Raw genomic sequence first — 115,343 nt, forward strand, 5'->3', positions numbered from 1 at the left:
CGATAGTGCATTACAACTTGTCATTCGTACAAAACGTGTGAAAGTAGAAAGTACAGAAGTAACTGCTCACGTTTCTATCGGAAAAGATACAGATGGTGGTTTCGGCCTATCTGCTGTACTTGATGTACATGTCGCTGGCGTTTCACATAGCGAAGCACAAGAACTTGTAGAAGCTGCTCATGGAGTATGTCCTTACTCAAAAGCAACGAGAGGAAATATTGAAGTTACATTAAACGTACGCTAAAAAATACAACAAAGAAAAAAACGCGCGACATTCGTCACGCGTTTTTTGTTTTTGTCATTTTATGAATCGCCTTCCACGCTTCTTCTTTCCCAAGTCCTGTTTCAGAAGAGAATAGAACGATTTCATCGCCAATTTCAACAGCAAGCGTTTCTTTTACAACTTTTAAATGCTTTTGCCATTTCCCTTTCGGAATTTTATCGGCTTTCGTCGCAATAATAATTGTTGGGATTTCATAATGCTTTAAGAAATCATACATCATCACGTCATCTTTTGTTGGTTGGTGACGTAAATCAACTACTAATACAGCTGCGTCTAATTGCTCACGTGTTGTAAAGTACGTTTCAATCATTTTGCCCCATGCCGCGCGCTCCGATTTAGACACTTTCGCATATCCATAACCTGGAACGTCAACAAAATGCATCATCTCATTGATTAAGAAAAAGTTCAGCGTTTGCGTTTTTCCTGGTTTAGAAGAAATACGCACTAACTTTTTACGATTTAAAATTTTATTAATAAAGGAAGACTTCCCGACATTTGAACGACCTGCTAATGCAATTTCTGGTAAATCACTGTCTGGATATTGTTCTGGTTTAACAGCACTAATTACAATATCTGCTTTTGTTACTTTCATTGTTTCACTCCTACTAATGCGTGCTCCAATACTTCATCTAAATGAGATGCAAGCACAAACGTAAGGTTTTCTTTTACGCTCTCTGGAATATCATCTAAATCTTTCTCATTTTCCGCTGGCAAAATAATTTTTGTTAAGCCTGCGCGGTGAGCACTTAATGTTTTTTCTTTTAAACCACCAATTGGTAATACACGACCACGAAGTGTAATTTCACCTGTCATACCCACTTCTTTACTTACAGGAATACCTGTTAGTGCAGAAATAAGTGCCGTTGCCATCGTAATACCTGCTGACGGTCCGTCTTTTGGAACTGCTCCTTCTGGAACATGAATATGAATATCATTTTTCTCATGGAAATTCGGATCGATTTGAAGCTCTGCTGCACGAGAACGAATATAACTAAACGCAGCTTGTGCTGATTCTTTCATAACATCCCCAAGTTTCCCTGTTAAAATTAGTTTCCCTTTTCCTGGCGCTACAGAAACTTCAATTGCAAGTGTATCGCCGCCTGCTGCTGTGTAAGCTAAACCTGTTGCCATACCAACTTGGTCTGTTTTTTCAGCTTGCCCATAACGGAATATGTGTTTACCAAGTAAATCAACAATCTTTTTCTCTGTCACAACGATACGTTTACGTTCTGCTGTAACGATAATTTTCGCTACTTTACGGCAAACTTTCGCAATTTGGCGCTCTAGCGTACGAACACCAGCCTCACGTGTATAATAACGAATAATTTCAAGAAGCGCTTCATCACGTACTTGTAAATTACCTTTTCGTAAGCCATGCTCTTTTAATTGTTTCGGCAATAAATGCTCACGAGCAATGTGTACTTTTTCAAGTTCTGTATAGCCAGCAATCGAAATGATTTCCATACGGTCAAGTAATGGACCTGGAATACTTGAAAGTGTATTAGCAGTTGCTACAAACATAACTTTCGATAAATCATATGGTTCTTCAATGTAATGATCACTGAAGTTATGGTTTTGCTCTGGATCTAATACTTCAAGTAATGCTGCTGATGGATCTCCACGGAAATCGTTAGACATTTTATCAATTTCATCTAATAAGAAGACTGGATTAACTGTTTTCGCCTTTTTCATACCTTGAATAATGCGTCCTGGCATTGCTCCAACGTATGTACGGCGGTGACCACGAATTTCAGATTCATCACGCACACCACCAAGAGATACACGGACAAAGTTACGATTCAATGATGTTGCAATTGAACGCGCTAACGAAGTTTTGCCGACCCCAGGAGGTCCTACTAAACAAAGGATAGGTCCTTTTAATGAATTCGTTAACTTCTGTACAGCTAAATATTCAAGTACACGCTCTTTCACTTTTTCAAGACCGTAATGATCGTTATTTAAAATCTCTTCCGAATGAGCAAGATCGATTATATCTTCTGTTGCTTCTGTCCACGGAAGTGCTAATAACCAATCAATATAATTACGAATAACACCGCTCTCCGCAGAACTTGCTGGTAACTTTTCATAACGATCTAATTCTTTCAGTGCGGCCTTCATTGTTTCTTCAGGCATTCCTGACTGTTCAATTTTCTCACGAAGTTCTTCAACTTCCCCGCCCTTACCTTCTTTATCGCCAAGTTCAGTTTGAATCGCCTTCATTTGCTCACGTAAGAAATATTCTTTTTGCGTGCGCTCCATTGAACGTTTCACTTTTTGCCCAATTTTCTTTTCTAGGCTAAGTAACTCTTGTTCATCTTGAATAATTGAAATAAGTGTATGTAATCGGTCTTTTACAGATACAATCTCTAAAATCTCTTGTTTCTGCTTCGTTTTAATCGGTAAGTGAGAAGCAATTAAATCAGCTAATCTTCCTGGTTCTTCTACATCAGCTACCGTTGCAAATGTTTCATTTGAAACTTTTTTCGAAACTTTAATATATTGTTCGAAATGCTCCAGTAACGTACGCATAAGAGCTTTCTCTTCTAAATCATCTTCTACTTCTTCCGTCACCGTTTTAATTGACACTTGTACTACATTTTCTTCTTCGATAAACTCTATTACTTCTGCTCTATGTAAACCTTCCACAAGGACACGAAGCGTACCGTTCGGCAATTTTAACATTTGCTTTACTTTCGCCAATGTACCTACACTATATATGTCATCTTCTTTCGGATCATCGATATTCATTTCTTTTTGCATTGCTAAAAAGATGATATTTTCATCCATTGCCGCCTGCTCTAGTGCTTGTATCGATTTATCACGTCCTACATCAAGATGCAGAACCATCGTTGGATATACGAGAACGCCTCTTAATGGTAGGAGGGGCACGATTCTTTCGTTCGTATTCATACTAGACATAGCACCTCCATAATAAATTAAACTCCTGTTCAACTATTTTATATTACAATACACCTAGATGCAATTGCTGAGATTCCTCGCAATTGTAAATAGCTTGTTTTTCTACCTTACGAAAAGAAAAAAGACTCCGATTAAGCATACAAACTTAAACGAAGTCTGGCAAATTTTATTATTGTTTATTTTTACATAGATTGTGCATCCGTTTCGTCTACGTTACTATGTACATCTAGCTCTCTATGCATATTTTCTTGCATAAACGTTAACTCAAATACTTCTTTTAGCTTACGGACAGGAATAATTTCAATTCCCTTTATCGTATACAAAAATGGTTGCATATTTTCAGCAGGAATGATGACTTTCTTAGCTCCCGCTTTTTTCGCAGCTTTTATTTTTGCGTACACGCCACCAATAGGCTTTACTTCTCCGTGTATACTTATTTCACCTGTCATCGCTACTTCATTATTTACATATGTGCGATGCACCGCTGAATATACACCTGTTGCCATAGCAATTCCTGCAGAAGGTCCATCAATTGGGATACCACCTGGAAAATTAATATGTATATCGTATCCTTCTGGCAACACATCTAAAGAACGAAGTACTGTTAATACATTATCAACAGAGCCTTTCGCCATACTTTTACGACGAATCGATTTCGTTTGACTACCAATACTTTCTTCTTCCACAATTCCGGTAACATTTACCGATCCTTTATCTTTCGCCGGAATTGCTGTTACTTCAATTTCTAATAACGCACCTGTATTAGGTCCGTATACAGCAAGGCCATTTACAAGACCAATCCTTGGAATCGGATAAATATGCTTTTCGTATTTCGGTGTAAGCTGACTTGAGTGAACAACCCACTCTATATCTTCATCTTTAATGAAAGAACGTTCTTCATTTATCGCCATACCAGCAGAGATTTGTACGAGATTAATCGCTTCTCGTCCATTTCTTGCATACATCCCAATCATTTCAATACCATTTTCACCTATTTGCATTTCCACTCTTTCCGCGGCGTTTTTCGCTACTTTTTGAATTTCTTCCGTATCTAATTCACGGAAAAACACTTCTAAGCAACGTGACCGAATAGCAGGAGGGATTTCCTCTGGCGAACGTGTCGTTGCTCCAACTAAGCGAAAATCTGCTGGTAAGCCTTTTTGGAAAATATCGTGTATATATGTCGGAATCATCGTATTTTCTTCACTATAGTACGCACTTTCTAAAAATACTTTCCGATCTTCTAACACCTTTAACATTTTGTTCATTTGAATCGGATGGAGTTCTCCAATCTCATCAATAAACAAAATACCACCATGCGCATCTGTTACAGCGCCTTTCTTCGGTTGCGGAATACCTGCTTGCCCCATCGCTCCAGCACCTTGATAAATCGGATCATGCACCGAACCAATTAAAGGGTCTGCGATACCACGTTCATCAAACCGAGCTGTCGTCGCATCAAGTTCAATAAATGTAGCATTCGTACGAAATGGAGATTTAGGATTTCGTTTCGCTTCTTCCAATACAAGACGTGCTGCCGCTGTTTTCCCAACACCTGGCGGGCCGTATATGATTACATGTTGCGGATTCGGACCACAAAGAGCCGCTTTTAACGACTTAATCCCGTCCTCTTGCCCTACAATATCTAAAAAAGATGTAGGACGCACCTTTTCCGCTAGCGGCTCTGTTAAAGAAATCTCACGCATTTTACGAAGCTGTTCTAATTCTTTTTTCGATTCTCGATCAATTGAAACTTTTTGTGTTCGTTGATTTCGAAGTAAATGCCAAAAATACAATCCGACAATTACACCAAAAACAAGTTGAACAACTAAAAATATATTTGTCCAGCTCATTATTTATTTCCTCCCGCAATATTTTATCTCTTAGTATTTCCGCGGAGGAACGTAGCTAAACATAAAGAGAAACAGCAATTATAAAAATTGCTGTTTCTCTTTCGCATTATGCAGATGTTTTTGTATCAAGTACAGTACCGTCTTGTAACACCAATTTCGGTGGTTCATTATCAGCTACTGTTTCTTTTGTAAGAATACACTTCTCGATATCTTTACGAGATGGAAGTTCGAACATTACATCAAGCATTAAGCCTTCAATAATAGAACGAAGTCCACGAGCACCCGTTTTACGTTCAATTGCTTTTTTCGCAATTTCGATTAGTGCACCTTCTTCAAACTCTAACTCAACATCGTCAAGCTCCAATAGTTTTTGGAATTGCTTAACAAGTGCATTTTTCGGTTTCGTTAAAATATCAACAAGAGCATCTTCATCAAGTGGCTCTAGGTTCGCAATAACTGGAAGACGACCGATAAACTCTGGAATTAAACCAAATCTTAAAAGATCCTCTGGTAATACGTGAGATAAAACATGCTTCTCATTTACATCAGCATTTTTCTTCTCAGAACCAAATCCAATTACTTTTTCACCAAGGCGACGTTTAATAATTGGCTCAATGCCATCAAACGCTCCACCACAGATGAATAAGATATTCGTTGTATCAATTTGAATAAACTCTTGGTGCGGATGCTTACGACCACCTTGAGGTGGAACGCTTGCTACAGTACCTTCTAAAATTTTCAGAAGTGCCTGCTGCACACCTTCACCAGATACATCACGTGTAATTGATGGATTTTCGGACTTACGTGCCACTTTATCAATCTCATCAATATAAATAATTCCTTTTTCCGCTTTCTCTACATCATAATCAGCTGCTTGAATTAATTTTAGTAAGATGTTTTCTACATCTTCCCCAACATATCCAGCTTCTGTTAAAGATGTTGCGTCCGCGATTGCAAATGGAACATTTAAAATACGCGCTAACGTTTGTGCCAATAATGTTTTACCACTACCTGTTGGCCCGATAAGTGAAATATTACTCTTCGCTAATTCTACATCATCAATTTTGCTGTTAGAATTAATACGTTTGTAATGGTTATATACCGCTACCGCTAGTGCTTTTTTCGCACTATCTTGTCCGATGACATACTCATCTAAGATTTCACGAATTTCTACCGGTTTCGGTACATCTTTGAATTCTACTTCTTCGTCCTTCGCAAGCTCCTCTTGTACAATTTCAGTACAAAGCTCGATACACTCGTCACAAATGTAAACACCTGGACCTGCAACTAACTTTCGAACTTGCGTTTGTGTTTTACCACAGAAAGAACATTTTAATTGCCCTTTTTCATCATTAAATTTAAACATATTTTCACACCCCTTACAAAGTGCTAACCTCTTGCCTTCGTATGTACACGATAAATGTATCGTATGTAAATACATATTATGTCACTACGTAGCGAGAAATACAAATAATATGACTAGTTATGTACAAATAAAAAGTTTTTAAAACTTTTGAAATATGTATATTCGACTTATAAAGGAACTTTTCCTTCTTCATCGAAAAGTTTTATAAATATATTTCTATATTTATAAAACAAGGCACGATTAAAATCGCGCCTTGTTATTTTATTATGCAGCGTTTTCTACTAAGAAGTCTACAGCTTTACGCACTTTAAGATCTTCAGATAAAGCGTCTACGCTTCCAAGAGCTTGCTTGATAGCGTCTACTGGCATACCGTACATTTCAGCCATTTTTTCAACTTCTGCAGTTACTTCTTCTTCAGTAACTTCGATGTTTTCAGCTTCAATGATAGCTTCAAGAACAAGATTGATTCTTACACGTTTTTGTGCATCCTCTTTCATTTGCTCTTTTAATTTGTCAGCGTCAGTACCTGTGAATTGGTAGTAAAGCTCAAGGTTCATACCTTGTTGGCTTAAACGTTGCTCGAATTCACGAACCATACGATCTAATTCAGTGTTGATCATAGCTTCTGGAATTTCGATTTCAGCGTTAGCAGCAGCTAATTCTACTACTTCGTCACGTACTTTATGCTCAGCTTCGTGCTTTTTGCCTTCTTCTAAGTTTGTACGAAGTTTTGTTTTTAATTCATCAAGAGTTGCAACTTCTTCGTCAGCTTCTTTAGCGAACTCGTCGTTTAACTCAGGAAGTTCTTTTGTTTTGATTTCGTGAATTGTTACTTTGAATGTTGCTGGTTTGCCAGCTAATTCAGCAGCATGGTACTCTTCTGGGAATGATACTTCAACGTCTTTAGAATCACCAGATTTAAGACCAATTACTTGCTCTTCGAAACCTGGGATGAAAGTACCAGAACCGATTGCAAGAGAATAGTTTTCGCCTTTTCCGCCTTCAAATGCTTCGCCATCAACGAAACCTTCGAAGTCGATTACAGCTGTATCACCATTTTCAATAGTTCCTTCTTCTTTAACAACTAGTTCAGCTTGACGCTCTTGTAAAGCTTTTACTTCATTCTCTACATCTTCGTCAGTTACAGTTGTTTCAACTTTTTCTACTGCTAAACCTTTGTACTCACCTAATTTAACTTCAGGTTTCACTGTAACTTTTGCAGTGAAGATAAGGTTAGCATTTTTTTCGAACTTCTCGATGTCGATTTCAGGATGATCAACTGGGAAGATACCAGCTTCATCGATCGCTTCACCGTATGCTTTTGGTAAGATGATATCTAAAGCATCTTGGTATAAAGATTCGATACCAAAGCGTTGCTCGAATAACGGACGAGGCATTTTTCCTTTACGGAAACCTGGTACGTTAATTGTTTTTACTACTTTTTTGAACGCAGCGTCGATAGAGTTGTTTACTTCTTTAGCATCAACTTCGATTGTTAAAACGCCAACGTTACCTTCTAATTTTTCCCATTTTGTAGACATTTATTCTTTCCCTCCAACTATAATAATGTATGCACATACCTCTATAGATTAAGATCTTCATTATCTCTTTTTTGAAATAACAAATATACAAATAATCCTCTAGCAAAAGCTTTCAGATATAATGTTCCAATCTACTAATTGCCTAGAAGACAATTACGGTATATTTTGTTCGAGAATAATATGAAACATATTAAGTAAGAGAATTACACTTCTCTTCTCTTACAAACAGGCAGTTTTCTGCCTTTTGCAACCCTTACATTATAACATAGAATATGCTCGTTTCAAGAACTGAACAATTCTTTTTCATAATTATACGGGCAAATATCCTTCTCTTTCAACACGTAATAACCATTGATAGGCAATATGGAACTCTTCTAATTCAATATTGTATGCTGTCATAAGCTCTTCTTCATCAATAGCCAATCCGAAACGCTTTCTTCCAATTCTCTCTAAAACAGCAGCCCAAATCTCTTCTTTATCCATCAATAGAGCAAATGGGAATACGCCAATTTGCAATTCTTTCCAATATGTAACCATCACATCAAATATATCGGGATAATTTTGCTCTAATCGGCTTGATAATTTATGTATAATGTTATTGGATTGCTCCTCATTATGACCTGTAAATGCTGGAATTACCTTGATCGTATTACCAAACTTTTCTACCTCTATTTCTTCTTCTACCTGACTTTCTATCATTTTATACAAAATAGAAGTTTTTAAATAAGGATGCTGCTTTTCTTCTATTAAAAATTTCTTTAAAACAGGTAATGCAAGATCCAAGTCTTTTAACGAAAGTTGCTGAATCGCTCTTAGCTTCTGTCCAAAATTTTCTCCAAAAAGCTCATTAGTAAATTCATCCAATTCAAAGTTTGAATCTACTAGCGATGCGTCTCCCTCATTTAGCATACCTTCTGCAAATAGAGCAAGTTGCGCTAACTTTTCCTTTTGATCAGGCATTATATCTTTCGTTTGTAAAACCTTTTCAACAGTTTCAATAACACCTTCATAATCATTTGTTTGAACTAAAATAGTCACGTATGTTTCAAGAATATCACCAAATAAAACAACTCCTGTTTTAAGCAGCTGTTCACATTTATCTTTCGCTTCTTCCATACGTTTTAATTCGAGTAAACAAATAACTGAAGCTAATTCCGTTTGTTCCGTTTCCGCATTATACTGACGTAATATTTCAAAGCAGCGCAATGCATCTTCGAATTTCCGCTCTTTCAGCGCTAAAAACCCTTCATCAATATAGCGCTCTGATAGTTGTGGAAACAATACGACCGTATTTTCTTTTTTATCCATACGTCCGCCTCTTTTTCTTGATTTTAATTATGTTCAAAGTAAATATATCAAATGCGTAATGAGAACACAACATCCCAAAACTATTTGTTTGAAATATGAAAATATTTAACTTTTATATCCCAATACGAATAAATCTCCACAAAAAATTAAAATTGTACAAATAAAAATCCCCAGCAACAGGCGCAGAGGATTCTTCATTAATGGAAAGCTTTTATAATTGTGGGGTATATTACAAGGGTAATAATTTGGAGAACAATAATTGCCATAACAATCATGCTAAAATAGAAGATTGGTTTACTTCGCTTCATTAAAAACATAATAATAAGCATCGTACAAGCAAACAAACTCAAGAAGAACAAACTCGTTGTCGAACTAAGTATACCACTTGGGACAAAGAACAATAATACTACACTACAAGTACCTATAATTCCAAATAACCATTCCATTCATTCACTCATTCCCTTTCCCTCTCATGGCTGTTTTCTCTAAGCAATTAAATGTTTTACAACATCAACTACATACGTTAATTTCTCATACGCTACAAATCCAAAAGCAACTGTTAAGCCCGTTACTACTAATCCCTTCATCATTTCTTCCTCCTCGTTTTATCGTTGTTATCTTCATTATAAAAGATTAGCAATTTCTTACCATCGAACTACCTTACAGTTACCTTACAGAATTGTAAGATTTCAAATAGGATAGAAAAACACCCCATATCACTTGAGGTGACATCAAGGAATTTCTCTGTAATCACTTGTTTTTCTCTTAGTTATTTTTCGGAGAATCCACCCTTAAACTAATAGATTTACTAAATAACTTAGGGTTGAAATAATTATTCGTTACTTCCCTTAACTTACCTTCAAATGTTTTCGGATTACAAGCAAACACCGAATTGAAATCATGTTAATATATTTTTGTACAATTAAGAATTTAAAAGGGGGATTATACATGTTCAAAAAAGTAGCTGCTGATGTTTTAGGGTTAAGCGATGTAGGTTCTGTTATCACACCGAAAGATTATGATAAAGTCGATGCCGATGATTACGTGATGCATGAAGACGGAGAAAAAATTTACTTTCTAATTAAATCCAAATCAGATGAATATTGCTTCACAAACAAAGGATTAATTCACTTAGATGGTAAAAGCGCAACGAGTAAAAAACGAACACTACGCCGCTTTATCTATAGTAAGTATCAAATAAAAAACGTAGCACTCGAAACTGCAGGCACAATTGATTTAGATGTAGAAATTAAGTTTCAAATGGGAGATGAGTATTACTCCATTGATGTTCACAAAAAACATATTGAAGAATTAAAAGATTTATATAAAGCTTTACTTAAAATAGAAGAAATCTCATACGACAACGATATTACATTGCAGTATGCACATAAAAGTTTAGATATGGCCTCTAACGCTTTTAGCCGTATTTCAAACGCACAAGTGAATTTAGCAGAGCAATTTAAAGAGATGAACGAGATCGCCTTTAATTGGCTCGTTGATATGAAGAAACAATATAATGTGAAAGATTACGGTTTTGTCTTTGAGAAGTTTATTAATAACTAATTAAAAAAAAAACAAAAAACCTTGTTATCAAAAGATAACAAGGTTTTTTTAGCGTCCCAGGAGAGATTCGAACTCCCGACCGTACGCTTAGAAGGCGTATGCTCTATCCGGCTGAGCTACTGGGACATGGAGCGGGTGAAGAGAATCGAACTCTCGACCAGAGCTTGGAAGGCTCTTGTTTTACCACTAAACTACACCCGCATATGTTATTTTATTTTTCTTCGTTAGCGCTGTTGCCCTATCGACAATATTTATTATATGTATAACCATACATAAAGTCAACACCTTTTTTAAAAGAGGATAATTTTTCTTATCCTCTTTTAAAAACTGCTTGTTCAACTAGTTGTCCGTCTAATGTTTCAAAACGAACTTCCATTTGATTTTCATCCATTTGTAATAAAGCAAATGTCTTTTCTACACGCTGACGCGGTAATAAAATACTACCTGGATTAATAAATAAAACACCATCAATTAATTCCGCACCTAATACGTGAGAGTGTCCGAAGCATGCAACTTGCGCCTCTACCTCTTCTGCACGGTACGCTAATGTTTGTAATGTCATTTTCACATTATGACGATGTCCATGCACAACTAAGAAACGAATACCATCTACGTCAGTTACAATTTCATCTTGAAAGTTAGCATAATCACAGTTTCCTTTTACAACATGGAAACCTTGCAGTTCTTCATGAGCAGGCGTTAGCTCTGAATCACCGCAATGAATCATGATATCTACTTTCCCTTCATATTTCTCTTTCAACTGCTGTAATTCCTTCACAGAGCTATGACTATCGCTTACGATTAAAGCTTTCATCAATCTCTCTCCCTTATTCTCCTAAAAACCATTCAGGGATTTTTTCTTCTAGCTTACGAAGAGCACGTCCGCGGTGGCTAATGGCATTTTTCTCATCTGAACTTAATTCTGCCATTGCTTTTTTGTATTCTTCCACATAAAAGATCGGATCATATCCAAAACCGTTTTCTCCGCGGCGTTGTTCTAAAATAAATCCTTCACATGTCCCATTTACAATGACAGGCTTTTTATCACCCTCAGGGAAAGCAACTGCTAATGCACAATAGAAACGTGCTTTACGCTTTTCAAAGTTAACGTCATTTAATTCTTGTAACACTTTATCGATATTCGCTTGATCATTTTTCGGTTCACCAGCAAAGCGAGCTGAATATACTCCTGGTTTTCCGTTCAAAGCATCTACAATAAGACCTGAATCATCCGCAATTACGATTGCATTCAACTGTCTACTCAAACTATCCGCTTTTAAGATTGCATTTTCTTCAAATGTTTCACCAGTTTCCTCGACTTCTTCAATATGAGGAAAATCGTGTAATGATTTCACTTCTAAATCAAATCGCTCAAATAACTCAGCAAACTCACGCACTTTCCCCATATTTTTTGTCGCTACAACAACTTGTTTCATACTTTCCACCTCTACTCTATATGAGATACGATGTCACCTAATGCTTCTTTTTGCATATCAATCAGTTGGAAAATGCCTTGTTCCGCAGCATCAAGTAGTTCATTTAACTGAGCTCTACTAAACGTCGCTTCTTCTCCAGTTCCTTGTACTTCAACAAACTGACCTTTCCCAGTCATGATCACGTTCATATCAACGTCTGCTTTAGAATCTTCTGCGTAGTTTAAATCTAAAACAACACCTTGCTCTTCAACAATCCCTACTGACGTTGCTGCTAAATAATCTTTCACTGGAATTTTAGATACTTTTTCCGCTTGTAATAACTTCTCAAAAGCTAATACCATCGCTACATATGCACCTGTAATAGAAGCCGTTCTCGTTCCACCGTCTGCTTGAATAACATCACAGTCAATCCAAACTGTTCTCTCGCCAAGCGCTTCTAAATCAACTACCGCTCGTAACGCTCGTCCAATTAAACGCTGAATTTCCATTGTACGCCCTGTTACTTTCCCTTTACTTGACTCCCTAATTGTACGTTGTTCTGTTGCACGCGGAATCATCGCATATTCAGCTGTTACCCAGCCCTTTCCTTCTCCACGCATAAACGGTGGTACACGCTCTTCAATTGTCGCTGAGCAAATCACCTTTGTATCCCCAACTTCAATTAATACAGATCCCTCTGGATGTTTTAAATAATTCGTATGAATATGTATATGACGTAATTCTGTTTTCTCTCTACCATCTACTCGCATAAAAATAACCTCCTCATAACTACTTGTTAGTATAGCCAAATTTAAATGTATGATATGTATACAATAAAAGAAGGAGAACCCCAAAAGCAATTCTCCTTTCTTACTTAAGTATATCAAATTATTCAAGATTAAAAACTACCTGTATTCACGTTTTCTGGACGATTTACAGGTTTTATTAACTTTCCACCCTTTTCATCTATAAGATTTGCTTTTCCATTTACTTCAATAGAAATATTTTTCACACCTTTCTTTTCTGTTAAAGATAAAACTAACGACTTCAATACGTAATTTGAAATCATATTTTTATCTGGGTTTACAAATATATTTTCATTAAAGTTTAATGTAAGATTTCCGTCTTGTAATTTCGGATTCGTAATAAGCTTAACGCCAGGATTAAAATCATTCAGGAGCGATTGATGAATCGGACCTTTTACAAGCTCATCTATAATCGCTGCATAATCACTTTCTTTTCCTTCCACAACGCGGCGTGTGACTGGTACGTAGTATTGCTGTTTATTATTATTTTGCGCCATAAAATACAGTGTGACTGGTTTGGTATTCGTTACATCTGCTACTTGTTCATCATCGAAGTTAATACCATTTGCACGGCTCACTCCTTCACCAAGCGGTGTACCACCAACAGGCATCTTCGCCAATTTCTCACCATTTATTTGGAATTGCACTTGTTTTATCTCTGTAAATTGCGTCAACGTCCACGCTATAGATTCAACGATTTGACGTTCTTCTTCTTTCGCATAATTTTTCATTTCTTTAGAGAAATCAATAACTGCCGTCCCATCTTTTTTCAAATCTAAGGTCATCGTTGTATTCGCCGGAATGACTGCACGGAACCCATTCGGTAATAAATTCGTTACCGGTCCATCTTTCACAAGGTATTCTAACGTTTGCTGCACGACCTCATTTGCTTTCGGAGTAGGTATAGCTAACGTTTGTGGTACAACATAACCATTTTTATCAACAAGGTATAGTTCTCTATTCACCGTTTGTCCTTGCTTATCTTTCTTCGTTACTTCTTTCTTCCCACCCTCTGTATACGTAACTTGTTTTGGCGGATCAATTTGTTCAGTTGCTTTCTCCTGATTTATAAAGCCACACCCTGTTAGTAAAACAGCGCTCACAGTAGCACCAACAACCCATTTAAAAGTGGATTTAGGCATGCCATTCCCCCCTAAAATCTAAGTTTGTACTATTATGTATACGAGCTGTTTCACTTTTTAGAACAAGCTGTGCTTCTTATAAAGTAAAACTTTAATCAGCGGGGGTCTTACTACCCGGAAAATAGCCGGGTAAACAAAAAACTCCTGATTTCTCAGGAGCTCACTTATATGAATTCTACGATTATTCTTTTTCTAAATGAATATGCTTCACATTTTCAATCGGTTGACCGAACCATTTTGATGCAATCTCTTTAAACAAGCCTATTTTTCCTGTTGTTAAGAAGAGATGATCGCTTTGTTCCTCTCCCTCATTCAACATTTTACTATGATATAAAATTGTACTTACTTCACGTGCTGTTTCATCACCAGAACTAATTAGTTGTACTTTATCTCCCATTACTTTCTTAATAACAGGTCCTAAAATCGGATAATGTGTACACCCTAATATAAGTGTATCAATATCAGTACTTTTCAGTGGTTGCAGCGTTTCTCTTACAACTTCATACGCCATTTCACTTTCGAAATTCCCACTCTCTACAAGTTCAACGAAAGGCGGGCACGCTAAACTTTCTACCATAACACGGTTATTAATAGACTTTAACGCCTCTTCGTATGCACCACTTTTCACCGTTCCAATCGTTCCAATAATCCCAACATGATACGTGTTTGTCACTTTTAAAGCTGTACGTGATCCTGGGTGAATAACTCCTACTACTGGAATTGGTAATTGTTTTTGCATCTCTTCTAATACAACTGCAGTGGCTGTATTACATGCAATAACTAACATTTTGATATTTAAATCTAGTAAATGCTCCGTCATTTCCCACGTAAATTGACGCACTTCTTCTCGAGAACGTGGACCATAAGGGCAACGTGCTGTATCCCCTAAATATATAATGCGCTCTTTCGGTAACTGACGAATTAATTCTTTCGCTACTGTTAAACCGCCAACCCCTGAATCGATAACACCGATTGCTCTATTCAACTTCATCACCCGTTTTCTCATTCATCATCTTATTTTATTTTTATCATTATATTTTACACACTTTAAGTTCGCTCACTTAAACTGCTTCTGTATGAAAATTTTCATTTGTCCTGTATAGACTAGGACCTTTTTTATTTTGCTCCTTTTTTTCATAATTTGCAAGACAGAAAAACAACCGACCTTCTATAAGAAAGTCGGTTTCTTCTATATTAATGTCTTCACTCATACTTTCTCATTACACTATCTTTTTTCGGAAATGAAGACATTCTTATTAATAAGGAGAGATGTACAGAAATTAAAAGGACGATAATTTATTTACAGCTCTTTTTATAGCCTTACCTATTTCCATACTAGACTGCGGGTTTTGCCCTGTAATTAAATGCGCATCTACTACGACATGCGGCGTGAAATTTGGAGCAACATAAAACAAAGCCCCTTCTTCTTTCAATTTACTTTCTAATAAAAACGGCACTCGCTTTTCTAAATGTACCGCTTTTTCCTCATCATTCGTATAACCTGTTATACGCTTACCGGCAACAAAAAACGAGCCATCTTTATTTTTCACACCGACTAAAGAACTTACTCCGTGACACACAGCCGCTACAATCCGATTATTGTTGTACATATTTACAATTAAATTCGCAACATATGGATTACCTGGAAAATCTACAATCGCCCCGTGCCCACCACCAAATAAAACCGCATCATAATCCGAAAAATGAACATTTGAGATCGGCTTCGTATTTTGCAACAAAGATGCAACATGCTTAAATTCACGAGGTATCCCGTTCGAAATAGACACTCTATCAATAGGTACTCTACCGCCCTTTATCGACACAATATCAACATCGAACTTAGCCTTTTTAAATACATTATAAGGAGCTGCGAGCTCTTCCAGCCACAAACCAGTCGGGTGTCCATTCATATCATGAGCACTTGTTGAAACTAACAGTATCCTTTTCAACATATCCCCTCCTTATTACCTACTTATGTATAAAACGTTCTTATCATTCATATAGCAGGTGAAACAAACAGAAAAATAGCCGACTCTTTATATAAAAGTCGGCTGCTTTCTTATAGTTCGAGCTCTCCCATACGAAGAAGCTCCACAACTGCTTGTGAACGTCCTTTAACCCCTAGCTTTTGCATTGCGTTTGAGATGTGGTTGCGAACTGTCTTTTCACTTATAAAAAGTTCACCTGCAATTTCCTTCGTTGTTTTATCTTGAACCAGTAATTCAAATACTTCTCTTTCTCTCTTTGTGAGTAAAGGTTTAGATTGATACGCTTTTTCCTTCAACTGGTATAACCCTCCTTGCTTAAGCCAGAGCTGTGTATGTGTAAGTTGGGTGTTTATTTAGTCAAGATATTGTATGAACGAAATGTGCAGGTGGTGAATAAAAATGGGCTGTATTTCCCATGTTATTTTAGACTTTTATACATTGCGTACACTCTTTTTATCCACTCACTTTCCAACGCGCCATATTTGTTCTAGCAATATACTGAAAACCGTACCTACAAATAAACCATTCCCGAATATATATTGCATAACAGACGGCAAAGATTGGAGTGCTCCAGACGGTAAAAACATAACGCCACTTCCAAATAATACTGCAACTCCCAAAATCGTTACATTCCTTTCGCTGAGCTCCACTTGTTTTATATTATTAAATCCAATTCCAATTAACTGTACGAACGAAGCCATTAAAACGGCCGATGCGACAGCAGATGGCAAGGATGCTAAATAACGAATAATACTTGGAAAAAGAGACATTACGACTAGTAAAGCACATGCCATTAAGAACGATCGTACATATTTTTGTTTTGTTAAGCGTATAAATCCTGCCGTTGCTGGTAACGGAACGACACCTACAGTTGAAAATACGGAGGAAATGATATGCGAAATCCCTCCAACCCACGTACCATCCTTCAACTGTTTCTGTTCAATAGTTGCTTTATGAATGGTAGCTTGATTAATTGCTATAATAGCTGCCACTGTATTAGAAACTAAAATACATACCATAACGAAACTGGATACAGCCATACCTGTATTCCATTTCGGAAGCCCCCAAGCAAACATTTGTGGAAGTTGCACAAAATGAGTTACTTGAGATGGAACCGTCACTTTTCCTGCAATGAGAAAAATAATCCATCCGCTAATTAATCCTATTAAAACTGCATAACTTTTGACAAAACCTTTCCCAAAATTAGACAGCATAATAACGAACAAAAATATACTAAACGCGATTATCGCTGTAAATCCATCGATTTGAGAAATAGTAGCTGTAATTCCTAGCATTCCTTTTAAAAACACACCACTTAATTGTAAACATAATAAAAGTAAAAACGTCCCTGTCACAACTGGCGTAAATAAAAATAAAATACGTCCTATAAAACCAGTTACTCCTAATCCTATTAAAATAACACCGGAGATTATCATTCCTAATTCTAAAATTTGCAATGTGCTATGCAATTGATCCTGCCCGACAGTTGCATAAGCAAGTACTGTAAATACACCAACCCAAGATCCAGCTGGTCCATCCGCAATTGGCAGTCTATGCCCAATCCATCCTTGTAAGAAAGAAGATATACCAACTACAAAAAACGTACGCTGCATTAAATAAAATATTTCTTCCGTCGTAAGATGAAATAATCCGCCAACGACAATTGGTAGTGCGATTGAATTTGCTAATAGAAATATAAACCATTGCAAAGTTCCCATAATATGATTTTGGTTATGTTGATTGTCCAAAATGTTCATCCCTTCTAGCTTTCCTATAAAAAATATATTGTAAGAATAAAAAAGAAGAGTTCTATACTCACTATTAGAACCCTCCTCAAGGCATTTAAACGATTCTTCTACACAAGATTATTTAATTCCACCTCATTTAAGCTCCCGACAACAATATTTCCTTTATACACGACTAAACGTTTTTCTGTTTGACGTGCTACCGCTTCAGCAGTGCATGTCGCATTTGTCAAAACAAAGCTCGCTTCATCCCCTACATTCGGCCATACCCGCTTCCCTTCATTATTTAACGTTTCTTTTCCTCCCGTAATAAAGCGAATGGCTTTTCCTAAAGACCTTTCGTCACTCCACCCAAAACGCTCTGCTAATCGATTTGCCTTTTGCAGCATATCACCTGTTCCAAACGGTGACCAATGATCTGTAATACTATCATTTCCTAATGAAACCTTAACATCTTTTTTATCTAATAACGGAATTGGGATTACTTGTTTACCAATTGGTACTGTTGAAGTAATATCAATATTTACAGCAGCTAGTTTTTCTGCCACTTCCTCAGCTTCTTTATCAGTAACACCACCAAGTCCAAGTGCATGACTAATTGTTACACGACCTTGCCATCCTGCTTCTTCTGTTAGACTTGCCAATCTTTGCATCGTAAACGTTCCAAGATTATTCGCATCGTGCAAATGAATATCAACATCCGCATTAAATTCTACTGCGATATCCATAATTGTATGTAATGATTTTTCAATGTCATTATCCACTGTAGCTGGATCTACTCCTCCGACTAGATGAGCACCCATACGCATCGCATCTTTCACAAGTTGCACAGAATCACTGCGCAATAATCCATGTTGTGGAAACGCAACAATTCTACCGGACACCCGATTTTTATATGTTTCTAATGCCGCTAACGTCACCTCCAAATTACCAAGTCCAATAATCGGATCAACATTACAATGCGTTCTAATATTCGTTGCACCATTTCGCAGTAGTAACTCTAGCATATTTTCCGCTCTATCTTGAGCCGTTGCTAATTGCTTTGGTAAAATTTTTTCTTCTTCATTAAAACGTGTAAAAATACTTTCTGCTGGCATACAAGCTTTCCATGGGCCACTATAATATGTTTTATCAATGTGAATGTGCATCTCTTCGAAAGCTGGCAGAATTAATAAGCGCTTAGCATCAAGCGTTACTATACCCTCCTCTTGAACAACCCCTTCTATAATTTTTTTAATCCGTCCATCTTCAATGAGTAAACTACATAATTTTGTTTCTGTTTGTGAAATTTCCCCTTCTTCATATGCATACCCTGATTCGAGCATTACATTAGTCAACCAATATACTGTCATCTCTATCCCCACCTTTTATTAAAAGTCACCTCTTACTATAATTTTAATATCTACTAAAAATTAAGACAATTAATACGATTGTTCCTCAAAAAAAAATGTAATACATCACCATAGTCTTCTCATAAATTTCCATATAGAATAGAAATATATAGTTTGATATAGAAAGGAGTCGATTGTAATATGTCAAAAAAATTATATAAATCCGAAACTGATAAAATGCTCTTTGGTATATGTGGTGGTTTAGGAGAATATTTTGATATTAGCTCTACTCTCATTCGTATCATTTGGGTTATTGCTGTTTTATGTTTTGGGACAGGATTTTTGGTTTATTTCATTTGTTTATTACTTATGCCACGTTCGTACTAATGGCATCATGCATATACTTAATCAAAATATAAAAAAATCACCTATAGAATTCTATAGGTGATTTTTTTATGAAGAATACTTCATCGTTAAATGTAATACCGCCACTTCATCTTCTTCATTTTTATAAATATGTTTCTTATTCGCTTCAAATTGAATGGAATCAAACTCACTTAATTCGTATACATCATTCTCCACTTGAATAGATACTTTCCCTTTCATTACCGTTACAAGCTCAATCGCACCTTCGTGATGAGCTTCTGGTTCATATATACTATTTGCCCGTAAACAAGCACGGTGCATTTCCATCCCTGTTTCTTTCGTATAACGGAACATCGTTTCTAAATGCCATGCTTGTCCTACATCTACTGCGAATCCTTCTCCGCAGCGCGCAACAGCTACAGGTTCTCCAACAACCATTAATCTTGATAAAGGAATTGATAATCCTTTCGTTATTTTCCAAATGACAGCTAGCGTCGGATTTGTTTCCCCTCTTTCAATTTTTCCTAATGTTAACTTACTAACCCCTGTTTTTTGGGCTAATTCTTCTAAACTTAATTTCTTTTCATTTCGAATTTGTCTCAATAACTGTCCAACTTGCTGAATGACTTCTTTCGTTTGCATATCTTCATTTTCTTTCATCTATAAAACCACCTTAAAGTATAAAATAGTTTACTTTCATTTCATTAAAGTATATTATACTATACATAATCATTTAATTCCAAAAGGAGTGTTATACTTCATGCGCGCAATTTTATTAGGTCTTTTATCATCGGCCTTTTTTTCTGCCACCTTTATTATTAATAGGGCAATGAATGTATCTGGAACAAGCTGGGCTTGGACAGCTTCCTTCCGTTTTTTATTTGCTCTTCCTATTTTATTCCTTATCGTTTTATTTCGCAAAAACTTTAGGGGATTATGGGCAGAGTTAAAAAAACATCCATTGGCGTGGATCGGATGGGGTTCCGTTGCCGGTATTGGTTTTTATTCTTTATTAAGTTTCGCAGCTGTCTTTTCTCCAGCTTGGCTCGTCGCTGGAACTTGGCAAGTTACGATTTTAGCTGGGTTACTACTATCACCATTATTTTTCGTGAAAATAGAAACGAAATCAGGTACGAAACTTGTACGTGGAAAAATTCCACTTCGCAGCTTATATGTTGCATTATTTATTTTACTTGGTGTAATTTGTATGCAAGCAACTGCCGCAGGCCATATTACAATGACTCAGTTCATTTCAGGTTTTTTACCTGTCGTATTAGCTGCTTTCTTATATCCGTTCGGCAACCGAAAAATGATGGAGCTTGTTGGCGGACGCCTTGATACATTCCAACGTGTATTAGGAATGGCTATTGGAAGTCTTCCTATAACAATTTCGCTTGGCATATATGGGTTTTCTACTACTGGCATTCCAACATCCAGCCAAATACTTCAAGGACTTTTATTAGCATTATGTTCCGGCGTTATCGCAACGATGACATTTTTCTTTGCTACTGACTTAGCAAAAGATAACCTCGCCTTACTCGGGGCAGTTGAAGCAACACAAGCTGGAACGATGGTATTTACCGTGCTTGGCGAAATAATTTTCTTAAATGGTTCATTCCCTGGAGGACTTTCCCTCATTGGAATGATTATTATCATGTTAGGAATGGTTGCAAATAGTATTTTAAACCGCTCTGTTCCAGTCGTTAAACAAAAAAAATCAGCATAAAAAAGGAGTATGGTTCTATAGCAATGAACCATACTCTTTTTTATTGTCCCCCTATTTCGCCTTATCAGAATAGTATTTCATTTACTGTTTATACTAAAACGTATGTTATAATACGTTTCATGCGCATTAATAGGAGGTAAATTATGTTAAAAAAAGCAATCGCTGAATTTATTGGTACATTTGTACTTGTATTATTCGGAACTGGAGTAGCTGTCACTGGCGGCGGAATTGAAGGAATTGGAACATTAGGAATCGCTATGGCTTTCGGTCTATCTATTGTAGCTATGGCATATAGCATCGGAACAATTTCTGGATGTCACATTAACCCAGCAGTATCGATAGCTATGTTCATCAACAAACGAATGAATGCTACGGAACTTTGTTATTATGTATTAGCTCAAATCTTAGGTGGTTTATTAGGAACTGCAACATTAGTAACAATTTTAAAATCTGCTAAAACACCTTTAGATAATTTAGGACAAAATGGTTTCGGATCTCTTGGTTTATCCGGAGCATTTTTAGTTGAGTTCGTCTTAACTTTCGTATTTATTTTAGTTATCGTGGCTGTAACAGGTAAAAAAGGAAGTTCTTCTTTAGCGGGACTAGTAATTGGTTTCACATTAGTTTTAATTCACTTATTAGGAATTCCGTTAACTGGAACATCTGTTAACCCAGCTCGTAGTATCGCACCAGCTTTATTTGTTGGTGGAGAAGCACTTTCTCAACTATGGGTATTCATCGTAGCACCGATTCTTGGTGGTATCTTCGCAGCTATCGTAGGTAAATTCATTTTAAATACTGAAAAATAGAATTTTCAATATTTACGAATAAAAAAAGGCGAGCCCTCATCATGAGGAAGCTCGCTTTTTTATTCTTTAATTTTAGACTTTAAATTGGTAACTAATTGCTCTACCGTTACATTTGCAAGTACGTTTTCCATCGCTTCTTGCGCTTGCATTAAAATAATTTCTAATACTGATTGAATATTAGCTCCTACTGGACATTCAATGTTGGGATTTTCATGGAAGGAAAATAGCTGTCCTTCTTCTACAACTTCCACTGCTTTATATACATCAAGTAATGTAATCTCTTCTAAATCACGAGCAAGTGTCGTACCACCTTTACCAGCTTGTACATCAACAAGTCCTGCTCTCTTCAACATTCCTGTAATGCGACGAATCACAACTGGATTTGTATTCACACTACCAGCAATCCATTCAGAGGTACAGCGAGAGTTTCGATCTATCGCAAGTAAGGTTAGCATATGAACACCTACTGTAAACCGACTACTAATTCCCATCTGCACACCCTCCTTTGTATTCATTCTATTAAAAGACGACTCTTATTATTATATACTATTTTTAATTTATACATAAAGAAAAAGCATGATTTCAATAGAAAATCATACTTTTCTCTCTTTATTGACGCTTTATGAATTTTGCTAAATCTTTAAATTTCACTTTGTCGGAGTAATTCATTACACCATTTACGTAAATACGGCTTGCAAGCATATTGACGATAGCAATTGTCACCAATAAAATTACTAACGTCACAATAACCTCTACAGCGCCTGCTTCACCAGCTACAAGCCTTGAAAATGTAACCATAGGTGTAAAGAATGGAACATATGAACTAACTACAGCTAATGTACTATTAGGATCAAATAATGATTTAATACTAATGAAAAATGCTGCTATACCTAACATCGTAATTGGGAACGAAAGAGATTGCACATCCTCAATTTTTGATACAACAGCACCAACCGCTGCATATAACATTGCATATAGTAAGTAGCCCGTAACAAAATATACAACGAACATACTAATTACTACAGCATCCAACTTAGAAAAATCTAATGTAAGTCCCACTAAAGATGCGTTTTCTAAATCTACCCAACCTAATAAATACGGTACAAGAAAACCAAAGGAAGCAATAACAAGTAATAGTAAAGCACTAGAAACAATTGCTAAAATTTTGGCATGTAACATTGTTAATGGTTTTACTTTCGGAAGCATTAACTCCATAACACGAGATGACTTTTCAGATGCTATCGTCGTCCCAATTGCAGTTCCAAACACAATAATAAACATATATAAAGCAAACGAGAAAACATAGCCAATGCCGAAGGAAGATGCATGATCCTTGACTGCCTCTTGTTTTAACGGAATTTCCATCTGTAACTGCTTTGCTACTTCTACAGATACATTATTCTTTTCAATCATTACCGCTGTATATTGTTCTTTTAAATAACTCGCCATAAGTGTAGCAGTTGATTGACTCGGAAAGCCACTATACATATACGTCACTTCCGGAATACCATTCTTTTCTGTAATACGGAATAGACCGTCTAAATCCCCATCTTCTACTTGCTTACGTAGCTCATTAAACTTATCCTTATTTTCTACAGTTACTTTAGCAGACGGAAGTAACTTTGTTAAATCACTTTCTTGCACTTTATAAGTATCGCTTTCAGTTACTACAGCAAATTTATCTTTCCCTTTATCATTATCAGATGTGAAATGATTAAATGCAAAAAGTCCAAACACGACTAAAAATAAAATCGCACTCGTAATTAATGATTTTTTAGATAAAAACGCTTCCCTAAAATAAAATGAAAATACATGAGAAAATTTACGCATCGTTATTTCGCCCTCTCTACAAAGATTTCATTTAACGTCGGCTCTAACATTTTAAATTGTCGTAAGCTAACACCTTGCTCTTGCAACTGCTGCAAAATCTTGAGAGCTTCCGCATCATCTTGTACTTTCACATAAAGAAGGCCTTGTTGTTTTTCATATGATACATGTATAGATTCTAATCCTTTTTCATTCTCTACTGTATCTTCAATCGTTAAATTACGGAAACCGTATTCTTTCTTAATATCACTTAGCTGCCCTTTTACGACTGCTTCACCTTTTTTCAAAATACATACATGTTGGCAAAAAGCCTCTACTTGTTCCATACGATGACTTGATAAAATAATCGTCTTTCCGCTCTGTACTTGTTCTTCAATAATGCTAGCTAACATTCCCGCATTGACCGGATCCAGTCCGCTAAATGGTTCATCTAAAATGAGAAGCTCCGGATTATGTAGAAGAGCAGCAATTAATTGGATTTTTTGCTGATTCCCTTTTGAAAGTTCTCCAGCCGTTTTAAATTTATATTCTGGTATCGCTAAACGCTCTAACCAGTGATCAATAGCTTGATCTACTTCTTTCTTCGACATTCCTTCTAATCTACCAAAATATCGCAATTGATCTATTACTCTACTTTTTGTATATAAACCTCTTTCTTCTGGTAAATACCCAATTGTTACGCCACTATTCCCAAATGATTTTCCATCCCACGTAATCGAGCCTTCATTAGGCGTTAATAATCCGAGAAGCATTTTGATTGTCGTTGTTTTCCCTGCACCATTTCGTCCCAGCAATCCTAGCACTTCACCTTTTGGCAACGAAATTTGCAAACCGTTAACTGCTTTTGATTCTCCAAATTGTTTCGTTAAATTTTGAATTTGTAAACTCAAAGTATAAAGCCTCCCCTTTAGTATCATTCGAACTCTCTTTCAAAGACTATGTTTATTCAAGACAAAATATAGCAATACACTTCATCCTCTTATATGTAAACACCATCATTAATCCATCATTTGTTCTATTTAGTTAAAATTGTAAATAACAAAGCTCTTTTTGTCAATTATAATTGTCATTACGACAATAAAACTTGTCAAAATAACTTTTATTATTTTGCTCATCTTTCTAATATAGGACATACTACTATATATACAAAAGACAATATGCAAATGTTCATATAAAAATATTATATTTTAATATATAATATAAAATGATTTTCTAACATCAAGGAGGATACATATGAAGATGAAGAGGGGCATTACCACTTTATTATCTGTAGCAGTTCTATCTACATCACTTGTAGCATGTTCAGGAACACCAGAGAAAACAGTGGCAAAAGAAGAGAAAGTAAAATTAACAGAACAGCAATTAATGGCTGATTTATGGTATCAAACAGCCGGTGAAACGAAAGCACTTTACTACCAAGGATACAATATCGGCCAATTAAAGCTTGATGCAGTTCTTGCAAAAGGAACAGAAAAAAAACCTGCTATCGTACTTGATTTAGACGAAACTGTTTTAGATAACAGTCCTCATCAAGCAATGAGCGTAAAAACAGGAAAGGGTTATCCTTACAAATGGGATGATTGGATTAATAAAGCTGAGGCTGAAGCCCTTCCAGGCGCAATTGATTTCTTAAAATATACAGAGTCTAAAGGTGTAGATATTTACTACATCTCAAACCGCAAAACGAACCAACTAGATGCAACCATTAAAAATCTTGAGCGTGTAGGTGCTCCTCAAGCAACGAAAGAACATATATTACTGCAAGACCCGAAAGAAAAAGGAAAAGAGAAACGCCGTGAACTCGTTTCTCAAACACATGATATTGTCTTATTCTTCGGTGATAACTTATCTGATTTCACTGGTTTTGATGGAAAATCTGTAAAAGATCGTAATCAAACTGTAACAGATTCAAAAGCACAATTTGGTGAGAAATTCATCATTTTCCCGAATCCAATGTACGGCGATTGGGAAGGTGCTCTATATGATTATGATTTCAAAAAATCAGATACGGAAAAAGATAAAATCCGTCGCGACAATTTAAAATCATTTGATGCAAAATAAAGAGGATGGCATTCGCCATCCTCTTTATTTTGCTTTCTCTGTTAAAGGCAAGATAAACACTTCCACACGTCTATTCTTTGCCTTTCCTTCTTGTGTATCATTTGGAGCAATTGAACGGTATTCTCCGTAACCAATCGCACTAAATTTTTCTGGTTGTAATTCTTTATTTTGGAGTAATACTTGCATAAAATTAACTGCCCGCTGCGTACTTAATTCCCAATTCGATGCAAACTGCGCATTGGCAATAGGGACAGTATCCGTATGACCGGATACTGTAATTTCACGAGGTGACGCTGAAACAAGTAAAGTAGACATCTCTTTTGCAATCCCTAAAGATTCTAATTTCACATCTGCTTTCCCCGAATCAAACAGTATATTCTCTAATATTGTCAGCATTAATCCCTTTTCAGTTAATTTAGTTTGAAAAGAAGAGGATAATTGTTTCTCATTAATATATTGATCAATCTTTTTTTGTAATGCTTTCAATTCATCCATCTCTTTTTTTTCTTTTTCTCTAGCTTCTTCTTGTTTTTTGGCTTGTTCTGTCTCAAGGCTACTGGCTGATAATTCTTTTTCATCATTTGGCTTTTGATCACTTAAAAATTCTTTGTTACCTGTCCCACCTGCTAATTCACTTCGAAAAGCAACTGCCATCTGTTTAAACTTTGCAGCATCTATACTACTCATTGCGAATAATACGATGAACAATGCAAATAACAACGTTAACATATCAGAATATGGAATTAACCAAGTTTCATCAATATGCTCATCATGTTTTTTCTTTTTGCCTCTTTTATTTTTCTTACTCCGCATTTTTTTCTGCTCCTTTTTCTAGCTTTTTACGCTCAGTTGCAGAAAGTGCACCTAAAATGCGGTTCTTCATAATAAACGGATATGTACCTTCTTGTAACATTAATAAACAATCAATGATTAAACGTTTTTTCTCAATTTCAGCGGCAGATTTTTGCTTTAACTTATTTGCAAATGGATGCCATAATACATAACCTGAAAAAATACCAAAAATCGTTGCAATAAATGCACCCGAAATAGCATGGCCTAGCTTTTCAATATCAGTTAAGTTACCAAGCGCAGCTACAAGACCGATAACAGCACCTAAAACCCCTAATGTCGGTGCATATGTGCCGGCTTGTGAAAAGATTGCTGCCCCTTTTGCATGCCTTTCTTCAATTGCTTCTAATTCAGCTTCTAAAATTTGTTCTAAATCTTCTGCCGATACACCGTCAATCACAAACTTCATACCTCGCAAAAGAAATTCATCTTGAATTTTGTCTAATTGTTGCTCTAAAGACAAAATACCGTACTTTCTACTTTCAGATGTCCAATGAACAAATAATTCTAGCAACTGTTCATAACTTAAATCCTTTTTATTTGAACCAAAAAGAACTTTAAATAGTTTTGGAACCTTTTTTAGCTGATTCATCGGAAATGCAATACACACTGCAGCAAATGTACCGATAAAAATAATTAATGCTGCGGCAGGATTTAATAAGGCATTTACGTCAGCACCCTTGACGACCATCCCTACTACCACTGCTACAAATCCTAAAATAAGTCCAATAATTGTTGCAAAATCCATTCCCATTCACTCCTAGTCTATACAAGAAGTTCTTTATTCTCGATAATCGCTACATCTTCTTATGTATATATATTACATAAAAAATGCATTTCATGAAAGATAAGAAATGCATTATATAAAAAAAATACTACAAATTCACACATTTTCTGACATTTTCTTTGCATTTCTATTACGTTATGACTCTTATATTTCTTTTCCAACAAACTAGACTTATAATAAAAAAACGATACATATTTTATTAAGAAGGGACTGTGATTACAAGGCATCATGAAAAAGATAATAATTATTTCTGCCACTACTATTGTAATCGGTATCACATCTTTCACTTACTTTGGTTCTAAATCACCACTACACAATGAAGCGAAAGCTGTCGAAAGTCAAAAGCATACTAACCACCCAAAAGAAGAGATTCCTGCTTTTCCAAAAGCTGATCATAATGCAAAGAAAATAGACAATAACTTTTCAGTTGTAACAAATCCAGAATCTAATCTTGTCTTAATTAATAAACATCGAAAACTACCAGATGGATACACTCCTGAGGACTTAACGAGACCAAATGTACCATTTACTAGTCCAAAAGACAAAGAAAAAACTCTACTACGCAAAGATGCTGCAGAGGCACTTGAAAACATGTTCAAAGCTGCAAAAAAAGAAGGGCTTGATCTTACAGCTGTATCTGGTTATCGTTCATACAAACGCCAAAAATCGTTGCATGATACATACGTTAGACGTCAAGGGAAAGCTGAAGCTAATTCAGTAAGTGCAATTCCTGGTACAAGTGAACACCAAACGGGTTTAGCAATGGATATTAGTTCGAAATCAGCTAATTTTCAATTGGAGCCTATCTTCGGAGAGACAGCAGAAGGAAAATGGGTCGCGGAACACGCTCATGAATTCGGCTTTGTCATTCGTTACTTAAAAGATAAAACAGACACAACAAAATATGCATATGAACCATGGCACTTACGCTACGTTGGTAATCCATACGCTACATACATATATAAACATCACTTAACATTAGAAGAAGCAATGGAAGACAAAAAATAAGAGAGCAATTTGCTCTCTTATTTTTCTTTCACTCTATCATTGTAGTAATTTCTTCTTCCATTCTTCTGGCCATGGTTCGCCTCTCCCTGTTTTTTTCGACGCTTGAACCATCATTCCACGACCTACTAAACAAACCTCTCCTTCTGCATTTTTCACCATATAATGCAAATCTAAAGAAGAATTCCCAACCGATCCTGCCTTTACATATACCTTCAACTGTTCATCAAAATATATTTGCTTAATAAAATTACATTGTAAATCTGCAACAACGATCATCGTTTCTGATGATGCATGTGTCCACTCTTGCATAAATCCAAGTTCTTTAAACAACGCGATACGAGCTTCTTCAAAATAAGTAAAAGCAACGACATTATTTACATGCCCAAACATATCTACTTCACCAAAACGAACCTTTACAGGATTGTAAAATGAAAAACCATTTTCCCATTTCTCAAAGTCTTCAATATAAGAAATTCTCTTCAATGTTATCTCCCCTTCTCAAAAAAACAGAATAAACTGAAAAATATAGTTATAAATATTGCCTCTTCAAGATGAAGAGGCAATATTTATTAATAGTTATTATCGCTACCAAAGAAATCTTTGAACGATTGAATTGTTGTATCACGGTTTAATGCCGCAATTGAAGTTGTTAATGGAATACCCTTTGGACATGATTGCACACAGTTTTGAGAGTTACCACAGTTTGCAAGTCCTCCATCTCCCATAATTGCACGTAAGCGATCTGCTTTATGCATTTCACCAGTTGGATGTGAGTTAAATAAACGAGCTTGTGATAACGGTGCTGGTCCAATAAAATCAGATTTACTATTTACGTTTGGACATGATTCTAAGCAAACGCCACATGTCATACATTTAGAAAGCTCATAAGCCCATTGACGCTTTTTCTCAGGCATTCTTGGTCCTGGCCCTAAGTCATACGTACCATCAATTGGAATCCAAGCTTTAACGCGTTTTAGAGCATTAAACATGCGACTACGATCAACTTGTAAGTCACGAACAACCGGGAATGTCTTCATCGGTTTTAAGCGGATTGGCTGTTCTAATTGATCGATAAGTGCTGTACATGATTGACGTGGTTTTCCATTAATAACCATCGAACATGCACCACATACTTCCTCTAAGCAGTTCATATCCCATGCAATTGGCGTTGTTTGGTTCCCTTTTGAATCAACAGGATTACGACGAATTTCCATAAGTGCCGAAATAATATTCATATTAGGACGATATGGAATTTCAAACTCTTGGTCAAACTCTTGTGCATCTGGTCCATCTTGTCTCGTAATGATGAGGCGGATTGTTTTCTCAGACATGTTGTTTATCCCCCTTCTCTTCACCCTTAGCAGCTACATCATGTTTTGAAGAATAATCACGTTTACGTGGTTTAATTAATGAAACATCAACGTCTTCGTAATGGAATGCTGGTGCATTTCCTTCTCCTTCAAATTTTGCCATAGTAGTTTTTAAGAAGTTTGCATCATCACGATTTGGGAATTCAGGTTTGTAATGCGCCCCGCGGCTTTCATTACGGTTATATGCGCCAATTGTAATAACACGTGCTAACTCAAACATATTTGCAAGTTGACGTGTAAATGAAGCACCTTGGTTACTCCATCTCGCTGTATCGTTAATGTTAATACGTTTGTAACGATCCATTAACTCTTCAATTTTCGCATCTGTTTCTAATAACTTTTTATTTTCACGAACTACTGTAACGTTATCTGTCATCCATTCCCCAAGCTCTTTATGAAGAACATATGCATTTTCATTACCATCCATCGTTAAAATATTGTTAAATTTCTCTGTTTCGATTAATTCATTTTGCTCATATACAGTAGATGAAACAGCATCTGATGATTTAGAAAGACCTTTCATATATTCAATTGCGTTTGGTCCTGCTACCATACCACCGTAAATTGCTGATAATAGTGAGTTTGCACCAAGGCGGTTACCACCGTGCATAGAATAATCACACTCACCTGCTGCAAATAAACCTGGAATACTCGTCATTTGCTTATAGTCCACCCATAGTCCACCCATTGAATAGTGAACAGCTGGGAAGATTTTCATTGGTAGTTTACGAGGATCATCACCTGTAAATTTCTCATAGATTTCAATGATTCCACCAAGTTTAATATCTAGTTCTTTCGGATCTTTATGAGAAAGATCTAAGTACACCATGTTTTCACCGTTAATACCTAGTTTTTGCTCTACGCAAACATCAAAGATTTCACGCGTTGCGATATCACGAGGTACAAGGTTTCCGTAAGCCGGATATTTTTCTTCTAAGAAGTACCATGGTTTACCATCTTTATATGTCCAAACACGTCCACCTTCACCACGTGCAGATTCACTCATAAGACGTAATTTATCGTCTCCTGGAATTGCCGTTGGGTGAATTTGAATGAACTCACCATTTGCATAATAAGCGCCTTGTTGATATACAGCAGACGCTGCTGTACCTGTATTAATAATGGAGTTTGTTGATTTTCCGAAAATGATACCAGGGCCCCCTGTTGCCATAATCACGGCATCAGCTCCGAAACTTTTAATCTCCATAGTTTGTAAGTCTTGTGCAACGATTCCTCGGCACACACCTTCATCATCAACAACAGCTCGTAAGAAATCCCAGCCTTCATATTTCGTTACAAGTCCTGCTACTTCGTGACGACGTACTTGCTCATCTAATGCGTAAAGTAATTGCTGTCCAGTTGTTGCACCAGCAAATGCTGTACGGTGATGTTGCGTTCCACCAAATCGACGAAAATCAAGAAGTCCTTCTTCCGTACGGTTGAACATAACACCCATACGGTCCATTAAATGAATGATACCAGGTGCTGCTTCACACATTGCTTTAACTGGTGGTTGGTTCGCTAAGAAGTCCCCACCATAAATTGTATCGTCAAAGTGGATCCACGGAGAATCCCCTTCACCTTTCGTATTTACGGCACCGTTAATTCCGCCCTGAGCACATACAGAATGTGAACGTTTTACTGGTACTAAAGAAAACAGTTCAACATTTACTCCTGCTTCTGCCGCTTTAATCGTTGCCATTAAGCCAGCCAAGCCACCGCCGACTACTATAAGTTTCCCTTTCATGCTCTCCCACTCCTTACTGATTTGCTAGCTGTGGATCGATGAACGCTAATAATGCACTCACACCTACATAAGATAGACCTAAGAAAATAGCTAATGTTACATAAGTAGAGATTCTTTGTGAACGTGGAGATACTGTAATTCCCCAGCTGATGCAGAATGTCCATAGTCCATTTGCAAAGTGGAAAATTGTTGAAACAACACCAACTAAGTAGAATGCAAACATAGCTGGATTGTTTAAAATATCTGCCATCATATCATAGTTTACCTCTTTACCTAACATTGCTTGAATACGAGTTTCCCAGACATGCCAAGAAATGAAAATCAGCGTAACGATACCTGAAATTCTTTGGAAGACGAACATCCAGTTACGGAAATAACCGTAAGAAACCGCATTGTTCTTAGCTGTAAATGCAATATATAAGCCATATATAGCATGGTACAGTATCGGTAAAAAGATGACGAAAATTTCTAGCGCATACCGGAATGGAAGGAGCTCCATAAAGCCTGCTGCTTTGTTAAAAGCCTCTGCTCCTCTTGTTGCAAAGTTGTTTACAATTAGATGTTGCGTCAAAAAGACACCAACCGGGATGACCCCCATTAATGAGTGCCACTTACGAAACGTATACTCGCGGCCTTTCATGTCCCCATTACCCCCTTGAATGTTTGACTGCTGTTTTCAGATTAATTTATAACAATAATGTTTTTTCACTATTGGCATAAGAAAAACTGAAAAAATTATTCGAAATATTTCAGCATAATTTGATAACAAGTTCATTTTACCCCTATTTTTGTCGAAGCGTCAAGAAAACGTATACATAATTTGCATATAATTTGCCAATTCTTTTTTTCTTCTTAGGTATTCAGATTTCCCTAAAGAAAAATCTGTTTTTATAAATGAAAAATGTTATATAATAATCCCTATAGAAAGAGGGGAATATTGTGAGTAAAAATACAATCGATATAACATCTTTAGAAGATGTTTCATTGAACGCCTTCGCTTATGAATTGCTACGTGAAGAATTACTACCTGATTTAATCGGCAACGATTTAGATGGTATTTTATACTGGTCTGGTAGAAACCTTGCAAGAAAATATCCGCTAGAAACAATTGAAGAAGTCATTCAGTTCTTTGAAAAGGCTGGCTGGGGCACTTTAAGCATCATTGAACATAAGCGTCGTGAAATGCAGTTCCAACTTAAAGGCACACTCATTGCAGAACGTCAAAAACAAAAAAGGCATTCTTCTTATCAACTAGAGGCTGGATTCATCGCTGAACAAATTCAAAAGCAACGGAACGTCGTTGCAGAGTCATACGAAGAAAAGAAAAAACGTTCTGACTCTATTACATTTCTTGTGAAATGGGATATAAAAGATCTCATTGAAGTGTAAGGCATTACCTGCAGTCAACTAGACATATCAGTTTAGTTGACTTTTTTGTATTTTCATTCACATCAATTTATTTTAAATCTTCAGAAATTATAACAAAAAATAGAAGACATTGTAAACTACAACGTCTTCTTATCTGTTAAATACGTATAAATCGTCTCTGCAATATTTTTCGGCATACCCGCTTCGACAAACTCTGCTACAGAAGCTTCTTTCATCTTCTTTAATGAACCAAAATGTTTTAACAATACCTTTTTCCGTTTATCACCGATTCCTGGAATGTCATCCAATGCTGATTGAATGACAGATTTCCCGTGTAATTGACGATGGAATGTAATCGCAAATCGATGCACCTCATCTTGAATACGCTGCAATAAATAAAATTCTTGGCTATTTCTCTCAAGCATCACAGGTTCCGGGGGATCTCCAATAATTAAATGGGAGGTTTTATGTTTGTCATCTTTTACAAGACCTGCCATCGGAATATATAACCCGAGCTCATTCTCTAGAATATCACTTGCAGCCGCCAAATGGCCTTTTCCGCCATCAATAACAATCAAATCCGGTAAAGGTAAATTCTCTTTAAGCGCTCTTGTATAACGGCGTCTCACAACTTCTCTCATAGACTCATAATCATCTGGCCCTTGAACCGTTTTAATTTTATATTTCCTATATTCTTTCTTCGCTGGCTTCCCATCGATAAAAGCAATCATTGCGGAAACTGGATTTGTTCCTTGAATATTTGAGTTATCAAATGCTTCAATACGATACGGTGTTTCAATTCCGAGCTGCTTCCCTAAATGATCTACCGCTTTAATCGTTCGCTCTTCATCACGTTCAATTAAGTAAAATTTCTCTTCAAGAGCAATTTTTGCATTTTTATTTGCTAATTCTACAAGATCTTTTTTCTTACCACGTTTCGGCTGTGTCGCTTCAACTTCTAAAAAGCGCTCTACTAACTCTGAGTCTATACTTCCCGGAACAACAATTTCCTTCGGCTTAAAATGACTACTGTTTTCATAAAATTGACCGATAAACGTTAAAAATCCCTCTTCTGGTTCATCGTAAATTGGAAACATAGAAACATCACGTTCAATTAGCTTTCCTTTTCGAACGAAGAAAACTTGAACACACATCCATCCTTTATCTACGGCATATCCAAACACATCACGATCCACTAAGTCACTCATAATCATCTTTTGTTTTTCCATAATTGCATCGATATGAGCGATTTGATCACGCAACTCTTTCGCACGTTCAAACTCGAGTTTCTCTGAGGCCTCATACATTTTTGTTTCTAATTCTGAACGAACTTCTTTATGTCCACCATTTAAAAACTTAATAATTTCATCTACAATTTCTTTATTTTGTTCTTCCGTCACTTCTTTCACACACGGCGCTAAACATTGACCCATATGATAATACAAACAAACTTTATCTGGCATATTCGAGCACTTACGAAGTGGATACATACGATCTAGCAGTTTTTTCGTTTCATGAGCAGATTGTGCATTTGGATAAGGACCAAAATACTTTCCTTTATCCTTTTTTACGTTTCGAGTAATGAGTAGGCGTGGTTGCTTCTCCGCTGTAATTTTAATGAAAGGATATGTTTTATCATCTTTTAATTGAATATTATATTTCGGATCATATTTTTTAATTAAATTTAACTCTAAAATAAGCGCTTCTAAATTCGAAGAGGTTACAATATATTCAAAATCAACAATTTCTCCTACAAGCCGCAGTGTTTTCCCATCATGAGAACCAGTAAAGTACGAGCGCACACGATTTTTAAGCACTTTTGCCTTTCCGACATATATAACTGTTCCTTGCTTATCTTTCATCAAATAACAACCAGGTTGATCTGGTAAAATGGCCAACTTTTCTTTCAAATGTTCGTGCACTCGTCTCCCTCCATTTCTACATGCTTAGCATTTTGATTTCCCCTTGAAAACATACTATGCCAAAACACCCAACATACGTTCCTTTATTGTAACGGAAAGACTGTAAAAAAGAAAATAAAAAAAGCTACCAAATGGTAGCTTTTTTATTTTAGAAATGTTTAGAAACTAATTCTACTAACGCTTCTTTCGGTTTGTAACCTAACGCTTGATCAACTACTTTACCGTCTTTTAATACGAAAAGAGCTGGAATGCTCATTACTTCGAATTGACGAGCAGTTTCTTGATTTTCATCAACGTCTACTTTTACTACTTTTACTTTTTCACCTAGTTCTGCATCGATTTCCTCTAATACAGGAGCGATCATTTTACAAGGTCCACACCAAGGTGCCCAGAAATCTAATAATACAACACCTTCGCTAGTTTCAGCTGCGAAGCTTTGGTCATTTGCATTTACAATTGCCATTTTATTTCCTCCTTCAAGTATATTCTACCAAGAGTATATCATTAACTTATATACGTGGCGAATAATATGTATCGTTATGTATTGTAACAAAAAAATGTCCCTTTATACTATATAAAAATACGAATGAAATACTAAAAAGATGAGAGACAGGGGATCTCTCACCTTTTTCTATATATAGGGGTACTTCACTTGGAACTCAAGGGTACTTAAATCATGAATGTACTTTTAACTTTTTAAACTCTTCTGTTAAAAGAGGTAAGACTTCGAATAAGTCACCGACAATACCGTAGTCAGCTACTTTGAAGATACTTGCTTCTGGATCTTTATTAATCGCAACGATTATTTTTGAGTTAGACATACCAGCTAAATGCTGAATCGCACCAGAAATACCACATGCAATGTATAAGTCTGGCGTAACAACTTTACCAGTTTGACCAATTTGTAATGAGTAATCACAGTACTCAGCGTCACAAGCACCACGAGATGCCCCAACAGCGCCGCCTAGTACGTCAGCTAACTCTTTTAATGGTTTAAAGCCTTCTTCACTCTTCACACCGCGTCCGCCAGCGATAATAACTTTCGCTTCAGAAAGATCAACACCTTCTGCTGTTTTACGGACAACATCTTGAATGATTGTACGTAAATCTTTCACATCAACTGTAATAGAAGATACGTCACCGCTGCGAGACTCATCTTTTTCAAGAGTTGCAATGTTATTTGGACGTACTGTCGCAAATAAGATGCCGTCTGTTACAATCTTCTTCTCGAATGCTTTACCAGAGTAAATTGGACGAGTGAAGATAACATTTCCACCTTCAACCTCTAAAGCAGTTACGTCAGAAACTAAACCAGCTTCAAGCTTCGCTGCTAATTTTGGTGATAAATCTTTACCAAGTGCTGTATGTCCGAAGACAATACCTTCTGGATTTTCTTCAGCATGTACAGCTAAAAACGCTTGTGCATAACCATCAGATGTATATGATTTTAATTTATCATTTTCAACTGTCACAACGCGATCTGCACCGTAATGAATCAATTCATTTGCAAAAGAGGCAACGCTGTCTCCAACTAGAAGACCTACTACTTCACCGCCTTCTGCAATTGTTTTTGCTGCTGCTACCGCTTCAAACGAAACGTTACGTAGCGATCCATCACGAACTTCACCCATTACTAATACTTTACGAGCCATAGATTTTCCCTCCTGCATATATAATTTCGTATTTTATTAGATTACTTTCGCTTCTGTATGGAGCAACGATACAAGTTCTTTTACTTGATCTTGCAGCTCGCCTTGTAACACTTTTCCTGCATCTTTCTTAGGAGGCAAATAGATTTCAATTGTTTTTGTCTTTGCTTCCACATCATCTTCTTCTAAATCTAAATCATCTAATTCTACTTCTTCTAGTGGCTTTTTCTTCGCCTTCATAATACCTGGAAGCGATGGATAACGCGGTTCATTTAAACCTTGCTGTGCTGTTACTAAAACTGGTAATGAAGTTTCAATCACTTCTGTATCACCTTCAACATCACGCTCAATCTTCACGTTTGTACCGTCAATTTCAAGTTTTGTAATTGTCGTTACGTACGGAATATTTAACGCTTCAGCTACGCGCGGGCCAACTTGTCCAGATGCACCATCAATTGCAACGTTTCCGCCTAAAATTAAATCTGCATCTTTATCTTTTAAATATTCAGCAAGCACTTTTGCTGTCGTGAACTGGTCACCATTTTCTACATCATCTTCAATATTAATTAATACCGCTTTATCACAGCCCATCGCTAATGCCGTACGAAGTTCTTTCTCACTATCTTCGCCACCGACTGTTACAACTGTAACTTCTCCACCTTGTGCGTCTCTTACTTGAATTGCTTCTTCAATTGCATATTCATCGTAAGGGTTGATGATGAATTCCGCTTCGCCATCGTAAATTGCACCGTTTTTAATTACGATTTTTTCTTCTGTATCAAATGTTCGTTTCATGAGTACGTAGATGTTCATTCCATTTACCCCCTTGTTTTTCAGAAAGATTCTATCAATTTTAATTTTCTGTTAATTTATATTAAAAAAATAATTGAACTACCTGCCACTAAATGAAGGTTTACGCTTTTCTAAAAATGCAGCTACACCTTCTCTTCCATCTTCACTCGTAAATACTTCACCAAAAATCTGTGATTCACGTTGTACACCTTCATAGTAATGAGACGATTTTGTCGTTTGCAATAACTCTAGTACAGCACGAGTTGTTGCTGGACTTTTTCCAGCAATTTGTTTTGCGACTTTAAGCGTATCATCTAAAAATGATTCTTCAGAGAACAATCCGTTAACAAGTCCCCATTTCAATGCTTCTGCACCAGTAATTGGTGTACTTGTTAACATCATTTCACAAGCTTTTGCTTTCCCAACATAACGTGGTAAGCGCTGTGTACCTGCAAAACCAGGAATTAATCCAAGTGTTAATTCAGGTAAACCAAGTTTTGCACTTTCAGTTGCAAAGCGCATGTGGCAAGACATAGCAAACTCAAGGCCGCCGCCCAGTGCCGCTCCATGAATTGCCGCAATAACTGGTTTTGAACATTTTTCAACACGCTCAAACGTAACTTGTCCAAGCTGTGCTAATTCTGTTGCTTGCTTCGCTTCAGTAACAGATGTAAATTCTTTAATATCTGCTCCTGCTGAGAAGAAACGTCCTTCACCGTGAATAACAACAACACGAATGTTATCATCCTTTTCCACTTGATCAATTAATTCAGTAACGTCATGCATAACTTGTGAAGACATCGCATTCGCTGGTGCGTGATTTAACGTCGCCACCGCGATATGATCTTCAACTCTTACAGATAGGAATTTCAACATGATCCCTCCCATTATTGACGATAACCACAAGCTGCAATAAGTAGCCCGTGTACCGTTTTTGAAAGTGCGACCAGATCATACTTATGATCGCTCATTACCCAATTGGTCACAACTTCATCTACTGTTCCAAAGATCATTTGTCTTGCCACGCGAACATTTAAATCCGGTTGAAACTCACCTTGTTTTATACCAGTCTCTAAAATCTCATCCATAACTTGTAAGTAGCCTTTTAATACTTCATTTATTTTAAGGCGCAAGTCTTGATTAGACTGTCTTAGCTCTAATTGCGTAACGATAGCAAGAGGATCATTTTGCGACAACAGCACGAAGTGCGTTTCTACCAACATGAATAATTTCGATACAGCGCTTTCAATTCCTGCTGTTTTTTGACGAATTGTTTCGACAAATTCTCCCATCTTCTCTTGGAATAAGGATATTAATATATCTTCTTTATTTTTAAAATATAAATAAATCGTGCCATCAGCTACCCCAGCTTGCTTTGCGATTTTAGAAACTTGCGCTTGGTGGTACCCATTCTCCGCAATCACAATGACTGCCGCATCAATAATTTGATTGTATTTCGGTCTATTTTTCTTCACTTTACTGTCCCCTTCAAGAAGATGACTGAATGAATAGTCATTCATATTCTTATAATACTGACTATTTAGAAAAGTGTCAATCCTATTTTTTCAAAAAGAAAGGGCCTTAGCCCGTTTGCTCATCCTCATTCTTTCTCTTCTCTTCATCTATTAGAACACGGCGTAAAATTTTCCCTACTGTCGTTTTCGGCAATTCATCTCTAAACTCATATACTTTCGGCACTTTATAAGCCGCTAAATATTTACGTGCAAACTGATTTAATTCTTCCTCAGAGCACTCCGTACCTTCTTTTAACACAACAAATGCTTTAACTGTCTCTCCTCGGTACGGATCTGGAATTCCAATCGTTACTACTTCTTGCACTTTTTCATGCTCATATAATACTTCTTCAACTTCACGAGGATACACATTAAATCCACTCGCGACAATCATATCTTTCTTGCGATCTTTTACATAGAAGAATCCATCTTCATCCATGTAGCCAACATCACCTGTATGGAGCCAGCCATCTTGTAATACAGCAGCTGTTTCCTCTGGCTTATTCCAGTATCCTTTCATAATTTGAGGACCTTTCACTACAATTTCACCTATTTCTCCCGGCGGTAATGCCTCACCAGTTTCAAGCGACATAATGATTGCTTCTGTATCTGGCCATGGAACTCCAATACTACCTGGCACTCGCTTTTCCCATAAAAAATTACTATGTGTAACCGGAGAGGATTCTGTTAAACCATATCCCTCTACTAGTTTACCACCTGTAACTGCTTCGAACTTTTCCTGTACTTCTACTGGCAGTGGTGCTGATCCACTAATACAAGCACGAATAGAAGAAATATCGTATTCTTTTAAAAGTGGGCTATTTAAAAGAGCGATATAAATAGTTGGCGCTCCTGGAAATAGTGTTACTTTATGTTTCTTAATCGCATCAAAAACCATTTTCATATCAAACTTTGGAATAAGCACCATTTTATATCCTTGCATAATACTTAAATTCATAACAGCTGTCATACCATAAACATGGAAAAATGGAAGAACCCCAAGGACGACTTCTTCACCTTCGTTACAATTATATAACCAATGCACTCCCATCAAAGTGTTAGAAACGAGGTTTTTATGCGTTAACATAACTCCTTTCGGAAATCCAGTTGTTCCTCCTGTATACTGTAAAAGAGCTAGATCATTCTCAGGATCACATGGCACCTCAACATTCGTATTCACTTCTTTTTCTACTGAATTCCAAAGATGAATCGTTCCACTCTCTGATACTTTCACAACTAAATTTGACTGTTTTTTCTGCACAAATGGATACAATAGATTTTTAGGGAATGGTAAAAAGTCCGCAATACGAGTTACGATAATATGCTCAACTTTTGTAGCAGATTGAACATTCGTTACTCTTGGAAACACTAAATCGAGACAAAGAATTACTTTTGCTCCCGAGTCATGAAGCTGATATTCTAATTCTCTTTCTGTATACAGTGGATTCGTTTGTACTACGACACCTCCCGCAAGTAATGTACCGTAATAACCAATTACAGCTTGCGGACAATTCGGCAACATAATAGCAACTCGGTCACCCTTTTCCACACCGAGCTTTTGAAGATAATTTGCAAATCTCCTCACCTTATCATGGAAGTCTGCAAATGTAATATCCTTCCCTAAAAAGTGAAGCGCTTTCTTTTTTGGATAGCGAGAAGCCATCTGTTCTACATATCCATGAAGTGGCTGAATCTCATAAGAAATCGTACTAGGAATTTCCTCTGGATAACTTTTCAACCATGGTTTTTCCACCTTCATTCCCCCTTCAAATACATAAAAAATAAATGAATGTTCATTCATGATGGTTGTTTTCATTATATTATAGTCGCCATAACGTTACAATCATAATATTCTGACTTTTATATAACTATGCTTTATCTCATTAACTTCTTATTATATGTAGAAACTCTCCTAATCTTAAAAGAGTAAGAGAGTTATTATTTAGCTTAATCTTATTATCGTTAACACAGCTCCTGGTGTAGTTGTTGATAATGTGGCAACAGCTAACAAACCAAATAGTTGTAAACTAATAGCATCTCCTGCTGCAAGAGTTGTAATAATTGTTGCGCTAAATGATGTGGTTGCTATCGCAGGAGCATTGATCGTCCCAGCAAGTTGCGCTCCATTAATTGTAATCCGTGAACTGACTAATAATGAAGCCGTTATATTAATCGAATATGAAATATAATAATTCCCGGCATTTGCAACCGTAAATACTGTATTCCCCCCAGAAACAGTAATTCCTGGACCTATGTTTTGATTATTCGGAAGCGGGACATTCGTTCCACCTAGAAGTACCGATATCGCTGTTCCTGACGTATTATTTGCAAATGCATACGTCGCCGTGATACTTGTACCTGTAGCTCCAGTTGAGCCCGTTGAGCCTGTTGGGCCTGTTGACCCTGTTGACCCTGTTGACCCTGTCGCTCCCGTTGGGCCTGTTGACCCTGTTGAACCCGTTGGGCCTGTTGGCCCTGTTGAACCTGTTGGCCCTGTTGAACCTGTTGAGCCTGTTGAGCCCGTTGGACCCGTTGGTCCCGTTGGGCCTGTTGGGCCTGTTGGGCCTGTTGGGCCTGTTGGGCCTGTTGGTCCCGTCGCTCCCGTTGAACCTGTTGAGCCTGTCGCTCCCGTTGAACCTGTTGGTCCTGTTGAGCCCGTTGGTCCTGTTGAACCCGTTGAACCTGTTGGTCCTGTTGAGCCCGTTAATCCTGTTGGTCCTGTTGAGCCCGTCGGTCCTGTTGGACCAAGCTTTGGGACTGTCCCATCACAACTAAAACAACATGAATCAACATGCACACCATTTCGATTATTACAACTACAATATCCATTTGAATTATTGAGCCATGAAGACATGTTGATCCCTTCCTTCAAATTCAATCTTTTAAGTACAAGTAAGAAAGTAAAAAACACCTACCAAATAAGGACGAAAAACTTTATTCAGTAGAAATAAATATAGATTGATCCCGTACATTCTAATAATTATTACATGCAATACAATCTCCTTTTGCTTGTACTTTCGCCTCTCTAGTTAAATGAAATTCCTTTTCTAAATTCTTCATACACATATGGATTTTAATCTTATATAACAACATCCATATAATTTGTTATTACTCATCAAAATTTTAAAAATATAATTACAAATAAAAACTTATTTTTGGGCAGAAGATGAAGAAAATTTTTAGTATTTTCATGGTTGTTCTTCTATTCCCTGTTGAATGTGGACAGCAAAAAGAGGAGAAAAAGGTAAAAACGACAGAAGATAAAAAGCAAGCTATAACAATTAAACATGCTGAAGGGGAAACAAAATTAGATAAACCGGCGAAAAAAGTTGTTGTACTTGGAGCACCTTACTTCTTATAGTTGATGAGGAAGAGTGGGAAGAAATTTAATTAAAAACCAGCTTCATATATGAAGCTGGTTTTTCTATTATGGCATAAAATTAATATAAGCTTTGTACATAAAATATATAACAAGTGAATACATGATTATATTGAACACACTTCGTTTCAAAGTTAACTTTCTCTTTAATTTCTTATCTTGTAATTTCAATTCTATTCCGTTTGCTATTTTCAATCTACCTACTATTTGAAATAACTCTCTGTAACCATCAGCATTTCCCAATAATACGTATTCCTTATCATTTTTATACTTTATATGCAGAAACTCACTCCCACCTTTACGGTCTAATATTGTTTTCATATAAGCTATTTCATTCAATACACATACTTTTAAATCAACTTCATTATAATAACGATCCATAAAAAACACATACAACCGTTTATTTGTAACGATTAGCACATTATTAATACCGAAGTTCATTGCAAGAACACCTACCCCTAATGTCATGGCTGTGCCTGTCTGCCAATTTTTTACGCAGGGATTTTCGACAAGCATACTATATAAAATCTCTTCGCTTCCCTGTAACTCTTCTTGTACAACCTCATAACAACGTTTCATTAAAATTGTTTTTGTTACAACTTCTTTTGTACGATTTATTTTCTTTTCATCTATTTTTTCATCATTTATATAGTCATCTACAAAATCAGCATTATACTGCAAATCATTTAATTCCTGAAGTAACTTTTCTTTATTCATTCCTTTTCCCCCCAGCAGCTTCTTCAATTTCTTTCTCCCTCTTGAAAGCCTACTATATACCGTATCTTGTGTCATACCGAATTCAAGCGTTATTTCTTGTACGCTATATTCATCTAAATACCTTTTTATAAAAATTTTCTTATCTTCTTCATTCAATTCTTTAATTAAAACGTAAAAATTATAATCTCGCTCTTCTTTTGTTAAATTGACATTTTTTCTATCTTCATATATTTCTTGCTGAAACTCTTGTAATTGATAAGACTTATTACTTTTTCGTTTATAATCAATGGCCTTAAACCTAGCGACAGATATAAGCCAGTTTCTAAACTTCCCACGATTTTCATCATAACTACTAATGTTGTACCAAACGATTAATAAAATATCGTCAACACATTCATCCACTAACACCTTACTCTGTGCAGTATCTAAAATACTATGAACTACCTTATAAATTAAATCTCCATATCGATCAATTGCTGTATGTAATGCTAACATATCTTGTTTCCGAAGACCTTCTACTATTTCTATATCCTTCACCCTTATCACCACTCTTTATCCTATTCTTTATTCATTATATATACGAATGAGCTCATTCGTTTCCTGACACTTTTACAAATATTTTCTAATTGTTTTCATATTGTAGCAATGCTTAATTAGTTATTTCTTGTGGAACAGGGATTATATTATCTCTCACGAATTTAATCTATGAACAAAAATAGGAGGGATAACTATGTACCAAACTATTGACGGCTTCTTGCAATCATGGACATACGAAGCAGAGTCTACTCAGAAAATGCTTGATTCATTAACCGATGCATCTTTGTCACAGGAAATTGCACCTGAACATTGGACTTTAGGTAGAGTTGCTTGGCACATCGTGACGGCAATTCCAGTTATACTATCCGGAACTGGACTAAAGTTTGAAGGCGAAACGAAAGATTATCCTGTTCCACCTTCTGCTAAAACAATTGCAGATGAATATCGTAAAGTAAATGCTGCTTTTGTTGAAGCACTTCAAAGTGAATGGACTGACCAAGACTTAACTACTATTAATGACTTCTTTGGTCGTCCTATGCCGAATTCTATATTTTTAATGACACTTATTAATCATCAAAATCACCACCGCGGACAAATGACGGTTTTAATGAGGCAAGCTGGCTTAACAGTTCCTGGCGTATATGGTCCTGCAAAAGAAGAATGGGCTGCCGCTGGAATGGAAGCTCCTAAAATGTAACAACAAAAAAAGACAAGGTGTTTACACATCTTGTCTTTTTCTGTAACTTGTTTCATGTGAAACTATTTTTTCTAAATGGTTTTTTATGGAAAAAATAGGTTACAATGAATATATATTATGAAGAGGAGTAACCAAATTGAATACAAAGAATAAAAAAATAGCTATGGGAACTATTCTACTAACTTCTATTATTGGGGTTATCAGTGTATCTCTTTATTTCACATATTATGGTACCCCTTGGGGAAAACAAGCAGCAATTACGGAATCAAAGAATTATATTACAAAATACTTTAGTCTAGATGCAGAAGTCAAAAATACTTCTTACGATGCTAAAATGAATAGCTATGAAATCTCCTTTGAAACAAGTACCGACGGAGAGTTTACTATCGAATATAAAAGTCCTAATAACTTTAACATTTCTCCAGGAGTGCAAGATTATTTAAGTAAACACTACAAATTTACAGAGTAGTAACGAAGCATACATATACAAAAAAGAGTTGGTGTAACACCAACTCTTTTTTACGTATTCTTATCATACTGTTAAATCTTCCCTCTCTATATTTTTAATTCCGTAATATGCAATCGCAAATCCAATTGCTGCCAATGCTAGTTGAAGGGGAAGAAAAGTTGCTGTAGGAAACGTTGGATTGCTATTCATTGCAACCGATACAACGATAAGGGATGAAACAATTGTAGTTGGCACTGAATGTTTACGCATTCCGAAATATAATGGGATTAAACTCATTCCCGCAGCTGCAATGGCTAAAGGAACCAGTTTTATTCCTTCTTGCATCAATTGATCTACTGTAAATGGATTAGAAAGAATTGAAAAATAACTATCTATCCCAAAGAAAATTCCTATTACTAAAATATTAGATAAAATAACTGTTATACATGTTAATATTGCTGTAATGATCAACTTACTAATCATCATCTTCTTCCGGTTAATAGGATAAGAAAACATGAGTAGTATTGTTTTACTTTTATATTCATCAATTATTAACTTGGCTATTAGTACAGCACCAAAGATAATAAATGTTCCTCTTACTGACACACTAGCCATCGACAAAATTATTTGAGGATCCCTCATTTCTGGATCCCCTTCTATTTGAGCAACGTAACCAACAAAGATTAATAGCGCCAATATAGCGATATTCGCAATAATCGCTCCCCTCACATACCATCCAAACTTATTTTTTTTCATCTCTAGCTTCATAAGACGTAGCATGATAGTCCTCCTTCTTCATAAGACTTAATCAATATAAATTACTCCTGTTTTACTTAAAATCTTCGCTTCATTTTTTGCATCACCAATAGTTCCTTCTTTTATCTTTTCTGTATTTTTATCTTTCTTAAGTCCTTTTAAATCTATCATTATGTCATTCGAATTACTTTTAGCCGTAAGTTTCAATGAAGTCGGAGCCCCCTTATACCGTACGCCAATGTCTCCTGATTTTGTTTCTACAAATAATGATTTTCCTTCTGTCATATCTTTTAGTAATGCTTCCCCAGATGTTGAAGTGATGTTCATATTTTCATTTTTTATATTTTTCACATAATTACCGCCAGTAGTAGAAGTTATATTTACTTCTTGTAATGAACTATCTTTTAACATTAAATCTCCACTTTCGGATGTGAATTCACCCTTATCTGCTGATAGTCCTGTAATCATTTCATCTCCCGACTTGCCTTTTGTCACGATACTTTTTACTACTATATCGCTTATTTTTACATCCCCCGATTTATTATTTAATACAATTTTATCTATTTCGTTCTTCGGAATAGCTATCGATATACTATTTTTCTTCCTAAACGTAAAACCATTAAAAAATCTATTCATCTTTTGTTTTTGCTTAATCACAATTTTATTTTCGTCATTTTCTATTTTGACGGGATCTATCTCTTTATCTACTTGTTGGCCTTGAGCAGAAATTACTATTTCATTAGAGTCTGTACTTTTAAATTCAATATCCCAGTTTTCATTGTCTACTTCTATTTCTTTTATATTATTTATCTCAAAAGACTTTTCTTTCTTAAAATCTTTCCCCTGAAATACCTTAAAACCAAAAACCGCACTAGCAATTGTAATAAGTAAAATTGCAACTACTATTATTTTTTTCACTATTCATACCCCAGTTCGTTGTTGTTGTAAGCTCGCTTCACGCCACATCGATCTTGTCGATTTTACGAAACGATAGATAACTAATGAAAATTCCTAATAAACAGAGCACTATTGGGATAGCTATAAAATTAAACAGACTTACTTGACCGTTTCCAGGACCAAAGTTACTACTAATTAGTATTCCGATTATTACTGCAGAAGTAATTGTTGTCGGTGTTGATTTCTTTCTCATCCCAAAAAATAAAGGAATTAAACTTATACCAGATATCATAAATGCATTTATAAAAGTAGCTGGAACGATAGCTATTATTTCACCTATCGTAGCTGGCGTTTCAATCAGTCCCATCATTGGACTCACAAAATATAAGAGCAAACTGATACTAAAAGTAGCGATAATCGTGCTCACAAAACAAAAACAAAAAACAATTGTTAATTTCGCTCTCATTAACATTTTCCTTTGCAGTGGGTACATAAACGATAGTTGCATCGTTTTGTTCTTATACTCATCAATTACTAAACGGGATAAAATAACTGAACTAAAAATAATGAATGTTATCCTAATAAAAATGTTTATTAAAGCCATTTGTTGTGTGAAGTCAGAGAGTAGCAAATCTACCTCGCCTTTCCCTCCCAACATCATAAGGTTTACTCCCGCGAAAATTGCTATAATACAAATTGCTACACTTTTAAAGTAACTAGATAATTGATGTTTCTTCCACTCGAGCTTCATTAATCTAAGCATATAAACCACGCCTCCATTCTTTATATAAATGTCTCTACGCTGCTAACATTCTAATTCCAGCAGTAACGAAGCTTAACATTCCTATCACTAGTAGAATTAGCAACCATTTCCGCTCTGGTTTCCTATAATATAAAATCCCACTTATAAACAGTACGATTAATCCACTTACCAGGTTCAGCCACAACCCATTAAGCATGAATGCCCTCTCCATCCATTACATTTAAGAAATATTCTTCTAAGGAACTATGCTTCTTATTAATACTTTCAATTTCCACATCGTTCATAATAAGTGCTTTTGAAATAGCCTGCTGAGACGCTGCCGTATCATACACACGAATCATATTTCCGCTCATTATTTTGTAATTTTTTATGCCGAGTTTATCTTCTAAAATATAAGCTGCACGTTTCACATCAGGAACAGTAATTTCAATGTACTCGGTTTGTTTTCCGTTAATACTCTTCATTGAAACTTCTTTTATTAGTTTTCCATTTTGAATCACACCAATTGTATCTGCCATTAGTTCCATCTCACCTAAAATATGACTAGAAACTAATAATGTAATGCCATATTCTTTGCAGAGCATTTTAAATAAGTCTCGTAACTCTTTAATACCAATTGGATCTAAACCGTTAATTGGTTCATCTAAAATGAGCAATTCTGGCTTTGTCACAATTGCCCTTGCAATACCGAGTCGTTGTTTCATTCCTAATGAAAAATCTTTTACCTTTTTATTATCTATCCCTTGCAGTTTCACTAAATGTAACGCATGGTCAATTGCATTTTTATCGTAGTAGCCCATATATTCACAATGCAGGTCTAAGTTTTCTTTCGCCGTTAATTTATCATAAAAGATTGGGTATTCAATAATTGTCCCCATTCTTTTTAATACTTCATAAGATGTATCTGTTAATTTCTCACCGAAGATTTCAATATCACCACTCGTCGGTTTTATTAAATTTGTAATCATTTTCATAATCGTTGTTTTACCAGCGCCGTTTGGTCCTAAAAAACCGTATATCTCTCCTTTTTTCACATGCATGTTAACACTGGAAATAACTTCTTTCCCCTTAAACACTTTCGTTAACTGGTTTGTTTTTAATATATATGTCATGTTACTTTCCCCTTTCGCAATACTCTATATTTCTATAATAGACAACGGAAATCTCTTTTTTCTTACCCGTTTCTTACAAATTCCTTACGCTGAAAAAAAAGCTTGTAGAATCTACCGCTCTACAAGCTAAAATTGCATCTTTTTTAATACAACTGTAAAAATTGTTTTTTCATATGGCTTACTAGAAAGATGAATTTTTCCATCCATCGCTTCCACAAGCCGTTTTGTAATCGTTAATCCTAGGCCACTTCCTTGGTACAATCTATTTCTTGAATCTTCAAGTGTGTACATACGCTCAAACACTTTATCAATATGAGACTCATCAATTCCTTTTCCTGTATCCCATACGTCTATATACACACTCGTTGTATCATCTCTTACAGTCATACCTAGTATCTTTCCATCTTCCCCATATGTAATCGCATTTGATATTAAATTATTCAATACCCTACCTATTACTTCTACATTTCCAAGTGCGTATATATTTCTTTCCGGTATATCAATATGAACGTGAAAACCTTTCGACGTCACTAAATCATAAAAAGATAAAATCTTCTCGCGACAAACTTCATTCATATTTACTTTTGTCATCTCGATTGCTTTGTCACCAGATTCTAATTTTGCCAAATCAAAAAATTTATGAATTAGCTCCATCACTTCTAATGTTTTCGTATGCACTTTTTCAAGTAATATTTGTTGTTCTTCTTCGCTTATCGTTTTATCCTTATTTAACATTTCTGTATATCCAAGAATAACTGTTAGTGGTGTTTTCAAATCATGTGAAATATTTGAAAGCATTTTTCTCATCGAAATTTCTACTTTTGCATGATCTGCATTCGTTTTCTGTTTCGCATCTAACAATTGATTAATTGCCACTAATAATTTTTGCAATTCTAGATCATCTGTCATAACGAGTAACTTCTCGCCTGTTTTTTCATTTACAATACTTTCTAACTTTTCATATGTGTATCGTAAATTTTTACTACTATTTTTCCTCATTTTATATTGTATATAAATAACACATAACAATATAAAAATAGTGCCCATTAACAGTTTGACCATATTACATCACTTCCAATTTATAGCCGATGCCCCATAACGTTTTAATATATTCTGGATTAGATGGATCACTTTCAATTTTCTCACGCAATCTTCTCATATGAACATTAATAACGTTATCATCACCGTAATACTCTTCATTCCAAACTAACGTATATATTTGCGCTTTTGTAAATACACGATTTTGATTTTTTACGAACAGTTTTAAAATCTCAAATTCTTTTAAAGTAAGCTTGAGAGGGTTCCCGTTTTTTTCTACAGTAAAATTAATTGGATCGATTGTTAAATCGCCAATCTGAATCATCTTTTCTGTTGTTTCTGTAGCCGAGTATTTCGTAGACCGCCGAATCCCTGCTTTTACACGTGCAGCCAATTCAATCATAGAAAATGGCTTACAAATGTAATCATCTGCTCCAAGCCCTAATCCAACAGCTTTATCAACATCTGTATCTTTTGCTGACATCATTAAAATCGGAACTGCACTTTTTTCACGAATAATACGTACGACCTCTAATCCGTCTAACTTTGGCATCATTATATCAAGGATAACTAAATCAAAAGACGATTTAAAAAAGGCTTGCACCCCTTCTTCCCCGTCAGACGCGATTGTAACTTGAAAGCCTTCCTTTATTAAATACTTTTCCACCATCTCTTGAATTGAACTATCATCTTCAACTAATAAAATATGATGTGACATATGCCTATCCCCTTTTTACAAACATTAACATATCAATTGTATCGTAATGAATGAATACTGGAAAGAATTATATGAATTTTCAAACCAACTTCCCTTCCTTCTCTAACAATGATATGATGAAATTCACTACGATTGTTCATAATTAACTTTATATAAAGGAGACTTATCATGTCAGAAAACAAAAAAGTAAGCTTAGCTGATTTAATGCGCGAACAACTTGCGAAGAAAAAGCAAGGAAATGGAAATGGTTCAAATAATACAAATCAAAGCCAAGAAACAAAAAAATTACAAAACCAACAAACGAAAAAAACAAACAACCAACGTAGACGTACAGGTGTATAAATGAACGGACAAAAACGTTCTAATATCGCGCCTGGTCTTGAAGTTGATATTGTATTAAAACAAGATCAACGAACAGGCAAATTAACACGTGGAATTGTAAAAGATATTTTAACGAACTCCCCTTCCCATCCGCATGGCATTAAAGTGCGATTGCAGGACGGGCAAGTCGGTAGAGTACAAAATATCGTTCAATAAGAAAAGGAGCTCAAGTAAACTCGAGCTCCTTTTCTTTATTAACCTTGAATTTTCTCGATGAAAACTACTTTTAAGTAGTCTCCTTCTTTAAATTGATCAATGGTACGGAAATCTTCTGGTAAAGAATGTTCTTCTAATATTTTATATTTGCCATTCATTTCTTTAAAGGCTGTATCGATAAAGCATTTAAACTTTTTCATATCGAATGCGCTACAATTTGTAGAAGCAACGATAATACCGTTATTTTCTGTAATAGCAATTGTTTCTTTCAATAAATTTTTATAATCTTTTGCTGCACTAAATGTATATTTTTTTGATCGGGCGAAGCTTGGAGGATCAAGTACGACCATATCAAATTTCATCTTTTTCTTAGCTGCATATTTGAAGTAAAGAAATACATCTTCTACAATAATATCTTGTGCTTCATAATCAACTTCATTGACACTAAACTGCTCAATCGTTTTACTTAAACTACGATTTGCCAGGTCAACACTCGTCGTTTTACTCGCTCCGCCAAGCGCTGCAAATACAGAGAAAGCACCTGTATAAGAGAACATATTTAACACTGTTCTTCCCTTTGCATACTTATCACGAATTTGTTTTCGAACGTTACGCTGATCTAAAAATACACCAACCATTGCCCCATCATTTAAGTAAACCGCAAAGTTCACACCATTCTCTTTTACGATAAGTGGGAATTCGCCGCGCTCTCCTGCTACGAAATCATCACCCTCAATATATTTCCCTTTCGTATCAAAACGCTTTTTCTCATAAATGCCTTTAAAGTTTGCTACTTTTTGAAGAGCTGCTATAATCTCATCTCTGAAAGTATAAATCCCTTCACTATACCAACTTACTACGTAGTAGCCATCATAATAATCGATAATTAATCCGCCAAGACCATCACCTTCACCATTCACCACACGGAATGCTGTCGTATCACTTGATTTATAAAATTGTTTTCGTTTATGTAAGGCAGATTTTATTTTGCTTTCAAAGAAAGATTGATTAATTTGTTCACTCTCTTTTCTCGTTAAAATCCAGCCGTATCCTTTATTTTGTTTTCCGTAATAACCTTTTCCGACAAAGTTGTTCTTCTCATCTACTACTTTGATGATTGTCCCTTCTTCACGAACATCGTTTAAATTTTGAATTGCATCTTTTAAAATAAGTGGATATCCACTTTTAATTTCTTTTATAAATTTCGGTTTTATTTTTATAGTTACTTCTGATCGCATATAATAACTTCCTTTCCATTTGAATGCTTTCTAATTTATAGGAAGCATTTAAAAAACGAGGCTAAAAAAAGCCTCGTTTCACTATACCATATTATCGCTTTGCTAGTACAACTCGCTCATTCTCTCACTTAACCGCCACATATTTACTACATTTTGAAATGGAAATCTCACTGTCCAAAATAATAGAAAAAAACTTATATATTTCATATTTACCATTGACATTGATAATGATTTTCATTATCATTTAAAGTATATGATTTCTTGAAAATACAGCTACATTTACAGGAGGAATAAACATGATTATTGTTACCAATACAGCTAAAATTACAAAGGGAAATGGCCATAAATTAATTGAGCGTTTCAACAAAGTAGGTAAAGTGGAAACAATGCCGGGATTTTTAGGATTAGAAGTTCTTCTAACGCAAAATACAGTTGATCACGATGAAGTAACAATTAGCACACGCTGGAATGCAAAAGAAGATTTCCAAGGGTGGACAAAGAGCGCTGCATTTAAAGATGCTCACTCACATCAAGGCGGAATGCCAGAATATATTCTTGATAATAAAATCTCTTACTATGATGTAAAAGTTGTACGTATGCCAATGGCTGCAGCACAGTAAAAACAGTTCTTTTTTAAAGTATAGAATATGAGAAGCGTTATCTATCACTTCTCATATTCTATACTTTTTCTTTAACTTCTTTTTACTAATTTTGCATGTACAACTAGCCTTCCAGCCTCTGGATCAAGCGCATAGTCACAAGTAGAAAGTGTTACGATTTCATCATTAGCCGTCAATTCCGTATCCGTTTTGTACAGTGATTTTTCTTGAATTCCCTTTAAGAACGATGTATATGATGCATCGTTTTCAAAATCTGTTTCAATATAATAAAAGTCCGTTGTTGTCGTATATACTGAAAAAACTTCAACGTCGTATCCTTCAAATAATGTATCGTAATATAATTTACGATGGGACATGAAAAAGTCTTCATCCAACATCTTTTTTAAACTACCAAACATAGAACCATCTTTCATACGATGGCCATATAAAATAGTATTTCGATTTTGAGCTTTCACATCATTACGATGGTCCATAAAAATGCTTCCCGCTCTCATATCTTCACCTTTATAATTACGAAATAAATAGTAATCATTATCTTTTGCTTGAACGATTGGATAATTAATTTGTGTATCATCCATCGTAATCCATCCGACTATCTCTGGATTAATTTTCTGGAGATCCTGAAACTGTTTACGTACCTCTCCGTCTTCTGATTTTTCTTCCATTGGACTTCTTTTATAAATATGTTGTGCCTCAGCCATTACTTTACGATTTTCATAATAATCCATGAAAATCCCGCCCAACTCATACATTGAATAGAAAAAGATTCCTAGAAACACAATTGTAAGTATTCGTTGAAAAAAAGAATTCTTTTTCCGTCCTTTCTTACTATTCAAATTATCACCTCAAAACGGATTATGCCCAGCCTTTAGATTCCCATAGGTACCATGTACAATCCGGTATCTTCATCCTGCTTTACAATGACATCTACACCATATATTGCTTTAACCATTTCTTCTGTTATTACATCATTAGGATTACCCTTCGTAATGATCTCTCCATCTTTCATAACGATAATATGGTCGCTATACCGAATGGCTTGATTAATATCATGTAATACCATTACAATCGTTAGTCCATACACTTCATTTAACTCTTTCACTAACTCTAATATTTCTAGCTGATAGTAAATATCTAAATATGTGGTCGGCTCATCTAAAAAAAGCATTGGTGTATTTTGAGCTAATGTCATCGCGATCCAAACTCGTTGCCTCTCTCCACCAGATAAAGCATAGATTGGCTTATCACGCTTACTTTGTAAATTCGTACATACTAGTGCACGCTCAATCGCTTCTCTATCTTCATCTGTTTGCGGAGAGAAAATATTTTTATATGGCATACGCCCAAAGCTTATTAGCTTTTCCACTGTAATATCTGCTGGGGCCTCATTTTGTTGATGGACAACTGCTAGTTTTCTAGCAAACTCTTTCGGTTTATATTCACTAATCGCTTTCCCATCAAGTATTACTTCTCCACTGCTAGGAGCGTGATTTCTAGACATGACACTAAGTAATGTTGATTTCCCACATCCATTCGGGCCAATGATTGTTGTAATTTTTCCAATCTCTATTTCACTACTAACTGACTTTAAACGATTTGTTACGTTATCGTATGAAAAGGTTACATTTTTAATTTCCATGAACTTTATCACTCTTTCTAAGCAAGAATATTAAGAACGGACCACCAATAACCGCCATAATTGTTGCTGCTGGAATTTCGTTAGGTGGCACAATTAACCTTCCAATCGTATCCGCCGTCAAAATTAATAACGCTCCTGCAAGAGCAGAAAATGGAATTAATACTTTATGGTCTGAACCGACTAATTGTCTTGAAATATGCGGAACGAGTAATCCTACAAAAGCAATAACACCTGCAATCGCTGTTGATACTGCCGCCAAAAGTACTGCAATGGCAGAAATAATAAGACGAACTCTCGTCACGTGCAAGCCTAAGTTTTTCGCAGTCTTATCTTGTAGCGATAATAAGTTACACCAAGCTCCTACGAACAGAGCAAGAATAAGGCCAATCGTTCCATAAGTAACCATTATTTCTACATCGCCCCACGTCTTCATAGTTATGTTAGAAGTCGTCGTTTGCTTAATACTCTTAATAAAGTATCCACAAATCGTAACGAATGATTCATTTAATCCAGTAAACATCGCATTAATGGCAATACCAATTAAAATAATGCGAAGCGGGCTTAATCCTGACTTCCATGAAAAAGAATAAACGAGATAACACGCAAGCGCACCACCTAAAAAGGCGAATACGGGTGTCCAGAAAAAAAATTGCGGGAACAACGTAATAATAACGAGTGTCATAAAACTTGCTCCTGAAGATATACCGATTACCCCGGCATCAGCGAGTGGATTTTTCATAACAGCTTGAAAAAGCACCCCTGAAACAGCAAGAGCCGCTCCAGTGAACAGCGCAATAATAATACGCGGGAAACGTAAATCTTTAATGACTTCAACATCTTCATTTCCACCTGTAAATATCCCTTGTACAAGTTCAACAATACCTACTTCTAAACTCCCTTTCATCGCTGACAATGATGTCATAATAATAAGCAATGCAGTAACAATGAGGAAACTCCAAGTTTTTTTATTCATTCTACTCTTCCTTTATATTAAAATGCATCACGGATACATCATTTTTTTCAATTCATCTAACGCTTCAATTGCTGCTAAATTGCCTGTCGTTCCAAATAAACGCTCTTCTAAATCGTAAACACGGTTATTTTTAACCGCAGCAAAGTGTTTCCAAATATCATTTGTTTTAAATTCTTTATCAAACATTTTTACAACTTCATCAGGCATACCATGAGCTGCTCGTAAAATAATATCTGGATCAGCTTTCTTTAAATACTCTGTATTAGAAGCTAAATATTCTACTTGTTCACCTTGCACAATATTTTTACCACCTAGTTGTTTCACTAAATCTCCAATATAAGAATGCTCTGTTGCTACTAAATAACTTCCCGGCACACCTAATAAAATAAGCACTGTCGGTTCTTTCTTTCCTTTTACTTCCTTTTGAATGCTAGCAACCTTTTTATCTAACTTAGTTACTACTGCTTCAGCCTGTTTTTCACGTCCATATTTCTTACCTAAATCGCTAATAGAACTTTGCATATTTTTTAAACTCGTTAAATCTAAAAAGTTTGCTTTCATACCCACACCATCAAAAACTGGCTTTAATTCATATTCAAGTGTTGTCACAGATAACACTTCTGAAGGCTTTAATGACTTTACCTTTTCCATATCTGGACTCATTGGATTCCCAACTTCAGGTAAAGATTTATATCGCTTCGGTAAAGTTTTAGAACTTGTTGGAACGCCGACTAAATCTACTTCTAACGCATCCATAATTTCAGTAACAGCCACTGTTGTTGCAACAACGCGCTCTTTACTCTCACTCTTTACCTGCTTTGCTGTTTCTTTTTTTGGTGATGAGCACCCGGCTATACTCATTAACAAAATGATAGCCATTAGTACACTTGCGATTTTCTTCACTGTCAATCACCACTCCTTTCCATACAATATGAAACAAGTCTTGATGCACGCGAACATGCATCAAGACTCCAAAAATTACAATCTACCTGCTCTATATTTACGAACTAGTAAAGCAAGTGAACCTAGCAGTAACACCATGTATAAACCAAGTTGTGCTGTATCTGCAGTTTTTGAGTTTTTCTCTTTTTTCGAATCATTTTTTGTATCTTCTTTTTTCTTCTGACCATCTGCATTTCGGTTAAAATCAGGAGTACCTACTGTTTTTACATTATCTACTTTTGGTGTAGTCACTGGATTTTTCGGTTCATTTTTAGGTTCCTCTTTAATAGTTCCTAACGCACCGATATTATTTGTATCAAATTGAATTTGCACATCGTAGAAATGATGATAGTTCATCTCATCGATGTCTACCTTTACTTTTGCGTTTAATTTTTTAAATAGATCTTCTACTTCAAACTGTACTACTCGCGTATTTGCATTTTTATCTTCGCTTACTACTCTCGCATCAGCGAATAGTTCCTTGTTTTCCGTTTGGAATTTCGTAATCCACGCACTATTTTTCAGCGTCATCTCAATGTATTTTTTACCATCTTTTACGATTAATTTCGCTGGATTTACAACATAGTCATTCATCTTTGAAATCTCATCTGTTTTATCTTTTAATACTCTAAATGTAATATCATATTGGCCATCTACTAAATTTTTCGGATCAACTATTACTTTTGGTTTATTATTTTCGCCTTGGTTGTCATTTCCACCCTGGTTATTGTTTCCACCTTGGTTGTCGTTTCCGCCCTGGTTGTCGTTTCCTCCTTGGTTGTCATTTCCTCCTTGGTTCCCTAAAGCTTTAATACTGTCTTGATCAAATACAAATTGAACATCGTAGAAATGGTGATAATTCATTGAATCAATATCTACTTTTACTTTTGCATTTAACTTTTTAGACAAATCGTTTACTTCTACTTCTACTACTCTTGTATTTTGTTCTTTATTTTCACTTAACACTTTTGTATTAACGAAAGAACCATTCTTCTCAAATTCAAATTTCGTAATCCATGTACTATTTGTTAATGTAAACGATACATATTTCTTACCATCTTTTACTTTTAATACACCTGGACTTTTTGTGTATGTGTTCATCATTGAGATTTCATCTGTTTGATTTTTTAACACTTTAAAGCCAATGCTGTATTCACCATCTTTAAGAGCTTTTGGATCAATTGTTGTGTTATTATCTTGGTTGTTGTTTCCACCTTGATTATTGTTTCCGCCTTGGTTGTTGTTTCCGCCTTGGTTGTCGTTTCCGCCTTGGTTATTGTTTCCGCCTTGGTTGTTATTTCCGCCTTGGTTATCTAACGGCTTAATGCTACCTTTATCAAATGCAAATTGAATATCGTAAACATGGTGATAATTCATTGAATCGATATCTACTTTTACTTTTGCATTTAACTTTTTCGATAAATCTGGTACTTCTACTTCCACTACGCGTGTATCAGCTTTTTTATCTTCACTTATTACATTTGCATCAACAAACGAACCATTTTTCTCAAATTCAAATTTTGTAATCCAAGAACTGTTCGTTAACGTAAAGGATACATACTTCTTACCATCTTTTACTTTTAGCACACCTGGACTTTTTGTATATGTGTTCATCATTGAAATTTCGTCTGTTTGATCTTTTAATGCTTTAAAATTGATGCTGTATTCACCATCTTTAATTGTTTCAGCATCTGGATTTTTATTTTCATCTGGTTTTTCTACTTCCGGTTTTTCTACTTCTGGTTTTTCTACTTCTGGTTTTTCTGCTTCCGGTTTTTCTGCTTCCGGTTTTTCTACTTCTGGTTTTTCTACTTCTGGTTTTTCTGCTTCCGGTTTTTCTGCTTCTGGTTTTTCTACTTCTGGTTTTTTCTCTTCATTTTTAATTTGTTCAAGTTTATCTTGTTCAAATAAAAGTTGTACATCATGTGTTTGCTTATAGTTTCTTGATGCCATTTCGATAAATACTTTTGTATTTAGTTTTTTAGATAAATCATTTACTTCAAACTCTACGACTCTTGTATCTTTTTCTTTATCTTCACTCACTACTTTTGCATCAACAAATGCACCATCTTTTTCTGTTTGAAAATTTTTAATTAATGAGCTACTTTTTAATGTTACAATTGCTTTTTTCTTACCATTTTCTACTTTTAATACTCCTGGATTTACCATGTAAGTATTCATTTTAGATTCTTCATCTGTTTGATCTTTTAACACTTTAAATGGAATACTGTACGCACCATCTTTAATTGTGTTAGAATTTGGTTGTTGATCTGGGTCAGGCTTTTGGTCGGGCTTCTGACTTGGATCCGGTTTTTCACTTGGATCTGGCTTATTAGCTGGATCCTCTTTTTCATTTGGCTGTTCTACATGAACTGGTTTAATACTGTTTTGATCAAAGGCAATGCGTACATCGTAGTCATGATGATAATTTAAAAAGTCAATGTCTACCTTTACTTTCGCGTTTAATACCTTGCTTATATCTTCCACATCAAATTCTACGACTCTTGTATCTTTTTCTTTATCTTCATTAATTACACTCGTCGCAACAAACTGGCCATCTTTTTCTGTCTCAAATTTTGTAATCCATGAACTATGTTCTAACGTAAAGGATACTTTCTTTTTCCCGTTCTTCACTTTTAAAGTTCCTGGACTTACAGAGTATTGATTCATCATAGATTCTTCATCAGATGTGTCCTTTAAAACTTTGAAGCCAATTGAATATTCACCGTCAGCCAACTGAGTAGCTGCTTGAACTGCAAGTGGTTGTAATGTTGATATGAATGTAAATAGCATTAAAAACATAGCAACAATAATTTTTGTATACCTGTTCAATGGAACGACTCTCCCTTTTGAAAATTATTTAATACTGTTCTCATCAAATACAAAGCGAATATCATATGAAGCATTATAATTAATAATTGGAATATTAATTTTCACCTTGCCATTTAGTTTTTTTGACAAGTCAGCAACTTCAAATTCTACAACTCTAGTATTATCTTTTTTGTTTTCACTTAACACGGTTGTTTCTACAAATTGACCATCTTTTTCTACTTGGAAACTTTTAATAGAAGCACTATCTTTCACTTTAAATGAAACATATTGTTTTCCATTTTTAACTGTTAATGTTGCTGGGCTTTCAAAATAACTATTCATTCTAGACGATTCATCTTTATCGCCTTTCCATACAGTAAAAGCAATATTATATTTCCCATCAGCTAGTTTTGTAGCAGCCTTTGCATCTTGTAAACCTACTGTTGCGATAAACGTAAATAAAACAGCAAATACGGCAATAATCATTTTAAATTGTTTAAACATATATTCATCACCCTTCAAAAGATTTATTTACTCAATTTCACTTTACGAATTAAGAAAGCACCCGAAATAAAAATTAACGCCGCAAACAATCCAATACGTGCTTCATCGCCTGTTTTTGGGTTATCTGTTTTTTCAGCTTTTCCATTTTCATTTTTTGTTTCTTTGTTCGCTTCTTTAGCTGTTTCCTTACTCTCTACTTTTGGTTTCTCTTCTTTTACTTGTGTATCTGTTTTCGCTTGATCATTATTTTTTGTTGTAGCAGCTACGCCGTTATCGCCACCTACAGCTTTTACATTTGCATCAAAAGCAAAACGAATTGTGTAGTGGTGGTCATAGTTTGCATTTGGTACAACAACATGAATTTTTACAGCTGCCGGCTTGGATAAATCATCTACTTTAAACTCTACTGTTCTTTTATCTGCTGATTCATCTTTACTAACAACTTTTGCATCAACAAAATTCCCGTTCTCTGGTGCTTTAAATTCTGTAATCCAAGCACTATGATTCATCGGAACTTGTACTCTCATTTCACCGTTTTTCACTACTAATCTTGCTGGCTTTTCAAAATAGTCATTTGCCATTGAAGCTGAATCATTTTCCGCTTTTTGAATGACATAGTTAATATCATAAGTACCGTCAGCTAGTTTTGCTGAAGCTTTCCCATATGGCATTACTAGAAAAGCTAGCATACATACAAACGTTATAATAAAAGCGGGTAATACAGAAATCTTTCTCATTTTGCTTACTTCCTCCTTGTTTATCTTTCATCCGCGCTTTTTGAAAATGATAATTATTCTCAATTTATAAGAAAAAAATAATCTCTTCTACCTATTATTTAATTAGCATTCTTTTATGTAACATAAGTATTATTGATTATCATTCTCACTGGATATTAAAAATAATATCTCACCCTATTCCTTATACGAAGGCATAGAAACTGAGAAAAAATTATAAAACTTATTTATTGATTATCATTCTCAATATAAATCAAAAAAAATAAACTATCTCTTCTCCTCTTCTTTCACCTCTTCCCATAACAACACTATAGTTATAGAAACCCCTTTTCCCTCACTTCCCTTCCAATATTTCCACAACTAAGTCAATCTTAGCCTACTCGTAAATTTTTTGTCAACTATATTACGTATAAATTTTTTAATATCTAAATTTCTCTATATATGGCTTTTTCTACAAAAAAAGAGACTTTCTATTATAGAAAGCCTCTTTCCTCTATTTTTCTACAGCAATTTCCTGCTTTTGAAACTTAGAAACGATATAACCAAATCCTATACCGATTATGCCTGGAACTAACCAACCAATTCCTACACTATATAATGGAATCTTATCTAAAATAGGTGCTAGCGCTGCAATTTGAAGGTTTGCATTGTGTAACCCATCAAAGAAACTTATTGCAAATGCTCCTACAATACCACCTACATACATCGCTAACGGAAGGCGAACGTAGTTTTCAACAAGTGATAATACGATAAGTACGATTCCAATTGGATAAATTGCGATTAAGATTGGTAGTGCTAATGCATTTAACTGAGTTAATCCAAGGTTTGCTACCATAAATGCTAATACACAGAAAATGAAAACTACTTTTTGATAAGAAAGCTTTGGTAATAAAGAAGAGAAGTACTCGCCACAAGCTGCAACAATACCTACAGAAGTTGTTAAACATGCTGCTGTAATTGCGATCCCTAGTAATAAAGTTCCGTAACTACCAAATAAATGATTCACGACATTTGTTAAAATAATTCCTCCGTTTGCGCCCATTCCAAGTGACACACTAGAAGCTCCAAGATAAGCAAGTGCTAAATACACAAGTAGTAAACCAAGCGCTGCAATAAATCCTGCAAAGATTGTTACTTTCGCAATGCTGTTCTTGTTTGTAATGCCTTTTCCTTTTAAAGCATTAACGACAACATTTCCGAATACAAGTGCTGCAAGTCCATCTAAAGTTAAATATCCATCTATAAAGCCTTTAAAGAGCGGAGCACTATATGCTTCTGTCGGTGCACCAAATTCTCCAACCGGTGTAATAAGTGCTTTCATTACGATAATTGCAATAACAGCTAATAATATTGGAGTTAACACTTTACCAATACGCCCCACTAATTTTGAAGGATTTAAAGCTAAATAGAAAGTTATTGCAAAGTAAATAACTGTAAAGATAACAAGTGGATATGATTGACCAGCTATCTCACTTGGTAAAAACGGTGCAACACTCATCTCATAAGCTACTGTTCCTGTACGCGGCACACTTACGAATACGCCTAAACATAAATAAATTGCAGTGATAAAAACAAGTGCGAATATAGGATGTACACGTCCTGCTAGCTCATTAATATCTCCCTTTAAAGCTATAACAATTACGCCTAATAAAGGGAGTCCAACGCCTGTTACGATAAAACCAAACAGCGCGATCCATACGTCTGTTCCAGCACCTTGCCCTAACGCTGGTGGAAAAATCATATTACCTGCACCAAAAAACAGTGCAAATAACATTAAACTTATTGCAAACATCTCTGAAAACTTTAAAGATGATTTCATTTCTGCTAACCTCCTAAAATAATTAATTGACAAAATATTCTGAATATAAATCCGTCACATATCCTCTTTCAAGCATACTTCCCCGTAAAAGAACGCAAAAAACACCCGTCCCTAACAAAGGGACGAGTGTTGAAATCGTGGTTCCACCCTTATTCTAATAAAATGAATTTATAGCAAAATAAGCTCATTTTATAGCTCGTGTAAATTGATAACGGTTTTATCCGTCAAGAATTACAATGCATCATGCATGCAGTTCACTCTTGAAGTTTAGAGGTGGTAAGCTTGTCTTTTCGTATTAGGAAGCTCACAGCCTAAGGCTTCCCTCTCTGAGAATCGTAAAATACAACTCATGTCCTCATCATTACTTTTATAAAATATCTTGTCGAAACTTGTTGTTTTTTATTATATGGGCTATTTTTTAAAAAATCAATAGTTTTATTTTTTCTGACAAAAAAATATAGGGAGAAAATTTTCCCTCCCTATAACTGATCTATTAGAATGTCTAATTCCTCCGATGTAACGCTCCTCCACTTTCCTACTTCAAGCTCATTTAGCTCTATATTCATAATCCGTACTCGCTTTAGCTTTATTACAGTAAACCCAAAAGCACGGCTCATTCTACGAATTTGCCTGTTCATCCCTTGCGTTAAAATGATACGAAATGTTGATTGATCGACTCTCGTCACTTTACACGGCTTCGTCATACCATCTTTAATCTTTACGCCGCTGGCCATCTCATCAATAAACCAATCTGTAAAAGGTTTATCGACTGTGACAACATATTCTTTCTCGTGCTCATGATCACCGTGTAAAATTTGATTAGCAATCCCGCCATCATTCGTTAATAAAATAAGTCCTTCCGACGCTTTATCTAATCGCCCGACAGGAAAGATACGCTCTGGATAATTGATATAATCAATAATATTATCTTCAATATGATCAGCTGCTGTACAAGTAATGCCGACTGGTTTATGGAAGGCGATATACACCTTTTCTTTCTCTTCTTTTGCAATAACCTGCCCATCAATCGTTACTACATCACCATCGCTCACGAGAGCACCGTGCGTACAAATTTCACCGTTAATTGCCACGCATCCTGCTTTAATAAGACGATCTGTTTCACGTCTGGAGCATGATTTTGCTTCGCTTATGTATTGGTTGATTTTCATGTTTTGTTCCTTTTCACATATATTAAAAGCGTCAACCTATGGCAATATCATTATGCCACGATTGACGCTTTTTCACTTCGCAAAAACAACTAAATAAATAACTCCAATCACCAAAAATATTCCGCAACAAGCTAACAATACTTTTGCAAGTTTGTCCATAAACATATAATGGTTTCCCCTTTGTTTCGTTGTTTTCTATTTTAATTCGACAACTGTTACGCCTAGGCCTCCCTCGCCCATGTCACCGTAACGGTAATTCTTCACGCCGCGGTGCTTCTTCAAGTAATCTTGTACACCTTGGCGAAGCGCTCCTGTTCCTTTACCGTGAATGATTGATACACGAGGATAGCTTGCAAGCTGTGCATCGTCTAAATATTTTTCAACGCGCATCATTGCATCTTCATAACGCTCACCGCGAAGGTCAAGCTCTAACGACACGTGATAATCTCTACCCTTCACACTTGCGACTGCTTTTTTCTCTGTTTGCTTCGGTGTATTAATGTATTCCATATTGGACTCTTTCACTTTCATCTTCAGAATACCGATTTGTACGCTCCACTCTGTATCGCTTACTTTTTCAAGTAATTGACCCTTTTGACCGAACGTTAATACTTTTACTTCATCACCTGCACGTAACTGTTGTTTCGGCGCAGTGTTTTTCACGTTTACTTTTTGTTTCTTCACAAGTTCTGGCGCTGCGCCTTCTAGACGACTCTTCGCTTCAATTAGCTCGTGGTCTTTCACATTTGCAAGCTGTGCTTTACGCAATTGACGAAGTTCTTGAATAATGCCTTCTGCTTCTTTCTTTGCAGCTTCGACTTTTTCTTCCCCTTCTTTTTGCGCTTTTAATAATCGTTCGTCGCGATCTTCGTTAAATTCAACAATTTGACGTTGTAATTCACGATGAAGTTTTTCAGATTGTTTGCGAAGTGCCTCTGCTTCATTCCAGTCACGCTCTGCATTCTTCTGGCTTTCTTCTAACTTCGCAATCATATTTTCGATTTTATTCGTATCTGTACTAATGTGGTTACGTGCTTGGTCAATAACGCGATCAGATAATCCAAGGCGCTTCGAAATTTCAAAGGCGTTACTGCGACCTGGTACACCGATTAATAATTTATAAGTTGGACTTAATGTATTTACATCAAACTCAACACTCGCATTAATAACTTGCTCGCGGTTATATCCGTATGCTTTTAATTCTGGGTAATGCGTCGTTGCAACAACGCGTGCACCGCGGTTACATACTTCATCTAAAATGGAAATAGCTAATGCAGCCCCTTCTTGCGGGTCTGTTCCAGCACCTAATTCATCGAATAAAACTAAGCTTTCAAAATCAGCTTTTTCTAAAATATCTACAATGTTCACCATATGTGAGGAGAACGTACTTAAGCTTTGTTCAATCGATTGCTCATCACCGATATCAGCAAAGATATTTTTAAATACACAAATCTCTGATTCATCCATTACTGGGATGTGAAGACCAGATTGCGCCATTAACACACAAATACCAACCGTTTTTAGCGTAACTGTTTTACCACCTGTATTCGGTCCTGTAATAACAATTGTCGTGAAATCTTTACCTAACATAATGTTATTTGGCACAATAATTTCTGGATCGATTAGCGGATGACGAGCTTGTCTTAAATCCATATAACGCTCGTCATTTACGATTGGTTTCGTTGCTTTAATTCGCTTCGCATAAAAAGCTTTCGCAAAGATGAAATCAAGATTTGCAACTACTTCTACGTTTGATAAAACGATATCGGCTTCTACTGCCACTTCTTCTGTTAACATCAATAAGATGCGTTCAATTTCTTGTTTTTCTTTCACTCGTGCTTCTTGTAGTGCATTATTTAATTCTACAATGACTTGCGGTTCAATAAATAACGTTTGTCCAGAAGCAGATTGATCGTGAACAATACCGCCATATACGCCGCGGTATTCTTGTTTTACTGGGATCACGTAACGTTCGTTACGAATCGTTACAATCGAGTCAGACAGCATCTTTTGCGCGTTTGAAGAACGCGTCATATTTTCTAACTTTTCACGAATACGGCTTTCCGCAGTACGAATTTGAGTACGAATACCACGCAGTTTATCACTTGCGCTATCGACTACTTCACCGCCATCACCGATGCAATTTGTAATTTTCTTTTCTAAATCATATAAAGATACTATTTGAGCGACATGAGTTTCTAAAATCGGAAGGTCGACACCATTATCAACCATATCTTCAATGAAACGTTTCATATTACGACTACCATACATCGTATTCGCAATATCAAGTAGTTCATTTGGGCTTAACATACTTCCAATCTTTGCACGCTTCACATTTGAGCGAATATCCGTAATGCCACCTAATGGTGCACTACCTTTTAAACGAATGACTTTCGCTGCTTCATCCGTTGTATCTTGCATCTCTACAATTTCTTCAAAATCAGTGCTCGGCACTAAATTCTTCACTTTGTCACGTCCAAGTGAAGAAGCTGTATGTTCAAGTAATTGTTCTTTTACTTTATTGTATTCTAATACACGCAACGTTCTTTCTAACATGTTGCAGGTCCCCCTTGTGTTACTTATTACGTTTAATATAGTCTAATAAACGTTCAATATCCCACGTGTTAATCACGTTATCTTTTTGAATCCAACCTTTACGTGCTGCCGCTACACCTGTTTCCATATCCTCTAACATTTCAAGTGTATGAGCATCCGTATTAATCGCTACTTTCACACCAGCATCTTGTGCTTGTTTTAATAATTTCGCGCTTAAATCTAGACGGTTCGGATTCGCATTTAATTCTAAAACTGTATTTGTCTCTTTTGCGAGTTCAATTAATAAATCTGTATCTACATCATAACCCTCACGGCGCCCAAGAAGACGTCCTGTCGGATGGGCAATCATTGTGACATGTTTATTCTCAAGTGCAGTACGAAGACGCTTCATAATCGTTTCACGGTCTTGTGAGAAGCTAGAGTGAATCGCTCCAATGACATAATCTAGTTCTGCTAATACTTCATCATCAAAGTCAAGTGAGGCATCTGGTAAAATATCCATTTCAATTCCGCGTAAAATTGTAATGTCTGGATACTTTTCGTTCAAACGTTCAATTTCTTTCGCTTGTTCGCGAAGGCGCTCTTTTGTTAAACCGTTCGCTACTTTCAAGTATTGCGAGTGATCAGTAATCGCCATAAATTTATAACCACGAGCACGACATGCCTGTACCATTTCTTCAATAGAAAAAGCACCGTCACTCCACGTTGTATGCATATGTAAATCACCTTGTATATCAGAGAACTGAATTAAGTTCGGATACTCTTTAATTAATTCAATTTCTTTTCCATCTTCACGTACTTCTGGCGGAATAAATGGCAGACCGAAATGAGCAAAGAATTCTTCTTCAGTCTCAAATGTTTTCACTTCACCTGTTTCTAGGATCTCCACACCGTACTCACTAATTTTTTCGCCTTTATCTTTTGCGATTTGACGCATTTTTACGTTATGGTCTTTTGATCCTGTGAAATGGTGAAGAGTTGTAATAAATTCTTCTGGTTTTACTAAACGGAAATCGATTGAAATATCATATTCATATTGAAGACGAACAGAAACTTTCGTATCTCCACTTGCGATTACTTCAATCATATTATCAAATTGAAGCAAATGCTCACGTACTGCTGCTGGCTCTGTCGTTGCGATAATGAAGTCTAAATCTTTCACTGTCTCACGAACACGGCGTAAGCTACCAGCGCGAGAGAAACGAATTACTTCAGCAATATTCGACAATTTTTCCTCTATTTCCCCGGCAATAGGCAATACCATCGCAATTGGTAAACGCTCTGGACGAGATCCTACTTGATCGATTGCTTCTAATATTTTTTCTTCTGTTTTTTTACCGAAACCTGCTAAAGCTTGTACTTTATTTTCCTCACAAACAGCTTTTAGCGATTCCATATCAACAACACCAAGTTCTTTATATAACTTAGCTACCTTCTTACCGCCAAGTCCTGGTAGTTTTAATAACGGCAATAAGCTACTTGGTACCTCTTTTTCAAGTTCTTGTAATACTTCAGATGTTCCCGATTCTATATATTCTTGAATAACAGCTGCTGTTCCTTTTCCGATGCCTGGAATCTTTGTGAAATCTTCAATTTCAGAAAGACTACGATCATCACTTTCTAGTGCTGCTGCCGCTTTACGAAATGCAGATATTTTAAATGGATTCGCGCCTTTTAGTTCCATAAAAAGCCCGATTGTCTCTAATAATTTGATAACTTGTTTTTTATTTACTTTCATCATTGCCCCGCCTTTCTTTCATAGAAAAAAACTCCTCTTTCCGAAAAAAGAGAAGTTATACTCTGCTACCTGTCTGCCATAGTTCCTTCACCTTTTCAGAGAGAATCGGTGTATCGTCTACAATTATTTTGCTAATTGATGATTTTTGTAACGGTGTTTGTACTTGTTCAATCGGAAGAATGTTTCCAATGATAATTAAGACAAACAAAATAATATATACTTCTAAAAATCCGAGGATTGCCCCCGCGAACGCATTTACTTGCTTTAAAACCGGTATTTCTGCAAACATATTTAACAAATTACCAAGTAATGAAAGTGCAATTTTAGTGATAATAAACAATATGATAAACGCAAGCGCTTGATAAAATACTGTCTCAATATTATTTGCATCAATCCATTCTGGAACAGATACGTTTTTATCAAATGGATACGGAATAAATTTCGCAAGTGCTGGCGCTAAATCTTTACAGTACCAGTATGCAACAAGGTATGCGATAATAAAGCTTGTTAACTTTACAAGTTGCAAAATAAACCCTCTGCGTAAGCCGAGGAAAAATCCCATAACAAGCAGTAAAATGATAATAATATCAATCATGTTATTCCATTCCTTTTTTTGTCATACTTTCTTTCAATTTCTCATGTTCTTCTTTTAATTTTATGTAATCGTGTATGACGTTTACCGCCGTCAATACCGCTAGTCTACTCGTGTCAAGCGAAGGATTCTTGGCATTGAGTTCGCGCATTTTATCATCCACAATCGCTGCTACCATGCGGATATGACTTGTACTTTCATCGCCAACAACTGAATATTGTTGACCATAGATTTCTACATTAATTCGACTTTTCTTTCCCTTTTGTTGTGACAACTCACCGGCCTCCAATCACGTACAGAATCCTAAAGTTTATCATACCATGAACCTTCATAATATGGAAACAGAAAGAACAATCCGATATGATAAAAATAACAATATAAAAAAGGGGCGACCATTATGTCAAATTCTATCGTAATTCAAACAAATTCTACAATAATTGAAGACATGAAACAACAATATAAACATTCGCTTAGCCCGAAAACTCCGCAAGGCGGGATCTTCATGGCAAAGGTACCATCTTGCACGATTACAGCGTATAAATCTGGAAAAGTAATGTTCCAAGGAGGCCGCGCTGAAGCAGAAGCTTCTCGTTGGCAAACTGTCTCTAAAACACCCAAAACAGCTGTAAAAAAATCTGTCGATTCACATCGTTATGCACCGCCTGCTTCCATCAGTACAATGTCTATTGTAGGGTCTGATGAAGTTGGTACGGGAGATTTCTTTGGACCGATGACAGTCGTTGCTGTATATGTAGATGCAAAGCAAATCCCACTACTAAAAGAACTTGGTGTAAAAGACTCTAAAAACTTAAATGACGATCAAATTACTGCCATTGCGAAACAGCTTCTACACGTTGTTCCTTACAGCTCTCTTGTCCTTCATAATGAAAAATATAACGAGCTATTTGATAAAGGAAACAACCAAGGTAAACTAAAAGCTTTACTACATAATAAAGCTATTACAAACTTATTAGCGAAAATGGCACCTACAAAACCTGAAGGCATCTTAATCGATCAATTCACACAACCTGATACATACTATAAATATTTAGCTAAACAAAAACAGGTACAGCGTGAAAATGTTTATTTCGCGACGAAAGGCGAAAGCGTCCATTTAGCAGTAGCCGCTGCTTCTATTTTAGCTCGCTACTCATTCGTAAAACAGTTTGACGAACTAAGCAAAAAAGCTGGTATGCTACTTCCAAAAGGTGCTGGTAAACAAGTTGATATTGCTGCCGCTAAATTAATTCAAAAACTTGGTAAAGAAAGATTACCTGAGTTTGTGAAACTGCATTTTGCTAATACAGAGAAGGCGTTTCGCTTACTAAAATAGTATCGACAAAAACAGGAGCCTACAAACTCCTGTTTTTTGTTTCACCCTACTATTATCCTTATAGTTTTGTTACAATTACAATATACAGATTATTCCGACATAGAAGGGGATCCCCATTGCTACTTCTACAAATGATTCTAAATATTTTACTAGGTGATTCACACGAAAGACAGTTCGAAATTAGAGAAAACATTCAGCTACTAAGTGAACAACGAGAGTTCAACGATTTAATAGAGCGTTATGGCCGGTCTTTCTTATTAAACTTTCGGATTCGAAGATTCATCGGGAAACACGATGCCCGCTTGTTAATACATAATCCAGCAAAACTACAACACTTCTGTGAGGAACTTGAATGTATGATTAAAAAAAAGAGGTATTTCATATGAACGCTGTAAAAGTAAAAAAGATATTATATGTTTTCGTACACCTCGTAGGTCCACTTTCTTACCTCACTATTTCTACTATTTGGGGAGTTTTTTTCACTACTAAATCCACATTTGAAAACATATCTGATAATCTTGGCGTTATGGCCATCTATTACGTGTTCATAAGCTTACTATGGTTTTTCTATTTAGATCGATTAGACAAAGATGTAGATAAGATTACAAAAGAAATTAACGATAAGAAGATATAATACATAAAAAAGGAGAGCCGCCAAGACTCTCCTTTTTATGTTAGCTTCGTTTCTGCTTCTTATTAGATGAAGATACTTTATGAGAACCTGTTTCATGTGTTGTTGTTCCTTGTCCTTCTACTTCTGGAGAACCTAGGCTCGATCTTGAATGATCTTTTTTCACTTTTTTACTCATTTATATTCACCCCTTCGCGTTACTTTTTGCTATGAGATAATAAACTATACAAAATAAAAAGCGAGAGGAAATCCTCTCGCTTTTTTCATATTTTAGAACTCAGAAGAACCTGGAGTTCTTGGGAATGGAATTACGTCACGGATGTTAGCCATACCAGTGATGTACATTAGGAATCGCTCGAAACCTAGACCGAATCCAGCGTGTTTTGTACCGCCGTATTTTCTAAGTTCTAAGTACCACCAGTAGTCCTCTTCGTTCATACCTAATTCTTTAATTCTGTCTACTAAAACGTCCATTCTTTCTTCACGTTGACTTCCGCCGATTAATTCGCCGATGCCAGGAACTAGAAGGTCAGTAGCAGCTACTGTTTTTCCATCTTCATTCATACGCATGTAGAACGCTTTAATGTCTTTCGGGTAGTCAGTTACGAATACAGGGCGTTTGAAGATTTCTTCTGATAAGTATCTTTCGTGCTCTGTTTGTAAGTCAATACCCCATTCTACTGGGTACTTGAAGTCAGCACCTGATTCTTGAAGTACTTTAATTGCTTCTGTATATGTGATGCGACCGAAGTCAGAGTTAATCACGTTGTTCATACGCTCTAGAACTGTTTTATCAACGAAGCTGTTGAAGAAGTCCATTTCTTCTGGTGCATGCTCTAATACATATTTCATTGCATATTTCAGCATATCTTCTGTAAGATCCATTACATCGCCTAACTCAGCGAATGCAATCTCAGGCTCAACCATCCAGAACTCAGCAGCGTGGCGAGTTGTGTTTGAGTTTTCCGCACGGAATGTAGGTCCGAATGTATATACATCACGGAATGCTAATGCATACGCTTCAGCGTTCAGCTGTCCACTTACTGTTAAGTTTGTTTCTTTACCGAAGAAGTCTTTTGATTCATCAACTTTTCCGTCTTCACCTTTTGGTACGTTGTTTAAATCTTGTGTTGTTACGCGGAACATTTCGCCAGCACCTTCTGTATCACTACCCGTGATGATTGGTGTGTGAACATGTACGAATCCACGCTCTTGGAAGAATTGGTGAATCGCAAATGCTGCGATAGAACGTACGCGGAACGTTGCAGAGAATGCATTTGTTCTTGGACGTAAGTGAGCGATTGTACGTAAGTATTCAAACGTGTGACGCTTCTTTTGAAGTGGGTAATCAGAATCTGATAAGCCCTCGATATCAATTTTTTCTGCTTTAATTTCAAATGGTTGCTTCGCTCCAGGCGTTGCAATTACTTTACCTTCTACTTTTACTGAAGAGCTAAGTGGAAGCTTTGCAATTTCTTTAAAGTTCTCTAATTCTGTATCGAAAACGATTTGAACGCTTTTGAAGAAGCTACCGTCGTTTAATTCGATGAAACCAAATGCTTTTGAATCACGTAAGTTACGAATCCACCCTGATACTTGTACTGTTTGATCTGCATACTTTTCTGTATCTCTATACAGACTTTTTACTAATGTGTTTTCCATAGTGAAATTCTCCTTTGCTCATATATTTAAATACAAAAAAACCTTTCATCCATAAAGGGACGAAAGGTTAAACTTCGCGGTACCACCCAATTTGTCATAAAGACCAACTTTAACTCGTATGTAATACATACTTCCCGGTTTGTAACAGGCCGGATTCCCGTCTAAGTCTACTCTTGAATACACAATTCAATTTCGGTTAGCAACTCCAAGGTGTTCTTCACATATACCGCCTCATCAGGCTCTCACCGCCCCTGACTCGCTTTGGATTATAGTATATACTACTTTTCCTTATCATCGTCTTTCGTTTTGTTAAACTAAAATTAATGTACTACATTCGAGAGAAAGATGCAAGGTGCCAGAAAATATATAAGCGATTTTTGTAATATATCGACTTACCGACATCTTTCGACGATTGTGCAATAAAAAAAATTGCCGGAATGAATCCGGCAATCTTTTATTATTTACGTAACTCCGCACCAAATTTCTCTTCTACCGTTGTTAATACACGGTTATGCGCTTCTGTTACTTCTTCATCTGTTAACGTACGTTCTGCATCGAAGTAAGTCATAGAGAATGCAAGTGATTTCTTGCCTTCTTCCATTTTTTCACCTTCGTATAAGTCGAATAGTGTTACGTCTTTCAGAAGTTCGCCGCCAGCTTCAGCAATGACTTGCTTCATTTCACCAGCTTTTGTTTCTTTTGTTACTACAACAGCCATGTCACGTGTCATAGATGGGAAACGTGGAATTGCTGAGTAGTAAGTTTCTTCAGCGTCTGCACCGAATACTTTTGCAAGAGATAGTTCGAATACGAATGTATTTTTCACATCTAATTGTTTTTCTGCTTCTGGGTGCAATTGACCGATGAAACCAATTACTTCGCCATCTAATACGATGTCAGCTGTACGACCTGGGTGCATACCTTCACGTTTTGCTGGTGCATAAGTGATTTGGTTTGAAACGCCAAGTACGTCAAATAATCCTTCTAGTACACCTTTCACAACGAAGAAGTCTACTACTTTTTTCTCACCTTGCCATGCATGGTGAAGAGCAAGACCTGTCATAACACCTGCAAGGTGTTGTTCTTCTTTCGGAAGTTCTCCTGCTTCTGTTGGTAAGAAGATAGAACCTACTTCGTATAAAGCAACGCTATCGTTTTTACGTGCAACATTGTATGAAACTGCTTCTAACAACTGTGGCACTAAGCTTAAACGAAGTTGGCTACGCTCTTCACTCATTGGAAGTGCAAGATTTACAGGCGACTTTTCGTTTGGCTCAACCATATATAGCTTCGCTTTGTCAGCACTTGTTAATGAATACGTGATTGCTTCATATAAACCAGCACCTTCTAAGAAGCGACGTACTTTACGACGTTTCGTTTGTGCTGATGTTAATTTACCACGAGTCATTGTTCCAGATGGTAATGTAACTGGAATGTGGTCATAACCGTATAGGCGACCCACTTCTTCTACTAAGTCTTCTGAAATTGTAATATCAGGACGACGTGCTGGTACATTCACATGGAATGTTCCTTCTACTTCTGTGAATGGGAATTTTAAGTTTGTGAACATTGTACCCATTTCACTCGCAGAAATATTTGTACCTAATACACGGTTTACCTTCTCAGCAGTAACAGATACTGTACGCTCTTGTACTTGTAAGTTATCAGCTTCTACTACACCTTCAAGTGCTTCTCCGCCAGCGTATTTCGCCATTAAAGCAGCTGCGTGTTGAATTGCTTCAAATGTACGTGTTGGATCGATTCCTTTTTCAAAACGTGCACTTGATTCACTACGAAGACCTAAGTCTTTTGATGTACGGCGTACTGTTTGACCTGCAAAGTATGCAGATTCAATTAGAACGTTTACTGTCTCAGTCGTAACTTCAGAATCCGCTCCGCCCATTACACCAGCAACAGCTAAAGCTTTTGTGCCGTTTGTAATTACAAGGTGGTGGCTTTGTAATGTACGTTCTTGATCATCTAACGTTTCAATTTTTTCGCCTTCTTTTGCAAGACGAACAACGATTTCTTTTGAACCTAATTTATCGTAATCGAATGCATGTAACGGTTGACCGTATTCCATTAGAATGTAGTTTGTAATATCAACTACGTTGCTAATTGGACGAATGCCAGCTGCCATAAGGCGAGTTTGCATCCACATTGGTGATGGACCAATCTTTACGTTTTTTACCATTTTTGCAATATATAATGGGTTTTCTTCTTTCGCTTCTACATTTACAGAAATGTAATCAGAAGTTTTTTCTGCTGTTTCTTGTAAGTTAATAGCTGGAAGTTTTACTTCACGGCCGTAAATAGCAGCTACTTCATACGCAACACCTAACATGTTTAAGCAATCTGCACGGTTTGGTGTTAAACCAAGCTCAAGTACTTCATCGTGTAAGTTTAAAATTTCAAGTGCATCTGCACCAACTTCAGCGTCACTTGGGAAGATGAAGATACCATCTGCATATTCTTTTGAAACTAACTTTCCATCAATGCCAAGCTCTTGAAGAGCACAAACCATACCGTGAGAAGCTTCACCGCGTAGTTTTGCTTTTTTAATTTTGAAGTTACCAGGAAGTACAGCGCCAACTTTTGCAACTGGTACTTTTAAACCTTTTGCAATGTTAGCAGCTCCACAAATAATTTGAACTGGCTCTTCTTCACCGATATCGATTAAGCATTTGCTTAATTTATCAGCTTCTGGGTGTTTTTCACATTCTAATACGTGACCAACTACAACACCTTTTACACCTTTATTTAATACTTCAACGCCTTCTACTTCAATACCACTTTTCGTGATTTTGTCTGCTAGTTCTTGTGCTGTTACATCTTTAATATCTACATACTCTTGTAACCAACGATATGATACGAACATATTTATCCTCTCCTTCCCTTACGCTCGTTTGAATTGTTGTAAGAAACGTACATCATTTGTATAGAAATGACGAATGTCATCTACGCCGTATTTCAACATTGCGATACGCTCTGCGCCCATACCGAATGCGAAACCTTGATATTCTTTTGAATCATAACCAGCCATTTCAAGTACGTTCGGGTGAACCATACCTGCGCCTAGAATTTCGATCCAGCCAGTTCCTTTACAAGTGCCGCAACCTTTACCGTGACACATCATACAAGAAATATCCATCTCTACAGATGGCTCTGTGAATGGGAAGAAACTTGGACGAAGACGGATCTCACGATCTTCACCGAACATCTTTTTCACAAATACTTGTAGTGTACCTTTTAAGTCGCTCATACGAATGTTTTTATCAATTACAAGACCTTCAATTTGCATGAACTGATGTGAATGCGTAGCATCGTCGTCATCACGGCGATACACTTTACCAGGACAAATAATTTTGATTGGGCCTTTTTCTTTATTATTTTCCATCGTACGTGCTTGCACAGAAGATGTATGTGTACGTAGTAACGTTTCTTCTGTAATATAGAATGTATCTTGCATATCACGTGCTGGGTGATCTTTCGGTAAGTTTAGTGCTTCGAAGTTGTAGTAGTCTTTTTCTACTTCTGTTCCTTCAGCTACTTCATACCCCATACCGATAAATACATCTTCAATTTGTTCAACAACAGCTGTTAACGGATGGTGACAACCTGTTTCAACAGGACGACCTGGCAATGTAACATCAATTGTTTCAGTAGCTAATTTCGCTTCAATTACTGCTTTTTCTAAGTTACCAATTTTGTCTTCTAGACGCGTTTGAATCGCTTCACGTACTTCATTTACTAATGCTCCCATACGTGGACGCTCTTCTGCTGATAATTTTCCCATGCCACGTAATACTTCCGTAATTGGGCCTTTTTTCCCTAAATACGCTACGCGTACGTCGTTTAAGCCTTTTAGCTCTTTCGCTTCTTCAATAAGCTCTAACGCTTTTTGCTTTAGCTCTTTTAAACGTGCTTCCATTTTGGAACCCTCCTAATTTTAAAAATAAAAAAACCCCGCTCCCAAAAAGGGACGAGGTAAATTCGCGGTACCACCCTAAATTGACAGAACAAGTCTGCCCACTCATTAGTTATAACGATCAATTCTGACCGGAACGCCTTTACATACACATGGTCCTGGCGTCAACTCCAGAGGTGAATTCACTTCCGTCTACCATAAGAATGCTTTCAGTCTACGGCATTCTCTCCCTATATGGCGATTTTGTAAGCTACTCTTCTCTATCAACGTTTTTCGTTATTTAACTTTTAATATAATGTACTTCAACTTATTATAAGAAGTTTTTTATTTGTTCGCAACTGGGCTTTGCAAATAATACGCTAAAATCCCTGCTGCAACCGCAACATTTAATGATTCTGCCCCGCCGTAAATCGGAATATACAAGTTTTGATCCGTTTTTGCAAGAATTTCTTGGCGTACGCCGCTTCCTTCATTTCCTACAATTAATGCAAAACTTCCGGCCGGCGTTACTTCAACGTGCGGAACTCCATTTTCAAGAGCTGTTCCATATACAGGAACGTTGTTTTCTTTTAACTTGTCTACCCATTCTTCTAAGTTACCTTTTACAACTGGTAAATGGAAAATAGAACCTTGTGTAGAGCGAAGCACTTTACTATTATATGCATCAACGCATCCTTCTCCAAGCACAACGGCATGAATACCAGCTGCATCAGCTGTACGAATAATCGTCCCTAAGTTACCTGGGTCTTGAAGACCATCTAATAAAAGAAATTTCCCATTAGCAAGAGCTACTTCACTCTCGTGTTTCTCACAAACAGCAAATACGCCTTGCGTCGTTTCTGTTTCACGGAGTACTTTTACGATTGCTTCAGGCACGATATACATTTCCACATCACTAACTGTCCAGTCTTTCGGAAGATCTGTCTGATCAGAAACGATAAGTTCTGTTACAACTCCTGCCTTTAAAGCTTCCTCCACTAAGTGGAATCCTTCTACAAAGAACAACCCTTGTTTATCACGTTCTTTTTTCGTTTGCAGCTTTTTCCACTGCTTTACACGCGGATTTTGTAATGAATCAATGTTTTTCATAATATGTATTTCCCTCTCTTCTTGTCTTATCATTATAGCCTATTTTTCATACATATTTACATAAAAAAGAACAAAAACTAACGTCAGTTTCAATTCTGAAGAAGAGGTGAAAGCAATGAGTTTTAATTTACGCGGTGCTGTATTAGCGAATGTATCTGGAAATTCACAAGACCAATTGCAAGAAACAATTGTCGATGCAATTCAAAGTGGGGAAGAAAAAATGCTTCCAGGTCTTGGTGTTTTATTCGAAGTCATTTGGAAAAACGCTGATGAAAATGAAAAGCACGAAATGTTAGAAACACTGGAGCAAGGATTAAAAAAATAAGCAATTTGAAAATCACCTTCGCATAAGCTAAGGTGATTTTTTTCTTCTCCTAAACATTTCTACTTTACTAAAGGCTACTCGATGGAGTACAATGTTCAAAATACATTTAAACCGATCGTTTTTCTTCATATACACCATTAGATAAAAGGAGTGAATGTTTTATGCACCGTATTACGCTTGAACAAATTTTCAAACACCATATTACACAAAAATACGTAAATCGTTCTGGGATGGTCCATGCGATTGCTGTCGCTTACCATGCGTTTCACTTAGCTAAAAAGCATCACGTCTCAGTCGATGCTGCGACAAAAGCTGGTTTCCTTCATGATATCGGACATCATACGTGGTATACAGGCGGCGAATGGGACTATGACTTATATAAAAAGAATGATATACACGCAATTAAAGGAGCAGAAAGAGCTCATAAATTGCTTATTAGATTAGGAGAACATCCGAAACTAGCAAAAGAAATTTCTATTGCGATTCTTCTTCATACAGATTCTTTCCTAGTAGAACAAGAAATCGAAAGAACATCTCTGCAAAACATTATTAAATGGGCAGACGAGGCAGATGAAGAACCGGGCGGAGCACACCATTATAGAACGATTTCTTATGAAAAAGCATTAAAAGCTATCCAACAGTTAGACCGTTTGGTAGAGCGCGAATTACAAATAGAGCAATCGAAACCGAACAATAAGGCACAACATAGTTATCAATGAGAAAGAGGCATCACTACAGAGTGATACCTCTTTTATTATTTTATGGAAAATACACCTTTATCCCGCATTAACGGGCAGTAAGACCCCCACCTCGAAATTCAGCAAATACGAGGAAGTTAGGTGGGGAATCAACTGCCCGTAAAAGCCCGATTGGTGAGGGCTGATAATCAGTGGGGGATGAAACTCCCCACTGATTAAAGTTTCACTTTATATGTAATATTTAAATGTTACATTCAAAAATAGATTACTATATAATTTAATATACAAATATAAAGGGGTGATTTTACAAATGCAATCCGCTACACAACTTTCTAATGAGCAGAAATACTCGATGTCATGGGGACAATTTATTAGCTCCGTTTTATTCGCTTTTTTCGGAACCGGACTTATTACTGTGTTCCTCGCAATGCCGTTAACAATTTATACAGCAGGTCTTACAGATAAAAAACAAATTGCCCTGTATGAATCTATTGTAAATACTGCAAGTACCGTATTACAACTAGCCGTATTATTATTCTTCATTTTTAAATTCGAACCCGCAAAAAAATTACTACTAAAATCTTTTAACTTTAAAGCACTGAAAGAATGGCGCACATACGTATACTTGCTTCTTTTCTTCGTTATAAACATCATACTCAATTACATCTTGTTAAATTATGTGTTCCAAGACGCAACAAAACAGCAATCTTCCGCACTAAGCTTAGACGTCTTTAAGCAATATCAAATATTATTGCTTCTCAGCTTTGCAATACTCACACCCATTTTTGAAGAACTTATTTTCCGTGGTTTTATACTTCGCTTCTTCTCAGAACGCTTTCCATTTTGGATCGCAGCCATCGTAACAAGTTTCTTCTTCGGTATCGCTCATACATACTCACTTGGGGTAATGGTAATTACTTTCTTTATGGGATTATTAATGGCTATTTTATGTAGAAAAACAAAATCCATTATTCCAGCTATGTTATTTCATATTATGAATAATATGTTGGCATTCTTGAGCTAAAAAGAGGTATCATCACGATACCTCTTTTATTCTTTTATCACAACTTCAACCTCTTCTTTCGTTAGCACTTTTTGATAATCCGTATCATTACTACCCATTTCTATCAATTTATACATATTTATTAATAATATCCAAAATAAACCCCATATAGTAAAATATAACTGATTACATAGAAGGAGATTATATATGTTGAGCTTACTTTGGATTGTTTATATGCCACTTCTTGTTTTATGCGGATTTTTCGGTGGTATTTTTTTAATTATTACTAGTATTAAACATCGTAAATTATTTGTTGGTTTAATGGGGCTACTTAGCTTCTCCTTTGTAACGCTACCTTTTGTTTTTTGGAGCATGGGGGTGAATAGCGATACAATCCTTCCTATTCCAACTACTTTATATTGGATGCTATTTTCTTTAACTGGATTATTAGCAGGGATAAGTGGATTACAAGCAAAACTTAAAAGTATACGTAATATGGGATTCATTATTTTTATCGCTGGGATATTAGGGGTTATCTTCTGGGTACTCGCGTCTGTAGGTGATTCATTCTATATCTAATTGAATCTTTTTATAAAAAAAACAAAAAAGCAGGGAAATTAATTCCCTGCTTTTCTATTTCGTTTATTGCCTGATGGTAAGAAGAATGATAACACCCAAGCAACACCTGCGAGTATCGTTGCAATTAAGAAAGCATCGTTGATACCATTAATTGCAGATAGCTTTGAAATTTGTCCGAACAATAGTTGTGTACTCATCGCATCTCCTGCTTGCGCTGATCCAGCAAGCGCCGCCAAGCTTTGACCCATGCCATGTACTTTATCAACTAAAATCGGGTTTGATGTTGTTAACATATTGCCGTAATCTGCTACGTGAGCAGTCGTTTGTTGCGTCATAAGTGTGATTAAAATCGCTGTTCCGATTGAACCCGCTACTTGTCTTGACGTATTTTGCGTTGCTGTACCGTGAGAAATTAATTTCATCGGCAGCGCGTTCATACCAGCTGTCATAATTGGCATCATAATGAATGACATACCAATTGAACGTATAATATAATCCGTCATAATAACGCTGTATGGTGTATCCATTGATAACTTTGTAAATTCATACGTCGCGAACGTTGTAATAGCTAATCCAACAATTGCTAACGGACGAATACCATATTTATCAAATAGTTTACCTGCAATAGGTCCCATGATACCCATGATTAATGATCCTGGTAGTAATAATAAACCTGATTCAATCGGCGTAAAGCCGCGAATGTTTTGCAGATATACTGGAAGTAATAACATACCTCCGAATAATGCCATCGTAACGATTGCGTTAATTACTAAAGTAAAAGTAAATACTGGATATTTAAATACTTGTAAATCAAGCATTTTATTGTCCGTTGTTAACTCTCTCCAAATAAATAACGCTAAACCAATTACACCAATGATAAGTGAAATAACAACTTCTGCACTAGTCCAACTATTATTTCCAGCCTCACTAAATCCGTACAGTAAGCTACCTAGTCCAATACTTGAACTAATTACACCAAATACATCTAATTTCGTTTTAGACACTGGTTGAGCGAGTGTAAAGAATTTTAAAGATAGGAACGTAATAATTAAACCGATAATAAACATCGCATAGAACATTAAGTTCCAGCTATAGTTTTCAATAACCCAGCCTGTTACAGTCGGTCCAATAGCTGGCGCTAAAATCATTGCAACACCTAGTAATCCCATCGCTGCTCCGCGCTTATGAGGCGGGAATAACGTCATGAAGATGTTCATACCAACTGGCATTAAAATACCTGCACCGACCGCTTGAATAATACGGCCTGTCATCATCATTGTGAAGTTTCCTGATATAGCACAAATGATAGATCCTACAGTGAAGAATAACATTGCTGCTACAAATAATTTACGATACGTAAATCGTGAAACTAAAAAGGCACTAATCGGTACTAAAATACCATTTACAAGCATAAACCCTGTAATTAACCATTGCGCCGTTGAAGTTGATACGTTAAATTCATTCATTAACGGAGGCAATGCAACGTTAATGATTGTTTGGTTCAAAATAGAAACGAACATACCGAGAATTAATACTGTTACAACTGCTTTTACATTTACATTCTCTATAGGCATAGACGTTTGTTTTTTCGGCATTTCTTTTTCTTGTTTTACTTCTTCTTGCTTGCCTGTTTCTAATTCAACTACATTAGAAATTTCTTTTTCTTGCTTTCGTTCATTTTCTTTCTCTTCTGTTTCTAACTCAACTACATTAGAAATTTCTACTTCTTGCTTTTGTTCATTTTCTTCTGCTTCTAGCTTACTTACTTCTATTTTACTTACGGCTGGGACTTGTTCTTCTCCCACGTTCGTTTTTTTCTTTCGTAAAAGACGATTTACAAGGAAGAAGACGATTATACAAAATAGTGCATATCCTACAATTGCAATTGAGGACATCTCATCTCCCCCTTACTTATGAATACGAACTGACACATTCATTCCAGGAACAATATTTACTGATTTACTATGATCTAAAGAAATTTTAACTGGCACAACTTGCTTTACTTTCGTATAGTTCGCTGTTGCATTACTTGATGGTAACATCGAGAATGTATTTGCTGTTGTTAATCCAACTTGTTCTACTTTCCCTGTTAACGTTGTATCTGGGTATGCATCTACATATACATCTACTGTTTGGCCTTTTTGAACATCATCAATCACTGTTTCTTCAATGTTTGCTGTTACCCATAAATTGTTCATATCGAATGCATAAGCAATCGGGCTACCAGCTCCAACGAAAGCATTTGTTGTTGCGTTTGATTGTACAACTGTTGCATTTTGCGGAATTGTTACATCTACTGTTTGTTCTCCATTAGCTGCCGCCACAGTAACAGCACCTAATTTATCGTTCTCATTATAATTTTTTCCTACTTCAGCTTTCCAGTCAGTTAGTTTACCTGCTACTGGTGAAGCAACCGGAATTACCTTTCCATCAATCTTTGCATTGTCTGTTTTTAAGTAATTTTCCGTTTGATTGTAATAGTAATAACCGCCAATACCGCCGCCAACTAGTACAATTAATGTGATAATGTTGATAATTACCATTCTTCGAAACTGATTCATTGCATTCCTCTCCTTATATCGCATATAATTTTTTTCTAAACTATTTATGTCCTTATTGTTTAGATTGTTTAATTGTTAATTATATTAACCTTTTAACAAAAAAATCACACCATCTGCAGCGTAAACCATAACTTATCTACCTGCGAGCGGTGCTGATTTCTGAAGGACTATCGTTTATAATTATAAATAATTATTTTGAATCTACAACCGACAATTTACGTATGAAATGTTGCTTAAACAACAATATAATACCAATATGTTGTTTAAGTGCAGAAAATTAAACAAGGAGAAGTGAAATGTCTATTAAAAATACAAATGATCCACGTGTAAAGCGAACGAGACAACTCATTCAGGATGCTTTTGTCGCTTTAGTAGGCGAAAAAGGCTTTGAAAATGTAACTGTTCAACATATCGCAGAACGCGCTCCTGTAAATCGCGCTACATTTTATAGCCATTACCACGATAAATATGACCTATTAGACAAAAGCATCGAAGAAATGTTAGAGAAGCTAACAGAAGTAATTAAACCAAAAAATAGAAACAAAGCAGATTTTCAACTTACATTCGATTCACCACACCCGACATTTTTAGCTTTGTTCGAACATATTGCAGAAAATGTGAATTTCTATAATGTTATGCTCGGTGATAAAGCAGCCGGAAATTATACTTATAAAATGATGAAAGCAATTCAAACACATTTAACGTTAAGCTTATCTATTTCACAACCTAACGACGAAAAGCTTATGGTCCCTCGTGATATTCTCATTAGCTATGTTACTGGCGCTCATCTAGGAATGATTATGTCATGGTTAAAAAGAGGAATGATATATAACCCGCATTTTATGGCGATGCAATTAACTCGTTTAATTATTTTAGGCGCTCATACCGCTGCGGGATTAGAAAGACCTTTTTAAAACATAAAAAAGCGAAGGAGAATCTCCTTCGCTTTTTCTATTAATTAAATGTAATGTTATGTACAGCCTCTTTATCAAGACGTTTAATAACTTCTACAATTAACTTCACTGCATTTTCATAATCATCACGGTGTAACATTGCTGCATGTGAATGAATATAACGCGTTGCAATCGTAATTGCCATAGAAGGAATACCGTTTACAGCAATGTGAATCGCACCCGCATCTGTACCCCCGCCAGCTACTGAATCATATTGGTATGGGATATGTAATTCGTCAGCAACATCAACTACGAAATCACGTAAACCTGTATGTCCAATAACAGAAGCATCGTATAAAATGATTTGTGGTCCATCGCCCATTTTACTTTGCGCTTCTTTTGACGTTACACCCGGTGTATCTCCAGCGATACCAACATCTACTGCGAACGCGATATCTGGTTTAATATAATTCGCAGATGTTTTTGCACCACGAAGACCAACTTCTTCTTGTACAGTTCCAACGCCGTATACAACGTTTGGATGCTTTTCATCTTTTAATTGTTTTAATACGTCAATTGCAATCGCACAACCGATTCGGTTATCCCATGCTTTTGCAAGTAACATTTTTTCATTCTTCATTACTTGGAATTCAAAGTAAGGTACAACTTGATCTCCTGGTCGTACGCCCCACTCCATCGCTTCTTCTTGGCTAGAAGCACCGATATCGATGAACATGTCTTTAATTTCAACTGGCTTTTTACGAGCTTCTGGAGGTAAAATATGTGGTGGTTTTGAACCAATTACACCTGTTACATCTCCTTTACGCGTTACAATCGTTACGCGCTGTGCAAGCATAACTTGTGACCACCAGCCTCCAACCGTTTGGAAACGAAGGAAACCTTTGTCATCAATTTGCGTAATCATAAAGCCAACTTCATCTAAATGACCAGCAACCATAATTTTCGGACCGTTTTCTTCCCCTACTTTTTTCGCAACTAAACTTCCTAAATTATCAGTAGAAAGTTCGTCCGCAAACGGCTCAATATATTTCTTCATTACTTCACGTGGTTCACGTTCGTTACCAGCAATACCACGCGCATCCGTTAATTCTTTTAGCATTGTCAATGTCGCGTCTAATTTTGTCATTGCCAACACCCTCCTTTTTCTTCAGTCAATTCATTATACAATAATTAAATTGAAATATTCAAAAATTAAATTAGTATCCTTGTGTTTGACGCTGATGATTTACTTCATTTTTATCTAAATATGCTTTTTCAATCTCTTCTTGCTCAAATTCAAGTGCTTGTCCAAGTCGAAGATAGCTCGTAAATAATTCAATATAGTTTGTAATAGATGGTTGATCTGTAAAACGAATTACTTTCGCATATGTGTCTAAGAAAATTTCCACTTGTGTTTTATTCGTTTGTGCACATTTATAGAATAGGAAGTTTTTATCAATACCTAAATCAATTCCGATTGATAAAATAAAATGCAAACCATCTACGTATTCTTCTAATATCACTTCACGTTCCGAAGCTGGTTTGTTGCTCCAATATTTAAAACAACGTGTTTCATTTGCAAGTTCACCAATTTCTACAAGAAGAGCTAACATTTTTTCTTTTAATAATTTTTTCGGTTGTAAGTCATGTTCTTTTGCAATACGGTCATCTAATTCTTTTTGTAATTTAAATAGTTGTAGTAAGTCCATTCTATTGTCCTCCTCCAACATCGCATTTTACGCAACAATGTTGTTTCATCTCAAAGTTCATTATTATGTTTCAGTTCTTATAAATAAGTCAGCTATCTGCCTCTTTATAAAATAGCTTGTCCTTAATTTGCAAATACGTTTCAGTCATCGCTCTTAAATTGTTCATCTGATGAAAGTTCCATATCATCTTTCCATTATAACAGTGTCGTTTCGGCTAGGAAAGATACTCTTCTTTCCAAACGTGCATAATTGAAAAAAGCCAGGAGGATTCTCCTGACTTCATATATATATTCTTCTATATCACTATAGTTTTCATGTTGATTTTGTCATATCGATAACAACACATCCGTTAATCTTTAGAACTTCAAACTTCTCTCTGAATACAAACAAAAAACCTTAGAAGAAAATTCTTCTAAGGTTTCAACTAATTAATTAGTTAATGTTGTTTTTTGCAACTGTTGCTAATTCAGCGAAAGCTTTTTCGTCATGAACAGCTAAGTCAGCAAGCATCTTGCGGTTAACTTCGATGCCAGCATTTTTAAGACCGTGCATTAAGCGGCTGTAAGAAAGACCATTCATACGAGCTGCTGCGTTGATACGTGTAATCCATAATTTACGGAAGTCACGTTTCTTTTGACGGCGGTCACGGAATGCATACATTAGAGATTTCATAACCTGTTGGTTAGCAACCTTGAATAATGTATTTTTAGAACCGTAGTAACCTTTTGCTAATTTTATAACTTTTTTACGACGTTGACGAGTAACTGTACCACCTTTTACTCTTGGCATAATATTACCTCCTAATTGTTCTATATATCAGCCGAACTTATTTTAAGTTGTCAAGCATTTGACGAATGCGTTTGAAGTCACCAGCGCTTACTACACCAGCTTTACGTAGTTTACGTTTAGCTTTTGTAGATTTGTTAGCGAATAAATGGCTTGTGTAAGCGTGAGAACGTTTCAGTTTACCTGATCCAGTCTTTTTGAAACGCTTTGCAGCGCCGCGATGAGTTTTTTGTTTAGGCATAGGTATTTCCTCCTCTATCTATTACTTATCGTTTTTCGGTGCTAAAACTAAGAACATACTGCGTCCTTCCATTTTAGGCTTAGATTCAACTGTACTAACTTCAGCACAAGCTTCTGAGAAGCGATCTAAAACACGTTGACCGATTTCTTTATGAGTAATGGCACGTCCTTTAAAGCGAATTGACGCTTTAACCTTGTCGCCTTTCTCTAAAAACTTGATAGCATTACGAAGTTTTGTGTTAAAGTCGTGTTCATCAATTGTTGGACTTAAACGAACTTCTTTCATGCTAATTACTTTTTGATTTTTGCGCTGCTCTTTTTCTTTCTTCTGTTGCTCAAAGCGGAATTTACCGTAGTCCATAATGCGGCATACTGGCGGTTTCGCATTTGGAGCAACTAATACTAAATCAAGATTAAGATTTGCAGCTAAGTCTAAAGCGTCATTACGAGACTTGATTCCAAGTTGATCGCCATTTGCGCCAACTAAACGTACTTCACGTGCACGAATTTGCTCGTTAATCATCATATCCTTGCTAATAGTAAGCCACCTCCAAGGTTTTCTCAGAACATATTTTGTAGTCATAGAACCCGACAAAAAAAGTGCGGGCATACGACACCCACACTTGTAAAATCTTAAGTAAGAAATACATTTACCTGCTAACTGCGAATGCGTCCATCAGGTGAGAAGCGGGTGCTTCTACTTGTTCCACAAAACAATATTCTATTATCCTTGATGAGTTTATCATAGGACATGACGTCTGTCAAGAAGACGCGATGTGTTTTACTAACAACAAGAAATATTGTAACAAACAACTAGCATACATGCAATACTTTTTTATGATAAGAGTTACATGGTTATTTTTTCTAGTTTTTCTCTTTTATATTACAAAGAAAAGCCGCGGTATACCGCGGCTTTTCTTATCGTTTTCCTTCTACTTTAATCATGTCAACAAAAGCATCTAATGCGATTGTTTCTGATTTTTGTTCACCATATTTACGTACGTTTACGCCATTTTCAGTTACTTCATTGTCACCTACTACAAGCATGTACGGAATTTTTTGCATTTGTGCTTCACGGATTTTGTAACCGATTTTCTCTTCACGAGTATCCAATTCAACACGGATACCAGCACGACGCAATTCATCTTGTACTTTCTTCGCATAGTCTAAATGTACTTGCGGAGAAACTGGAATTACTTGTACTTGAACTGGAGCTAACCAAGTTGGGAATGCACCTTTGTATTCTTCAATTAAGAATGCTACGAAGCGTTCCATAGTTGATACAACACCACGGTGAATTACAACTGGACGATGTTGTTTACCGTCTTCACCAACGTAAGTTAATTCAAAGCGTTCTGGAAGTAAGAAGTCTAATTGTACAGTTGAAAGTGTTTCGTCTTTTCCAAGAGCAGTACGAACTTGAACATCAAGTTTCGGACCGTAGAATGCTGCTTCACCTTCAGCTTCATAGTAATCAAGACCCATTTCATCCATAGCTTCTTTTAACATACCTTGTGCTTTTTCCCACATCTCATCATCAGCATAATACTTTTTAGTATCTGCTGGGTCGCGATAAGATAGACGGAATGAGTAGTTCTCTAAACCGAAATCTTTGTACACTTCTAGAGTTAAGTTTACAACACGTTTTAACTCTTCTTTAATTTGATCTGGACGAACGAAAATGTGCGCATCGTTTAAAGTCATTCCGCGTACACGTTGTAATCCAGATAACGCACCTGACATTTCATAGCGGTGCATTGTTCCAAGTTCCGCAATACGGATTGGTAATTCACGGTAGCTGTGAATATCATTTTTATAAACCATCATGTGGTGAGGACAGTTCATCGGACGAAGAACTAATTCTTCATTATCCATTTCCATTGATGGGAACATACCATCACGGTAGTGGTTCCAGTGACCAGAAGTTTCATATAACTCTCTGCTTCCTAGTACTGGAGTGTATACGTGATCGTAGCCTAAGCTTGCTTCTTTATCAACGATGTAACGCTCGATAATACGACGAATTGTTGCACCTTTTGGTAACCAAAGTGGTAAACCTTGTCCTACTTTTTGGCTATTAGTAAATAGTTTTAATTCTTTACCTAATTTACGGTGATCGCGCTCTTTCGCTTCTTCAAGCATACGTAAGTGCTCATCTAATTCTGCTTTCTTAACGAATGCAGTACCGTAAATACGTTGTAACATTTTATTATTGCTATCGCCGCGCCAGTAAGCACCTGCAACGCTTAATAATTTAAACACTTTAATTTTCCCTGTAGATGGAAGGTGAACACCACGGCAAAGGTCGAAGAATTCGCCTTGTTCATAGATTGAAATAACTGCATCTTCTGGAAGATCGTTAATTAAATCTAATTTTAACTCATCGCCAATTTCTTCAAAGCGACGAAGTGCTTCTGCACGTGGTACTTCATGACGAACGATTTCTAAGTTCTCGTTCACAATTTTTTGCATTTCTTTTTCGATTTTCTTGAAGTCTTCAACTGTAATTGCTTCTTCCATATCAATATCGTAGTAGAAGCCATTTTCGATTACTGGACCAATACCAAGTTCAAGCTTAACATCTTTATATAAACGTTTTAACGCTTGTGCTAATAGGTGGGCTGTTGAATGGCGTAAAATGTATAGGCCATCTTCAGAATCTAATGTAATGATAGAAACTGCACCATCTTCTTCGATTGGTGTAACAAGATCAACCATCTCATCGTTTAATTTTCCAGCCACAGCTTTTTTCTTTAAGCCTGGGCTAATAGAAGCTGCGATTTCTTCAGTTGTTACGCCTTTTGGAAACTCCTTCACAGCTCCATCAGGGAAAGTAATTTTAACTACATCTGCCATCACTGGTCACTCCTCTTTTTCTCAAAATAAAAAACACTCATCCCGTAAAAAGGGACGAGTGTTGAATTCGTGGTTCCACCCTTGTTCCAATTAACATAATCGTTAATTGCTCAAGTTCAACATAACGGTGTTGTCCGTTAGCAATTACTAAAAGAATTGTTCACTGCTAAAGTTTAGAGGTGGTAAGTAATGATCCCGTACTAGGAAGCTCACACCCTAAGGCTTCCCTCTCTGAAAATCGTAGAAAACTACTCATGTCCTCATCATGACATTTCAATATATTTCATTTATGTAGGTAATTATATGCTCAAAAACTTAGAAAATCAAGGGCGTTACCTTTATTTTTTAAATTTTTCACATTGCGCTCAAAATCATGTAATCCATGTAATTGGACCCGTTCTTGAAACACATTTCGCAAAGTAATAATCATATTATGGTCTTGTTCTTTCGTATATAAATAAATCTTTTTAGGCGAAATAGAAAGAAGTGGCGCAATTACTTTCGTATCTATATATACATCCTTTTGCTTTAATAATTCTTCATCTATATATTGGACCAACTTCTCCTGTTTTAAACGTCTACCTTTATCATCATAAAAAATAAAGCTTTCATCAAAAATAAGATGCACACAGGACAAACGTGATTTACGGCTACTCACTTGTTGCCGAAGCGTCTCAATGAACATTTGGTATTCTTGCTCCATCTTATACTCATCGATTGCCACTTCCGCAAGCTTAGCTACCATTTCCCTATATGTACGAAGACGAAAACGGATATATGATGAAAATGAAAATGAGAGCGGATCACAAAGCCAATTATTTAAAGAAGACTTAATATATGATTCAAATGTATTACGTGTTAAATCCTGGGCTACACCTTTTCTTCTTCCCTTTAAAATCTCATGTGCCATGTGCAATATTTGATGACACTCTTCTTGTTCTTCATAAAAAAACTTTTCTTTTAAAATTGTATAAATCCACTCATTTTGTTTCACATTCACAATGAAATACACCATTACTGGCAATAAAACCTTTTCAATATAATTTGATTCACGTACTGGTATGTGAATCACCACTTTTTGTTCCTGTAAATACACACTTGTTTCCTTATATAATACTTCCGCTCTTTTCAGCAATTGTCTATATACGTGCATAGCATCATTTTTTTCTTCGAAGCAAATTTCAATCACTTTTGTCCCCCCTTTTATCCCTGCTCTAAAGGATTGTATCTATACGTTACAAATCCTATAAGAGTCCGTCCCGTGGAAGTTCACTCTTAGTAGAATTACATTTCCTATCGTTAGAAAATCCACTCGATATGGCTTGCTAATTTTATATATATTAAGGGAGGGAGAAAAAAATGATACAAGCTACTATGAATTTTCAATAAGAGCTTTTTATTTTACAATTCGATTACTTTGAAGACTATTCAAAAACGCAAAAAGAGCAAGCTTCTCAGCTTGCTCTTTTATTTATTACGTCTATTCTTCCCGCCAATTGGAATTGGTTTCGCCAAATATTTAATTCTCTCCATAATACGTGCTGCCTTCATTTCTTCAGCCTCACCACGTTGTGTATACGTTAAATGGTGTTCCAATTGTTTAAAATCAAAATTAGATGTAAAGAACGTCGGTAAGTTTTCTAACATACGGAATTGCAAGATTGCACCAAGCACATCATCACGCACAAAGCTCGACATCGCTTCTGCCCCGATATCATCTAACATTAAAACTTGTACACGTTTCACCGCATCAATCTTTTCGCCAATCGAATTATCTTGAATCGAACTTTTAATTTCACGTAAAAATTCTGGGAAGTATACGAGCATCGAACTTATTTTCTTTCGAGCAAGCTCGTTCGCAATTGCTCCTAAAAGGTACGTTTTCCCTACACCAAATTTACCGTACAAATATAAACCTTGCGCTTTTTTTCCTGGTTCATATGTACTTAAAAATTCATTCGCTGCACCAATTGCATCGATACGTGCATTTAAATCAGAAGGGTCTAAGTTTTCCATAGTTGCCTGTAAAATATCCGTTGGCATATATACACTTTGAACGAGTTTTTCATATTTCTTTCTCTCGTCATATGCTACTTTTCTAACGCAGCGATCGTATTGAATATCAATCATTTTCCCCTGAATAACAAGCTTTGGCTCATACCCTTGCAGCATATTTTTACATGCACCTAAATCCGGACAATCCACGCAACCTACACTTTGCCCAATATATTCATATAACTTCACAAGACTGCGCTCAATCATAGAAGTCGTTACTTCACCTTTATGTTCGTCTATAAATTCCTTCACACGCGGATGCGCCATTACTTCTGCCTTTAATACTTCATATCTATTTTTAAAGTTTTCATTTTCCATTAATTTTGTAAATGAATTTTGAATATGCTCCATTTTCTCACCTCAAAGAGCGTTCATTCTCTTCTATTAATCACGCTTATATTTTTTTAACACTTCTTCTAATCGTTTTCGTTCATCTTCTATCGTACTTGCATCTTTTTCTACACTTACATCTTTCTTCGCTGTTTCTTTCTCTTGTTCTTTCGGCTCTTCTTCCTTAAGCCAATCTGGCACCATTTCTTTTCGTACCGTTTTCTTCGCCGTACGGCCTTTTTTCTTCGTCTCAGCCCACTCTTGATATTGACGGTTCTCTTCTTTCGCTAACGCCATCGCGTCCGCTACTGTACCGACCTTTTTACGTGCCCAATGCCCAGCAATTTTCTCGACATACGTTTTCGCAAGCTTCATATCTGAGCGTAGCATAACGTAATAAATAAGTACATTCACAACTCCTGGTGTCAATTTTTGATTAATCATGACATCTTCAACGATCTGCAAGTCCGCTTTCGTTGCCTCTGCACCACCAGAAATCTCTTTCAATAGTTGTTTTGGCGAAATTTCCTCTAGCTGCTTTATTAGCATCTCCTCTTGCGATGAAGGCTCTTTCTCTTTCATCGTACGCGCAGCATGAGGCTGTACTCTTTCACTTAATACCGGTAATGCTTGACCATTTTCAAATTGATACCAATCGCGCGCTCCTTTTCTAAGCCTTTCCATATCAATTGTTTGCATCTCTGTCACCGCACCAAGAACGATATTCTGCATCGATAACACATCTACGCCATACACGTAAGCAAGTGTTATAACACATTCTCGCACTTGATCAGTAATCGCCTTTTTAGGAACAAGAGCGGACAATCCATCTACAAATAAAGAGAAATCAAAGAAATCATTCCAAACTTTCGGAGCGTCTCCCTTCTCGTTACTTGGCATAGTTGTCGTTTTTGGAATACGAAGGTCTTCTTGCGCATGCTCAAGCTGTCCTGGATTAAACGAACCAAACACATCATTGAAAGAGCGCGTAACATTTTCATAAGAAGCAAAATCAAATTCTTCTTCTAAGAAATATTGCTTTACTTGATTATATTTTGTCCGGCTCAATCGATTGTATAAAAAAATACTTAAAACAATATCATCAAAAAACTGCTTTGGAGATAAAGGTGGTTGCAACTCATATATAAACATTCGAATATCTTTTTCTTTCTTAATATATACCTTCAAAAGCCCAATTGCCTCTAACTTTACTCGTTCCTCATATATTTCAGGAAGTTGCATTTGCATAGTCACCATAAGGGAATGATGTGTATTCTCTTTTCCAAATACACGATCTTGCTCTAGCTCCCCCCATAGCGTCATGTATAAGCTAAAAGCTCTACTACCTATTAACGGCTGATACAACATCGTTAGCACTTTTCGGTCGTAATTATGTAGTAGCCCTTTCGCACTTACTTTATAACGATCAATCGGCAATAGCTCCATCCATGACTGTTTTTCCATTCTTGCTTTTCCTTTCTCTTATCCAATCTATCCTCTACTTCATTCGTTCTATCTTCATTATATAAATTCTTAGTGAAAAAGAGCTATTAGCTTACGCTTCTAGCTCTCTTATCCTATTACTTACGGTATGTAAAGAGAATAAAACAGAACTCCTACTCTCTTTCTTTTTGCAGTATATCTTTTAATTCTTCAATAAATACATTTAAATCTTTAAATTGACGATATACAGAAGCAAAACGTACATAAGCGACATCATCAATATCGCGAAGTTCTTCCATAACAATTTCACCAATCATATCACTTTTCACTTCTGATATACCTAAATTACGCAGTTCACGTTCCACGCTTTGTGTTACTTCTTCTAATTGTCTTAAAGATACTGGTCTTTTTTCACACGCTTTAATTAAACCGCGTAAAATCTTTTCTTTATTAAACTCTTCTCGTGTGCCTTCTTTTTTTACAACGATAAGAGGTGACTCTTCTACCCTTTCAAAGGTCGTAAAGCGACTTAAACAACTTTCACACTCTCTCCTTCTTCGAATAGAGCGCCCCTCGTCTACCGGACGCGAATCTAACACTCTTGTACCATTATGAGAACAGGATGGACAACGCAATATATTCACTCCTTTACACTATACTCTTTATTTTTTCTCTACTTACTTCATCTGACAATATATATACAATATTATATAACTCATTCTAACTCTCTTACCACTTTAAGTTTAAGCACATTATTTTATCATCTCGTTTTCAAAAATAAGATGGCAGACGGAGTGCTAACTTATTCGTAAGAGCTCCATTTATTTAACTAACGAGTACGTTATATTTTCCTTTTTTATAAACTAAAAAAGAGGTGCATTATACACCTCTTTACATTTTAAATCAATTATGTTCTTTTTTAAAGAGCTTTTGTTTCTCTCTGCTTAATTTCGAAGCTACCAGTGCCTCGAGGAAGCTCGATGCTCTCACGCGTTTTCGCGTTTAAACCTTCTGCAATATATTCTGCAGCAACATTTGGATCAATACGATCCCCACAAGTATAAACATCAATACTCGCGTAACCGTGCTCCGGAAAGCTATGAATCGTTAAATGTGATTCTGAGATAATTACTACTCCACTTACACCTTGTGGTGCAAATTTATGGAAAGCAACCTCACGCACTTCAGCACCAGCTCTTAGTGCTGCATCCACAAATAATTGTTCAATATACGGCATGTCATTAAGCTTGTCGAAATCACAATCCCAAAGTTCAGCGATCACGTGACGACCCATCGTATCCATAGTATCCATTCTACAGTTCCCCCTTGTAAATTTATTCTAACTGTTCGAATTGAAAACTAATTTGCAATTTGGCTTGCTCCACTACCACGGGGGAAAGTTAGTCCAGAGAGGTCCTAACCCTTTAAGTAGTGACTACGTACCTCAGCTCTTAAGTTTACGAGTGTTAGTATACTTTGTTTATTTTCATTTTGCAACAACAGTTTTTTCGATTTTCTGTCATATTTTCCTCTTTACTTTTCCCTAAAAAAATTAAACGATTCACAAATGCAGTAATCCCAACGTTTCGTGGTATGTCCACTTTTTAAAATATACTTATATAATTTTTTTCCTTTTCAGAAAAAAATAAAAAAAGAGGGCAAATATTGAATTGCCCTCTCCCTCATTCACTTAAATGTGTTGCACATTTTCTTGTTTCGCTAACTCTTCAACAACTAACGTTACAAGATCTACAACACGACGAGAGTAGCCCCACTCGTTATCATACCAAGCAAGTACTTTTACTTTACGATCACCCATTACCATTGTAGATAAACCATCAATAATAGCTGAGTGTGTATTTGTATTAAAGTCGATAGAGACTAAAGGCTCTTCACTGAATTCTACAATACCTTTTAACGCACCGTTTGCAACTGTTTTGAACGCTTCATTAATAGCTTCAACTGTCACATCACGTTTTACGTCTACTACTAAGTCAACAAGAGACACGTTTGGCGTTGGTACACGAAGTGCCATACCATGAAGTTTTCCGTTTAAGTGCGGAAGAACTTTTGCTAGCGCTTTCGCAGCACCTGTCGTTGTCGGAATGATTGATTGTCCGCAAGCACGCGCTCTTCTTAAATCTTTATGTGGGTTATCAATATTTTTTTGGTCATTTGTATAAGCGTGAACAGTCGTCATTAAACCGTTTTCAATTCCGAACTGCTCATCTAACACCTTTACAACAGGCGCTAAACAGTTTGTTGTACAAGATGCATTTGAAATAACAGTATGTTTTGTAATATCTAATTGGTCTTCATTCACACCAACTACAATTGTTACATCTTCATTTTTACCAGGCGCAGTTAAAATAACCTTTTTCGCTCCAGCTTCAACATGAAGAATTGCTTTTTCTTTTGAATTAAATTTACCAGTCGCTTCAATTACAACTTCAACACCTAGATCTGTCCAAGGCAATTCCTTTGGATCGCGGTTGTTTAAAAGGCGAATCATTTTTCCATCCACTAATAAGTGATCTTCAAATGCTTCTACTGTTCCGTCAAACTTGCCGTGAACTGTATCATATTTAATTAAATGTGCTAACGTTTCAGATGGATAGCTTGCATTGATTGCTACAATTTCGAATGCGCTTTCTTTTATTGCCTGACGAAATACCATTCTCCCAATACGTCCAAATCCATTAATTGCCACACGAGTCATAATATGTTATCCCCCTTGAATGCGTTATACTATTTATCTCCAATCCCAATAATAGTATAACACAAAAAGGGGATATGTCACTAAGCATTTTCACTAATTTCACAATTTTTTAGTCAATAATGTTCCATTTCTTTAAAATTACCTGTAATTGTGTTTTCGTTCCCATAATTGTGCCATCATTATTTATCACTTCATCCGCATTCTTCACTTTTTCTTCTAACGGCATTTGAGATTGAATACGCGCTATTGCTTCTTCTTCCGAAAAATCATTTCGTTTCATTAAACGTTCTAGTTGTGTTTCCGATGTAACTGCTACAACTAAAACGCGATCAACGAGACTTGTTAATTTACCTTCAAACAACAGAGGAATATCTAACACAACCGCTCGCGCACCTTCTTTTATGTACATTTCCTTTTGTCTATTCATTTCCTCACGTACTGCAGGATGAACAATTTTGTTTAATTGCAATCGTTTTTCTTCATTATAGAAAACGACACTTCCTAATTTCGGTCGATCCAGTTCTCCATCTTTTTGTAACACTTCCGTTCCAAATACCTCTACTATTTTGTTATATGCTGGTTTTCCTCGCTCTACAACTTCTCGCGCAATAATATCTGCATCAATAACTGGTATGCTCAGTTCACGAAACATTTGAGACACTGTACTTTTTCCACTTGCAATGCCTCCTGTTAATCCAATCACTACTGTCATCATAATCCGTTGCCATAAACTTATAAAAATCTATAAATTTTGTTTATTTCCCTGTTCTACGTGTCCGATTTTGCAGAAAGCTACTTTCGTTTGTTCTAACACTCCGAGGGCGTAAATTCGGATACAACGAATCCTACATATTAGCCGTAACCTTTTTAGATGTTAATTGGCTAATTCATACCGTGACAAATTGATAGCCGCATTTAAATCCCTATCTATTTCGTGACCACAAGTGCATTTGTATACACGGTCAGAAAGTTTTAGTTCTTTGTTGATGCTTCCACAATTGGAACACATTTTTGAAGAAGGATACCATGTATCAGCTTCTACAAATTCAATACCATATTTTTCACACTTGAATTGAATTTGTCTTTTGAACTCATGTAAACACTGCTTCGCAATCGCTTTAGCTAGGTGTCTCTTCTTCATCAGACCTTTCATATGCAACGTCTCCATCACAATACGAAATGGCTTGGTTTTCACAATTTCGCTCGTTGACTGATGAAGATGATTCTTTCTGATATTTGATAACCTTCTATGTAGTTGTCGTATCTCTTGTTCGATTTTTATAATGTTGCTCGTTTTGACAAAACGGTTTCCCTCCCTGTTCATTTCATATTTACGAGAAACTTGACGTTGCAACCTACGAAGGCGTTTCTCTGCCTTTCTTACCACCTTTGTTTTGTTGATATTTTTCTTTTTCTGACCATTAGAACAATATGCTAATTCTTTGATTCCAATATCTATTCCTAACGAAACAGCCGTTAACTTCTCTTTTGTAAACTCCTGTTCGATACTGGCAGATAAATACCAATACTTACCGTCCTCCTCTCCTCATAATAAAAGGCGCGAAACTAATGTTCCACGCCCATACTTACATTTTCCAAATTCCAATAATAATGAGTAATACCCCAGGCAGGAATGTAAATTTTTGTAACCACTTCATATTCGATAAAACCGTTCCAAGTTTCATTCCAATAAATAAAAACAAAGAACTCATAACAGCAACTAATATCGCCATCATAGCGGGTGCATACCCTAATAAAGATGCACCAATCCCGGCACCAAATGAATCTACAGAAAGAGCTATACCAAGAAGTAATGCTTCTCCTGCAGAAATGGTTCCCGATTTATCAAAATCTGCAACAGTCGGTTTCCGCAAAATTTGAATTACTAGTCCTAGTGATGCAATCTCTAATTTCCAAACCTTCTCTTCTTGCTTCGGTTCTTCTTTTTTCTCACTTCGAAAAAATTGATATAATACCCAAACCCCTATTCCAATAAGAACAAGCCCACCGATACGCGTTGCGATAACAGGTGAAAATATTTTCGCGATCATATGTCCAATTCCCATTGAAACAAGCATGACAGCCGCTGAACAGATTCCGATAATTACTATTGATCTTAGTGGAATTCTTACGCTTCTTAACCCATATGTTAGCCCTACACTACAGCTATCCAAGCTTAATGTAAAAGCTAATAAAATAAGAGATAAATAAAGGTACATCGGTAAGCTCCTCCCTTATACATAGCTCTGCTGTATGTATATGACAAATGCCTATCCGATGTTATCTCTTTTCTACACTCTCGGCTGACAAATTGGGCAGTAATGCGTTCCTCGCCCGCCAACAACTGTTTTTTCTAATATCGTGCCACAAGTTACACATGGCTCCCCTTTTTTTCCATATACATTTAGGAGTTCTTGGAATGAACCAATTTGCCCTTGCGAATTCATATATGTTCTAATAGTACTTCCACCACGCTTCACTGCTTCACCTAGCGTTGTAACAGTCGCCTCATAAATTCGTTCGATTTCTTCCGCTGTTAAAGACGACGCTTCTCGTTCTGGATGAATTCTAGAACGGAATAAAACTTCATCTACATATATGTTGCCAAGCCCGACTAAAAGACGCTGATCTAGTAATACAACTTTTATTTTACGATTTGTCTTTTGCAATCTTTCTTGTAAATACTCTGGTGTCAATTCAGCATCAAATGGCTCTGGGCCTAAGTCAGCAAGAGGCATTTGATTCATTTCTTCACCTTTCTTAAAGAGATGCATCGTACCGAACTTTCTTACATCTTTATAATGTAATTCAGTTCCATCTGTAAATAAGAAACGGACGTGCGTATGTTTATCAATTGGCTCACCCTCTTGATGTAATAAAAACTTACCTTCCATACGCAAATGTGAAACAATGACATAATTCGTTACATATAAAAGTAAAAACTTTCCTCTTCGCTTTATATTTTCAAGCTTCTCGCCTCTTAGCATTTCTTTAAAAATCTCTGCATCGTCCGGTCGTTTCACTATTTTCGGATAAGTAACAATGACATCTTCAATCGTTTTTCCTGTTACAAGATTTTCGAGTGTCCGTCTAACATTTTCAACCTCTGGTAATTCAGGCATTTCATCACTTCCTTATTTCGCGTCGTACCAAGTTGGACCGTAAGAATCATCAACTTTCAGCGGAACAGCTAATTCAATTGCATGCTCCATTACTTCAGGTACAAGCTTCTCTAATTTTTCAATTTCTTCTTTTGGTGCTTCAAATATCAATTCATCGTGTACTTGCAGAAGAAGACGCGCTTGTAATCCTTCTTCTTCTAAACGATCTGCCATAATGATCATCGCTTTTTTAATAATATCTGCTGCAGTACCTTGAATTGGTGTATTCATCGCTGTACGCTCAGCAAAGCTACGCAAATTGAAATTACGACTCGTAATTTCAGGAATATAACGGCGACGATTCAATAATGTAGCAACATATCCTTTTTGTTTCGCATCTTTTACGATGTCATCCATATATTCTTGTACACCAGGGAAACTTTCTAAATACTTTTCAATAAATTCCGCTGCTGCTTTTCTTGTAATTCCTAAGTTTTGCGAAAGACCATAATCACTAATACCATACACAATTCCGAAGTTAACAGCTTTCGCTTGTCGTCTCATATTCGAAGTTACTTCATCTTTTCCAACACCAAATACATCCATAGCTGTTTTCGTATGAATATCCATGTCATGCTGGAATGCTTCAACTAGCCCTTTATCATTTGCAATATGGGCTAATACACGCAGTTCGATTTGTGAATAATCGGCCGCATACATAATCCAACCTTCTTCTGATGGAACAAATGCCTGACGAATCTTTCTTCCTTCTTCTAATCGAATCGGGATATTTTGCAAGTTCGGATCCGTTGAACTTAATCGACCTGTTTGCGTTAACACTTGATTGAAACGAGTATGGATTTTAGATGAATCTTCATGTACAACTTTCAGTAAACCTTCAATATAAGTTGAATTTAGTTTCCCTAATTGACGATAATGTAAAATGTTTGGAATAATTTCATGGTGATCCATAAGCTTGTCTAATACATCAGCTGACGTAGAATAACCTGTTTTCGTCTTTTTAATAACCGGTAAGTTTAAGTTCTCAAACAGAATTACACCAAGCTGCTTCGGTGAATTAATATTAAATTCTGTTCCCGCAAGCTTATAAATTTCCTGTTCCATTTCCTTTAATCTACCTGCAAGTTCTTCTCCCATATTACGAAGACGCTCCGTATCAACTTTTACACCTTTTACTTCCATCTCAGCTAGTACACGCGCAAGTGGCAATTCTAACTCTGTAAACAGTTCATATTGCTCATTCTTCTCTAACTCTTCAACGAACGTTTGCTTTACATCATATAATACATGCACTTTACGAGCTACATGCTCCGCTACTACCTCTAACTCTGGAACAGCTCGTTTTGCACCTTTTCCGTAAACTTCTTCATCGGATTTCACAGCATGTGTTTCTTTCATTTTCGCTACAGTACGGAAATCTTTATCCGTATCGGCTGGATCAAGTAAATAAGCAGCGATTAATAAATCAAAATCAATTCCTTGAATATCTATCTCGTTCCATTTCAGCGCAACGATAGCTCGCTTCGCATCAAATGTATGCTTTCTCATTTCTCCATTTGCAAGCCATGCTTTAAAAGCATCCGATGCAAGAGCAATATCCTTCTGAATAAAGTAGCAACCATCTTCATTTTGAATACCAAAACCTTGAATGTCCGCCTTATGATAATTCTCTTCTTGTACCTCTACAATAAGCGCACTATCTTGCTGAAGCATTTCTTCTGTAACTTCTTCCACAATATCAAATGTAATATCATCTAATTCAGCTGGAGCTGTTTCTTCTGGCGTAACACCTAATTTATTTAAAAGAGATGTAAATCCTAAATTCTCGAACATTGGAATAACGTCGCTCGGTTCATATCCTTTATATGCCATATCATCCACATGAACTGTAATCGGTGCATCTGTAATAATAGTCGCAAGATCTTTACTCATAAGAGCTTGTTCTTTATTTTCTTCCAGTTTTTCTTTTAACTTCTTCCCACTTACTTGATCTATATTTTCATACACCGCTTCAACCGTTCCAAACTGTGTTAGCAATTTAATTGCCGTTTTTTCACCAACTCCTGGTACACCCGGGATATTATCTGACTGGTCTCCCATTAAACCTTTCATATCGATAATTTGCTTTGGTGATAAGTTATATTTCTCAAATAAAGCTTCTTTCGTATATTCATCTACTTCTGTAATCCCTTTTCGAGGAATACATACAAGCGTATTATCAGAAACAAGTTGAAGTAAATCTTTATCTCCTGAAATAACTTTAACGTAAGCACCTTGCTCACTCGCTTCTTTCGCTAACGTTCCCATAATGTCATCCGCTTCATAATTTTCAAGTTCATAACGCGGTACATTGAACGCATCAAGCATCTCACGAATAAACGGGAATTGCTCTGATAATTCAGGTGGAGTCTTTTGACGTCCTCCTTTATATTCACTATATGTTTTATGACGGAACGTTGTTTTTCCCGCATCAAACGCCACTAACATATGAGTCGGCTTTTCTTCCTCTAATATTCTCATTAACATCATTGTAAAACCGTAAATTGCGTTCGTATGTATACCTTTGTCGTTATTTAAAAGCGGTAGTGCAAAGAAAGCACGATACGCGATATTATTACCATCTACTAATACGACCTTTTTTTCCAAAATTGAAACCTCCCCATACAAATTTGAAATGATTTTTTTCACAGAAAAAAACCGTTCCTTTCCTCTCTCTATATTAACATGACTAATAGAGAGAAGAAAAATAACGGTTATTTTCTTTCATATATAAAACAGACTTATATTGGCATAAAGGGAAGTGACGAGAACAGCTTAACTATTCTCGTCCAAAATTACTCCTTGGATGAAGGGGTTTTCATCTATTATATTAACAGAGCTTTATTAATATTTAATTAAGCCATTGTTAATATATTGTAAACATCCTTCATCCTATTTTTCAGTTGCTGATTTCGGTAAAACAACTGTAAATGTTGTCCCTTCTCCAACTTCACTATCTACTGTAATCGTACCTTGGTGCGCCTCAACTAAATGCTTTACAATCGACAATCCAAGGCCGGTACCACCAGTATTCCTACTCCTTGCTTTATCCACCCGGTAGAAACGTTCAAAAATACGCGGAATTTCATCTTTACTAATACCAATTCCAGTATCCGATACTTTTATATAAGCATTATATTTATCTTCCGCTAACTCTACCGAAACAATGCCTCCAGCCGGTGTATATACGATCGCGTTATTAATTAAATTAATAAAGATTTGTTTCAAACGACTTGGATCTCCAATAACAGAGGCACGTTTTAATACGTTCACTTGTAAAGAAATTTCTTTTTCTCCTGCTTTATTATCAAGCACCATATGAATATCTTCAAGCAGCCCCTTCATGTCAACGGTTCCCATGTTTAATTTAAATCCTTGTTGTTCGATCTTTGACAAATCTAATAAATCTTCAATTAATCCTTGCATGCGCTCACTTTCTTTTAAAATAATGTGCAAGAAATGTTCGCAGAATTTTTTATTATCCATCGCTCCGTCTAAGAGTGTTTCTGAAAAACCTTTAATAGAAGTAATCGGTGTCTTTAATTCATGAGAAACATTCGCTAAAAAGTCTTTTCTCATTTGTTCTAATTTCTTCAACTCTGTTATGTCATGGAATACGAGAACAATCCCTTTCCATTCATGATTTGTCCCGATAATCGGCGCCCCATATACTTCGAAATGTTTCCGCTCAATTCCAAGTGGCAATAACATTTGTTTACGCACTTTCACTTCTGTCATAAAGATTTCTTCTACAAGCTCAATAATTTCTGTATGATGGAACGATTCATAATATAAACGATCTAAATACTCTTCATCTGTTACGTGGAAAGTTTCCTTATAAGAGCGGTTTACAAGGTTTATATAACCGCGGCTATCAATTAAAATCATTCCGCTCCCCATATTTTCAATTAACGTATGCAGACGATCTTGTTGCATTTCTTGTTCAAGTGTCATCTCTTGTAAATTTCGCGCTAAAATATTAATCGCTTTACTCAGCATCCCTGTTTCATCCGAATGACTTTCGTATGCACGTGCTTTATAATTACCCTTCGCCAATTCAATTGCAACTTTCGTAACCGATTCAATTGGCCTAATATATTGCCCTGTAATTTTCATACCTAAAAATACAACTACGAGACAAGCGATGACAAATCCGATAATTAATAATCCCCACGTTTTTTGATGTACGTCTCTTAAAGGATCGATTGTACTTTTCACCAAAATGTATCCTTGTTTTCCTTCTACATCTTGAACGAACACCACATGATAAAATTCATTCTTTCGATCTGTTTCTTTCGTAATCACTTTACTTCGTTGTTTTGCCACTTCCGAAGAAAGCTCTTTAATCGTCTCTGGACTAAATGCCGATTGTTGTCCTTTTCTATATTGAACTTTCTTTTTTTCATCCACAAATACGATAGAAGCTGGTATTTTTTCTTCTAACTTTTCAAATACGTATGGATTTTTTAAAACATTATCAAAACCTTGCTCTTCTGCTAACGCCGAAACATACTCCGTCTCTTTTATCATTCTCTCTTTAGCATGATCTATATAGTAGTTTTCAAACACAGTTTCTAGCAATAAACCTAGTCCGACTAAAATAAATACAATAAGAGAAACAAATGTAAAAAGAAGCCTGGAACGAAATTTATTCATCCCCTTTTGGCTCCTCTAATTTATATCCTAAACCACGTATCGTTTTAATGTACGTCGGTTTTTTCGTATTTTTTTCAATTTTATCGCGCAAATGGCTAATATGAACATCAACAATTCGTGTATCACCAGCAAAATCATAATTCCATACAGCACTTAATAATTGATCACGCGTCAACACGCGACTTTTATTTTTCGCAAGATACACAAGTAGTTCAAATTCTTTTGGTGTTAATTCAAGCTTTCTTCCTTGGAAATAAGCCTCATAAAACTCCGGTAAAATTTTAAGTTCTGCAATTGTGATGCTATCTTCATCTGGCGCTTCTGCAACTTGTTCTTCTTGTTGTAATTTCGTACGGCGCAAAATCGCCTTCACACGAGCAACAACTTCCCTTGGACTAAATGGCTTCGTCATATAATCATCTGCCCCAAGTTCAAGACCTAGCACCTTATCAAACTCATCATCTTTTGCCGTTAACATTAAAATCGGCGTCATAACGCGCTGCAATCGTAATTCTTTACAAACTTCCATACCATCCATTTTCGGAAGCATTAAATCTAATATAATTAAATCTGGACGTTCTGTTGTCGCTTTTTGAAGCGCCATTTCTCCATCCATCGCTGTTATCACTTCAAAACCAGCTTGTTGTAAATTAAATTCAATTAAAGTTAAGATAAACTCCTCATCATCAACTACTAAAATACGATTGTTCATTCTTTTCCTCCAAGTTATAGACTTGAAACCTTCTTCATCCTAGTATTTTCCCCGTTATTCTCATCATACTAGAAAACAAGGTCCCTCTCAATATAATTGTCTATTCATGGATTCGGATCGCGCAAGTAACTTGTGGTGACCCACACTTTATACACGTCTATATCGTGATTAAACTCAACACTCGTATAGATATTGAATTCTTGATTTTGCGCTAAAAAAAAACGCGAGAACATACGCGACTTTATAATCTCGCGTTGCATATCCATCAAATACTCTTCCGTACATTTCATTTACGACCCCGTCTGCCCACACTTCAGCTTCTCTTATCGTTTCAAAGATAACATCTTCTCTTTTCCACCTCACCTAAAAAAAACACTCCTTTCATTGACTTCAATTACCGATGGTTATATCATTAATTTTAATATATAAATAAATCAGATTCGGAGGTCTATTATGCGACTATTACTACCTATTTTAACTTTAGTAGTAACATGTTTCCTTACTTTTAACGCACCTAGCTGGGATACGATTAAAACAGGTTGTTCAGAATTTGCTGAAGGGTTCAAAGAAGGATTTTTCAACTAAAATAGCGCTAGCACCCTTATTAAAGGTGTGCTAGCGCTATTCATATTTTCATGTTTTAAAAATTATCTAATGCTTTTTCCATAATGGAAACAGATTTAAAAGGCGGCGTGACTGTTAATAAACCTTTTACAACAGTTTCTCCTTTTTCATCATGAGCAGATACAAGCATATCAATTATATGTTCCTCCTCGGAAACAGCCACAACTTCAAAGTGGATTTGTAACGTTTCATAATGGTGAACATGCTTCACGAACGTAAGGTCCTTCCTAGTAATATGACTTCCTGGACCCGGTAAATATTTCGTAACTGCCGTTGTAATCATTCCCGTTAGCATAATGCTTGGTACAATCGGCTTTTCATACGGAGTTTGGGATGCGTAATCATGCTGAATATATAATGGATTGGCATCATTCGTTAACCCTAAGTACAATAACAAATCTTTATCCTCAATCTTTTCAGTGATAGATAATTTCTCTCCTACTGTAATTTCATCCATTTTACGACCAATTTGAACTTTTTTCTTTAACATATTACAACCCCCTCCGATTTTTTCACCTTATTATCCTACTAAAAGCGATACCTTATCCGAACTTTACTATGATGAGGGCAATATATAGTATAAATCTACAGTTTCATTATAGGATACTACAAATGATAGCGTTTTCATATTATTTCAAAAAAACAATTCGGTAAATAGTAGAAAAAGATTCGGAATCCCGAATCTTTTTCACTACTATTCAATTATTAAATAAGAACTTTCATTACGTTACGTACAGATTCTACAGAACGATCTAACGCTTCTTTTTCATCTGCAAGAAGTTCTAATTCAATAATCTTTTCAATTCCGTTACCACCTAGAATTACCGGTACCCCTAAGTAAAGGTCACTATAACCATACTCACCTTCAAGGTACGCAATAGCTGGTAATACACGGCGTTGATCTTTTAAGATTGCTTCTGTCATTTCAACTAAAGAAGCTGCTGGTGCGTAATATGCACTACCGTTTCCTAATAAGCCTACAATCTCACCGCCACCTTTACGGGTACGTTCTACGATTGCTTCTAAACGCTCTTTCGGAATTAACGTTTCTAACGGAATACCACCTGCATAGGAATAACGCACAAGAGGTACCATGTCGTCACCGTGTCCACCAAGAACAAATCCTGTAATATCCTTCACAGAAAGATTTAATTCTTGTGCGATGAATGTACGGAAACGAGCTGTATCTAATACGCCCGATTGGCCGATAACACGCTCTTTCGGGAATCCTGCTTCTTTAAATACAGAATATGTCATTGCATCAACTGGATTTGTTAATACAACAATAATTGCATTTGGTGAATGTTTTGCAATGTCGCGCGTAATACTTTTCATAATTTTAGAGTTTGTTGCTACTAAGTCATCACGGCTCATACCAGGCTTACGTGCAATACCTGCTGTAATAACGACAACGTCAGAATCAGCAGTATCTGCGTAATCAGATGTTCCAATAATGTTAGCATCAAAACCTTGTACTGGGCTCGCTTCTAACATATCTAACGCTTTCCCTTTTGTTGGATTTTCCAGTTGTGGAATGTCCACTAATACAACATCTGCAAGTTCTTTTTGTGCTAATAAGAATGCCGTTGTTGCTCCTGTAAATCCTGCACCGATGACTGAAACCTTCTTGCGTTTGATTGTCATAATTTACCCCCCGCTTTAATTATGCGTTTTTGATTATCGCTACATCCATGTTTTTAATAAGCTCATTAGCAAACTCAGAACATTTCACTTCTGTTGCGCCTTCCATTAGGCGAGCAAAGTCATATGTTACTACTTTTGATGCAATTGTTTTCTCAACTGAATCTGTTACTAATTTCGCCGCTTCATTCCATCCTAAATGTTCTAGTAATAATACACCTGAAAGAAGAACAGAAGATGGGTTTACTTTATCTAAACCTGCATATTTTGGAGCTGTACCATGTGTAGCTTCAAAGATAGCATGTCCAGTCACATAGTTAATGTTTGCACCAGGTGCAATACCAATTCCACCTACTTGTGCAGCAAGTGCATCAGAGATATAGTCACCATTTAAGTTCATTGTTGCAACAACATCGAACTCACGTGGACGAGTTAAAATTTGTTGTAAGAAGATGTCTGCAATAGAATCTTTTACGATGATTTTTCCAGCCGCTTCAGCGTCTGCCATCGCTTTATTCGCTGCATCTTTACCATCTTTTTCAACAATGCGATCGTATTCAGCCCAAGTAAATACTTTGTCGCCGAATTCTTGTTCCGCTACTTCGTAACCCCAGTTTTTGAAAGCACCTTCTGTAAATTTCATAATGTTTCCTTTATGAACTAATGTAACAGAAGAGCGTTTTTCGTTAATTGCATATTGAATTGCAGCACGAACAAGACGCTTTGTCCCTTCTTCTGAGATTGGTTTAATACCAATACCAGATGTTTCTGGGAAGCGGATTTTATTAACACCCATTGCTTCTTTTAAGAAAGCAAGAACTTTTTCTGCTTCTGGAGATCCTTGTGCATATTCAATTCCAGCATAAATGTCTTCTGTATTTTCACGGAAAATAACCATATCAGTATCTTCCGGACGTTTTACAGGTGAAGGAACACCTTCAAAATAACGAACTGGACGTAGACATACATATAGATCTAATTCTTGACGAAGTGCTACGTTTAGAGAACGAATACCACCGCCAACTGGAGTTGTAAGTGGACCTTTAATTGCGATTAAATATTCGCGAATTAAATTTAAAGTTTCTTCTGGTAACCACTCGCCTGTTTGGTTGAATGCTTTTTCCCCTGCAAGCACTTCTTTCCAAACGATTTTCTTCTCACCATCATAAGCTTTTTCAACTGCTGCTTCTATTACGCGAGATGCAGCTGCCCAAATATCAGGACCAATTCCATCTCCTTCAATAAATGGAATAATCGGATTGTTTGGTACATTCATAACACCATTAGTTACAGTAATTTTTTCACCTGTCGTCAATGTGATAACCCCCATGTTTGAAATTTCATATGTATGAAACTGAGGGAATAACCCCTCAGTTCAAACCGTTAGTCAAATTAAAATATTCTAATCATTACATCTTCCCAAAAAAATCAGACTTTTGAAAGCGTATTTTCACTATCGAAATAGTGTTTTTTGCTTATCTTTGTGCGATTGGAACATACACTTGATGTGTTGGTCCATTATAATCAGCACGCGGACGGATTAAACGGTTATTTTCATATTGTTCTAGAATATGAGCTAACCAGCCTGACATACGGCTAATTGCAAAAATAGGTGTAAATAAGTCATGGTCAATTCCTAAACAATGGTATACAGAAGCTGAATAGAAATCAACATTTGGTGGAAGACCTTTTTCTTTTGTTACAATGTCTTCAATTTTGATAGACATATTATACCATTTGTCTTCTCCTAAAAGCACGCATAATCTCTTAGACATTTCACGTAAGTGTTTTGCACGTGGATCACCTTGCTCATACACACGGTGGCCAAAGCCCATGATTTTCACTTTATTTTGAAGAGCATTATGAATATATGATTCTACATTTTCTTCTTCGCCAATTTCAGTTAACATCTTCATTACATTTTCATTCGCCCCACCGTGAAGAGGACCTTTTAATGCACCGATTGCTGCTGTAATACCAGAATATACATCTGAAAGTGTAGCTACGCAAACACGTGCAGTAAATGTAGAAGCATTTAACTCATGATCCGCATGAAGTACAAGCGCCTTATCAAAAGCTTCAATTTCAACTTCATTTGGCTCGCGATCATTTAACATGTACAAGAAGTTTGCAGCTAATGATAAATCTTTTCTTGGCTCAACAATATCTAAACCTTTACGGATTCTCGCGTAAGCAGCAACTAAAGTTCCCACTTGAGCCTGTAATTTAACCGCTTTCAAATAATTAGACTTTTCATCCATAATTTCAGCGCTCTCATCGTATAATGATAGCATGGAAATTGCAGTTCGTAAAACAGACATCGGATGTGCAATTTTTAAATCTACTTGTTTCAAATATGTTAAAATCTCACCTGGAACTTTATAGTATTCAGATACAATTTCATTAAATTCCGCTAGTTCTTTTTCATTAGGAAGCTTGCGGTGCCATAATAAGTACACTACTTCTTCAAACGTAGCATTCTCAGCTAAATCATCAATATTATACCCAACATAAGTTAATGTATCATCAATAATAGAGCTCACAGATGATGTTGTTGCTACTACCCCTTCTAAACCTCGAATAACAGTCATGACATTCTCTCCTTTTCCTGAAAATTCTCCCAACCTTGCTCCTTATATCTATTTGCTCCCCTTATGAATTATGAACGCCCGTTCACTCTTTAGGCAAGCAAAATGCACGATCATGCAAATTTGTTGCGATGTTCCCCTCTTATTGTCCATTGTTTACATGGAAAGCATGAGCGTGAATGTCTCCCCGAATCCTCACGCTCAAAACAACAAGTTAGTGAGGAAAATAAATTCCGAAGAGTTTTATGATAAAAACAACATAAAACAANNTTGTTTTATGTTGTTTTTATTTTATCTGGTGTAAAGTCTCTGCTGTTATGTAACTTTTCAAAGTTTCTAATCCTATTATAAACAATTATCTGACTTTTGTGAACAGAAAGAATTCAAAAATTTTATATTACTATAAAATTTCTTATTTAAACATCTGTATAATACTCATAACCGCATAGGCAATTCCAGCCCCAATTAAAGGCCCTACAGCAACCCCATTAAATAACGCAACCGCTATAATTGTCCCAAAAACAAGCGCAGTTGTAATATGAGGATCCGTCGTCAATAATTGTACGCCGCCTTTTGCTAACAAAGCGACTGCTACACCTGAAGCTAAAGCAATCCACGCATAATACGATTTCGCTGCTTCTCCAAGTTGTTTAAAACCTATTTCCCCCGTCGCAATCGGTACGAGCACCGCTATTGTAATGACCGTTACACCTAGGTTAATCCCTTTCGTTTGTAAATAAGGAAAGACCTTATCTCCTAAAAACGTAAACTTCAATAAAAATAACACACCAATAGCTACAGTAAGCGATTGGTTTTTAGCAATAAGTCCTATAATAAGTAGTATGAATAAAAATAACGTTGACTGACTAATCATGTTTGCACTTCCTTTCTGAAAATAATGAACTCATTTCCAAACAAAAATACCTTTAAACCTATCGTTATACATGCTATACGGATGCCTATTTATCGATAACACCTTCCATTTTGTATGCATTTTAAAATTGAAAAACGAGACTTTCACCAAAAAAAATTAAGCATGTATACATTTTTGAAAACAGTCGTCTCTTCTTTCTTTTCTAATAAGAAACAGGTAAAATAAAGAGAAGAGAAAATGAAGTTTTTACCATATAGTAGCGGCATCATCAACAGGCTTTCACAGTCATTCATATACCGAAAAAAGCAGGCTAAATCCATCATTCCACTATAACATAAAGTGAAACGTTAATCTGTGAGTACTACTCGTTATAAGTTGAACGAATTAGGATAATCCAAATCGGAATGGGAGGTATACATCTTTGAACCGAAACTTACTATATATGATATTACGACTCATATTTGTCATTGTGGCAACGGTAGCTGGGTTCTATGCATTACTATACATGTCAGGGCTTATCTATCCTTTTATTATCGCTTTTGCATTTGCTTATTTGATTAATCCTGTCGTCAATTTCCTTAATCAAAAACTACAATTTCCTCGTGCACTAGCAGTACTCGTTAGCTTAATTCTCGTATTTGGAGCTATCGTTGGACTTGTTACATATCTTGTAACTGAAGCAATATCTGCCACAACATACTTACTACAACTTGTTACAGTAAAGTTTCCAGATATCGTTACATTCGCTCAGCAATTTGCACTTAATCATATTATGCCTCTCTACGATGATTTAATCTCTAAATTTAATCATCTTGGAGAACCCCAGCGCTATACAATTACACAAAACATTCAAAACTTAGGAACAGAAGCAACGACACAAATGAAAGAACTTTTAACCGCCATTATAAGTGGGTTAACGAATTTCATTAGTGCATTGCCAACAACTTTAACTGTCCTTGTATTCATTTTATTAGCTACTTTCTTCATTAGTTACGATTGGCACCGTCTTGCTCAGAAAGCAAGAAATTTGCTACCGAATCGTGTACATGGATACGGAAAAACTATTTTTGTCGATTTAAGAAAAGCTTTGTTTGGTTTTGTGAAAGCACAACTTACACTCGTATCTATGACAACCGTCATTGTACTAATCGGACTTTTAATATTACGCGTACCATACGCCATTACTATTGCGATTATTACAGGAGTTGTAGATTTACTACCATATTTAGGAACAGGCGCGGTCTTCGTTCCATGGGTTATATACGTATTTTTCACTGGCGATACCGCATTCGCCATTGGTCTTCTCATTTTATACATCGTCGTGATTGTCCAAAGACAAATTATGGAGCCGAAAGTACTTTCATCTAACATCGGTCTCGATCCATTAGCAACACTCGTCGCTCTATTTGTCGGCTTTAAGCTTTTTGGCTTTTTAGGATTAATCATCGGTCCAGTCACCTTAGTACTACTTAATACATTACACAAAGCAAATGTCTTCCATGACTTGTGGAAATATATTAAAGGTTCACCTTCAAAATAACAGTTTCTAATTCATACAAAAAATCAAGCTATAATCAGTGGGAAATTCCCACTGATTATTCCTTTTACCTATTTTTCACACTACTCACACGCAACAAGAGAATTACCCAGAAAAAGGATAATCCTCTTGTTTTTTTGCATAAAAAAACACATATTCTAGCTAAAAATACATTTTTATTCTATTTCCTCTATAATTATTACTTACATTTATTACTTTTTATGTAAATGAATAAATATACAAAACGGCATAAAATACGACTTCAACTACCCCCGTCTCTTCTCTTATATGACTTCTTTACACTAATCGTTCCTTTATATACGAAAGCAAAACTTTAATTCAGCATCCTGACTCTTACCTAACCTCTTTGCTCCAACCTAGCTTTGAGATAGAAATTTTACAGCCCACAAATAGTACGGTAAAGCAAAACTTCAATCAGAAAGCCCCTCCTCTTACAAGACAAAAAAATAGTGCTTAGATTGCTATAATCTAAGCACTATTTCTGAATGATAATAGTAGAGTTCTTTCTAAATTTCCATTCCATCCACTTCATAACAAGCGGCTTCAATAAAGCTCTCGTAATAGGGATTACACAGATAAAACCCAGTACATCTGTCACATATCCAGGAAGTACCAAAAGAATACCCCCTATAAATACAAAAATGCCATCTAGTACTGCCTCACCCGGCATTTCCCCTCTATTCAGCTTAGTTTGAATCTCCCCAAGCACTTTAAACCCTTGTCTTTTCGCCAAATACACACCTACAACACCTGTAAATACAATCATAGCGAACGTAGACCACAAACCTATTACATGACTTGATCCAATTAAGACCGTAATCTCAATCGCCGGTATTAAAATAAACAAGAATAGTAACCACTTCATAGTTCTACACCTCTCTCACAGCTCACTTTTAACGCCCTCACAACGCCTATATACATCATATGAAATATAGATACCCTTCCATATTAAAACTCATAACAAACAGCTTTTAAAAGCAATTCTAGGCGTTTCCAGCTAATTTTATCTCGTTTTTGTGTAAAAAAAAAGAGAAGGACTCCGATCCTTCTCTCCGTATTACTTATAGCACTTCCGCATGTCCATTATAAACAATTCCGCGTGCCGCATCAACTGTTACTTCTTGGCCATTTTTTAAAGTTGCTGTTACGCCGTTTACACCAACGATAACAGGAATACCGATTGATACACCTACAACAGCTGCATGGCTTGTTAAACCGCCTTCTTCTACAACTAAAGCAGCAGCTTTTTCGATTGCAGGAATCATATCTTTATCAGTGCTTGTTGTAACAAGGATATCACCTTCGTTTACGTTCGCTACAGCTTCAGCAGCTGTTTTCGCTACAACTACTTTACCTTTTGCAGCTTTACGACCGATTCCTTGTCCTTTAGCAACTTCTTCACCAACAACGTGGATTTTCATTAAGTTTGTTGTACCAGTTTCAGCAACTGGAACACCAGCAGTGATTACTACAGTATCTCCAAGTCCGATTAGACCTGCATCCATACCTGTTTGAATCGCAGTATCTAACATTTCGTCAGTAGACGCTGCACGTTTCCCAGCCATAAACGCTTGTACACCCCAAACAAGTGCAAGACGACGTCCTACTTGCTCATCAGATGTTACAGCTACGATTGGAGATTTTGGACGGTATTTAGAGATCATTTTCGCAGTATGTCCACTTTCTGTTGGAGCTACGATTGCAGCTACATCAAGAGCAAGTGCTGTGTGCGCAACAGATTGGCTAATTGCATCTGTAATTGTTGGAGTGAACTCTTTAATACGTTTTTTGAACATATCTTCATATTGTAATGATTTTTCAACACGTACTGCAATGTTAGCCATCATTGTTACTGCTTCTACAGGGTATTGACCCGCAGCAGTTTCACCTGAAAGCATGATTGCATCTGTTCCATCGAAGATTGCGTTTGCTACGTCACTTGCTTCCGCACGAGTTGGACGTGGGTTACGTTGCATAGAATCTAACATTTGTGTTGCAGTAATAACTGGTTTGCCTAATACGTTACATTTTTTGATTAGACGTTTTTGTACTAACGGTACTTCTTCTGGTGGAATTTCTACACCCATATCACCACGAGCAACCATTAAACCGTCAGAAACTTCTAAGATTGAATCGATGTTGTCGATACCTTCTTGGTTTTCGATTTTTGGTACGATTTGGATGTATTGAGCGTTATGCCCTTCTAATAATTCACGAATTTCTAATACGTCAGATGCTTTACGTACGAAAGATGCTGCAATGAAATCAACTTTTTGCTCGATACCGAAAATGATATCTTGTACGTCTTTTTCAGTGATACCAGGAAGCTTAATGCTTACGTTTGGTACGTTAACACCTTTTTTATTTTTTACAGTTCCGCTGTTAAGAACTTTTGTACGGATGTTTCCGTCAGCTTTTTCGATTACTTCTAGCTCGATAAGACCGTCATCGATTAGAATGCGAGAACCTGGGTCTACATCATCATAAAGACCAGCATAAGATACAGAGAACTTCTCTGCAGTACCTAATACTTGCTCAGTAGAAAGAACTACTTCTGCACCTGTTACAAGCTCAGCTTGTCCGTCTACGAAGTCGTGAGTACGGATTTCTGGACCTTTTGTATCAAGTAAGATACCAACTGTTTTACCAGTTTTCTTTGAAGCTTCACGAATGTTTTTAATACGAGCACCGTGCTCTTCATGGCTACCATGAGAGAAGTTTAAACGAGCAACGTTCATACCAGCTTCCATTAATTGTTCTAATTTCTCAATACTTTCACTAGCAGGACCTATAGTACATACAATTTTAGTTTTACGCATATTGCACCTCCGAAAATTATGAAACCGTTCCCAAATATCCGACATTACGCCGATTAGATGGATAATTCTTTAGATAATTGATACATATCTTTATCGATTGTATGCTTTTGAGCTAACGCCTCGATAATGTCATGATCAACAAGTTTATTATCTTGAATACCTACACAGCGTCCACCTTTACCAGCAATTAATAGCTCAACTGCTCTTGCGCCAAGACGACTTGCTAATACACGGTCTTGTGCACTTGGTGATCCACCACGTTGTACGTGACCTAATACAGTTACACGAGTATCAAAGTTTGTTGCTTCTTCAATGTGTTTACCGATGTCAATCGCACTTCCAACACCTTCAGCTACAATGATAATACTGTGTTTTTTCCCACGTTCGCTACCGCGTTTTAGACGAGCGATTACATCATCCATGTCATACTCTTCTTCTGGAATTAAGATCGTTTCTGCACCATCAGCTAAACCAGCCCATAATGCGATATCTCCAGCATGACGTCCCATTACTTCGATAACATATGTACGTTCATGAGATGTAGCTGTGTCACGGATTTTATCAATTGCATCAATAACAGTATTTAAAGCTGTATCAAAACCAATTGTGAAGTCTGTTCCAGGAATATCATTGTCGATTGTACCTGGTACACCAACACATGGGAATCCTTGTTCAGTTAATTTTTTAGCACCTTGGTAAGAGCCATCTCCACCAATAACAACAAGTCCTTCGATACCGTGTTTCTTTAATTGCTCGATACCTTTTAGTCGTACTTCTGGGTCTTTAAACTCAGGACATCTTGCTGTATATAATTTCGTACCACCGCGGTGGATAATATCGCCAACAGAACCAAGTTCTAATTTTTCAATGTGACCAGAAATTAATCCAGCGTATCCATGGTAAATACCATATACTTCAATATCATGGAAAATCGCTTTACGAACAACTGCACGAATGGCAGCATTCATACCAGGTGAATCTCCACCACTTGTTAATACACCAATACGTTTCATTTGTACTCACCTCATAAAGATTATTTGCCTTATAATAAAATAACACGAAAAAATATAAAAACACAATGGAGAAGATGTGTCTTTTCATAATAAAAACGTGCATTCGCGAAGAGGAACGCACGCTTTTCTTATTTTATCCCAATGGAAGCGTTTGAAAACGAAACTTGCCCAATTTTCATATATTTTTCATAACGTTTTTCGATTAATTCATCTTTCGAAATTCCGTTTAATTGTTCAAAAGTTTTTCTAATCATTAAGTCTATATTTTCTGATTGTTTCAAAAGATTACGGTGAGCTCCACCTTTTGCCTCTGGAATAATTTCATCAATTACACCTAATTCTTTCAAATCTGCTGCTGTAATTTTCATTGCTTCTGCAGCTTCCTTCGCTTTTCCTGCATCTTTCCAAAGAATTGCCGCTGCACCCTCTGGTGTAATAACAGAATAAGTGGAATTTTCTAGCATATGAATGTAATCTCCTACTCCAAGACCTAGCGCACCACCACTACCACCTTCACCGATAACGATACAAATAACTGGTACCATTAAACCTGCCATTTCAAATAAATTGCGGGCGATAGCTTCACTTTGACCACGTTCTTCAGCAGCTTTACCAGGATAAGCTCCTTTCGTATCAATAAAACAAATAATTGGACGATTGAACTTTTCCGCCTGCTTCATTAAACGCAATGCTTTTCGATATCCTTCTGGATGAGGCATTCCAAAGTTACGGCGAATATTTTCTTTCGTATCTTTTCCGCGCTGATGCCCAATTACAGTTACAGGCATCCCTTTATATTTCGCAATGCCGCCGACAATCGCTGCATCATCGCCAAATAGACGATCTCCATGACATTCAAAAAAATCA

General features: G+C 36.3%; 113 protein-coding genes, 2 tRNA genes, 4 pseudogenes and 5 other annotated features (2 of these 124 cut by a window edge). Of the genes and pseudogenes, 24 read left to right on the forward strand and 95 right to left on the reverse strand.

Annotation, left to right across the window (positions count from 1 at the left end):
- Positions 1–244: the 3' portion of an organic hydroperoxide resistance protein gene (locus COK05_RS02315; protein WP_000359781.1), read on the forward strand. Its footprint begins 173 nt before the window's first position; only the last 244 of its 417 coding nucleotides appear in the window; its start codon lies off the left edge, out of view; it ends in the stop codon at positions 242–244.
- 34 nt (positions 245–278) lie between these two features.
- Here COK05_RS02315 and ysxC read toward each other — a convergent pair whose 3' ends face one another.
- The 7 genes from ysxC to COK05_RS02350 all read right to left on the reverse strand — a co-directional run bounded on the left by ysxC (position 279) and on the right by COK05_RS02350 (position 9,717).
- Positions 279–875, reverse strand: coding sequence for a ribosome biogenesis GTP-binding protein YsxC (gene ysxC / locus COK05_RS02320; protein WP_048372976.1), 597 nt, complete (start codon positions 873–875; stop codon positions 279–281).
- Positions 872–3,202 (reverse strand): endopeptidase La, encoded by a 2,331-nt coding sequence (gene lon, locus COK05_RS02325; protein WP_098611305.1) that lies wholly within the window; start codon positions 3,200–3,202, stop codon positions 872–874. Before lon ends, ysxC begins: the two co-directional genes overlap by 4 nt.
- 182 nt (positions 3,203–3,384) lie before the next feature.
- The gene (gene lonB / locus COK05_RS02330; protein ID WP_141538861.1) at positions 3,385–5,055 is read right to left on the reverse strand and encodes an ATP-dependent protease LonB; all 1,671 of its coding nucleotides are present in this window, start codon (positions 5,053–5,055) and stop codon (positions 3,385–3,387) included.
- 106 nt (positions 5,056–5,161) lie between these two features.
- A complete protein-coding gene (gene clpX, locus COK05_RS02335) occupies positions 5,162–6,421 on the reverse strand; it encodes an ATP-dependent protease ATP-binding subunit ClpX (protein WP_098611307.1) in 1,260 nt (419 codons plus the stop codon).
- Between the two features lie 264 nt (positions 6,422–6,685).
- A complete protein-coding gene (gene tig, locus COK05_RS02340; protein ID WP_098611308.1) occupies positions 6,686–7,963 on the reverse strand; it encodes a trigger factor in 1,278 nt (425 codons plus the stop codon).
- Positions 7,964–8,272: 309 nt separating this feature from the next.
- A complete protein-coding gene (locus COK05_RS02345) occupies positions 8,273–9,271 on the reverse strand; it encodes a hypothetical protein (RefSeq protein WP_098611309.1) in 999 nt (332 codons plus the stop codon).
- Positions 9,272–9,468: 197 nt separating this feature from the next.
- Entirely contained in the window at positions 9,469–9,717 is a 249-nt protein-coding gene (locus COK05_RS02350; protein WP_001983650.1) for a hypothetical protein, read from the reverse strand.
- A 502-nt stretch (positions 9,718–10,219) separates the two neighbouring features.
- On the opposite strand from COK05_RS02350, the gene COK05_RS02360 reads away from it, so the two are divergent.
- A complete protein-coding gene (locus COK05_RS02360) occupies positions 10,220–10,834 on the forward strand; it encodes a PH domain-containing protein (protein WP_098611311.1) in 615 nt (204 codons plus the stop codon).
- A 52-nt stretch (positions 10,835–10,886) separates the two neighbouring features.
- On the opposite strand, the gene COK05_RS02365 is transcribed toward COK05_RS02360, so the two are convergent.
- The 11 genes from COK05_RS02365 to COK05_RS02420 all read right to left on the reverse strand — a co-directional run bounded on the left by COK05_RS02365 (position 10,887) and on the right by COK05_RS02420 (position 19,282).
- Positions 10,887–10,960, reverse strand: a tRNA-Arg gene (locus COK05_RS02365).
- A 1-nt stretch (position 10,961) separates the two neighbouring features.
- Positions 10,962–11,035 (reverse strand) — tRNA-Gly (locus COK05_RS02370).
- A 109-nt stretch (positions 11,036–11,144) separates the two neighbouring features.
- Positions 11,145–11,648, reverse strand: a complete 504-nt coding sequence (locus COK05_RS02380) for a metallophosphoesterase (RefSeq protein ID WP_098611312.1) — start codon at positions 11,646–11,648, stop codon at positions 11,145–11,147.
- A 13-nt stretch (positions 11,649–11,661) separates the two neighbouring features.
- Positions 11,662–12,270, reverse strand: coding sequence for an XTP/dITP diphosphatase (locus COK05_RS02385; RefSeq protein WP_141538862.1), 609 nt, complete (start codon positions 12,268–12,270; stop codon positions 11,662–11,664).
- A gap of 11 nt (positions 12,271–12,281) precedes the next feature.
- Positions 12,282–13,019 (reverse strand): ribonuclease PH, encoded by a 738-nt coding sequence (gene rph, locus COK05_RS02390; protein WP_001261765.1) that lies wholly within the window; start codon positions 13,017–13,019, stop codon positions 12,282–12,284.
- A 128-nt stretch (positions 13,020–13,147) separates the two neighbouring features.
- Complete coding sequence (gene gerM / locus COK05_RS02395; RefSeq protein ID WP_098611314.1) at positions 13,148–14,197, reverse strand: spore germination protein GerM; 1,050 nt, start codon at positions 14,195–14,197, stop codon at positions 13,148–13,150.
- A 181-nt stretch (positions 14,198–14,378) separates the two neighbouring features.
- Entirely contained in the window at positions 14,379–15,188 is an 810-nt protein-coding gene (racE, locus tag COK05_RS02400) for a glutamate racemase (protein WP_000774005.1), read from the reverse strand.
- A gap of 289 nt (positions 15,189–15,477) precedes the next feature.
- Positions 15,478–16,149, reverse strand: a complete 672-nt coding sequence (locus COK05_RS02405; protein ID WP_098611315.1) for a type 1 glutamine amidotransferase domain-containing protein — start codon at positions 16,147–16,149, stop codon at positions 15,478–15,480.
- A gap of 107 nt (positions 16,150–16,256) precedes the next feature.
- On the reverse strand, positions 16,257–16,481 hold the full coding sequence (gerE, locus tag COK05_RS02410) for a spore germination transcription factor GerE (protein WP_000659484.1): 225 nt from the start codon (positions 16,479–16,481) through the stop codon (positions 16,257–16,259).
- Positions 16,482–16,646: 165 nt separating this feature from the next.
- The gene (locus COK05_RS02415) at positions 16,647–17,942 is read right to left on the reverse strand and encodes a purine/pyrimidine permease (RefSeq protein ID WP_098611316.1); all 1,296 of its coding nucleotides are present in this window, start codon (positions 17,940–17,942) and stop codon (positions 16,647–16,649) included.
- A gap of 98 nt (positions 17,943–18,040) precedes the next feature.
- On the reverse strand, positions 18,041–19,282 hold the full coding sequence (locus COK05_RS02420) for an amidohydrolase family protein (protein WP_098611317.1): 1,242 nt from the start codon (positions 19,280–19,282) through the stop codon (positions 18,041–18,043).
- A 180-nt stretch (positions 19,283–19,462) separates the two neighbouring features.
- Here COK05_RS02420 and COK05_RS02425 point away from each other — a divergent pair, with 180 nt between their 5' ends.
- A complete protein-coding gene (locus tag COK05_RS02425; RefSeq protein WP_098536680.1) occupies positions 19,463–19,648 on the forward strand; it encodes a PspC domain-containing protein in 186 nt (61 codons plus the stop codon).
- Positions 19,649–19,714: 66 nt separating this feature from the next.
- Here COK05_RS02425 and COK05_RS02430 read toward each other — a convergent pair whose 3' ends face one another.
- On the reverse strand, positions 19,715–20,287 hold the full coding sequence (locus tag COK05_RS02430; RefSeq protein ID WP_098611318.1) for a helix-turn-helix domain-containing protein: 573 nt from the start codon (positions 20,285–20,287) through the stop codon (positions 19,715–19,717).
- 100 nt (positions 20,288–20,387) lie between these two features.
- On the opposite strand from COK05_RS02430, the gene COK05_RS02435 reads away from it, so the two are divergent.
- On the forward strand, positions 20,388–21,353 hold the full coding sequence (locus COK05_RS02435; RefSeq protein ID WP_098611319.1) for a DMT family transporter: 966 nt from the start codon (positions 20,388–20,390) through the stop codon (positions 21,351–21,353).
- A gap of 143 nt (positions 21,354–21,496) precedes the next feature.
- On the forward strand, positions 21,497–22,162 hold the full coding sequence (locus COK05_RS02440) for an aquaporin (protein WP_098611320.1): 666 nt from the start codon (positions 21,497–21,499) through the stop codon (positions 22,160–22,162).
- A gap of 59 nt (positions 22,163–22,221) precedes the next feature.
- Here the strand turns inward: COK05_RS02440 and COK05_RS02445 are convergent, their stop codons facing one another.
- The 3 genes from COK05_RS02445 to COK05_RS02455 form a co-directional block, all read right to left on the reverse strand.
- Positions 22,222–22,653, reverse strand: coding sequence for an Rrf2 family transcriptional regulator (locus COK05_RS02445; RefSeq protein WP_098611321.1), 432 nt, complete (start codon positions 22,651–22,653; stop codon positions 22,222–22,224).
- Between the two features lie 118 nt (positions 22,654–22,771).
- Positions 22,772–23,992 carry an ABC transporter permease gene (locus COK05_RS02450; protein ID WP_098611322.1) on the reverse strand — a complete coding sequence of 407 codons (1,221 nt, stop codon included), beginning with the start codon at positions 23,990–23,992 and terminating at the stop codon, positions 22,772–22,774.
- Between the two features lie 2 nt (positions 23,993–23,994).
- A complete protein-coding gene (locus COK05_RS02455; RefSeq protein WP_141538863.1) occupies positions 23,995–24,879 on the reverse strand; it encodes an ABC transporter ATP-binding protein in 885 nt (294 codons plus the stop codon).
- Positions 24,880–25,222: 343 nt separating this feature from the next.
- Here COK05_RS02455 and COK05_RS02460 point away from each other — a divergent pair, with 343 nt between their 5' ends.
- Positions 25,223–26,050 carry a 5'-nucleotidase, lipoprotein e(P4) family gene (locus tag COK05_RS02460; protein ID WP_098611324.1) on the forward strand — a complete coding sequence of 276 codons (828 nt, stop codon included), beginning with the start codon at positions 25,223–25,225 and terminating at the stop codon, positions 26,048–26,050.
- Positions 26,051–26,074: 24 nt separating this feature from the next.
- Here COK05_RS02460 and motB read toward each other — a convergent pair whose 3' ends face one another.
- Both motB and motA read right to left on the reverse strand, forming a co-directional pair.
- Positions 26,075–26,863, reverse strand: a complete 789-nt coding sequence (motB, locus tag COK05_RS02465) for a flagellar motor protein MotB (RefSeq protein WP_098611325.1) — start codon at positions 26,861–26,863, stop codon at positions 26,075–26,077.
- Positions 26,853–27,647, reverse strand: a complete 795-nt coding sequence (motA, locus tag COK05_RS02470; RefSeq protein WP_098611326.1) for a flagellar motor stator protein MotA — start codon at positions 27,645–27,647, stop codon at positions 26,853–26,855. The genes motB and motA overlap by 11 nt, the downstream gene beginning before the upstream one ends.
- Before the next feature lie 267 nt (positions 27,648–27,914).
- Between motA and COK05_RS02475 the strand changes: the two genes are divergently transcribed.
- Positions 27,915–28,694 (forward strand): M15 family metallopeptidase, encoded by a 780-nt coding sequence (locus COK05_RS02475; RefSeq protein ID WP_098611327.1) that lies wholly within the window; start codon positions 27,915–27,917, stop codon positions 28,692–28,694.
- Between the two features lie 36 nt (positions 28,695–28,730).
- Here the strand turns inward: COK05_RS02475 and COK05_RS02480 are convergent, their stop codons facing one another.
- The 4 genes from COK05_RS02480 to sdhC all read right to left on the reverse strand — a co-directional run bounded on the left by COK05_RS02480 (position 28,731) and on the right by sdhC (position 32,451).
- Positions 28,731–29,177 carry an acyl-CoA thioesterase gene (locus COK05_RS02480; RefSeq protein ID WP_098611328.1) on the reverse strand — a complete coding sequence of 149 codons (447 nt, stop codon included), beginning with the start codon at positions 29,175–29,177 and terminating at the stop codon, positions 28,731–28,733.
- Between the two features lie 86 nt (positions 29,178–29,263).
- Positions 29,264–30,025 carry a succinate dehydrogenase iron-sulfur subunit gene (gene sdhB, locus COK05_RS02485; RefSeq protein ID WP_001291830.1) on the reverse strand — a complete coding sequence of 254 codons (762 nt, stop codon included), beginning with the start codon at positions 30,023–30,025 and terminating at the stop codon, positions 29,264–29,266.
- Positions 30,018–31,811, reverse strand: coding sequence for a succinate dehydrogenase flavoprotein subunit (gene sdhA, locus COK05_RS02490; protein WP_000676743.1), 1,794 nt, complete (start codon positions 31,809–31,811; stop codon positions 30,018–30,020). The genes sdhB and sdhA overlap by 8 nt, the downstream gene beginning before the upstream one ends.
- 13 nt (positions 31,812–31,824) lie before the next feature.
- Positions 31,825–32,451: a succinate dehydrogenase cytochrome B558 gene (gene sdhC / locus COK05_RS02495; protein ID WP_098611329.1), complete on the reverse strand. Its 627-nt coding sequence runs from the start codon at positions 32,449–32,451 to the stop codon at positions 31,825–31,827.
- A gap of 299 nt (positions 32,452–32,750) precedes the next feature.
- Here sdhC and COK05_RS02500 point away from each other — a divergent pair, with 299 nt between their 5' ends.
- Positions 32,751–33,200 carry a YslB family protein gene (locus COK05_RS02500; protein ID WP_000042214.1) on the forward strand — a complete coding sequence of 150 codons (450 nt, stop codon included), beginning with the start codon at positions 32,751–32,753 and terminating at the stop codon, positions 33,198–33,200.
- 116 nt (positions 33,201–33,316) lie between these two features.
- On the opposite strand, the gene uvrC is transcribed toward COK05_RS02500, so the two are convergent.
- The 8 genes from uvrC to COK05_RS32135 form a co-directional block, all read right to left on the reverse strand.
- Positions 33,317–35,101, reverse strand: coding sequence for an excinuclease ABC subunit C (gene uvrC / locus COK05_RS02505; protein WP_098611330.1), 1,785 nt, complete (start codon positions 35,099–35,101; stop codon positions 33,317–33,319).
- A 148-nt stretch (positions 35,102–35,249) separates the two neighbouring features.
- Positions 35,250–35,564, reverse strand: a complete 315-nt coding sequence (gene trxA / locus COK05_RS02510) for a thioredoxin (RefSeq protein ID WP_001018943.1) — start codon at positions 35,562–35,564, stop codon at positions 35,250–35,252.
- A 211-nt stretch (positions 35,565–35,775) separates the two neighbouring features.
- Positions 35,776–36,753 (reverse strand): electron transfer flavoprotein subunit alpha, encoded by a 978-nt coding sequence (etfA, locus tag COK05_RS02515; RefSeq protein WP_098611331.1) that lies wholly within the window; start codon positions 36,751–36,753, stop codon positions 35,776–35,778.
- 36 nt (positions 36,754–36,789) lie between these two features.
- Positions 36,790–37,563: an electron transfer flavoprotein subunit beta gene (gene etfB / locus COK05_RS02520; protein ID WP_001029031.1), complete on the reverse strand. Its 774-nt coding sequence runs from the start codon at positions 37,561–37,563 to the stop codon at positions 36,790–36,792.
- A gap of 78 nt (positions 37,564–37,641) precedes the next feature.
- Complete coding sequence (locus COK05_RS02525) at positions 37,642–38,418, reverse strand: enoyl-CoA hydratase (RefSeq protein WP_000911291.1); 777 nt, start codon at positions 38,416–38,418, stop codon at positions 37,642–37,644.
- Positions 38,419–38,429: 11 nt separating this feature from the next.
- Positions 38,430–39,017: a TetR/AcrR family transcriptional regulator gene (locus tag COK05_RS02530; RefSeq protein WP_098611332.1), complete on the reverse strand. Its 588-nt coding sequence runs from the start codon at positions 39,015–39,017 to the stop codon at positions 38,430–38,432.
- Positions 39,018–39,123: 106 nt separating this feature from the next.
- A complete protein-coding gene (locus tag COK05_RS02535) occupies positions 39,124–40,809 on the reverse strand; it encodes a long-chain-fatty-acid--CoA ligase (RefSeq protein ID WP_141538865.1) in 1,686 nt (561 codons plus the stop codon).
- Positions 40,810–40,998: 189 nt separating this feature from the next.
- The gene (locus COK05_RS32135; protein ID WP_098611333.1) at positions 40,999–41,910 is read right to left on the reverse strand and encodes a BclA C-terminal domain-containing protein; all 912 of its coding nucleotides are present in this window, start codon (positions 41,908–41,910) and stop codon (positions 40,999–41,001) included.
- A gap of 312 nt (positions 41,911–42,222) precedes the next feature.
- Between COK05_RS32135 and COK05_RS02545 the strand changes: the two are divergent.
- A pseudogene (locus COK05_RS02545) lies at positions 42,223–42,396 on the forward strand (ABC transporter substrate-binding protein); the annotation flags it as partial.
- 87 nt (positions 42,397–42,483) lie between these two features.
- Here the strand turns inward: COK05_RS02545 and COK05_RS31220 are convergent.
- Both COK05_RS31220 and COK05_RS31225 read right to left on the reverse strand, forming a co-directional pair.
- On the reverse strand, positions 42,484–43,152 hold the full coding sequence (locus COK05_RS31220) for a septation ring formation regulator EzrA (protein ID WP_176539406.1): 669 nt from the start codon (positions 43,150–43,152) through the stop codon (positions 42,484–42,486).
- Positions 43,153–43,155: 3 nt separating this feature from the next.
- Positions 43,156–43,698: pseudogene (locus COK05_RS31225) on the reverse strand (sigma-70 family RNA polymerase sigma factor); the annotation flags it as partial.
- A 184-nt stretch (positions 43,699–43,882) separates the two neighbouring features.
- Between COK05_RS31225 and COK05_RS02555 the strand changes: the two are divergent.
- Both COK05_RS02555 and COK05_RS02560 read left to right on the forward strand, forming a co-directional pair.
- On the forward strand, positions 43,883–44,386 hold the full coding sequence (locus COK05_RS02555; protein ID WP_098611335.1) for a DinB family protein: 504 nt from the start codon (positions 43,883–43,885) through the stop codon (positions 44,384–44,386).
- A gap of 136 nt (positions 44,387–44,522) precedes the next feature.
- Positions 44,523–44,855 (forward strand): YfjL-like protein, encoded by a 333-nt coding sequence (locus COK05_RS02560; RefSeq protein ID WP_098611336.1) that lies wholly within the window; start codon positions 44,523–44,525, stop codon positions 44,853–44,855.
- Between the two features lie 63 nt (positions 44,856–44,918).
- Here the strand turns inward: COK05_RS02560 and COK05_RS02565 are convergent, their stop codons facing one another.
- The 7 genes from COK05_RS02565 to COK05_RS02595 form a co-directional block, all read right to left on the reverse strand.
- Complete coding sequence (locus COK05_RS02565) at positions 44,919–45,614, reverse strand: ABC transporter permease (protein WP_098611337.1); 696 nt, start codon at positions 45,612–45,614, stop codon at positions 44,919–44,921.
- 24 nt (positions 45,615–45,638) lie between these two features.
- The gene (locus tag COK05_RS02570) at positions 45,639–46,508 is read right to left on the reverse strand and encodes a DUF4097 family beta strand repeat-containing protein (RefSeq protein ID WP_098611338.1); all 870 of its coding nucleotides are present in this window, start codon (positions 46,506–46,508) and stop codon (positions 45,639–45,641) included.
- A 37-nt stretch (positions 46,509–46,545) separates the two neighbouring features.
- Complete coding sequence (locus COK05_RS02575) at positions 46,546–47,250, reverse strand: bacitracin ABC transporter permease (protein ID WP_098611339.1); 705 nt, start codon at positions 47,248–47,250, stop codon at positions 46,546–46,548.
- 34 nt (positions 47,251–47,284) lie between these two features.
- Positions 47,285–47,446 (reverse strand): hypothetical protein, encoded by a 162-nt coding sequence (locus COK05_RS31230; protein ID WP_176539403.1) that lies wholly within the window; start codon positions 47,444–47,446, stop codon positions 47,285–47,287.
- Positions 47,439–48,362, reverse strand: coding sequence for an ABC transporter ATP-binding protein (locus tag COK05_RS02585; RefSeq protein WP_098611341.1), 924 nt, complete (start codon positions 48,360–48,362; stop codon positions 47,439–47,441). The genes COK05_RS31230 and COK05_RS02585 overlap by 8 nt, the downstream gene beginning before the upstream one ends.
- Before the next feature lie 126 nt (positions 48,363–48,488).
- A complete protein-coding gene (locus tag COK05_RS02590; RefSeq protein ID WP_098611342.1) occupies positions 48,489–49,424 on the reverse strand; it encodes a HAMP domain-containing histidine kinase in 936 nt (311 codons plus the stop codon).
- Between the two features lies 1 nt (position 49,425).
- Positions 49,426–50,118 carry a response regulator transcription factor gene (locus tag COK05_RS02595; RefSeq protein WP_098611343.1) on the reverse strand — a complete coding sequence of 231 codons (693 nt, stop codon included), beginning with the start codon at positions 50,116–50,118 and terminating at the stop codon, positions 49,426–49,428.
- 168 nt (positions 50,119–50,286) lie between these two features.
- Between COK05_RS02595 and COK05_RS31235 the strand changes: the two genes are divergently transcribed.
- Both COK05_RS31235 and COK05_RS02605 read left to right on the forward strand, forming a co-directional pair.
- Positions 50,287–50,460, forward strand: coding sequence for a hypothetical protein (locus COK05_RS31235; RefSeq protein ID WP_001293585.1), 174 nt, complete (start codon positions 50,287–50,289; stop codon positions 50,458–50,460).
- Complete coding sequence (locus tag COK05_RS02605; protein ID WP_001014310.1) at positions 50,461–50,655, forward strand: YwbE family protein; 195 nt, start codon at positions 50,461–50,463, stop codon at positions 50,653–50,655.
- 38 nt (positions 50,656–50,693) lie between these two features.
- On the opposite strand, the gene COK05_RS02610 is transcribed toward COK05_RS02605, so the two are convergent.
- The gene (locus COK05_RS02610) at positions 50,694–51,893 is read right to left on the reverse strand and encodes a class I SAM-dependent rRNA methyltransferase (RefSeq protein ID WP_098611344.1); all 1,200 of its coding nucleotides are present in this window, start codon (positions 51,891–51,893) and stop codon (positions 50,694–50,696) included.
- Between the two features lie 296 nt (positions 51,894–52,189).
- On the opposite strand from COK05_RS02610, the gene isdG reads away from it, so the two are divergent.
- A complete protein-coding gene (gene isdG, locus COK05_RS02615; RefSeq protein ID WP_098611345.1) occupies positions 52,190–52,513 on the forward strand; it encodes a heme oxygenase in 324 nt (107 codons plus the stop codon).
- Positions 52,514–52,584: 71 nt separating this feature from the next.
- Here the strand turns inward: isdG and srtB are convergent, their stop codons facing one another.
- From srtB to zapA, 13 genes are all read right to left on the reverse strand, one after another.
- The gene (gene srtB / locus COK05_RS02620; RefSeq protein ID WP_098611346.1) at positions 52,585–53,349 is read right to left on the reverse strand and encodes a class B sortase; all 765 of its coding nucleotides are present in this window, start codon (positions 53,347–53,349) and stop codon (positions 52,585–52,587) included.
- A 32-nt stretch (positions 53,350–53,381) separates the two neighbouring features.
- On the reverse strand, positions 53,382–54,152 hold the full coding sequence (locus tag COK05_RS02625) for an ABC transporter ATP-binding protein (RefSeq protein WP_050822117.1): 771 nt from the start codon (positions 54,150–54,152) through the stop codon (positions 53,382–53,384).
- The gene (locus tag COK05_RS02630) at positions 54,142–55,125 is read right to left on the reverse strand and encodes a FecCD family ABC transporter permease (RefSeq protein WP_098611347.1); all 984 of its coding nucleotides are present in this window, start codon (positions 55,123–55,125) and stop codon (positions 54,142–54,144) included. The genes COK05_RS02625 and COK05_RS02630 overlap by 11 nt, the downstream gene beginning before the upstream one ends.
- 27 nt (positions 55,126–55,152) lie before the next feature.
- The gene (gene isdE / locus COK05_RS02635) at positions 55,153–56,034 is read right to left on the reverse strand and encodes a heme ABC transporter substrate-binding protein IsdE (protein ID WP_141538867.1); all 882 of its coding nucleotides are present in this window, start codon (positions 56,032–56,034) and stop codon (positions 55,153–55,155) included.
- A gap of 69 nt (positions 56,035–56,103) precedes the next feature.
- Complete coding sequence (locus COK05_RS02640) at positions 56,104–58,899, reverse strand: NEAT domain-containing protein (protein ID WP_098611349.1); 2,796 nt, start codon at positions 58,897–58,899, stop codon at positions 56,104–56,106.
- 24 nt (positions 58,900–58,923) lie between these two features.
- Complete coding sequence (locus COK05_RS02645) at positions 58,924–59,382, reverse strand: NEAT domain-containing protein (RefSeq protein ID WP_098611350.1); 459 nt, start codon at positions 59,380–59,382, stop codon at positions 58,924–58,926.
- Between the two features lie 23 nt (positions 59,383–59,405).
- The gene (gene isdC / locus COK05_RS02650) at positions 59,406–60,119 is read right to left on the reverse strand and encodes a heme uptake protein IsdC (protein WP_098611351.1); all 714 of its coding nucleotides are present in this window, start codon (positions 60,117–60,119) and stop codon (positions 59,406–59,408) included.
- 490 nt (positions 60,120–60,609) lie between these two features.
- Positions 60,610–61,935 carry a branched-chain amino acid transport system II carrier protein BrnQ6 gene (brnQ6, locus tag COK05_RS02655; protein ID WP_098611352.1) on the reverse strand — a complete coding sequence of 442 codons (1,326 nt, stop codon included), beginning with the start codon at positions 61,933–61,935 and terminating at the stop codon, positions 60,610–60,612.
- Between the two features lie 115 nt (positions 61,936–62,050).
- Positions 62,051–62,306 (reverse strand) — a binding site (T-box leader).
- A 108-nt stretch (positions 62,307–62,414) separates the two neighbouring features.
- Entirely contained in the window at positions 62,415–63,104 is a 690-nt protein-coding gene (locus COK05_RS02660; RefSeq protein ID WP_098611353.1) for a 23S rRNA pseudouridine(2604) synthase RluF, read from the reverse strand.
- A 195-nt stretch (positions 63,105–63,299) separates the two neighbouring features.
- Entirely contained in the window at positions 63,300–65,660 is a 2,361-nt protein-coding gene (locus COK05_RS02670; protein ID WP_098611354.1) for an endonuclease MutS2, read from the reverse strand.
- A gap of 19 nt (positions 65,661–65,679) precedes the next feature.
- On the reverse strand, positions 65,680–67,398 hold the full coding sequence (gene polX / locus COK05_RS02675) for a DNA polymerase/3'-5' exonuclease PolX (RefSeq protein ID WP_098611355.1): 1,719 nt from the start codon (positions 67,396–67,398) through the stop codon (positions 65,680–65,682).
- Between the two features lie 55 nt (positions 67,399–67,453).
- Positions 67,454–67,993, reverse strand: a complete 540-nt coding sequence (locus COK05_RS02680) for a CvpA family protein (RefSeq protein WP_000565409.1) — start codon at positions 67,991–67,993, stop codon at positions 67,454–67,456.
- 1 nt (position 67,994) lies between these two features.
- Entirely contained in the window at positions 67,995–68,264 is a 270-nt protein-coding gene (zapA, locus tag COK05_RS02685) for a cell division protein ZapA (RefSeq protein ID WP_000082701.1), read from the reverse strand.
- 123 nt (positions 68,265–68,387) lie between these two features.
- Between zapA and rnhC the strand changes: the two genes are divergently transcribed.
- The 3 genes from rnhC (at position 68,388) to COK05_RS02700 (ending at position 69,957) form a co-directional block, all read left to right on the forward strand.
- Positions 68,388–69,323 carry a ribonuclease HIII gene (gene rnhC / locus COK05_RS02690; RefSeq protein WP_098611356.1) on the forward strand — a complete coding sequence of 312 codons (936 nt, stop codon included), beginning with the start codon at positions 68,388–68,390 and terminating at the stop codon, positions 69,321–69,323.
- 116 nt (positions 69,324–69,439) lie between these two features.
- Positions 69,440–69,709 (forward strand): hypothetical protein, encoded by a 270-nt coding sequence (locus COK05_RS02695; RefSeq protein ID WP_098611357.1) that lies wholly within the window; start codon positions 69,440–69,442, stop codon positions 69,707–69,709.
- Entirely contained in the window at positions 69,706–69,957 is a 252-nt protein-coding gene (locus COK05_RS02700; RefSeq protein ID WP_098611358.1) for a hypothetical protein, read from the forward strand. Before COK05_RS02695 ends, COK05_RS02700 begins: the two co-directional genes overlap by 4 nt.
- A gap of 40 nt (positions 69,958–69,997) precedes the next feature.
- On the opposite strand, the gene COK05_RS02705 is transcribed toward COK05_RS02700, so the two are convergent.
- The 5 genes from COK05_RS02705 to COK05_RS02725 all read right to left on the reverse strand — a co-directional run bounded on the left by COK05_RS02705 (position 69,998) and on the right by COK05_RS02725 (position 76,666).
- Positions 69,998–70,132 carry a YuzL family protein gene (locus COK05_RS02705; protein ID WP_000039594.1) on the reverse strand — a complete coding sequence of 45 codons (135 nt, stop codon included), beginning with the start codon at positions 70,130–70,132 and terminating at the stop codon, positions 69,998–70,000.
- Positions 70,133–70,224: 92 nt separating this feature from the next.
- Entirely contained in the window at positions 70,225–71,616 is a 1,392-nt protein-coding gene (asnS, locus tag COK05_RS02710) for an asparagine--tRNA ligase (protein WP_098611359.1), read from the reverse strand.
- 52 nt (positions 71,617–71,668) lie between these two features.
- Positions 71,669–71,920: a binding site (T-box leader), on the reverse strand.
- Between the two features lie 153 nt (positions 71,921–72,073).
- Positions 72,074–74,494 (reverse strand): phenylalanine--tRNA ligase subunit beta, encoded by a 2,421-nt coding sequence (pheT, locus tag COK05_RS02715; protein ID WP_098611360.1) that lies wholly within the window; start codon positions 74,492–74,494, stop codon positions 72,074–72,076.
- Positions 74,495–74,512: 18 nt separating this feature from the next.
- Complete coding sequence (gene pheS, locus COK05_RS02720) at positions 74,513–75,547, reverse strand: phenylalanine--tRNA ligase subunit alpha (protein WP_000388220.1); 1,035 nt, start codon at positions 75,545–75,547, stop codon at positions 74,513–74,515.
- Between the two features lie 44 nt (positions 75,548–75,591).
- Positions 75,592–75,820: a binding site (T-box leader), on the reverse strand.
- A 48-nt stretch (positions 75,821–75,868) separates the two neighbouring features.
- Positions 75,869–76,666, reverse strand: coding sequence for a TrmH family RNA methyltransferase (locus COK05_RS02725; protein ID WP_141538868.1), 798 nt, complete (start codon positions 76,664–76,666; stop codon positions 75,869–75,871).
- 82 nt (positions 76,667–76,748) lie between these two features.
- Between COK05_RS02725 and sspI the strand changes: the two genes are divergently transcribed.
- The 4 genes from sspI to COK05_RS02745 all read left to right on the forward strand — a co-directional run bounded on the left by sspI (position 76,749) and on the right by COK05_RS02745 (position 79,238).
- On the forward strand, positions 76,749–76,958 hold the full coding sequence (sspI, locus tag COK05_RS02730; RefSeq protein ID WP_000009509.1) for a small acid-soluble spore protein SspI: 210 nt from the start codon (positions 76,749–76,751) through the stop codon (positions 76,956–76,958).
- A gap of 161 nt (positions 76,959–77,119) precedes the next feature.
- Positions 77,120–77,677 (forward strand): HD domain-containing protein, encoded by a 558-nt coding sequence (locus COK05_RS02735; protein WP_098611362.1) that lies wholly within the window; start codon positions 77,120–77,122, stop codon positions 77,675–77,677.
- Positions 77,678–77,966: 289 nt separating this feature from the next.
- Positions 77,967–78,680 carry a CPBP family intramembrane glutamic endopeptidase gene (locus COK05_RS02740; RefSeq protein ID WP_098611363.1) on the forward strand — a complete coding sequence of 238 codons (714 nt, stop codon included), beginning with the start codon at positions 77,967–77,969 and terminating at the stop codon, positions 78,678–78,680.
- Between the two features lie 186 nt (positions 78,681–78,866).
- A complete protein-coding gene (locus tag COK05_RS02745; protein ID WP_098611364.1) occupies positions 78,867–79,238 on the forward strand; it encodes a DNA-binding protein in 372 nt (123 codons plus the stop codon).
- Positions 79,239–79,276: 38 nt separating this feature from the next.
- Here the strand turns inward: COK05_RS02745 and COK05_RS02750 are convergent, their stop codons facing one another.
- A complete protein-coding gene (locus COK05_RS02750; protein WP_098611365.1) occupies positions 79,277–81,133 on the reverse strand; it encodes a DHA2 family efflux MFS transporter permease subunit in 1,857 nt (618 codons plus the stop codon).
- Positions 81,134–81,145: 12 nt separating this feature from the next.
- The gene (locus COK05_RS02755) at positions 81,146–81,799 is read right to left on the reverse strand and encodes an HlyD family secretion protein (protein WP_016080108.1); all 654 of its coding nucleotides are present in this window, start codon (positions 81,797–81,799) and stop codon (positions 81,146–81,148) included.
- Positions 81,800–82,095: 296 nt separating this feature from the next.
- Here COK05_RS02755 and COK05_RS02760 point away from each other — a divergent pair, with 296 nt between their 5' ends.
- On the forward strand, positions 82,096–82,713 hold the full coding sequence (locus tag COK05_RS02760) for a TetR/AcrR family transcriptional regulator (protein WP_098611366.1): 618 nt from the start codon (positions 82,096–82,098) through the stop codon (positions 82,711–82,713).
- A 40-nt stretch (positions 82,714–82,753) separates the two neighbouring features.
- On the opposite strand, the gene COK05_RS02765 is transcribed toward COK05_RS02760, so the two are convergent.
- The 20 genes and pseudogenes from COK05_RS02765 to COK05_RS02865 form a co-directional block, all read right to left on the reverse strand.
- Positions 82,754–83,839, reverse strand: coding sequence for a M42 family metallopeptidase (locus tag COK05_RS02765; RefSeq protein ID WP_098611367.1), 1,086 nt, complete (start codon positions 83,837–83,839; stop codon positions 82,754–82,756).
- Between the two features lie 70 nt (positions 83,840–83,909).
- On the reverse strand, positions 83,910–84,401 hold the full coding sequence (locus COK05_RS02770; RefSeq protein ID WP_000365050.1) for a dUTP diphosphatase: 492 nt from the start codon (positions 84,399–84,401) through the stop codon (positions 83,910–83,912).
- Between the two features lie 432 nt (positions 84,402–84,833).
- Complete coding sequence (rplT, locus tag COK05_RS02775) at positions 84,834–85,190, reverse strand: 50S ribosomal protein L20 (RefSeq protein WP_001138362.1); 357 nt, start codon at positions 85,188–85,190, stop codon at positions 84,834–84,836.
- 37 nt (positions 85,191–85,227) lie between these two features.
- Entirely contained in the window at positions 85,228–85,428 is a 201-nt protein-coding gene (gene rpmI / locus COK05_RS02780) for a 50S ribosomal protein L35 (RefSeq protein ID WP_001125945.1), read from the reverse strand.
- Positions 85,429–85,449: 21 nt separating this feature from the next.
- Positions 85,450–85,953 carry a translation initiation factor IF-3 gene (gene infC / locus COK05_RS02785; RefSeq protein ID WP_000973215.1) on the reverse strand — a complete coding sequence of 168 codons (504 nt, stop codon included), beginning with the start codon at positions 85,951–85,953 and terminating at the stop codon, positions 85,450–85,452.
- A gap of 62 nt (positions 85,954–86,015) precedes the next feature.
- Positions 86,016–86,136 (reverse strand) — a sequence feature (ribosomal protein L20 leader region).
- A gap of 209 nt (positions 86,137–86,345) precedes the next feature.
- Positions 86,346–88,283 (reverse strand): threonine--tRNA ligase, encoded by a 1,938-nt coding sequence (gene thrS / locus COK05_RS02790; protein WP_098611368.1) that lies wholly within the window; start codon positions 88,281–88,283, stop codon positions 86,346–86,348.
- Positions 88,284–88,330: 47 nt separating this feature from the next.
- Positions 88,331–88,559 (reverse strand) — a binding site (T-box leader).
- Between the two features lie 31 nt (positions 88,560–88,590).
- A complete protein-coding gene (gene ytxC, locus COK05_RS02795; protein WP_098611369.1) occupies positions 88,591–89,472 on the reverse strand; it encodes a putative sporulation protein YtxC in 882 nt (293 codons plus the stop codon).
- A gap of 278 nt (positions 89,473–89,750) precedes the next feature.
- The gene (gene dnaI / locus COK05_RS02800) at positions 89,751–90,689 is read right to left on the reverse strand and encodes a primosomal protein DnaI (protein WP_098611370.1); all 939 of its coding nucleotides are present in this window, start codon (positions 90,687–90,689) and stop codon (positions 89,751–89,753) included.
- Positions 90,690–90,722: 33 nt separating this feature from the next.
- Complete coding sequence (locus tag COK05_RS02805) at positions 90,723–92,132, reverse strand: replication initiation and membrane attachment family protein (protein ID WP_098611371.1); 1,410 nt, start codon at positions 92,130–92,132, stop codon at positions 90,723–90,725.
- A 152-nt stretch (positions 92,133–92,284) separates the two neighbouring features.
- Complete coding sequence (nrdR, locus tag COK05_RS02810) at positions 92,285–92,746, reverse strand: transcriptional regulator NrdR (RefSeq protein ID WP_001203687.1); 462 nt, start codon at positions 92,744–92,746, stop codon at positions 92,285–92,287.
- A 284-nt stretch (positions 92,747–93,030) separates the two neighbouring features.
- Positions 93,031–93,414, reverse strand: coding sequence for an adenosylmethionine decarboxylase (gene speD / locus COK05_RS02815; protein WP_002003660.1), 384 nt, complete (start codon positions 93,412–93,414; stop codon positions 93,031–93,033).
- Positions 93,415–93,801: 387 nt separating this feature from the next.
- On the reverse strand, positions 93,802–94,830 hold the full coding sequence (locus tag COK05_RS02825) for a glyceraldehyde-3-phosphate dehydrogenase (RefSeq protein ID WP_000198979.1): 1,029 nt from the start codon (positions 94,828–94,830) through the stop codon (positions 93,802–93,804).
- A gap of 109 nt (positions 94,831–94,939) precedes the next feature.
- A complete protein-coding gene (gene coaE / locus COK05_RS02830) occupies positions 94,940–95,542 on the reverse strand; it encodes a dephospho-CoA kinase (protein ID WP_098611373.1) in 603 nt (200 codons plus the stop codon).
- Between the two features lie 162 nt (positions 95,543–95,704).
- Positions 95,705–96,367: pseudogene (locus COK05_RS02835) on the reverse strand (RNA-guided endonuclease InsQ/TnpB family protein); the annotation flags it as partial.
- 49 nt (positions 96,368–96,416) lie between these two features.
- The gene (ytaF, locus tag COK05_RS02840) at positions 96,417–97,049 is read right to left on the reverse strand and encodes a sporulation membrane protein YtaF (RefSeq protein WP_098611374.1); all 633 of its coding nucleotides are present in this window, start codon (positions 97,047–97,049) and stop codon (positions 96,417–96,419) included.
- 72 nt (positions 97,050–97,121) lie between these two features.
- The gene (gene mutM, locus COK05_RS02845; protein WP_098611375.1) at positions 97,122–97,952 is read right to left on the reverse strand and encodes a DNA-formamidopyrimidine glycosylase; all 831 of its coding nucleotides are present in this window, start codon (positions 97,950–97,952) and stop codon (positions 97,122–97,124) included.
- Positions 97,953–97,964: 12 nt separating this feature from the next.
- Entirely contained in the window at positions 97,965–100,598 is a 2,634-nt protein-coding gene (polA, locus tag COK05_RS02850; protein ID WP_141538869.1) for a DNA polymerase I, read from the reverse strand.
- Between the two features lie 285 nt (positions 100,599–100,883).
- Positions 100,884–102,647: a sensory box histidine kinase PhoR gene (gene phoR / locus COK05_RS02855; protein WP_098611377.1), complete on the reverse strand. Its 1,764-nt coding sequence runs from the start codon at positions 102,645–102,647 to the stop codon at positions 100,884–100,886.
- Positions 102,640–103,359, reverse strand: a complete 720-nt coding sequence (phoP, locus tag COK05_RS02860; RefSeq protein ID WP_098611378.1) for a two-component system response regulator PhoP — start codon at positions 103,357–103,359, stop codon at positions 102,640–102,642. The genes phoR and phoP overlap by 8 nt, the downstream gene beginning before the upstream one ends.
- A 104-nt stretch (positions 103,360–103,463) precedes the next feature.
- Positions 103,464–103,722 (reverse strand): annotated as a pseudogene (locus tag COK05_RS02865) (hypothetical protein).
- Between the two features lie 90 nt (positions 103,723–103,812).
- On the opposite strand from COK05_RS02865, the gene COK05_RS31605 reads away from it, so the two are divergent.
- Positions 103,813–103,944: a hypothetical protein gene (locus COK05_RS31605; protein ID WP_098611379.1), complete on the forward strand. Its 132-nt coding sequence runs from the start codon at positions 103,813–103,815 to the stop codon at positions 103,942–103,944.
- 55 nt (positions 103,945–103,999) lie between these two features.
- Here COK05_RS31605 and COK05_RS02875 read toward each other — a convergent pair whose 3' ends face one another.
- The 5 genes from COK05_RS02875 to COK05_RS02900 all read right to left on the reverse strand — a co-directional run bounded on the left by COK05_RS02875 (position 104,000) and on the right by COK05_RS02900 (position 109,086).
- A complete protein-coding gene (locus tag COK05_RS02875) occupies positions 104,000–104,473 on the reverse strand; it encodes a MaoC family dehydratase (protein ID WP_098611380.1) in 474 nt (157 codons plus the stop codon).
- A 215-nt stretch (positions 104,474–104,688) separates the two neighbouring features.
- Positions 104,689–105,627, reverse strand: a complete 939-nt coding sequence (gene mdh / locus COK05_RS02880; RefSeq protein WP_070171454.1) for a malate dehydrogenase — start codon at positions 105,625–105,627, stop codon at positions 104,689–104,691.
- 19 nt (positions 105,628–105,646) lie between these two features.
- A complete protein-coding gene (gene icd, locus COK05_RS02885; protein ID WP_141538870.1) occupies positions 105,647–106,939 on the reverse strand; it encodes an NADP-dependent isocitrate dehydrogenase in 1,293 nt (430 codons plus the stop codon).
- A 160-nt stretch (positions 106,940–107,099) separates the two neighbouring features.
- Complete coding sequence (gene citZ / locus COK05_RS02890; RefSeq protein ID WP_000503651.1) at positions 107,100–108,248, reverse strand: citrate synthase; 1,149 nt, start codon at positions 108,246–108,248, stop codon at positions 107,100–107,102.
- Positions 108,249–108,624: 376 nt separating this feature from the next.
- A complete protein-coding gene (locus tag COK05_RS02900; RefSeq protein WP_000625507.1) occupies positions 108,625–109,086 on the reverse strand; it encodes a DUF441 domain-containing protein in 462 nt (153 codons plus the stop codon).
- Between the two features lie 421 nt (positions 109,087–109,507).
- Here COK05_RS02900 and ytvI point away from each other — a divergent pair, with 421 nt between their 5' ends.
- Complete coding sequence (gene ytvI / locus COK05_RS02905) at positions 109,508–110,626, forward strand: sporulation integral membrane protein YtvI (protein WP_098611382.1); 1,119 nt, start codon at positions 109,508–109,510, stop codon at positions 110,624–110,626.
- A gap of 493 nt (positions 110,627–111,119) precedes the next feature.
- Here the strand turns inward: ytvI and COK05_RS02910 are convergent, their stop codons facing one another.
- From COK05_RS02910 to accA, 4 genes are all read right to left on the reverse strand, one after another.
- Positions 111,120–111,509 (reverse strand): FxsA family protein, encoded by a 390-nt coding sequence (locus COK05_RS02910; RefSeq protein WP_098611383.1) that lies wholly within the window; start codon positions 111,507–111,509, stop codon positions 111,120–111,122.
- 196 nt (positions 111,510–111,705) lie between these two features.
- Positions 111,706–113,463 carry a pyruvate kinase gene (gene pyk / locus COK05_RS02915; RefSeq protein ID WP_098611384.1) on the reverse strand — a complete coding sequence of 586 codons (1,758 nt, stop codon included), beginning with the start codon at positions 113,461–113,463 and terminating at the stop codon, positions 111,706–111,708.
- Positions 113,464–113,516: 53 nt separating this feature from the next.
- Positions 113,517–114,476, reverse strand: coding sequence for a 6-phosphofructokinase (gene pfkA, locus COK05_RS02920; RefSeq protein ID WP_000821156.1), 960 nt, complete (start codon positions 114,474–114,476; stop codon positions 113,517–113,519).
- Between the two features lie 128 nt (positions 114,477–114,604).
- A protein-coding gene (gene accA / locus COK05_RS02925; RefSeq protein WP_098611385.1) for an acetyl-CoA carboxylase carboxyl transferase subunit alpha crosses the window boundary here: on the reverse strand, positions 114,605–115,343 show its 3' portion. 236 nt of this gene lie beyond the right edge of the window; the window shows 739 of its 975 coding nt (coding positions 237–975); its start codon lies beyond the right edge, outside the window; its stop codon occupies positions 114,605–114,607.

Origin of the sequence: Bacillus cereus (assembly GCF_002567495.1) — a bacterium.
Lineage (GTDB): Bacteria > Bacillota > Bacilli > Bacillales > Bacillaceae_G > Bacillus_A > Bacillus_A cereus_AQ.

Bases quoted from the DNA above. Each gene is read 5' to 3' on its own strand.
- COK05_RS02630 (WP_098611347.1), bottom strand. From the start codon at position 55,125: ATGAATAAAAAAACTTGGAGTTTCCTCATTGTTACTGCATTGCTTATT.
- phoP (WP_098611378.1), bottom strand. From the start codon at position 103,359: ATGAACAATCGTATTTTAGTAGTTGATGATGAGGAGTTTATCTTAACT.
- COK05_RS02425 (WP_098536680.1), top strand. From the start codon at position 19,463: ATGTCAAAAAAATTATATAAATCCGAAACTGATAAAATGCTCTTTGGT.
- COK05_RS02910 (WP_098611383.1), bottom strand. From the start codon at position 111,509: ATGAAGTGGTTACTATTCTTGTTTATTTTAATACCGGCGATTGAGATT.
- dnaI (WP_098611370.1), bottom strand. From the start codon at position 90,689: ATGGAGCATATTCAAAATTCATTTACAAAATTAATGGAAAATGAAAAC.
- COK05_RS02415 (WP_098611316.1), bottom strand. From the start codon at position 17,942: ATGAACATTTTGGACAATCAACATAACCAAAATCATATTATGGGAACT.
- speD (WP_002003660.1), bottom strand. From the start codon at position 93,414: ATGGATACGATGGGTCGTCACGTGATCGCTGAACTTTGGGATTGTGAT.
- gerM (WP_098611314.1), bottom strand. From the start codon at position 14,197: ATGCCTAAATCCACTTTTAAATGGGTTGTTGGTGCTACTGTGAGCGCT.
- motB (WP_098611325.1), bottom strand. From the start codon at position 26,863: ATGCGGAGTAAGAAAAATAAAAGAGGCAAAAAGAAAAAACATGATGAG.
- pfkA (WP_000821156.1), bottom strand. From the start codon at position 114,476: ATGAAACGTATTGGTGTATTAACAAGTGGTGGAGATTCACCTGGTATG.
- COK05_RS02700 (WP_098611358.1), top strand. From the start codon at position 69,706: ATGAACGCTGTAAAAGTAAAAAAGATATTATATGTTTTCGTACACCTC.
- mdh (WP_070171454.1), bottom strand. From the start codon at position 105,627: ATGACAATCAAACGCAAGAAGGTTTCAGTCATCGGTGCAGGATTTACA.
- lonB (WP_141538861.1), bottom strand. From the start codon at position 5,055: ATGAGCTGGACAAATATATTTTTAGTTGTTCAACTTGTTTTTGGTGTA.
- COK05_RS02670 (WP_098611354.1), bottom strand. From the start codon at position 65,660: ATGTTAGAAAGAACGTTGCGTGTATTAGAATACAATAAAGTAAAAGAA.
- COK05_RS02565 (WP_098611337.1), bottom strand. From the start codon at position 45,614: ATGCTACGTCTTATGAAGCTAGAGATGAAAAAAAATAAGTTTGGATGG.
- COK05_RS02875 (WP_098611380.1), bottom strand. From the start codon at position 104,473: ATGTTAAAGAAAAAAGTTCAAATTGGTCGTAAAATGGATGAAATTACA.
- COK05_RS31605 (WP_098611379.1), top strand. From the start codon at position 103,813: ATGCGACTATTACTACCTATTTTAACTTTAGTAGTAACATGTTTCCTT.
- COK05_RS02605 (WP_001014310.1), top strand. From the start codon at position 50,461: ATGAACGGACAAAAACGTTCTAATATCGCGCCTGGTCTTGAAGTTGAT.
- sspI (WP_000009509.1), top strand. From the start codon at position 76,749: ATGAGTTTTAATTTACGCGGTGCTGTATTAGCGAATGTATCTGGAAAT.
- COK05_RS02405 (WP_098611315.1), bottom strand. From the start codon at position 16,149: ATGTTGAAAAGGATACTGTTAGTTTCAACAAGTGCTCATGATATGAAT.
- COK05_RS02445 (WP_098611321.1), bottom strand. From the start codon at position 22,653: ATGGGAATTAGTAGTCGGTTTACAGTAGGTGTTCATATGCTAACCTTA.
- etfB (WP_001029031.1), bottom strand. From the start codon at position 37,563: ATGAACATCTACGTACTCATGAAACGAACATTTGATACAGAAGAAAAA.
- infC (WP_000973215.1), bottom strand. From the start codon at position 85,953: ATGATGATTAACGAGCAAATTCGTGCACGTGAAGTACGTTTAGTTGGC.
- lon (WP_098611305.1), bottom strand. From the start codon at position 3,202: ATGTCTAGTATGAATACGAACGAAAGAATCGTGCCCCTCCTACCATTA.
- COK05_RS02380 (WP_098611312.1), bottom strand. From the start codon at position 11,648: ATGAAAGCTTTAATCGTAAGCGATAGTCATAGCTCTGTGAAGGAATTA.
- COK05_RS02825 (WP_000198979.1), bottom strand. From the start codon at position 94,830: ATGACTCGTGTGGCAATTAATGGATTTGGACGTATTGGGAGAATGGTA.
- COK05_RS02360 (WP_098611311.1), top strand. From the start codon at position 10,220: ATGTTCAAAAAAGTAGCTGCTGATGTTTTAGGGTTAAGCGATGTAGGT.
- sdhA (WP_000676743.1), bottom strand. From the start codon at position 31,811: ATGAAAGGGAAACTTATAGTAGTCGGCGGTGGCTTGGCTGGCTTAATG.
- trxA (WP_001018943.1), bottom strand. From the start codon at position 35,564: ATGGCAATTGTAAATGCAAATGACCAAAGCTTCGCAGCTGAAACTAGC.
- ysxC (WP_048372976.1), bottom strand. From the start codon at position 875: ATGAAAGTAACAAAAGCAGATATTGTAATTAGTGCTGTTAAACCAGAA.
- ytaF (WP_098611374.1), bottom strand. From the start codon at position 97,049: ATGTACCTTTATTTATCTCTTATTTTATTAGCTTTTACATTAAGCTTG.
- isdC (WP_098611351.1), bottom strand. From the start codon at position 60,119: ATGAGAAAGATTTCTGTATTACCCGCTTTTATTATAACGTTTGTATGT.
- COK05_RS02735 (WP_098611362.1), top strand. From the start codon at position 77,120: ATGCACCGTATTACGCTTGAACAAATTTTCAAACACCATATTACACAA.
- COK05_RS02385 (WP_141538862.1), bottom strand. From the start codon at position 12,270: ATGAAACAAGTTGTTGTAGCGACAAAAAATATGGGGAAAGTGCGTGAG.
- rpmI (WP_001125945.1), bottom strand. From the start codon at position 85,428: ATGCCTAAACAAAAAACTCATCGCGGCGCTGCAAAGCGTTTCAAAAAG.
- COK05_RS02555 (WP_098611335.1), top strand. From the start codon at position 43,883: ATGTACCAAACTATTGACGGCTTCTTGCAATCATGGACATACGAAGCA.
- COK05_RS02805 (WP_098611371.1), bottom strand. From the start codon at position 92,132: ATGGAAAAACAGTCATGGATGGAGCTATTGCCGATTGATCGTTATAAA.
- polX (WP_098611355.1), bottom strand. From the start codon at position 67,398: ATGAAAGTAAATAAAAAACAAGTTATCAAATTATTAGAGACAATCGGG.
- COK05_RS02760 (WP_098611366.1), top strand. From the start codon at position 82,096: ATGTCTATTAAAAATACAAATGATCCACGTGTAAAGCGAACGAGACAA.
- COK05_RS02745 (WP_098611364.1), top strand. From the start codon at position 78,867: ATGTTGAGCTTACTTTGGATTGTTTATATGCCACTTCTTGTTTTATGC.
- pheS (WP_000388220.1), bottom strand. From the start codon at position 75,547: ATGGAAGCACGTTTAAAAGAGCTAAAGCAAAAAGCGTTAGAGCTTATT.
- brnQ6 (WP_098611352.1), bottom strand. From the start codon at position 61,935: ATGAAATCATCTTTAAAGTTTTCAGAGATGTTTGCAATAAGTTTAATG.
- COK05_RS02725 (WP_141538868.1), bottom strand. From the start codon at position 76,666: ATGATAAGACAAGAAGAGAGGGAAATACATATTATGAAAAACATTGAT.
- mutM (WP_098611375.1), bottom strand. From the start codon at position 97,952: ATGCCTGAATTACCAGAGGTTGAAAATGTTAGACGGACACTCGAAAAT.
- COK05_RS32135 (WP_098611333.1), bottom strand. From the start codon at position 41,910: ATGTCTTCATGGCTCAATAATTCAAATGGATATTGTAGTTGTAATAAT.
- COK05_RS02610 (WP_098611344.1), bottom strand. From the start codon at position 51,893: ATGCGATCAGAAGTAACTATAAAAATAAAACCGAAATTTATAAAAGAA.
- COK05_RS02750 (WP_098611365.1), bottom strand. From the start codon at position 81,133: ATGTCCTCAATTGCAATTGTAGGATATGCACTATTTTGTATAATCGTC.
- sdhC (WP_098611329.1), bottom strand. From the start codon at position 32,451: ATGAAAGGCCGCGAGTATACGTTTCGTAAGTGGCACTCATTAATGGGG.
- coaE (WP_098611373.1), bottom strand. From the start codon at position 95,542: ATGACAGTAGTGATTGGATTAACAGGAGGCATTGCAAGTGGAAAAAGT.
- COK05_RS31230 (WP_176539403.1), bottom strand. From the start codon at position 47,446: ATGCTTAATGGGTTGTGGCTGAACCTGGTAAGTGGATTAATCGTACTG.
- rplT (WP_001138362.1), bottom strand. From the start codon at position 85,190: ATGCCAAGAGTAAAAGGTGGTACAGTTACTCGTCAACGTCGTAAAAAA.
- clpX (WP_098611307.1), bottom strand. From the start codon at position 6,421: ATGTTTAAATTTAATGATGAAAAAGGGCAATTAAAATGTTCTTTCTGT.
- COK05_RS02740 (WP_098611363.1), top strand. From the start codon at position 77,967: ATGCAATCCGCTACACAACTTTCTAATGAGCAGAAATACTCGATGTCA.
- rph (WP_001261765.1), bottom strand. From the start codon at position 13,019: ATGCGAGTAGATGGTAGAGAGAAAACAGAATTACGTCATATACATATT.
- COK05_RS31235 (WP_001293585.1), top strand. From the start codon at position 50,287: ATGTCAGAAAACAAAAAAGTAAGCTTAGCTGATTTAATGCGCGAACAA.
- sdhB (WP_001291830.1), bottom strand. From the start codon at position 30,025: ATGTCTGAGAAAACAATCCGCCTCATCATTACGAGACAAGATGGACCA.
- COK05_RS02475 (WP_098611327.1), top strand. From the start codon at position 27,915: ATGAAAAAGATAATAATTATTTCTGCCACTACTATTGTAATCGGTATC.
- COK05_RS02770 (WP_000365050.1), bottom strand. From the start codon at position 84,401: ATGGACTTACTACAACTATTTAAATTACAAAAAGAATTAGATGACCGT.
- COK05_RS02705 (WP_000039594.1), bottom strand. From the start codon at position 70,132: ATGAGTAAAAAAGTGAAAAAAGATCATTCAAGATCGAGCCTAGGTTCT.
- pheT (WP_098611360.1), bottom strand. From the start codon at position 74,494: ATGTTCGTATCATATCGTTGGTTACAAGAGTATGTAGATATTAAAGAT.
- racE (WP_000774005.1), bottom strand. From the start codon at position 15,188: ATGAAGTTGAATAGAGCAATCGGTGTTATCGATTCAGGGGTTGGCGGT.
- COK05_RS02585 (WP_098611341.1), bottom strand. From the start codon at position 48,362: ATGACATATATATTAAAAACAAACCAGTTAACGAAAGTGTTTAAGGGG.
- COK05_RS31220 (WP_176539406.1), bottom strand. From the start codon at position 43,152: ATGAATAAAGAAAAGTTACTTCAGGAATTAAATGATTTGCAGTATAAT.
- COK05_RS02345 (WP_098611309.1), bottom strand. From the start codon at position 9,271: ATGGATAAAAAAGAAAATACGGTCGTATTGTTTCCACAACTATCAGAG.
- rnhC (WP_098611356.1), top strand. From the start codon at position 68,388: ATGTCAAATTCTATCGTAATTCAAACAAATTCTACAATAATTGAAGAC.
- motA (WP_098611326.1), bottom strand. From the start codon at position 27,647: ATGGATTTTGCAACAATTATTGGACTTATTTTAGGATTTGTAGCAGTG.
- COK05_RS02590 (WP_098611342.1), bottom strand. From the start codon at position 49,424: ATGGTCAAACTGTTAATGGGCACTATTTTTATATTGTTATGTGTTATT.
- COK05_RS02460 (WP_098611324.1), top strand. From the start codon at position 25,223: ATGAAGATGAAGAGGGGCATTACCACTTTATTATCTGTAGCAGTTCTA.
- COK05_RS02525 (WP_000911291.1), bottom strand. From the start codon at position 38,418: ATGTTGAAATTCCTATCTGTAAGAGTTGAAGATCATATCGCGGTGGCG.
- isdG (WP_098611345.1), top strand. From the start codon at position 52,190: ATGATTATTGTTACCAATACAGCTAAAATTACAAAGGGAAATGGCCAT.
- COK05_RS02450 (WP_098611322.1), bottom strand. From the start codon at position 23,992: ATGCGTAAATTTTCTCATGTATTTTCATTTTATTTTAGGGAAGCGTTT.
- COK05_RS02765 (WP_098611367.1), bottom strand. From the start codon at position 83,839: ATGACAAAATTAGACGCGACATTGACAATGCTAAAAGAATTAACGGAT.
- COK05_RS02680 (WP_000565409.1), bottom strand. From the start codon at position 67,993: ATGATTGATATTATTATCATTTTACTGCTTGTTATGGGATTTTTCCTC.
- phoR (WP_098611377.1), bottom strand. From the start codon at position 102,647: ATGAATAAATTTCGTTCCAGGCTTCTTTTTACATTTGTTTCTCTTATT.
- COK05_RS02440 (WP_098611320.1), top strand. From the start codon at position 21,497: ATGTTAAAAAAAGCAATCGCTGAATTTATTGGTACATTTGTACTTGTA.
- COK05_RS02900 (WP_000625507.1), bottom strand. From the start codon at position 109,086: ATGATTAGTCAGTCAACGTTATTTTTATTCATACTACTTATTATAGGA.
- COK05_RS02755 (WP_016080108.1), bottom strand. From the start codon at position 81,799: ATGAATCAGTTTCGAAGAATGGTAATTATCAACATTATCACATTAATT.
- COK05_RS02625 (WP_050822117.1), bottom strand. From the start codon at position 54,152: ATGGAAATTAAAAATGTAACCTTTTCATACGATAACGTAACAAATCGT.
- COK05_RS02435 (WP_098611319.1), top strand. From the start codon at position 20,388: ATGCGCGCAATTTTATTAGGTCTTTTATCATCGGCCTTTTTTTCTGCC.
- COK05_RS02430 (WP_098611318.1), bottom strand. From the start codon at position 20,287: ATGAAAGAAAATGAAGATATGCAAACGAAAGAAGTCATTCAGCAAGTT.
- COK05_RS02595 (WP_098611343.1), bottom strand. From the start codon at position 50,118: ATGTCACATCATATTTTATTAGTTGAAGATGATAGTTCAATTCAAGAG.
- COK05_RS02350 (WP_001983650.1), bottom strand. From the start codon at position 9,717: ATGGAATGGTTATTTGGAATTATAGGTACTTGTAGTGTAGTATTATTG.
- thrS (WP_098611368.1), bottom strand. From the start codon at position 88,283: ATGGCAGATGTAGTTAAAATTACTTTCCCTGATGGAGCTGTGAAGGAG.
- tig (WP_098611308.1), bottom strand. From the start codon at position 7,963: ATGTCTACAAAATGGGAAAAATTAGAAGGTAACGTTGGCGTTTTAACA.
- COK05_RS02575 (WP_098611339.1), bottom strand. From the start codon at position 47,250: ATGCTTAGATTAATGAAGCTCGAGTGGAAGAAACATCAATTATCTAGT.
- COK05_RS02645 (WP_098611350.1), bottom strand. From the start codon at position 59,382: ATGTTTAAACAATTTAAAATGATTATTGCCGTATTTGCTGTTTTATTT.
- pyk (WP_098611384.1), bottom strand. From the start codon at position 113,463: ATGCGTAAAACTAAAATTGTATGTACTATAGGTCCTGCTAGTGAAAGT.
- asnS (WP_098611359.1), bottom strand. From the start codon at position 71,616: ATGGAAAACACATTAGTAAAAAGTCTGTATAGAGATACAGAAAAGTAT.
- etfA (WP_098611331.1), bottom strand. From the start codon at position 36,753: ATGGCTCGTAAAGTATTAGTAATGGGTGAAGTTCGTGATGGATCGCTA.
- COK05_RS02660 (WP_098611353.1), bottom strand. From the start codon at position 63,104: ATGAAAATCAACCAATACATAAGCGAAGCAAAATCATGCTCCAGACGT.
- COK05_RS02420 (WP_098611317.1), bottom strand. From the start codon at position 19,282: ATGACAGTATATTGGTTGACTAATGTAATGCTCGAATCAGGGTATGCA.